The organism is Sphaerotilus sulfidivorans, assembly GCF_013426975.1.
Taxonomy (GTDB): Bacteria; Pseudomonadota; Gammaproteobacteria; order Burkholderiales; family Burkholderiaceae_C; genus Sphaerotilus; species Sphaerotilus sulfidivorans.
This window is the reverse complement of sequence record NZ_JACCPY010000004.1, coordinates 112,336-224,633: the sequence shown is the minus strand read 5'-3', so window position 1 is coordinate 224,633 and position 112,298 is coordinate 112,336. Positions and strand designations below refer to the sequence as shown.

Here is a 112,298-nt window from a genome sequence, read left to right as displayed (position 1 = left end):
CCCTGCCGCGTTCAAGCGCTTCCAGGATGCGCAGGGCGAACTCTCCGGCGCGCTGAGCCGCCTGCTGGTCGTCACCGAGAACTACCCGAACCTGAAGGCCAACCAGGGCTTCCAGGATCTGCGCGTGCAGCTCGAGGGCACCGAGAACCGCATCACCGTGGCGCGCAACCGCTACATCCAGGCAGTGCAGGACTACAACATCCTGGCGCGCAGCTTTCCCAGCAACCTGACCGCGATGGTCTTCAGCTACGAAGTGAAGCCGAGCTTCACGGTCGCCAACGAGGCGCAGATCAGTGCGCCGCCGACGGTGAGCTTCGACAAGCCGGCTGCGGCCGCGTCGCGCTGAGCCGGTCATGAGGCTCGCACGCGGCTTCCTGCGCTGGCTGGCCGGATGCCTGCTGCTGCTGGCCCTGGGCGCACCGGCCCAGGGGCTGCAGCCGGTGCCGGCACTGTCGGACCGGGTGATCGACCAGGCCGGCGTGCTCGGCAGCGGCCGCGCCGCGCTGGTCGAGCAGCTCGCGCGCATCGAGCGCGAGACCGGCGCGCAGCTGGTGGTGCTGACGGTGGCCACGACCCAGCCCGAGGACATCGCCGCCTATGCGCACCGGGTGGCCGACCAGTGGAAGATCGGCAGGCGCGAGATCGGCGACGGTCTGCTGATCGTCGTGGCGGTGCAGGACCGGCGCATGCGCATCGAGGTGGCCCGGACGCTGGAAGGCGCGGTACCCGACGTGGTGGCCGGGCGCATCATTCGCGAGCGCATGGCGCCGGCCTTCCGCCAGGGCGACTATGCCGGCGGCATCACGGCGGCGGTCAGCCAGATCGACGGCCTGATCCGCGGCGAGAAGCTGCCGCCGCCCGACACCCGGGGCGAGAGCGGCTCGCACGGCAGCGTGTCGGACGCAACCGAGGACGAGGGCATGATCTGGGTGCTCACCGGCGTCTTCGTGGTGCCGATCGTCGCCCGGGTGCTGGTCAGCCTGGCCGGCCGGCTGCTCGGGCCGCTGCTCAGCGGCGGGGCCTGCGCGCTGCTCGGCGCCTCGCTGGGCGGCGGCGCGATGATTCCGATCCTTGCGCTGGGCGTGCTGGGCTTCGGGGTGGCGGTGCTGATGGCGATCAGCTCGGCGATCATCCGGGTGACGGATGCCCGTGGCGGCGGCAGCTTCGGCGGCGGCTTCGGTGGGGGCAGCAGCGGCGGCGGGAGCTGGGGCGGCGGCGATTCGCCCTCGGGCGGCGGCTTCTCGTCGGGCGGCGGCGGCAGCTTCGGTGGGGGCGGCTCCTCGGGCGGCTGGTGAGCGCAGGCACAGGAACACCTCATGACCCACACTCTCCTGCGCACACTGCGCCATCTCGCCACCGGCCGGCGCGCGGTGAAACGCGCGCTCGATGCGACCGCGCTGCAGCGGCTGCAGCAGGCCATCACCGCCAGCGAACAGGGCCATGACGGCCAGATCCGCCTGTGCGTCGAGGCGGCGCTGCCCTGGCGCTATCTGCGCGGGCGGGCCAGCCCGCGCGACCGGGCGCTGACGATGTTCGCCAAGCTGCGCGTCTGGGACACCGAGCGCAACAACGGCGTGCTGGTCTATCTGCTGCTGGCCGACCGGGCGATCGAGGTGGTGGCCGACCGGGCGCTGCACCGCCGGATCGCACCGGCCGACTGGCAGACGCTGGTCGAGGCGATGCGCGGCCCGCTGCACGAGGGCCGTCACGAGCAGGCGCTGCAGACCGCGGTGGCCACGCTCGACGGCTGGCTGCGCCAGCATTTTCCCGCCGACCCCAGCCCGGCCCGCACGCGCGACAACGAGCTGCCGGACCAGGTCGAACTCGGCTGAACCGGCCCGGACCCGGGAGCGGACAACAGCCCCAATGACAACGCCCGCGAGGCCTGGGCCTTCGCGGGCGTTGGGGTGCGTCGTGGTCGGTGCGCGCCTGCGGCAGGCCGCAGGCAGTCACGCGGTCACACGGTCACGTCACTTGCGACGCAGCTTCTGGATCGCGGCGATCTGGGCGGCCATCATCGCGAACTCGCTCTGGGCGCGGGCCAGATCGATGTCGCTCTTGGCGTTCTTGATCGCTTCCTCGGCCACGCGCTTGGCTTCCAGGGCCTTGGCCTCGTCGAGGTCATGACCGCGGATCGCGGTGTCGGCCAGCACGGTCACGCGGTCGGGCTGCACCTCGAGAATGCCGCCGGCCACGAACACGAATTCTTCCTGGCCGTTGTCGGCGCGCTCGATGCGCACCGCGCCCGGCTTGATGCGGGTGATCAGCGGCGTGTGACGGGGCAGGATGCCCAGCTCGCCGTTCTCGCCCGGCAGCGCGACGAACTTCGCCTCGCCCGAGAAGATCGACTGTTCAGCCGAGACGACGTCCACGTGGATCGTTGCCATGGTGTTCCTTCGTTGGTTTGAAGAGAGTCAGGAGACGGAGGTGGCGGCGCCGCCCGCAGCCACCCGCACGGGGCGGGCACGGACACGGGCAGCGGCCGTCAGCCGGCTCACTGCATCTTCTTCGCCTTCTCGAAGGCCTCGTCGATCGTGCCGACCATGTAGAAGGCCTGCTCCGGCAGGTGATCGCACTCGCCGGCGACGATCATCTTGAAGCCACGGATGGTTTCCTTCAGCGGCACGTACTTGCCCGGCGAGCCGGTGAACACTTCCGCGACGTGGAAGGGCTGCGACAGGAAGCGCTGGATCTTCCGGGCGCGAGCCACGGCCAGCTTGTCTTCCGGCGCCAGTTCGTCCATGCCCAGGATCGCGATGATGTCGCGCAGTTCCTTGTAGCGCTGCAGGATGCCCTGCACCGAACGGGTCGTCGCGTAGTGGTCTTCGCCGATGACGTTCGGGTCGATCTGGCGCGAGGTCGAGTCGAGCGGGTCGACGGCCGGGTAGATGCCCAGCGCGGCGATGTCACGCGACAGCACGACGGTGGCGTCCAGGTGACCGAAGGTGGTCGCCGGCGACGGGTCGGTCAGGTCATCCGCGGGAACGTAGACGGCCTGGATCGAGGTGATCGAGCCGACCTTGGTCGACGTGATCCGCTCCTGCAGACGGCCCATTTCCTCGGCCAGCGTCGGCTGGTAGCCCACCGCGGACGGCATGCGGCCCAGCAGCGCGGACACTTCGGTGCCGGCCAGGGTGTAGCGGTAGATGTTGTCCACGAAGAACAGCACGTCACGGCCTTCGTCACGGAAGGATTCCGCGATCGTCAGACCGGTCAGCGCCACGCGCAGACGGTTGCCCGGGGGCTCGTTCATCTGGCCGTAGACCATGGCGACCTTGGACTCGCCCAGGTTCTCCAGATTCACGACGCCGGAATCGGCCATTTCATGATAGAAGTCGTTGCCCTCGCGGGTACGCTCGCCCACACCAGCGAACACCGACAGGCCGCTGTGGGCCTTGGCGATGTTGTTGATGAGTTCCATCATGTTCACGGTCTTGCCGACGCCGGCGCCACCGAACAGACCCACCTTGCCGCCCTTGGCGAACGGGCAGATCAGGTCGATCACCTTGATGCCGGTTTCCAGCAGCTCCTGCGACGGGCTCAGCTCGTCGTAGGCCGGGGCCTTGCGGTGGATGGAAGCGGAGTGCTCCATCGAGACCGGGCCGCGCTCGTCGATCGGGCTGCCCAGCACGTCCATGATGCGGCCCAGCGTGGCCGGGCCGACCGGCACGGTGATCGGAGCACCGGTGTTCTTCACCTCGATGCCGCGACGCAGACCGTCCGACGAGCCCAGCGCGATGGTGCGCACCACGCCGTCACCCAGCTGCTGCTGCACTTCCAGCGTCAGCGCGCTGCCTTCGAGTTTCAGCGCGTCGTAGATCTTCGGCATCTGGTTGCGCGGGAACTCCACGTCCACCACGGCGCCGATGCACTGAACGATCTTGCCCACTGCTTGAGTAGTCGCCATTTTTCGTTCCTTCAATCTTGATTCGTTGCGTCTGTCGCCCGGACCCGCGTCAGCCACCCAGGGCCGCGGCGCCGCCGACGATTTCGGACAGTTCCTTGGTGATGCCGGCCTGGCGGGTCTTGTTGTAGACCAGCTTGAGGTCGGCGATCAGCGTGCCCGCGTTGTCGGTGGCGGCCTTCATGGCCACCATGCGCGCCGACTGCTCGGACGCCATGTTCTCTGCGACGGCCTGGTAGACCAGGGCCTCGGCGTAGCGCACCATCAGGTCATCAATGACCAGCTTGGCGTCCGGCTCGTACAGGTAGTCCCAGCCGTGGGCCTGCTTTTCGGCCTCGGACTGCGACAGGCGATCGGACGACAACGGCAGGAGCTGCTCGACGCGAGGCTCCTGCTTCATCGTGTTGATGAAGTTGGTGTAGCAGAGATAGACCGCGTCGAGCTTGCCCTCGGCGTACTGGTCCAGCAGGATCTTGACCGGGCCGATCAGCTTCTCGAGGTGGGGCACGTCGCCGAGCTGAGTCGCCTGAGCGACCACCTTGGCACCGACCCGGTTCAGGAAGCTGAGACCCTTGTTGCCGATCGCGACAGCCTGGACCTTGGTACCGGCCGCCTCGAGCTCGCGCATCTTGTTGGTGACCACGCGCAGCACGTTGGTGTTCAGACCGCCGCACAGACCCTTGTCGGTCGCGACGACGATCAGGCCCACCTGACCCGTGCCACTGTTCTTCACCACGAACGGATGCTTGTACTCGGGCGTCGCCTGCGACAGGTTGGCCGTGATGATGCGGATCTTGTCCGCGTACGGACGAGCCGAACGCATGCGATCCTGCGCCTTGCGCATCTTGGACGCGGCGACCATCTCCATGGCCTTGGTGATCTTCTTCGTGTTTTCGAAGCTCTTGATCTTGCCGCGAATTTCCTTGCCTGCCGCCATGACGCTGCTCCCGGTTTAGGCGAAGGACTTCTTGAACGCGGCGATCGCAGCGCTCAGGGCCGCTTCCGCGTCCTTGTCCAGGGCCTTCTTCTCTTCGAGCGTCTTCAGCAGCGCGGCGTGGCTGGTCTTCAGGAACTGGTGCATGCCAGCTTCGAAGGCCAGGACCTTCTTGACATCCACGTCGTCCAGGAAGCCCTTGTTCACGGCGAACAGCGTCGCGGCCATCAGGCTGATGGACTGCGGCGAGTACTGAGCCTGCTTGAGCAGCTCGGTCACGCGCGCACCGCGGTCGAGCTGACGCTTGGTCGCGGCATCCAGATCCGAGGCGAACTGCGCGAACGCGGCCAGTTCACGGTACTGCGCCAGGTCGGTACGGATACCGCCGGACAGGCCCTTGATCAGCTTGGTCTGGGCGGCGCCACCGACGCGCGACACCGAGATACCGGCGTTGATCGCGGGGCGGATGCCGGCGTTGAACAGGCTGGTTTCCAGGAAGATCTGACCGTCGGTGATCGAGATCACGTTGGTCGGAACGAAGGCGGAGACGTCACCGGCCTGGGTCTCGATCACGGGCAGCGCGGTCAGCGAACCGGTCTTGCCCTTGACTTCGCCCTTGGTGAAGGCTTCCACGTAGTCGGCGTTGACGCGGGCTGCGCGTTCGAGCAGACGGCTGTGGAGATAGAACACGTCGCCGGGGAAGGCTTCGCGGCCCGGCGGGCGGCGCAGCAGCAGCGAGACCTGGCGGTAGGCCACGGCCTGCTTGGACAGATCGTCATAGACGATCAGCGCGTCCTGGCCGCGGTCGCGGAAGTACTCGCCCATCGTGCAGCCGGTGTAGGCCGACAGGTACTGCATGGCGGCCGACTCGGAGGCCGATGCAGCGACGACGATGGTGTAGTCCATCGCGCCGTTCTGTTCCAGAGCGCGCACCACGTTCTTGATCGACGAAGCCTTCTGGCCGATCGCGACGTAGACGCAGGTCATGTTCTGACCCTTCTGGTTGATGATCGCGTCGATCGCCACGGCGGTCTTGCCGGTCTGGCGGTCGCCGATGATCAGCTCGCGCTGGCCACGGCCGATCGGCACCATCGCGTCGATCGACTTCAGGCCGGTCTGGACCGGCTGGTCCACCGACTTCCGTGCGATCACGCCCGGGGCGACCTTCTCGACGACGTCGGTCAGCTTCGCGTTGATCGGACCCTTGCCGTCGATCGGCTGGCCCAGCGCGTTGACGACGCGGCCCATCAGCTCGGGGCCGACCGGCACTTCCAGAATGCGGCCGGTGCACTTGACCGTGTCGCCTTCGGAAATGGTCTCGTACTCGCCCAGGATCACGGCGCCGACGGAGTCACGCTCCAGGTTCAGCGCCAGACCCAGGACACCGCCCGGGAACTCGAGCATTTCGCCCTGCATCACGTCGCTCAGGCCGTGGACTCGGACGATACCGTCCGTCACCGAAACCACGGTGCCCTGATTGCGGATGTCGGCGGCGGCGCCAAGGCCGTCGATGCGGCTCTTGATCAGTTCAGAAATTTCTGCGGGATTCAATTGCATAGCTTGCTCCCAATCCAGCCGATCCGGCGCGCCGCCAGGGTATGCGCGGCACGCGGACCAGCCAGAGGATGGATTCGATTCAAGCGCTCAGCGCCACCTTCATGCGTTCGAGTCGGGCCTTGACGGAGGTGTCGAGCACCTCGTCGCCCACCACCACGCGGATGCCACCGATCAGCTCAGGCTCCAGCTCGACACGGGCCGACAGCTTGCGCGCGAAGCGCTTCTCCAGGCTTGCCACGACCTCGGCGAGCTGCTCGCCTTCGATCGGGTAGGGGCTGTAGATCACGGCATCGGACACGCCGGAGGCGGCGTTGACCAAGGCTTGGAACTGCTCGGCGATGGCGGGAAGCGCCACGAGGCGACCGTTCTCGATCACGGTGCGCAGGAAGTTCTGCACACCCGTCTCGAGCGGCATGCCGGCGACGCTGCTGATCAGGTCGAAGACCTGGTCGGCGGTCACCTTCGGGCTGTCGGCGAACTGGCGCAGCTGCTCGTCGGAAGCAACCGCGCTCAGCGCGGCGACCTGGCGGCTCCAGGCCGCCACGTCACCCTTCGAGGCGACCTGGAACAGGGCTTCGGCGTAGGGACGTGCGATGGTAGTGAGCTCGGCCATGTCACAGCTCCGTCTTCAGGCGGGTCAGCAGCTCGGCGTGGACGCCGGCGTTGACTTCGCGCTTGAGGATCTGCTCGGCGCCCTTGACGGCCAGTGCGGCGACCTGCGAGCGCAGGGCTTCGCGGGCTTGGATCGACTGCTGCTGGGCTTCGGCCTTGGCAGCGGCGACGATCTTGGCACCTTCGTCTTCGGCGCGGCGCTTGGCCTCGTCGACGATGGCCTGGGCGCGCTTCTCGGCGTCGGCCAGCAGCTTGGCGGTCTCGTTGCGCGATTGGACGAGCTGTTCCTCGACGCGCTTGTTGGCGCTCTGGAGTTCCAGCTTGGCCTTGTCGGCCGCAGCCAGACCGTCCGCGACCTTCTTGGCGCGGTCATCGAGCGCCTTCGTGATCGGCGGCCACACGAACTTCATCGTGAACCACCAGAGGATCGCGAAGACCACGATCTGCGCCAACAGTGTTGCGTTCAGATTCACGGCTTCGACCTTTCTCGTGTAAGTCGTTTAGGGGAACAGGGAACGACGAGAAAGACCGATTACTTCAGGACGAACGGGTTCGCGAAGGCGAACAGCATCGCGATACCGACGCCGATCAGGAAGGCCGCGTCGATCAGACCGGCCAGCAGGAACATCTTGGTCTGCAGCTCGTTCATCAGCTCCGGCTGGCGAGCCGAGGCTTCGAGGTACTTGCCACCCATCAGGGCGATACCGATACAAGCGCCGATCGCGCCCAGACCGATGATGATGCCGCAAGCCAGAGCGACGAGACCGAGGACGTTTTCCATGATTGCTCCTAAGAGAGGTTGTTGACGGACGGAAGGGAAAGGGAAACCGGGATGCGGGCGCGACTCCGGCCTCACCAGCCTTTTCAGGCCGGCGTGACTGTGACAGATTTCGCGCAGAAGATCGATGCCGATCGGCATCGATCCGGGTGCTTCAGGACCAGATCAGTGCTTGTCGTGCGCCTGGCCGACGTACACCAGGGTCAGCATCATGAAGATGAAGGCCTGCAGCGTGATGATCAGGATGTGGAAGATGGCCCAGGCCGCACCAGCGATGATCTGGCCGAACCACAGGGCGATGCCACCGAAGGAGCCGAAGCCCACCGCGCCCATCAGCGCGATCAGCATGAACACCAGCTCGCCGGCGAACATGTTGCCGAACAGTCGCATGCCGTGCGAGATGGTCTTGGCCAGGAACTCGATGATCTGCAGCGTGAAGTTGATCGGGGCCAGCAGGATCGCGGCCGGGCCGTGTGCATGGAACGGCGCCGAGAACAGCTCGCCGACCCAGCCGCCCAGGCCCTTGATCTTGATGCTGTAGTACAGACAGGCCAGCAGCACGGTGACCGACATGCCCAGCGTCACCGACAGGTCGGCGGTCGGCACGACGCGCAGGTAGGCGTGGTGCGGGTCATGGCCCATCGCACCGTAGATGCCGGCCCACAGGCGCGGCAGCAGATCCAGCGGCAGCAGATCCATCGCGTTCATCAGGAAGATCCAGACGAAGGCAGTCAGCGCCAGAGGAGCGACGACCTTGCGCGACTCCTCGTTGTGGATGATGCCCTTGGCCTGGGTGTCGACCATCTCGACCAGGAACTCGACTGCGGCCTGCAGACGACCCGGCACGCCGGAGGTCACGCTGCGCGCCACGCTCCACAGCAGGAAGCATCCAACGACGCCCAGCAGGATCGAGAAGAACAGCGAGTCCAGCTTCAGGACCGGATCGGTCAGCGAGAAGTCGGCAATGCCGGTCTGGGCACGGTTGGTCAGGTGGACCAGGTGGTGGGAGATGTACTCCCCCGCGGTCGGAGCGTGTTGATCGGCAGCCATCGTCTTCTCTCGAACGGTTGTCTTTTGTGTCTTAAGACCGATTGGTTGTCACCCGACCCTGCCACAGCAGAGCCAGCCAGTTCATCTTCATGCACACGATCATCGTGACCAGCAGGGCCGGCCAGCTCAGATCAGGCACGACCAGGACCGCTGCGGCCAGCATGGCCACCGAGACCCCGATCTTCAGGAACTCCCAGAACATGAAATTGAACGCAGCAACGTTCGCCTTCACCTCCGGCAGCCGGTTCATCCGGGTCATGCCGCGCGCAAGAAGCGCCGTCGGCACCACCACGGTGGCCGCGCCGTAAAGCGCGGACCAGACCGCTCCCCGCCCCGTGATGACCAGCCAGCACAGCACCGTCATCACCAGACCTGCCGCGGCTTGCGCCGCCACCACCCGCCACGGAGAGAGCTGCGGGAGACGGCTTCGAAGGGCTTGCGCCTCTTCCTTCGTCAGGCTCTTGAATTCTTCCTGCCCATCCTCAGCTGATGCTTCATCGAGGTCGACCTGCGCCGGGAACGTCCCGGATGTGCTTGTCTTCACGCTGTTCATCGGCTGGTTTGGCAAAACCACCGAATTATACGTGGAAACCCCGACAGCTTCGACGTTTCAACATCGTTTCAGCGCATCGTGCAGCGACCGCCCCTGAAGCGTGCACGCGATACAACACTGCGCCAGGCTCGTGCATTCATTCGCGGGTTGATCACACTTGACGGTCCAGGGTCGTGATGATGCGCAAGATCGATGACATTGCGCTTTCACCACGACGCACCATCACGGTGCTTCAGCGTCTTGAATCCGCCGAATCCGCTCAGTCCAGAGCGAACTGCGCCGGCAGGCCCGGCACCTCGACCCGGAGCGCCAGCACGCAGCCGGCCAGCGGCTGAGCAGCCAGCTCCTCGGCCGGGCGGTTCTCGCGCGCGGTGGTGATGTAGAGCGTCTTCAGATCAGCCCCGCCGAAGCAGGGCATGGTCGGGCAGCGCACCGGCAGGCGGATCTCGCGCAGCACCTCGCCGGCCGGCGACAGCCCCAGCACCCGCTGGCCCTCGAACATCGCCACCCAGTAGCAGCCCTCGGCATCGACCGCGGCGCCATCGGGGCGGCCGCCATAGCCGTCGAGCGGCTGGCCCGCCTGCTTGACGGGGAAGGACGCGAACACCCGCCGGCGCGACAGGCTGCCATCGTGGGCATCGACGTCGAAGGCGTGAACAGTGTGGGACTTGGTGTCCGACCAGTACATCGTGCGGCCGTCCGGACTCCAGCCCAGCCCGTTCGAGACGGTGATGCCGTCGGCCATGCGGCGGAGCTCGCCCTGCGACCAGCAGTAGAGCGCCGCCAGCGCCGGATCGCGCGGCTCGTAGATCGTGCCGACCCAGAAGCGGCCGAGCGCATCGCTCTTGCCATCGTTGAAGCGCTCCCGGGCGGGATCGTAGGGCGGCTCGGCCAGACGGGTGCGCTCGCCGCTGGCCGGATCGAAATGCCACAGGCCGTCGCGCATCGCCAGCATCAGGCCGCCGCCAAGCCGCGGCGCCAGGCTGGCCGGCTCGACGGGAAAGTCCCAGGCCGCGGTCGCGCCGCTGGCCGGATCGAGCCGGTGCACGCGCCGGCCGGGAATGTCGCACCAGTAGAGCACCTGCTCCTGCGGATGCCACATCGGCGATTCGCCGAGCAGGCAGGGGTCGCTGACGGCGCGGATCGGGGTGCGGGTGTCGTCCATCGGGCAGGTCTCCGGGGAAGCTCGAAAACCCGCGATCCTAGCGCCGTACCGCGATGTAACCCGACTGCGGCGCTGCAGGTCGGCAGATCGGCGGATCGGCAGACGGATCAGTAGCGGCTGCCGCCGCCGCTGCCGTCCAGCTCGGCGCGCAGATAGTGCGCGCCGGGAATCGGGTTGTAGTAGTAGGGCGGCACCTCGACGAAGCCCAGCGAGGCGTAGAGCTCGCGCGCGGCCTCCATGTCGTCCAGCGTGTCGAGCAGCACCGAGGAATAGCCTGCCAGGCGCGCCGCATCCAGCAGCGCCTCGGCCAGCTGACGGCCCAGCCCGAAGCGCCGGAACGCGCGGCGCACATACAGGCGCTTCATCTCGCAGGCGTTCGGGTAGTCGACATCGGTCAGCCGTCGCAAGGCGCCGCAGCCCGCCACCTCGCCGCCGACCAGCGCCAGCAGCAGCGTGCCGTCGGGCGCGGCATAGGGCGCCGGCAGTCCGGCCAGCTCCGCATCGAAATCCTGGAAGCACAGGTCGAACGACAGGCTGGCGGCGTAGTCACGGAAGATCTCGCGGGCGGCCTCGACCAGGGCCGGCGTGTCCGCGACGACAAGTCGTGTCTCGGGTTGGTCCATGGCGCCGCAGTCTAGCCGCCCTGCGCGCCCACCCAGACGGCCAGCGCCACCGCCGCCGCCACGATCGCCAGCGCCAGCGCGCGAGCGCGCAGATCGTCACGCGAGGCCGGCACCTCGGCGGGCAGCAGCTTGTCGCCACCGAGCATCGGGCGCACCAGGTCGGTGCCGCGCAGGCGGTAGAAGAGGATCGCCGCCAGGTGCAGGCCGATCATGCCCAGCAGCAGCCACTGACCCCAGCTGCGGTGCCAGGAGGTGGCCTTCAGGGCCAGCTCGGAGTCGACCCAGGCGTACAGCGGCCCGGTGAAGGCGATCTCGTCGTCGCTGATCAGGCCGGTGCCCAGCTGCAGCGCCACCAGCGCCAGCAGCGCGAACACCGACAGCGCACCGGTCGGGCTGTGGCCGGCGTCGAGATGTTCGCCCAGCCGCGGCTGGCCGCGCAGATGGCGCATCAGCGCGCCCGGCCCGTGCACGAAGCTGGCAAAGCGCGACCAGTACCCGCCCACCAGCCCCCAGACCAGCCGGAAGGCCAGCAGCGCCAGCACCGCCAGCCCCAGCCGGGAATGCCAGACCATCGCATTGCCGCCGATCTTGGCCGAGACCACCGCGCCGATCACCGCCAGCGCCAGCAGCCAGTGGAACAGCCGGGTCGGAAGATCCCAGATCCGCACCCGCACCAGCGCGGTCGACGGGGGGGAAGAAGTCGGATTCATCAAGTGTCCTGCATCATGAAGAGCCTCAAGGCGAAGGCTACACTGGCCCGGACCCCCGGGTCACGCCTGATTTCCATGTCCGACCGGAGAACCCTGCCGATGAAACGCCTCTGCCTCGCCCTGTGCACCGCCACCGGCCTGCTGGCCGCCCTGCCCGCCAGCGCCCAGTTCCAGAAGCCCGAGGACGCGATCAAGTACCGCAAGGCCAGCTTCACCGTGATGGCCGCCCACTTCGGCCGCATCGGCGCGATGGTCAACGGCAAGGCGCCGTTCGACGCCAAGGCCGCCGCCGAGAATGCCGCGCTGCTGGCTGCGCTGGCACCGCTGCCCGGCACCGCCTTCGGCCCCGGCACCGACAAGGGCGAGACCCGCGCCAAGCCCGAGATCTGGACCGAGTCGGACAAGTTCAAGGCCGGCATGACCAAGATGACCGAGGAGGTCAACAAGCTCAACGCCGCGGCCAAGACCGGTGACCTGGCCCAGATCAAGGCCGCCTTCGGTGGCGCCGCGCAGACCTGCAAGAGCTGCCACGACAACTATCGCAAGGACTGACCGCCGGCTCAGAGCCTCAGCGTCCCGCTGACGCAGCCGGCCACGTCGCCGGCGATCCACACGCCGGCGTTCTCGCCCGCCGCGATGCGCTCCACATGGACCCGCCCGTCGCGGCCGAGCGCGTGGCCCTGTCCGGCCACATAGCGCGCTGGCAGCAGGCCCGCGCCGGTCAGCCACTGCGCCAGCCCGGCGTTCAGACTGCCGGTGACCGGATCCTCCGGCACGCCCAGCTCCGGCACGAAGGCCCGCACCTCGACATCGACCTCGCCGCCGGCCGGCCAGGCGCCGACGACGCCGATCTTCAGCCCGGCCGCCGCCATCGTCGCGAAATCGGGCTGCAGCGCGCGCACCGCCGCCGCATCCGCCAGCCGCACGCCGAGCCAGCCGGGGCCGTTGTCGATCCATTCCACCTGCAGCACCTCAGGCGCAGCCAGCCGCAGCGCGGCCAGCACCTGCGCGACGGTCTCGGCATCGGCCGGGCCGCTGCGTCGCAGCGGTGGCGCCTGGAAGGCCAGTCGCGTCGCCGCTCCTGCCCCGTTCACGTCCACCCGGCGCACCCGCACCCGGCCCACGCCGCACTCCTGCACCACCTCGCCGGCGCGCTGCGGCACGCCGCCCGCGTCCAGCCAGGCCTGGGCGCTGCCCAGCGTCGGATGACCCGCGAAGGGCAGCTCGCCGCCGGGCGTGAAGATGCGCACCCGGTAGTCGGCTGACGGATCGGTCGGCGGCAGCAGGAAGGTGGTCTCGGAGAGATTCGTCCAGCGCGCGTAGGCGGCCATCTGCGCGTCGCTCAGGCCGTCGGCATCGATGACGACGGCCAGCGGATTGCCGAGCAGCGGCGTGGCGGTGAAGACATCGAGCACCGCATAGCGGCGCATCTGAGCGGCAGCGGTCATGGTCAGGGCGTCGGGGTCGGAGCGTCTTCGGTCAGGTGGCGGCGCAGCAGCACGCCCAGCGTGGCCACCGCGGTGCGGATCTCGTCGGGCGTCAGCGTCACGAAGGACAGGCGCACGGTGCGCGCGTCGGGCTGGCGGGCGTAGAAGGCGGCGCCGGGCACGAAGGCGATGCCCTGCTCCACCGCCTGCGGCAGCAGCGCGACCGCGTCGCAGCCTGCGGGCAGACGAATCCAGCAGAACATGCCGCCCGAGGGCGGCTGCCACTCGCTGCCGGCGGGCAGGTACTCGCGCAGCGCCTCGCACAGCGCGTCGCGCTGGCGGCGGTACATCGCGCGGATCTGGGGCACATGGGTGTCGAGGAATCCGTCGCGGATCACCTCGTGCACCACGCGCTGGTTGAAGCCCGGCGTGTGCAGATCGGCGGCCTGCTTGGCCTGCAGCAGCTTCGGGTAGAGCGCGCGCGGCGCCACCACGTAGCCCAGCCGCAGCCCCGGCGCCAGCACCTTCGAGAACGAGCCCAGATAGATCGTGCCCTCCGGCCAGCGCGCGGCCAGCGGGCGCGGCGGGGCCTCGTCGAACCACAGGTCGCCGTAGGGGTTGTCCTCGACCAGCGGCACGCCGGCCTGCTTGGCCGCGGCCACCAGCGCCTCGCGACGGGCTTCCGGCATCAGCCGGCCGCTCGGATTCTGGAAGTTCGGCAGCACGTACAGGAAGCGCGTGCCCGGCGCGTCATGCGTGAGCGCCGACACCGCCTCGGGCAGCGGCCCGTCGGCATCGCTGGCGACGCTGGCGAAGACCGGCTCCATCGGCGCGAAGGCCTGCAGCGCGCCCAGATAGGTCGGCGTCTCCACCGCCACCGGCGCGCCCGGATCGACCAGCACCTTGGCGACCAGGTCCAGGCCCTGCTGCGAGCCGGTGGTGATCAGCACCTGATCGGCGCCGACCGCCATGCCCTGCCCGGCCAGATGCGCCGCGACCCACTCGCGCAGGGGCGCGAAGCCCTCGCTGGCGGCGTACTGCAGCGCCTCGCGCGGGGTGTCGCGCAGCACGCGCTCGCAGGCAGCGCGCATCGCCTCGACCGGAAAGCTCTCCGGCGACGGCAGGCCGCCGGCCATCGACAGGATGCCCGGACGGTCGGTGACCTTGAGGATCTCGCGCAGGATCGACGGATTCATGCGCTCGGCGCGACGAGCCAGGGTCCAGGGAGAAGAGGAAGAAGCAAAGGATGGAAAAGATTCGGCAGCAGTCATGCACGGCCCTCCGGCTCGGATCGGTTCAGGGAAGACGGGACCGCCAGGACTCGGGGTGGCGTGCGCCCGACCGGCATTGTCCGTCCGATGCCCACGCAGGCCATCACCGCCAGCGCGAAGACCAGCGTGTCGGCCTGCAGCGGCTCGCCCAGCAGCGGCACGGCCGCCAGCAGCGCGAGAAAGGGTTGCAGCATCTGCACCTGGCTGACCCGCACCAGCCCGCCCAGCGCCAGGCCGCGGTACCAGGCAAAGAAGCCCAGCCACATCGAGAACACGGTGACATAGGCGAAGCCCGCCCAGGCCGCAGCCGACACCGCCCGCGGCTCGGGCGGCCATGACCACAGCGCCGCGGGCAGCGTCAGCGGCAGGCTGATCACCAGCACCCAGCAGATCACCTGCTCGGGCGGCCGCGAAGCCGACAGCCGCGCGCCGGCCACATAGCCCACCGCCCCGCACAGCATCGCCAGCAGCAGCCAGCCGTCGGCCGCGCTCACCCGGCCACCGCCCTTCAGGCCGGCAAAGCCCAGCACCAGCGCTGCCCCGGCCAGCGCGCAGATCCAGAAGCCGCGCGAGGGCCGCTGGCGCAGATGCCAGGCGCCGACCGCCGCGGTGCACAGCGGCAGCAGCCCGGTGATGACCGAGGCGTGCATCGACGGCACCTCGCGCAGTGCCATCGCCAGGCACAGCGGAAAGCCCAGCACCGTGCCGGCGGCCGACAGCAGCAGCGCGCCGCGCTCGGCGCGGGTCGGCCAGGCGGCGCGGGTCAGCTGCAGGAAGATCAGGCTGAGCAGCGCAGCACCGGCGGCGCGCCCGGCGGTGACGAACAGCGGCGGCAGCTGCGGCGCCTCCAGCGGCCCGACCGCCAGCCGGGTCATCGGCGTGGTCAGCGCGAACACCGCCACGCCCAGCAGGCCCAGCCAGAGGCCGCGGCGCTCGGCCGCCCGCTCGCGCTGCGGGGAAGAGATCGACGGGTTCGTGCTCATGATGCGCTGCAGTCTAGGCAACACAGCCAATACACTGACAGTACAGATCGCCCCACATCTCGACACACTGTATGGCCCGAACGACCGACACAGCGGCCCGCCTGCCGGCCGCGCTGCAGCTCAGCCGCGACGGCAGCCGCACGCTGTCCGAGCAGCTCGCCGCGCATTACGCCGCGCTGATCCGCCAGCGCCTGCTCGCACCGGGCAGCCGTCTGCCTTCGGTGCGCGAAGGCGCCCGCCGCCACGGCGTCAGCCCGCACACCCTGGTCGCCACCTACGACCAGCTGCTGGCGCAGGGCCTGGTCGAGGCGCAGCGCCAGCGCGGCTTCTTCGTGCGCGAGCGCGCGGCCCCTGCGCAGCGCGGCGAGGCCCCGGCCGCATCACCGCCCGACAGCCCGCGGGTGCCGGTCGACGCCAGCATGCTGATCCGCGGCATGCTCGGCAGCGGCGGCCGGCCCGGCCCTGGCCTGGGCACGCTGCCGCCCGCCTGGCTGGATGCGCCGATGCTGCAGGCCGCGCTGCGCCGGGTGCTGGCCAGCGGCCGCGAGGACGAGCTGGGCGCCGCCGCGCTGCACTACGGCGAGCCGGCGGGCGACCCGCGGCTGCGCGAGGCGCTGGCGCAGCGCCTGGCCGATGTCGGCGTGCGCGCCTCGCCGCGCCAGATCATGACCACGCTGGGCGCGACCCAGGCGCTCGATCTGGTCTCGCGCGCGCTGCTGGCGCCGGGCGACGCGGTGCTGGTCGACGAGCCCGGCTGGTCGGTCGAATACGCGCGGCTGACGCTGCTGGGCATGCGGCTGCTGCCGGTGCCGCGCGGCCCCGACGGGCCCGACCTGGCGGTGATGGAGGCGCTGGCGCGCGAGCACCGCCCCCGCCTGTACGTGACCGTCTCGGTGCTGCACAACCCGACCGGCGGCATGCTGTCGCTGGCCAGCGCGCACCAGCTGCTGCAGCTGGCGCAGGCGCACGACTTCCATGTCATCGAGGACGACACCTACGCGCACCTGGCGCCCGCGCACGCGCCACGGCTGGCCGCGCTCGACGGGCTCAAGCGCTGCTTCCACATCAGCGGCTTCTCGAAGATCCTGGCCCCCGGCTGGCGGGTCGGCTTCGTCGCGGCGCCGCCCGACTGGATCGAGCGGCTGATCGACGTGAAGATGCTCGCCAGCCTGACCACGCCGGCACTGCTGGAGCAGGCGGTGGCGGTCTGTCTGGAGCAGGGCCTGCTGCGCCGCCATGCCGAGCGGGTGGTGGCGCGGCTCGACGCCGCGCGCGGGCGCAGCGTGCGGCTGGCGCAGGGCGCGGGCTGCGAGTTCGTCTGCCCGCCGCAAGGACTGTTCGGCTGGATCGAGACCGGCATCGACACCGAGGCGCTGGCGCAGCGCCTGCTCGACCGCGGCTGGAGCACCGCGCCCGGCAGCCTGTTCCACGCCCGCCGTCAGCCGGGCACGAAGATGCGCATCAACTTCGCCACCGCGCAGGACGCGGCGTTCTGGCGTGAGTTCGAGAGCGAGCGCGAGGCGATGCGGCGCTGAAGCGCGCCGCCGCGCGCGGCGGCTGTCAGGCCGCCTCGACCAGCGCCTTCTTCATCTTCTTCATCGCCGCGACCTCGATCTGGCGGATGCGCTCGGCGCTGACGCCGTACTCGGCCGCCAGCTCGTGCAGCGTCATGCCGCCGGAGCCGTCGTCGTTGACCTTGAGCCAGCGCTCCTCGACGATGCGGCGGCTGCGGGCGTCGAGCGCGTCGAGCGCGCGCAGCAGGCCCGGGCCGGCCAGCTCGTCGCGGCGGCGGGCCTCGATCGCGCGGGTCGGCTCCTGGCGGTCGTCGGCCAGGTAGGCGATCGGCGCGAAGGACTCGTCATCGTCGTCGCCGCCCGGCTCGAGCGCGACGTCGCCACCGGCGAAGCGCGTTTCCATCTCGATCACGTCCTCGCGGCGCACGTTCAGCTCGGCGGCGACGCGGTCGATCTCGGCCTCGGTCAGGCCGGCGCGGTGGGTGGCGCCGTCGGCGGCCTCGCCCTTCATCTGGCGCTTCATCGAGCGCAGGTTGAAGAACAGCTTGCGCTGCGCCTTGGTCGTGGCGACCTTGACCACGCGCCAGTTCTTCAGGATGTATTCGTGGATCTCGGCCTTGATCCAGTGCAGCGCGTAGCTGACCAGACGCACGCCCTGGTCCGGGTCGAAGCGCTTGACCGCCTTCATCAGGCCGACGTTGCCTTCCTGGATCAGGTCGCCCTGCGGCAGGCCGTAGCCGAGATACTGCCGTGCCACCGAGACCACCAGGCGCAGGTGCGACAGCACCAGCCGGCCGGCGGCGTCCAGATCCTGCTGGTCGCGCAGGCGACGCGCCAGACGCGACTCGTCTTCGGCGCTGAGCATCGGCAGCCGGTTGACGGCGCTGATGTAGGCGTCGAGATTGCCCAGCGAAGGCACCAGGGCCCAGGGATCACGGACAGCAAGAGCGGTGGAAGAGGACAGTTGCATGTTGGCCATAGACTGTTTCAGCCTCCTGGAGTTCCTTTGATCTTAGCACTCGCTCTCAAGGAGTGCTAAGGCCGGAAACGGCAGAAAAGGGTCAGACTCGTGACAATCAGGGCACAGGAAAAAGGGAGCGAGAAGGCATGGAGCACGGTTCAGGGCAGCGATGGCGCGAGCTGGTGGCACTGGACACCGCGCTGCTGCGACGCCACCGGCGCTTCGCGCTGGCGGCGCTCGGCGCGCTGCTGGTGCCGGCGCTGTATGCGCTGATCTATCTGTCGAGCCTGTGGGATCCGAGCGCGCGCACCGGCGCGCTGCGTGCCGGGCTGGTCAACAGCGACCGGGGGGCCTACCACCGTGGCGTCGAGGTCAGCATGGGCGAGCAGGTGCAGCAGGCGCTGCTGCGCCAGCATCTGTTCGACTGGCAGGTCTTCGACGACCGGGAGGCGGCGCGGCAGGCGGTGCGGCGCGGCGAGCTGAGCTTCGCGGTGCTGATCCCGGGCGACTTCAGCGAACAGGCCCTGCCCGGCCGGGAGGCCGGCGCGGCGCGGCTGACGCTCTACACCTCCGAGGGCAACAGCTACAGCGCCGCCGGCTTTGCCAAGCGCTTCGCGCCGGAGCTGGCGCATCGGGTCAACGAGTCGCTCAACGAGCAGCGCTGGGCGCTGGTGCTGGAGACGGCCGCCGGCTCGCGGCTCGACCTGGCGACGCTGCGCGAGCGCGTCGAGCAGATCCGCGACGGCAGCGGCCGGCTGGCCGAGGGCCTGCACCAGGCCGACCTGGGCGTGCGCGAGCTCGGTCAGGGCCTGGCGAAGGCGCAGGACGCCGGCCAGCAGCTGCACCGCGGCGCCGGACAGCTCGCCGACGGCAGCAGCGCGCTGGCGACCGGCTGGCGGCCGCTGGCCGGCGCGCTGCGCACGCTCGACGCGCAGCGCCCGCCAGCCGCCGATCTGGAGGCGCTGCGCCAGGGCAGCCAGCGTCTGGTCCAGGGACAGGAAGAGCTCGGCCGCGGCCTGGAGGCGCTGCAGGGCGGCAGCCGCACGCTGCGCCAGGGCGCGCTGATGCTGCAGCAGGCCAGCGAGCCGATCCCGCTGGTCGGCGACGAACTGGCCGAGGCGGCCGCGCATCTGAGCGACGGTGCCGCTCAGCTCGGCACCGGCCTGGGCCAGGCCCGCGAGGCCAGCCGGCAGCTGCAGGCCGGCAGCCAGCAGCTCGCCGCCGGTGTGCAGACGCTGACCGGCGGCGTGGCGCAGGCAGGCGGCGCGCTGCACCAGATCGTCACGGCGCTGCCCGAGGACGGCCGCATCGATGCGCTGGCCCAGGGCGCGCAGCAGCTCGGCGCCGGCACCCAGGCGCTGGGCGACGGCCTGAAGCAGCTCCAGGCGGGCCAGGACCGCCTGCAGCACGGCCTGATCGAACTCGACGACGGCAGCCGGCGGCTGCATGAGGCGCTGACGCTGCTGGTGCGCTCGCTGCCCGCCGATCTGCCGCTGCCCGAGGGCAGCGCGCGCGGCCTGGCCGATTCGGTCGCGCCCCGGCTCGAGGTGGTCGCGCCGGTCGGCAGCGACGGCGCGGGCTTCGCGCCGAACTTCGTGCCGATGTCGCTGTGGATCGGCGCGGTGACCGCCGCGCTGATGTTCCATCTGCGCCGGCTGCCGCGCGAGGCGGCCGGTCTGGCCCGACCGCTGCAGGTGCTGGGCAAGCTGGCCTGGCCGGCAGCGATCGTGCTCGGCCAGGCGCTGGTGATGGTGGCGATGCTGACGCTGCTGCTCGACCTGAAGGTGCTGTACCTCGGCCCCTTCGTCGCGACGGTCATCACCGCCTCGCTGAGCTTCCTGGCGATCGTCTTCCTGCTGATCCGCTGGTTCGGCGACATCGGCAAGGCGCTCGGCCTGCTGCTGCTGGTGATCCAGATGGCCGCGGCCGGCGCGGCGATGCCGATCGAGCTGGCCTCGCCCTTCTTCCAGGCGATCCACCCCTGGCTGCCGCTGACCTGGGTGGTCAAGGCCCTGCGCGCCAGCCTGTTCGGCGCCTATGACGGCCAGTGGCTGATGCACTGGGCGGTGGTGGCCGGCTGCGGCGGCACGGCGCTGCTCGGCGCGATGCTGGCCGGGCGCTGGCGGCTGGTCGACCGGCAGGACTACCAGCCCGGCATCGAGTTCGACTGAACAACGAGACCACGACAGGGCAGAACGGTCCGGGCCGGTCAGCCGCTGCCCAGCGCCGCCAGACCGGCCAGCGCGCACAGCGCCGCGACCTCGGGCACCCGCACCTGATAGCCGCGCACCGACAGCACGCCACGCGACTGGAAGCTGCGGATCAGCCGCGACAGCGTCTCCGGCGACATCGCCAGCTGCTGCGCGATGTCGCGCTTGCGCTCCTGCAGCCGCAGCTCGGCCGGGCCGCTGCGCACCGGGCAGCGCTGCAGCAGCCACTGCGCCAGCCGGGCCGGCGCGTCGTTGTGCAGCAGATTGCGCGAGGCCAGCGTCATCTGGCGGATCTGCATCGCCAGCGCCTGGCAGAGCAGACCGGCCAGCGCCGGCTGGACCGCCATCTGGCGCATCACCTCGTCGATCGGCAGCTCGGCGATGACCGCGTCGGACAGCGCCTGCGCCTCCATCGTGCAGGGCTGGCAGAGCCAGGCGGCGCTGACATCGATCCAGGCCGGGCCGTTGACGCTGCGCTCGGTGCGCAGGCTGCCGTCCGGCGCACGCGAGCCCATCACCACATCGCCCGACAGCAGCAGCACCAGGGCGCGCGCCGGCAGGCGGGTCTCGAGAATCATGTCGCCCGCCGCCACCGTGCGACGGCGGGCCATCGCCATCAGCGCGTCGATCTCGGTCTGGGCCAGCGCCGAGGCGGCCAGCACCCGACGCCACGGCGACGGATCGGCCGGGGACGGCGGCGGCGCGGCCAGGCGGCGACGCGGACGGGGCAAGGGGGCGGCCGCAGGGGAAGTGGTCCCCTCGGCCCGGGCGGTGAACATCTCCATGGGCGGGCAGTCAGGCTGTGCGGACGCGGCAGGATCGCCGCTGCACTGTCACCCAAGTTCGCGCCGTCACTGTTGAGACAAGTCAAGCCGGACCGCGCAATACCCCCCGGCGGTTCAGGCCGCGGCAGCGATTCAGTCGAGCCCGAGCTCCTGGATCTTGCGGGTGATGGTGTTGCGGCCGATGCCGAGCTTGTGCGCGGCCTCGATGCGCCGCCCCTTGGTCAGCGACAGCGCGGCCAGGATCAGCCGGGCCTCGAACTGGCGGGTCAGCGTGTCCCAGACCTGCGGATGGCCCTGGTCGAGCAGCTCGCAGGCCTGCCGCTCCAGGCCGGCCAGCCAGGCATCCTGTCCGGGCAGCAGCACCGCCGCCGCCGGGCTGACCGCCTCGCGCGACAGCGCCGGCATCGCCAGGCCCGCCGGCAGCGCCGCCGCCGCCCCGCCCGGCGGGCTGCTGTCGGCCGCCGCCGGCAGACCCGCCGCGCCCGCGGCCACCGCGGCGGCGGCATGGGCCTGCACCTCGGGCGGCAGATCCTTCGGATCGACCACCTGCGCCGGCGCCATCACCGTCAGCCAGTGGCAGAGGTTCTCGAGCTGGCGCACATTGCCGGGAAAGTCGAACAGCACGATCTGCTGCAGCGCGGCCTCCGAAATCCGCTTGGGTTCGACGCCCAGCTCCTTGGCGCTGCGCTGCAGGAAATGGCGCGCCAGCCCGGCGATGTCCTCGCGGCGCTCGCGCAGCGGCGGCAGGCGCAGCCGGATGACGTTCAGGCGGTGGAACAGATCCTCGCGGAAGCCGCCCTCGCGCACCCGCTCCTCCAGATGCTGGTGGGTGGCGGCGATCACGCGCACATTGCTCTTGAGCGGCTGGTGGCCGCCGACGCGGTAGAACTGGCCGTCCGACAGCACCCGCAGCAGCCGCGTCTGCAGGTCGAAGGGCATGTCGCCGATCTCGTCGAGGAAGAGCGTGCCGCCCTCGGCCTGCTCGAAGCGGCCGCGCCGGGTCGCCTGCGCGCCGGTGAAGGCGCCGCGCTCATGGCCGAACAGCTCCGACTCGAGCAGATCCTTCGGGATCGCCGCGGTGTTGATCGCCACGAACGGGCCGCCCGCGCGCGGGCTGTGCTTGTGCAGCGCCCGCGCCACCAGCTCCTTGCCCGAACCGGACTCGCCGGTGATCAGCACGGTGACATTGCTCTGGCTCAGGCGGCCGATGGCGCGGAACACGTCCTGCATCGCCGGCGCCTGGCCGAGCATCTCGGGCACCTCGGGCGCACCGCGGTCCTCGACGCTCTCCTCGCGCAGGCTTTCCTCGACCGCGCGGCGGATCAGCTCGACCGCCTTGGGCAGGTCGAAGGGCTTGGGCAGGTACTCGAAGGCGCCACTCTGGAAGGCGGAGACCGCGCTGTCCAGGTCGGAGTAGGCGGTCATGATGATGACCGGCAGGCCGGGATGGCGGGCCTTGACGCTGGCGAGCAGGTCGATGCCGGTGCCGCCCGGCATGCGGATGTCGCTGACCAGCACCTGCGGCGCGTCGTCCTCGAGGGCAAGCAGCACGTCGCGCGGATTGGTGAAGCTGCGCACCGGCAGCTCCTCGCGCGCGAGCGCCTTCTCCAGCACGAAGCGGATGGATTGGTCGTCGTCAACGATCCAGATGGGTTTCATGCGCGTGGCCTGTCATGGCGTGAGATCCCGCCCTCCCCGACCACGTCGGGCTCAGGGCAGCGGGATCTGGATCTTGAACAGCGTGCAGCCCGGCTCGCTCTCGCATTCGATCAGGCCGTGATGCTGCTGGACGAAGTCCTGTGCCAGCGTCAGGCCGAGCCCCGAGCCGCCGTCGCGGCCGGAAACCAGCGGAAAGAAGATGCGATCGCGGATCTCGGGCGGCACGCCGGGTCCGTTGTCCTCGATATGCAAGTCCAGTGCCAGCCGATAGCGCTGCCGGCCGATCGTGACCTGGCGCGCCGCACGGGTGCGCAGCACGATGCGCGCCTCGCCGGCGGCGCGGCGCTCGGCCAGCGCCTGCGCGGCGTTGTGGGCGATGTTGAGCACCGCCTGGATCAGCTGCTCGCGGTCGCCGCGGAATTCGGGCAGCGAGGTGTCGTAGTCGCGCTGCACCACCAGCCCCTTCGGGAACTCGGCCAGGATCAGCGAGCGCACCCGCTCCAGCACCTCATGGATGTTGACGTCGGCCACCATGTGCGGGCGGCGATGCGGCGCCAGCAGCCGGTCGACCAGCGCCTGCAGCCGGTCGGCCTCGTGGATGATGACCTGGGTGTATTCATGCAGCGAGCGGTTGTCGAGCTCCATCTCCAGCAGCTGCGCCGAGCCGCGGATGCCGCCGAGCGGATTCTTGATCTCGTGGGCGAGATTGCGGATCAGCTCCTTGGTGATGCGGGCCTGGTCGAGCGCACGCGCCTCGCGGTCCTGCCGCGCCTGCTGCTCCAGCTCGACCAGCTCGAGCAGCACCTGCTCGCCATGGTCGATCTGGGTCACGATCGCATGGACCGGCAGCGGCTCGCTGGAGGCCGCGCCGGGCGGACGCCCCAGCAGGGCCTCCAGCCGGGCGGTGCTGTACTCGTTGGCCACCACCGCATCGAAGGTGACCTTCAGCATCGCCGGATCGACGAACCAGCCGAAGGCGCTGCTGCCCTGCAGCGCGCGGCGCGGCAGGCCCAGCGTGCTCTCGAAGGCGGCGTTGACATGCTGGCAGCGCCCCTCGCGGTCGAGCACCGCGACCATCGTCGCCAGATGGTCGAAGGCCTCGAAGGACGAGGAGGTGCGGTTTCGGTTCCTGAAGAAGCTCACGGGTTGGGCAGCTTGCTGAGTTCACGCCGGATCGCGGCGACGTCGGCTTCCTTGCGGGCGATGGCCGCCTTCATCTCGGCCACCCGCTCCTGGTAGCGGGCGAAGTTGCGCTCGTCGCCACGGCGCTCGGGTTCGCCGTTGTTGTAGTCCTTGCGCAGCACCGCCAGCGCGCTTTCCTCGCGCGCCAGCTCGGACTCGAGAATGCGCCGCGCATCGCTGTCGCGGGCGCGCTGCTGCGCGGGATCGACCCGCATTTCCGGCGCGCCGGCCGGCCGGGCCGAGCCCGAGGCGGTCGCGGCCGGCGCGCTCACCCGGCCGGCACCCTCGCCCGCTGCCGGCGCGGCACGGCGGGGCGCCGCGCCCTGCACCACGGTGACCGGCGCACCGTCGAGGGTGCGGCAGCCGCGCTCGGCCGCCTCCTTCGGAGTGATCTGGTCGGTGTAGAGGTTGCCGGGGCAGCGGTAGACCGGCCGCTCCTGGGCCGCCGCGTTCGGCAGGAAGGTCAGCGCCGTCAGACCGGCCCAGGTGAGCACGGCAAGCCGCGGGCGAAGGCAGGAAGCTCGGATCATGATCGGATCAGTATCGCGCAAAAGGAAAGGCGGCCCGGAGGCCGCCTTCGCGATGGGTGTCCGCCAGGACAGCGCTGCCGCCGGCTTGAGGCCGACGGCAGGCCCGCATCACAGCGCGTAGTACATGTCGAACTCGGCCGGATGGGTCGTCATGCGCATGCGCTGGACTTCCTGCATCTTCAGGTCGATGTACGCGTCGATGTAGCTGTCGGTGAACACGCCACCCTTGGTCAGGAACGCACGGTCCTTGTCCAGGGCTTCCAGAGCCTGCTCCAGCGACGAGCAGACGGTCGGGATCAGCGCGTCCTCTTCCGGCGGCAGGTGGTACAGATCCTTCGTGGCGGCTTCGCCCGGGTGGATCTTGTTCTCGACGCCGTCCAGGCCGGCCATCAGCAGCGCGGCGAAGCCCAGGTACGGGTTCATCAGGGGATCCGGGAAGCGGGCTTCCACGCGACGGCCCTTCGGGTTCGCGACGAACGGGATGCGGATCGAGGCCGAACGGTTCTTGGCCGAGTAGGCCAGCTTCACCGGGGCTTCGTAGCCCGGGACCAGACGCTTGTACGAGTTGGTGCCCGGGTTGGTGATGGCGTTCAGCGCGCGAGCGTGCTTGATGATGCCGCCGATGTAGTACAGCGCGAAGTCGCTCAGGCCGGCGTAGCCGTCACCAGCGAACAGGTTCTTGCCGTCCTTCCAGACCGACTGGTGCACGTGCATGCCCGAGCCGTTGTCGCCGACGATCGGCTTCGGCATGAAGGTCGCGGTCTTGCCGTAGGCGCCAGCCACGTTGTGGATGACGTACTTCTGCAGCTGGACCCAGTCGGCGCGCTCGATCAGCGTGCTGAACTTGGTGCCGATCTCCATCTGGCCGGCGTTGGCCACTTCGTGGTGGTGCACTTCGACCGGAATGCCCAGGCTTTCCAGGATCAGGCACATCTCCGAGCGCATGTCCTGGCCCGAATCCACCGGCGGCACCGGGAAGTAGCCACCCTTGACGGTCGGGCGGAAGCCCTTGTTGCCGTGCTCGTAGTCCTTGCCGGTGTTCCAGGCGGCTTCTTCCGACTCGATCGAGACGAAGCAACCCGACATGTCGACGTTCCAGCGGACGCTGTCGAACACGAAGAATTCCGGCTCCGGACCGAAGTAGGCGGTGTCGCCCAGGCCCGAGGCACGCATGTAGGCCTCGGCGCGCTTGGCCAGCGAGCGCGGATCGCGCTCGTAGGCCTTGCCGTCGGCCGGATCGATGACGTCGCAGGTCAGGATCAGGGTCGGCTCTTCGAAGAACGGATCGATGTTCGCGGTGTTCGGATCCGGCATCAGCAGCATGTCCGACGCCTCGATGCCCTTCCAGCCGGCGATCGAGGAGCCGTCGAACGCGTGACCCGACGTGAACTTGTCTTCATCGAAGTGCGAAACCGGCACGGACACGTGCTGTTCCTTGCCACGGGTGTCGGTGAAACGGAAGTCGACGAACTTGACTTCGTTTTCCTTCACCATCTTCATCACGTCGGCGACGGTCTTGGCCATCAGGGGCTCCTAGCGAGATGGGGATATCTGTGAATGGATCGGGGTGTTGCAAGGTTCACGACCGGGCCGCGAACCGCATGGCAATGTAGCAGAAAGCATGCCTGAATCCGTATCCACAGGAACGGTCTTCATGTCGCTTCATGCCGCCTCAGACCGCCGGAATCGGCCCCGGATCAGGCAGATTCCGTGCATGCACCATATCTGTGCGCAAACAGTTTCACGCCATGATTCATTCTGGTGCATTCGAGCGCACCATTTCGGGGCCCGTGCGGGCACCGAAGCGGGCGAGCCCGTCCAGCAGGGCGGCGTAGGCCGCATCGAGGCGCTCGCCCCGGCCCTTGACGCCCAGCTCGATGTGGCGGCCGTGCACCGGATGGTCGACGCTGGGCAGGCTGAAGACCTTGATGCCCTCGAAGCGGGCCTCGAGGTCGATCATCAGCGGCGTCAGGCTGGCCTCCATCGCGCCATAGACGATGAGCGAGCGCTCCTGCTGCACGCCCGCGCCATGCAGGTGCGCATAGCGGGTGTCGAGCAGCGCCTCGATCATCGGGTGCGCCATCACCGGAAAGCCCGGCACGAAATGCACATCGCCGACCGAGAAGCCCGGAATGCGGTTGTACGGGTTCGGGATGAGGGTGGCGCCCTCGGGAAAGACGCCCATGTTGAGCCGGTGCAGCGTGTCCGGATGGTCGGGATCGTCGGTCCAGCCCTTCTCGGCGGCGAGCTGGCGCACCCGCTCCATGATCAGCTCGCGCGCCTCGGGGTGCAGCGCCAGCGGCCGGTCCAGCGCAGCCGCGGCGCACTGGCGGGTGTGGTCGTCGGGCGTGGCGCCGATGCCGCCACACGAGAACACCACATCGCCGCTGGCGAAGGCGGTGCGCAGGATCTCGGTGATGCGGCGCGGGTCGTCGCCGACATAGTGGCTCCAGGCCAGCGCGAGGCCGCGCGCCGAGAGCAGCTCGATGACCTTCGAGAGGTGCTTGTCCTGGCGCTTGCCCGAGAGGATCTCGTCGCCGACGATGATGAGGCCGAAGTTCATGGCAGCAGAGGCGGGTTCGGGAGGGAGGAGGAGGAGGAAGAAGCAGAAGGGGACGCTGAAGACGGCAGCGCCGGTGCGCCCGGCATCGGCACGCCGTCGACCGGCTCGATCTCGACGCGCAGCGGCTGCAGCACCGGCGCGGCCTGGCGGCGGGCATCAAGCGCGGCCAGCATGTAGTGCGCGAACCAGAGCGCGGCGAAGACCTCGACCAGCGTGTAGAGCCAGACATAGACCGGCAGCAGCAGCGGCGCCATCGGCAGCGCCAGCACGCCGAAGGCCCAGATCAGCGACGGCGCCGCGCCCAGGTAGCCGCAGGTCACGCCGATGGCCAGCAGCGGCGCGCGGTGCTCGCGCAGCAGCGCGGCACGCTCGGCCGCGTCGGCATGCTCGGCCAGCACGTCGTGGGCCATGACGCGGTAGGTCAGCCAGCCCAGGATCAGCGGCGGCAGCAGCAGCGCCAGCGGCGGAATCAGCCACAGCGGCAGCGTCAGCACCAGCGCCGCCAGCGCCGCGCCGATCGAGCCCAGCGTCCAGCCCAGCGCGCGCCACCATGCCAGCGGGCCGCGCCGCTCGAGCGCCTCGAAGCGGCGCCGCCCCACCAGACCGATCAGGGTCGGCGCCATCAGCGCCGACACCAGCAGCAGCGCGGCGATGATCAGCACCGGCACCACCGCCACCAGCAGCAGCAGCGGCCCGATGACATGGCGCAGCACCCCGCCGGTCCAGGTATCCAGCCAGGCGATCGCGTCGCCCAGCAGCGGTGCGTCGACCACCAGCGCGGTCATCGCGGCGGCCGCAGGCTCCCAGAAGAACCAGGCCAGGGCCGTCGACACGGTGCCCAGCAGCAGCACCGGCAGCATCGACAGGAAGATCACGCGCGGCATGAAGCAGTAGCCGATCGCGCGCCAGAGGGCATCAAGGACTTTCGACATGCCCGCCAGCATAGCGAAGCGGCGATGCCGGTGCGTGAAGGATGCGCAGTGCGCCGGACGCGGCAGGCCCGGCCCCGATCGCGTCAGCCGCGCCCGATCAGCCGCAGCAGCCCCAGCCGCTGCTGCGCCCAGAAGCCGCGGCCGTAGTCGCGTCCGCCCTCCTCGGGCAGCTGGTCGCGGATGCCGGTCGGGCCGACCGGGCTGCGGAAGTCGGCGGTGCCGAACAGGATGTCCCAGACCGGGAACAGCACCGCGAAGTTGCAGCCGCCCAGCGTGCCCCTGCCGGCCGCGGACTCATGGCCCAGGCCGATGGCATGGTGCAGGCGGTGGAAGCGCGGGCTCACCAGCAGACGCTCGCCGATCAGGCCGAAGGACAGGCGCAGATTGGCATGCGACAGGCTCTCGACCAGCTGGCCGAAGGCGACGATGGCGACGAACTGCGCCGGCGCGACCCCGATCAGGTGGCCGATCTGCACCAGCAGCGCGTCGCGGATCAGGTCGTCGAGCAGGTGGTTGCGGTTGTCGCTCCACATCGTCATCTGGCGCTGGCTGTGGTGCAGCGCATGCAGCGCCCACCAGGCATCGAAGCGGTGCTGCGCGCGGTGCAGCAGATAGTCGACGAAGTCGAGCAACAGCAGATAGACCAGGAAGGCCGCCAGCGCGGTGTCGGTCACGCCCGGCCACCAGGGCGCGATCGCCTCGTCCAGATGCCAGCCGGAAAAGCCGTGCACCGCCAGCGCGCCCCACAGCGCCTGCCACAGCGGATCGACCAGGAAGAACAGCCCGACGCGAAAGAGCCCGAGCCGGTGCAGCAGCGTGTAGGCGATGTCCGGGCGGATGGCGGCGCGGTCGCGCACCGGCTCGGCCGGGCGCAGGCGCTGCAGCGGCCCGATCAGCGCCAGCATCACCGCCAGCTGCAGCAGGCCCACCAGCAGCCAGCCGGTGGCGTTGTAGGCATCCTCCAGCAGGGCGCCCTGCCCGAGCGCGAACAGCAGCGGCTGCACCACCGCCTCGAACAGCCACTGCTGGGCCTGGCCGAAGAGCTGGACAAGAGCGTCGATCATGGTCGTGACGGAGAGGACGTCGGGGCCGGACGGCGCGCCGCCTCGCCCAGCTCGGGATGTTCGGTCAGCGTGGCGAAGCAGTGGCCGCGCGCCTTCAGCCCGACGATCAGCGGCTCGAGCACCGCCGGCGCCCAGACCTCCTGGCGCGACCAGATGCCCAGGTGCGCCAGCAGGATGTCGCCCGGGCGGATGTCGCGCAGGGCCTGCTTCAGCAGCCGGTCGTTCGGATGGCGGTCGCTGGACAGCTCGTCGCCGAGAAAGCCTGCCGGGCTCCAGCCGACATGCGTCCAGCCGCAGCGCGAGGCCGCCGCCAGCAGCGCCGGCGAGGTCTTGCCGCCGGGCGCGCGGAACAGCGCGGCCATCGCCGGCCGGCCGGCGATCTCGGCCAGGCGTGCGGCCGGCCGGGCCAGCTCGGCGCAGTACTGGGCGGCGCTCATCGTCGAGCGCACGCCGGCCTGCGGGCCGGCGCTCGGGCGCACCTCGAAGCCGCCGTCGGCGCGGTCGGCGCGCCAGTAGACATGGTCAAAGGTGTGCGAGGCGAACAGATGGCCCTCGGCCACCCGCGCGCGCCACCACGGCGCCCACTGCGCGTCCAGGCTGCCGCCGTCGGTCTGCGTGCGCTCGTTGGCCAGGAAGAAGGTGACCTGGACCTGCTGGCGCCGCAGCACCTCGGCCACCAGCGGCGCCACGCCCATGTGCCCGGTGTCGAAGGTCAGGAACAGCGGACGGGCGCAGCCGGCCGCCGCCGCCGGGCCGGCGGCCAGCAGCCCGGCCACCAGCAGGCCGACCGGCAGCGCCGCACGCATCGTCACAGCCTCGGCGCGTGGTCGAGCGTCCAGACGCCGTGCGGCGACTTGCCCACGCTCACCTGGCGCACCACCTTCTTCTGCTCGGTGTCGATGACGCTGAGCTTGCCGGCCCAGCGCGAGGCCACGAAGATGAACCGGCGATCCGGCGACAGGTCCATGCAGTCCGGGCCGCTCGGCGCCGGATAGGTGTCGACCACCGCCAGCGTCTGCAGATCGATGCGGCTGATGGTGTTGGCCACCCGGTTGCTGACCAGCACATGGCGGCGGTCGCCCCAGGCGCGGAAGGCGTGCGCGCCGTCGCCGGTCGGAATGCGCCGGATCAGCTTCGGCGGACTGACGCTCACGTCATAGGCCTCGACCACCGAGTCGCCGGTCAGGCCGACCAGCAGCGTGCGGTCATCGGGCGTCAGGTAGACATCGGCGGGCATCTTGCCGCTGGGAACGGTCCAGCGCGGCGTCTGCGTGGCCAGGTCGACCGCGATGAGCTGGTCGCTGTCCTGCAGGCTGGCGTAGACCACCGTGCTGCGGGTGTCGATCGCCAGATGGCTGGGCGTCTTGCCGGCGGGCACGCGCTTGACCAGCGTGATGTCGAAGCCGCCACCGGCCGGCCGGCCGACCCGGTACAGGTCGATGTGGTCCAGGCGGTTGGCCGCGGTCACGAACCACTGCATGTCGGGCGAGAAGCGCAGATGGTAGGGATCGACGATGCCGGTGAGCGTGCGCTGGACCTCGCCGCTGCGCGGATCGACCAGCGTGATCGAGTCGCCGACCGCATTGGCCACCAGCAGCGACTTCTCGTCGGGCGACAGGTAGAGGTGGTGCGGCTCCTTGCCGGTGGGCACGCGGCGCAGCTCGGTCATCGTCAGCGGGTCGATGACGCTGAGGGTGGCGTCGAGCGAGTTCAGCACGAAGATCGGCGTGCGCACCGAGAACGGCGCCGCGGCGGCGGAGGCCGTCGAAGCGGCTGGCGTGGCAGGCGCGGCGGACGCTGTCGGCACGGCCGAGGCGGAAGGCGTCGACGGGCTGGCCGGCGACGGGCTGGCCGGCGACGCGGCGGTGGTCGGCCGGCAGGCCCCCAGCGACAGCGCCAGCAGGCTGGCCGAGGAGGAGCGAAGGCAGTCGCGGCGCGAGATCATGCGGCGGGGGGGTGGGGTGAGGCGTTGTCGTTCGGTTCGGGGAGCGCGGCAGTTTAGCCCGCCGCTCCGCCTCGCCCTCCCCCCTCGCCTGCCCAGCGTCGCACCCCCGCTTGAGCGGGATCAGCAGATCGCCAGATCGGCAGATCGGCCGAGACGCCTGTCGGTCCCGGCCACTCAGGCCACGCCCTGGGCCTTGAACCATGCCAGGCAGCGCGCCCAGCCGTCGGCCGCCGGCCCGGCACGGAAGCTGGGGCGATAGTCGGCATGAAAGGCATGCGGCGCCTCGGGATAGACGACGAACTCCGAGCGCTGCGCGGCCGGGCTGCCGGCCGCCAGCGCCGCCTTCATGCGCTCGACCGTGTCGAGCGCGATGCCGGTGTCGGCCGCGCCGTACAGGCCCAGCACCGGCGCCTTGAGTTCGCCCGCCAGATCGACCGGATGGCGCGGCTGCAGCGCACTGGCGTTGCCCACCAGCCGGCCGTACCAGGCCACGCCGGCCCGCACCTGCGGGCTGTGCGCGGCATACAGCCAGGTGATGCGGCCGCCCCAGCAGAAGCCGGTCAGGCCGAGCCGCGCCGTGTCGCCGCCGTTGCGGGCCGCCCAGGCCACCGTGGCATCAAGATCGCGCATCACCTGGGCGTCGGGCACCTTCGAGATCACCTCGGCCTGCAGCCGGGCGATCTCGCCGTAGCTGCCGGCGTCGCCCTGGCGCACGAACATCTCCGGCGCGATCGCCAGATAGCCCTGGCGGGCGAAGCGGCGCGCCACATCGGCGATGTGCTCGTGCACGCCGAAGATCTCGCTGATGACCAGCACGACCGGCAGCCGGGTTCCGCCCGCAGGCGCGGCGCGATAGGCCGGCATCGCGAAGCCGTCCACATCGATGCTGATCTCGCCGACCGTCAGGCCGTCGGCCGGGGTCTTCACCACCGTCTGCGCCATCACCGGCAGCACCGCCGCGGCAAAGCCGGTGCCCAGCGTGGTGCGCATGAAGCCGCGCCGGTCGGGCGCAGGCATCGGCCCGACCGTCACGAGGCTGTCGAAGTCCTGGCGCATATTGTCATCAAGGGGATTCACGGCCATGTCGGTCTCCTGGAGAGCGGGGTTGTCGGCAACCGCGCGAGCATCCGGGGACGCAAAAAAAACCGCAGTCACGGCCGGCTTGTCCCCGAGAAGACCATGGACAATTCACGCATGCCAGCCCAGTCAGCCTCTTCCTCCGTGCCGTCCTGGCGCGGCGTTCTCGCCTCGATCGACATCGGCTCGAACAGCTTCCGCCTCGAGATCGGCCAGACCACCCGCGGTCGCTACCGCCGCATCGACTATCTCAAGGAGACGGTGCGGCTCGGCGCCGGCCTGGATGCCGAGGGTCGCCTGAGCGAGGAGGCCGCGCAGCGCGGCCTGGTCTGCCTGCAGCGCTTCCGCGCCCGGCTGGCCGGCATTCCGGCGCGCCAGCTGCGCGCGGTGGCGACGCAGACGCTGCGCGAGGCCGCCAACCGCGACGCCTTCCTGGCCCGCGCGGCCGAGGCGCTCGGCCATCCGGTCGAGGTGATCTCCGGCCGCGAGGAAGCGCGGCTGATCTACAAGGGCGTGGCGCGGCTGCAGCCCTCATCGCACCCGCGGCTGGTGATCGACATCGGCGGACGCTCGACCGAGCTGATCATCGGCGCAGGCAGCGTGCCGATGCAGGCCGAGTCCTTCGGCATCGGCAGCGTCAGCCTGTCGATGCGCTACTTCGGCGACGGCCTGTTCACCGAGGAGCGCTTCCGCGCCGCGCAGATCGCCGCCGGCGCCGAGTTCGAGGAGGCGCTGGAGACCTTCTCGCGCCGCCACTGGAGCGAGGCGCTGGGCTCGTCGGGCACGGCCGGCGCGGTCTCGCAGATCCTGGCCGCCGCCGGCATCAGCGACGGCGCGATCACGCCCGAGGGCCTGGCCTGGTGCATTCGCGCCTGCGTGCAGGCCGGGCGCGTCGACGCGCTGGAGCTGCCCGGCCTGAAGCCGGAACGCCGCGCGGTGCTGGGCGGCGGCCTGGCCATCCTGTCGGCGCTGGCGGCGCAGTTCGGCATCGAGGCGCTGCAGCCCGCCCGCGGGGCGCTGCGCCAGGGCGTGATCTTCGATCTGGAGGAGCGCCTGGCCGCCGACCGAGATCCGGCCCACCATGATCTGCGCGACGACACGGTGGCCGAGCTGCAGCAGCGCTTTCGCGCCGACGCGATGCAGGCCCGCCGCGTGCAGGACACGGCCCAGCGCCTGCACCGCCAGGTCCAGCCGCGCGCCGAGCTGGACCTGCAGCGCGAGCTGGGCTGGGCGGCGGCGCTGCACGAGATCGGCATGATGGTCTCGCACCACGATCACCACCGCCACAGCGCCTACCTGATCGCGCATGTGGACGCGCCGGGCTTCTCGCAGACGCAGCAGCGCCGGCTGGCCGATCTGGTGCTGGGCCACCGCGGCGGGCTGCGCAAGATCGAGGCCGCGCTGGCCGAGCCCGACCTGGTCTGGCAGCTGCTCGCGCTGCGGCTGGCGGTGCTACTGTGCCATGCACGCTGCGCACCCGACGAGCCGCTGCCGACGCTGGCGGCCGGCGGCCGCGCGGTGCAGCTGCGCCTGCCCGCCGGCTGGGGCGAGCGCCACCCGCGCACGCAGCATCTGCTGGCGGCCGAGGCCGAGGCCTGGGCACGCGTAGGCGCGCTGCAGCTGCAGATGCCCCGAGCCTGAACGCGTCGATCTGGCTGGTCAGACAGGCGAAAATCCGTCACAGATCTGTCATGCCACCGGCCTAGCATCGCCGGATGCCCGACACGATGACCTCTTTTCGCGCTCCGGCGCTGATCAGCCGCGAGCGCTCGATCCTCGAATTCAACCGGCGCGTGCTGGCGCAGGCCCGGCGCAAGGATGTGCCGCTGCTCGAGCGGCTGCGCTACATCTGCATCGTCTCGTCGAACATGGACGAGTTCTTCGAGGTGCGCTTCGCCGACGCGCTGGAGGCGGCACGCCTGACCGACGAGCTCGACGACGACGAGGATCTGGCCCGGGCCGTCGTCGAGGCGCACGCGCTGATCGACGAGCAGTACCGCGTCTTCAACGAGGAAGTGATGCCGGCGCTGGCGGCCGAGCGCATCGTCATCGTCAACCACGCCGACCGCACCGAGGCGCAGCGCCAGTGGGTCTCGCAGTTCTTCCACCGCGAGGTGCAGCCGCTGCTGATGCCGCTCGGGCTGGACCCGGCGCATCCCTTCCCGCAGGTCGCCAACAAGTCGCTGAACTTCATCGCGCAGCTCGCCGGCGCCGACGCCTTCGGCCGCGAGAACTCGATCGCCATCATCAAGGTGCCGCGGGTGCTGCCGCGCATCATCCGGCTGCCCGACCGGCTCACCGACGGCCGCCAGGCCTTCGTGATGCTGACCAGCGTGATCCGCGCCCATCTGGCCGAACTCTTTCCCGGCCGCCAGGTGCTGGCCTTCTCGCAGTTCCGCGTGACCCGCGACTCCGACCTCGATGTCGACGAGGACGATGTCACCAACCTGCGCCAGGCGCTGCGCAGCGAGCTCACCACCCGCCACTATGGCCGCGAGATCCGTCTGGAGGTGGTCAACACCTGCCCGCCCGAGCTGGCGCAGTTCCTGCTGAACCAGTTCGACCTGCCGCCGGCCGCGCTCTACCGGGTCAACGGCCCGGTCAACCTGGTGCGCATGAACACGCTGATCGATCTGGCGGTCGCGCCGAAGCTGCGCTTCGCGCCGCACGAGCCGACCTGGCCGGCCGCGCAGCTGCCGCGCGGTCGGCGGGTCATGGACTGCATGGCCGAGCGCGACATCCTGCTGCACCAGCCCTTCGAGTCCTTCGACCCGGTGGTGCAGTTCCTGCGCGAGGCGGTCGAGGACCCGAAGGTGCTGGCGATCAAGCAGACGATCTACCGCACCGGCACCGAGTCGGTGCTGATGGAGCTGCTGATCGAGGCGGCGCGCCGCGGCAAGGAAGTGCTGGCGGTGGTCGAGCTGAAGGCGCGCTTCGACGAGGAGGCCAACATCAACTGGGCCGAGCGGCTCGAGCGCGTGGGCGTGCAGGTGGTCTACGGCATCGTCGGGCTGAAGACGCACGCCAAGCTGCTGCTGGCCACCCGCAAGGAGGGCCGCCACATGGTGCGCTACGCCCACCTGTCGACCGGCAACTACAACTCCAAGACCGCGCGGCTCTACACCGACCTGGGCTTCCTGACGACCGACCCGGAGATCACCGCCGACGCCGATGCGGTCTTCCGCCATCTCGCCAGCCTCAATCCGCTCGACCGCACCAAGCGGCTGCTGGTGGCGCCCTTCGATCTGCAGTCGACGCTGGTCGAGCTGATGCAGAAGGTGGCGGGCGCGGCGCGGGCCGGCCGGCCCGCGCGCATCGTCGCCAAGTTCAACGCGCTGACCGATCCGGTGCTGATCGGGGCGCTGCTCGAGGCCGGCCAGGCCGGCGCCGAGATCGACCTGATCGTGCGCGGTGCCTGCATGCTGCCGCCGGGCGTGCCGGGTCACAGCGAGAAGATCCGCGTGCGCTCGGTGGTCGGACGCTTTCTCGAGCACACCCGGGTGCTGTATTTCCGCTGGGGCGAGAGCGAGCGCGACGAGGCGCTCTACCTCAGCAGCGCCGACTGGATGACGCGCAACATGCTGCGCCGCATCGAGATCGCCTGGCCGGTGCGCGATCCGGCACTGCGCCAGCGGGTCATCGACGAATGCCTGGTGCCCTACCTGCACGACGGACGCGACGCCTGGGTGCTCGAGTCCGACGGGCGCTACCGCCGCGCCGGCGAGGACGGCCTCAGCGCGCAGCAGGCGCTGGTGGCGCGGCACGGCTGAGCCCGCGAACTAGAATCGGTGGCAGATCGAGACGAGAAGGCCACCGATGAACACCGATGACACCACCCTGCCCGCCGCCGACCGCGAGGTCGACGCGCGCGGCCTGAACTGCCCGCTGCCGATCCTGAAGGCCAAGAAGGCGCTGGCCGACATGGACAGCGGCCAGGTGCTGAAGGTGCGTGCCACCGACCCCGGCTCGCTGCGCGACTTCCAGGCCTTCAGCCGCCAGACCGGCAACGCCCTGCTGGCCCAGCAGACGCTGGACGACGGCGAGATGGTGCATCTGCTGCGGCGGCGCTGAGCGCGCACGGCCGCAGCCGCGACCGGTCCCGAGGGCCCGGCGATCCTCAGATCTCGAGATTGCGCAGATAGTCGCGGAAGCCCTTGCCCAGCTCGGGGTGGCGCAGCGCCAGCTCGACATTGGCCTCGAGGAAACCATCCTTGCTGCCGCAGTCGTAGCGGCGGCCTTCGTAGCGGTAGGCGAAGACCTTCTCGCGGCGCAGCAGCGCGGCGATGCCGTCGGTCAGCTGGATCTCGCCGCCGACGCCGCGCGGCTGGGTGGCGATCTCGTGGAACACGCCCGGCGTCAGGATGTAGCGGCCGGCCACGCCCCAGCGCGACGGCGCGACTTCAGGCGCCGGCTTCTCGACGATGTTGCTGACATCCATCAGGTGATCGTTGACCAGCGTGCCGGCGACGATGCCGTAGCGCTTGGTGTGCTCGGCCGGCACTTCCTGCACCGCCAGGATGGAGGCGCGCCAGTCGTTGAACTGGTCGACCATCTGCTTGAGCACCGGCGGCTCGCCGATCATCAGGTCATCGGCCAGCAGCACCGCGAAGGGCTCGTTGCCGACCAGCCGCTGGCCGCACAGCACCGCATGGCCCAGGCCCAGCGCCTGCGCCTGGCGCACGTAGATGCACTCCATGTCCTTCGGCTTGATGCTGCGCACCACCTTCAGCAGCTCGTGCTTCTGCGCGTTCTCGAGCGAGACCTCCAGTTCGTAGGTCATGTCGAAATGGTCCTCGATCGCACGCTTGTGGCGGCCGGTGACGAAGATCATCTCGCGCACGCCCGCAGCGTAGGCCTCTTCCACCGCGTACTGGATCAGCGGCTTGTCGACGACCGGCATCATTTCCTTGGGCTGGGCCTTGGTGGCCGGCAGGAAACGGGTGCCGAGACCGGCGACCGGAAAGATGGCTTTCTTGACGAGTTGCATGGACAGGTCCCCCTGGAGCGAAGAAAAGAGAACGGATTGCCAAAGTTGTTGAATTGACCGGCAAAAGCACGGCTTCTCGATCAATTCTGGCATGAGATGGTGTCATCTCCACGCTCGATCAGGGGACCGTAATACATCGCGCTACTGATTAACATCGAAGCTTACGGATCCTTCACGTTTTGCCGCTTTTCATGGACCTGCTTGTTGCTGAACCGCTTGAGCCCGAGGTGCTGCGCTGGCTGGAGCAGCGTCATGAGGTGTTCCACGCGCCCCGTCTGGCGCAGGACGCACGGGTGCTGGCAGACCTGCTGCCGCAGGCTCGCGCGGCGATGCTGCCCGCCTCGGTGGCGATCGACCGGCGGCTGCTGGGTCGACTGCCGCGACTGCTGGCCATCGGCCGGGTGGTGGGCGGGCCAGAGCGCATCGACTTCCATGCCTGCGAGCGCGCCCGTGTCGAGGTGGTGCGCTGCGCGGATGCCGCCGCGCCGGCCGAGGCCGAGTTCCTGCTCGGCGCGCTGATGTCGCTGCTGCGGCCCGATCCGCGCGAGCCGGCGCCGGCCGGCGGGCGCGAACTCGGCCACAGCACCGTCGGGCTGGTCGGCATGGGAGCCACCGCGCGCCGGCTGGCGCAGCTGCTGCAGGTGCTGGGCACCCGGGTGCTGGGCTACGACCCGGCCCTGCATGCCGGCAGCGCGCACTGGGCACGCTGGGGCGTGCAGCCGGTCGGGCTGCAGGAGCTGTTCGCGCGCAGCGATGCGGTCAGCGTGCAGCTCGACTTCTTCCCCCGCTACGCCGGCCTGCTGGGCGAGCGGGTGCTGGCCGGCTGCCGACCCGGTCTGGTGCTGGCCAGTGTCTCGCCGCTGGACCTGTTCGAGCCCCGGGCGCTGGCCACGGTGCTGCGCAGCGGCCGCCTGACGGCCGCCTGGATGGACCAGGCCGGACCGGAGACCCGCAGCGAGGGCCACCCGCTGCATGGGGTGCGCGGCCTGGTGCTGACCCCCCGGCTGGCCGCCTACACCCGCGAGGCACGGCTGCGCAGTGCCTGGGGCGTGGCCCGCCGGCTCGACGAGATCCTGCGGATGAAGCCGGCCGGCGACCGGGTGGTCACGATGCCGGCCGAGCTCGGCGAGCTGGTGCTGCCGCCGATGGGCGGTGCGCTCAGCCCAGGCGCTGCAGCTGCGACTGCAGCTTCGCCAGCGTCTCGCTGAACGCGGCGATCCGCGCGCGCTCCTGCTCGACGACGGCCGCCGGCGCACGCGCCACGAAGCTCTCGTTGGCCAGCTTGGCCTGGGCCTTGGCGATCTCGCCGCTCAGGCGGGCGACCTCCTTGCCCAGACGCACGCGCTCGGCCTCGACATCGATCTCCACCTTCAGCGCCAGGCGCGCCGCGCCCTGCACCGCCACGGGCGCGAGCGCGCTGGCCTCGGCGAAGGCGGCCTCGTCCTGGATGACCTGCACCTCGGCCAGCTTGGCCAGCGCACGGATCACCGGCGCGGCCGAAGCCACGAAATCGGCGTCGCCGCAGGTCAGCAGCGGCACGCGCTCGGCCGGCGACAGGTTCATCTCGCTGCGCAGCGCACGCACCACGCCGACGATCTCCTTCAGGCGCGCGACCCAGGCGTCGGCGGCCGGATCGATCTTCTCCAGCACCGCCACCGGGTAGGCCGCGGTCACGATCGAGTCGGCGGCATCCGCCGCCTTGCGGCCGGCCACCACCGCCACGCCGTTCCACAGCTCGGCGGTGATGAAGGGCGCCACCGGATGCAGCAGGCGCAGCGTCGTCTCCAGCACGCGGATCAGCGTGCGGCGGGTGGCGCGCGCCGAGGCCTCGTCGCCGGCATCCTTGGCCACCTGCAGCTGGACCTTGGCGATCTCCAGGTACCAGTCGCAGTACTCGTCCCAGACGAACTGGTAGATCGCGTTGGCGACGTTGTCGAGGCGGTAGTCCTTGAAGCCCTGCGCGACCGCATGCTCGACGCGCTGCAGCTCGCCGGTGATCCAGCGGTCGGCCGGGCTGAAGCGCAGGTAGGCGCCGGTGGCGCATTCCTCGGCGGTGTGGTCCTTCAGGCCGCAGTCCTGCCCCTCCGTGTTCATCAGCACGAAGCGGGTGGCATTCCAGAGCTTGTTGCAGAAGTTGCGGTAGCCCTCGCAGCGCTTGGAGTCGAAGTTGACCGAGCGGCCCAGCGTGGCCATCGCCGCGAAGGTGAAGCGCAGCGCGTCCGCGCCGTAGGCCGGAATGCCCTCGGGGAACTCCTTCTCGGTGGCCTTGCGCACCTTCGGCGCGGTCTCGGGCTTGCGCAGGCCGACGGTGCGCTTGTCCAGCAGCTCCGGCAGCGCGATGCCGTCGATCAGGTCGACCGGATCCAGCACATTGCCTTCCGACTTCGACATCTTCTTGCCCTGCGCGTCCAGCACCAGACCGTGGATGTAGACGTGCTTGAACGGCACCTTGCCGGTGAAGTGCTTGGTCATCATGATCATCCGGGCGACCCAGAAGAAGATGATGTCGTAGCCGGTCACCAGCACGCTGCTCGGCAGGAACAGGTCCTGCTCGATCGTCTGCTCGGGCCAGCCGAGCGTCGAGAACGGCACCAGCGCCGACGAGTACCAGGTGTCGAGCACGTCCTCGTCGCGCTTGAGCTCACCGGTGTAGCCGGCGGCCGCAGCCTTCTCGCGGGCTTCCTCCTCGCTGCGGGCGACGAAGAGCTGGCCCTCCGAGCCGTACCACGCCGGGATCTGGTGGCCCCACCAGAGCTGGCGCGAGATGCACCAGTCCTGGATGTTCTTCATCCACTGGTTGTAGGTGTTGACCCAGTTCTCCGGCACGAACTTCACGTCGCCCGAGTCCACCGCCTCGATCGCTTCCTCGGCAATCGACTTGCCGTTGGCGCCGGCCTTGGTCATCGCGACGAACCACTGGTCGGTCAGCATCGGCTCGATCACCTGACCGGTGCGGGCGCAGCGCGGCACCATCAGCTTGTGCGGCTTCACTTCCACCAGCAGGCCGTCGGCTTCCAGCGCAGCGACGATCTGCTTGCGCGCGACGAAGCGATCCACGCCGACGTATTCAGTCGGGATGTCAGCGGCCTCGTGCGCGCTGACCTTCGCCTCCAGATCGAAGATGGTCAGCATCGGCAGGCCGTGGCGCAGGCCGACCTGGTAGTCGTTGGTGTCGTGCGCGGGCGTGACCTTGACGACGCCGGTGCCGAATTCCTTGTCGACATAGGCGTCGGCGATCACCGGCACCAGGCGGCCGGTGATCGGCAGCTTCACCTGCTTGCCGATCAGGTGCGTGTAGCGCTCGTCCTCCGGGTGCACCATCACCGCGGTGTCGCCCAGCATCGTCTCGGGGCGGGTCGTCGCCACCACCAGCGACTCGTCCGAGCCGTCGACCGGGTAGCGGATGTGCCACAGCGAGCCGTTCTCCTCCTCGCTCTCGACTTCCAGGTCGGAGACGGCGGACTTCAGGATCGGGTCCCAGCTCACCAGGCGCTTGCCGCGGTAGATCAGGCCTTCCTCATGCAGGCGCACGAAGGTCTCGGTGACGACCTTCGAGAGCTTCTCGTCCATCGTGAAGTACTCGTGCGACCAGCTCACCGAGTCGCCCATGCGGCGCATCTGCTGGGTGATGGTGGCACCGGACTGTGCTTTCCACTCCCAGACCTTGGCGACGAAGTTCTTGCGGCCCAGGTCGTGGCGGCTGACGCCCTGGCCCTGCAGCTGGCGCTCGACGACGATCTGCGTGGCGATGCCGGCGTGGTCGGTGCCGGGCACCCACAGCGTGTTGTCGCCCGACATGCGGTGGTAGCGCGCCAGCGAGTCCATGATCGTCTGGTTGAACGCGTGGCCCATGTGCAGCGTGCCGGTGACATTGGGCGGCGGCAGCTGGATGCAGAACGACGGCTTGCTCGGATCGAGCGTCGGCGCGTAGACGCCGCTGGCCTCCCACTGCGGCGCCCAGCGGGCCTCGATGGGGGACGGTTCGAACGATTTGGACAGGGCGTTGAGGGCGTCGGTCATGGTGGGCACGGGTGATCGGGTCCGCTGGCCGCATGCGCACGGCGCTCGCGGTCAGGCGCGGACAAGGGCATGATTCTAAGAAGAGTGACTGGCGTCAGGCCGGCGTGAGCGGCCTCAGGCAGAATCGAACGACCGTTCTTTTTTCGGACCCCTCTGTCCGAGCCCCTTCATCCCCCTCACCTTTCCCGGAGCACCCACATGAGCATCCAGACCGTCGGCATCATCGGCGCCGGCACCATGGGCAACGGCATCGCGCAGGTCTGCGCGCAGGCCGGTCTCGACGTCGTCATGGTCGACATCAGCGAGGCGGCGGTCCAGAAGGGCCTGGCCACCGTCGCCGGCAGCTTCGACCGCCTGATCAAGAAGGAGAAGCTCACCGCCGAGCAGAAGGCCGCCGCGCTGGCCCGCATCAAGCCCTCGACCAGCTACGACGACCTGAAGGCCGCGCAGCTGGTCATCGAGGCCGCCACCGAGAACGAGGCGCTGAAGATCAAGATCCTCGGCCAGCTCGACGCGCTGCTGGCGCCGGAGGTGATCGTCGCCACCAACACCAGCTCGATCTCGATCACCCAGCTGGCCGCCAAGACCCAGCGCGCCGACCGCTTCATCGGCATGCACTTCTTCAACCCGGTGCCGATGATGGCGCTGGTCGAGATCATCCGCGGCCTGCAGACCTCGGACGCCACCCACGCCGCGGTGCACGAGCTGTCCACCCGCCTGGGCAAGACGCCGATCACGGTGAAGAACGCGCCGGGCTTCGTCGTCAACCGCATCCTGGTGCCGATGATCAACGAGGCCTTCTTCGTGCTGGCCGAAGGCCTGGCCTCGCCGGAGGACATCGACGCCGGCATGAAGCTGGGCTGCAACCAGCCGATCGGCCCGCTGGCGCTGGCCGACATGATCGGCCTGGATGTCTGCCTGGCGGTGATGAACGTCTACATGCAGGAGTTCAACGACTCCAAGTACCGTCCCTGCCCGCTGCTGAAGGAATATGTGGCCGCCGGCTGGCTGGGTCGCAAGACCGGCCGCGGCGTCTACAGCTACTGAAGACCGGGGCGGCCGCATCGTGGCGCCGCCGGCTGTCGTGCTGCTCAATGCGCTGGCCGCGCGGGGCCGGGCCGGCGAGCTGCGCCACCCGGTGGCCGACTGGCTGGCGCGCCATGCCCCCGGCGTGCCGCTGCTGAGCGCCGCCAGCGTGACCGAGGCCCGGGCGCGGCTGAGCATCCTGGCGCCGCGCACCCGCATCGCGCTGATCGGCGGCGACGGCACGCTGCACGCGATGCTGCCGGCGCTGCTCAAGGGCGGTCTGCGGGTCGGCCTGGTGCCGGCAGGTCAGCACAACGAGGTGGCCTGCAGCCTGCACCTCGACCAGCTCGACTGGCGCCAGGCCCTGCTGCATGCGCTGCATGCACCGACCGCCGCGGTCGACATCGGCCTGATCGAGACCGACGCGGCGGTGCTGCATTTCGCCGGACTGGTGCGGATCGAGGCCGGTCAGCCGCTGTCGCTGTGGATCGACCAGCACCGCGTCGCGCTGCCGCAGCCGGTGCGGCGCCTGCGCCTGTGCAACGCCACCCCGCCGCCGGCCGACCGCGATGCGCCTGATCGCATCGCCCCGGTGCTGATCGACGACGCGCTGCTGCATCTGCTCGACGAGCCGCAGCGCCCGCTCTGGCAGCGCCTGCTGCACCCCGCGGCGCGGCCGCCGGCCCGCCCCGCGCTGCGCCTGCGCATCGAGGCCGCACAGCCGATGCCCATCCTCATCGACGGCGAGCCGCAGCCCGCCACCCGCCAGATCCGCGCCGAGCTGCTGCCCGGCGCGCTGCAGATGACCGGCTCGCATGTGCCGACGCTCGACCCGCATCGCCTGTCCGACACCACCTGGTGAGCGCGGCCCAGCGCGTCGCCTCGCCGCCTCGCCACGTCACCCCTTCCTTGCCCCGTGCTGAGGCCCGCCCGCACCCGATGGCCCCAGGCCTTGCCGGAGTGTTGCCAAAAGTAACTTTTCGTTAAATACTGCACGCAGCGCAACACCCAGGACACCGCGCTCCGATCCGGCACCGGATGGCACCGGCTCGGCTCGTCCACACCATTCATCACCACCACACGGAAGGAACGATCATGCGTGAACTCAAGAAGGAAGAACTGAAGGCGGTCTCGGGCGGCTTTTTCCTGTTCGGCGGTCTGCTGCGTCACCTGTTCGCCGCCAAGAGCTACAGCTACTGCCCGCCGAGCCAGCCGGTCAAGCACCAGCCGCCGAAGTGCTGATGCAGCCGATGCGGTGCTGAACCGGCGCGACCGGCTCACACCCCTTGCAAGGGCCGCCTCGTGCGGCCCTTTGTGCTTTTCATCGACCGGCAGACAGGCCCGGGCCCGGTCTCAGCCCTGCCGGGCCACCCGCTGCAGCCACGCCGCCGGCGGTCCGTCGAAGACGATGCGCCCGCCCTCCAGCGCCACCACCCGCTCGGCCGCGGCCACCGTCTCGGGGCGGTGCGCGATGACGATGCGGGTGATGCCCATGCGCGCGACCGCCGCATTGACGCCGGCCTCGCGCTGCACGTCGAGGTGGCTGGTGGCCTCGTCGAGGATCAGCACCCGCGGGCCCTTGTAGAGCGCACGCGCCAGCAGGATGCGCTGCTTCTGCCCGCCCGACAGCGTCGTGCCCATGTCGCCGACGAGGGTGTGCAGGCCCATCGGCATCGCCTCGATGTCGTCGCGGATCGCCGCCAGCTCGGCGCACAGGCCGATGCGCGCCAGGTCGGGCTGCGGGTCGAAGAAGGCGATGTTCTCGGCCAGCGTGCCGGCGAAGAGCGCATCGTCCTGCATCACCGCGCCGACGCAGGCGCGCCAGGGCGTGCGGCCGATGCGCGCCAGCGGCACGCCGGCGACGCGGATCTCGCCCTCGACCGGCCTGAGATCGCCCAGCAGCAGGTTGACCAGCGTGCTCTTGCCGCCGCCCGAGGGCCCCACGACGGCCACGCACTGGCCCTCGGGAATCACCAGATCCAGGCCGTCGATGACAAAGGGCTCATGGTCGGAATAGCGAAAGCGCAGGCCCTGGCAGCGGATGTCGAGCGGCTGGCCTGCGCCCGGCGGCGGCAGGCCCTGCGGGGCGCGGCCGTCCTGCTCCTCGGTCTCGGTGGGCGTGAGCACGATGTCGGCCAGACGCTCGGCGTCCAGGCGCAGCAGGCGCAGCTCCAGCAGCTTCATCACCAGGTCGGTCATGCGGCCGTCGAACTGGGTGCGGTAGGCGATGAAGGCCAGCAGCATGCCCAGCGTCAGTTCGCCCGCGAGCACCGCCTGCGCGCCCATCCACAGGATGGCCACCGTCGACAGGCCGGAGAACAGGCTGCGGCCGATGCTGCGCACCAGCTGCAGCGCCTGCACCCGCAGGCCGGCATTGAGCTCGGCCGCCAGCAGCGACTGCCAGTGCGCACGCCGCTCGGCCTGACGGCCGAAGAGCTTGAGCGCCCGCACGCCGCGCACCGACTCCAGCACATGCGAGGACTGGGTGGCCTCGCGCACGATCTCCTCCTCGCGCGCGCGCAGCAGCGGCCGGAAGATCAGCACCAGCAGCAGCGTGTACAGCAGCACCGCCAGCACCGCCACGCCGGCCAGCTTGGGGCTGTACATCAGCATCAGCCCGAGCGCGAACAGCGCCATCACCCCGTCGAGCGTGGCCTCGACGAAGGTGGTGGTCAGCACCTGCTGGATGTGGTCGATCGACTGGAAGCGCGAGATCACGTCGCCCAGGTGGCGCTTCTGGAACCAGGCCACCGGCAGATCGAGCAGATGCTGCAGCACATTGCTGCGCCACTGCAGCTTCAGCGAGGCCGACACCGCCGCCAGCAGCCAGCCGCGCAGCAGCGCCAGGCCCTGCTCGGTCACGGTGATCAGCACGAAGCCCAGGCCGAGCAGCGTCAGCAGCTCATGGTCGCGCGACAGCAGCACCTGGTCGGTCACCCACTGGGTGAACTGCGGATGCGCCAGCGCGAACACCTCCAGCGCCAGCGACAGCGCCAGCAGCCGCGCCAGCATCGCGCCGCCGCCGCGCACCTGGCCGATCAGCCGTGGCAGCGTGACGCGGGTGCGCTCGGTCCGCGGCCGGAAGCCCTCGGCGGGCCACAGCTCCAGCGCCACGCCGGTGAAATGCTCCGACAGCTCGCGCCGGCTCACCCGGCGCTCGCCCCGCGCCGGGTCCAGGATGACCGCGCCGCGGGCGTCGGCCTCCTTCAGCACGACGAAGTGGCTCAGGTCCCAGTGCAGGATGCAGGGCCGGCGCAGCTGCACCAGCTCGTCGACCTCCAGCCGCAGCGCGCGCGAGGCCAGATGCTCTGCCGCGGCCACCGTCACCAGCCCACCCAGGCTCATGCCCGACAGCGACACCGCATGGCGGCGGCGCAGCGCCAGCAGGTCGGTGCGCACCCCGAAATGGCCCAGCACCATGGCCAGGCAGGCCAGGCCGCACTCGGCCGCCTCGGTCTGCAGCACCACCGGCACGCGCGAGCGCATCGCCAGCGCGATGCGCAGGCTGTCGATCAGCAGCTGCGCCTTGCCCGCTCCGGAGTTCTGGGTGTCCATGTTCTCTCTCACGCCTTCACCGCCTTGGCCGCGGTCAGCAGCGGCTCGAGCATCCATTCCCACAGCCGGCGCTGCTCCATCATCAGATCGGCCTGCACCCGCAGGCCCGGGCGCAGCGGCGCGCTCGCCTGCGCCGGGAAGACCTGACGCTCCAGCCGCACGGTGATCGCATAGAGCGGTTCCGCGCTGGCCCCGGCGCCCGCGGCATCCGGCGCGAAGCTGGCCAGGCCGAGCTGGTCGTCCAGACCCGCCGGATAGGTCGACACCGCCACCACCTCGCCGCGCTGGTGGCCGAACTTCTGGTACGGAAAGGCCTCATGGCGCAGCCAGACCGGCGTGCCGGGCCGCACGAAGCCGACGGTGCGGCTGGGCGCATACAGCACCGCCTGCAGCGTCGTGTCGTCGGGCACCAGCACCAGCAGCGGGCGCACCGCGTCGACCGTCGTGCCGGGCGCGCCCTGCAGCAGCGTCGCGCGCCCGTCCTGCGGCGCGGTGATGACGATGCGCCGGCGCGCCTCGGCGTCGGCCAGCTGCTCGCCCAGCAGCGCCAGCTCACGCTCGATCGACTGCTCGCGGGTCTGGCGCGCGGCGCGGGCCTGGTCGAGCTGCTGCTCGACCTGCGCCTGCTCGCGCGCCAGCGCCAGCGCATCGCGTCCGAGCGCCTGCAGGCGCTGGCGCTGGTCGGAGAGATCGCGCTCGCGCTCCTGCCAGGCCTCGCGGGTCACCAGGCCCTGCTCGAACAGCAGGCGCTGGCGCTGCGCGCTCTCCTCGGCCAGCGCGACGCGGCGACGCTGCTCGGTCTGCTGCTGGCTGATCTGGCCGCGCTCGGCGCCCATCGCGCTCACCCGGCGCTGCAGCGCGCCGATGTCGGCCTCCAGCGACTCGACGGTGCGGCGGCGCTCGGCCTCGAGCAGCTCGCGGCGCTGCGCGATGCTGCCGCTGATCTGCGCCTGGTAGCCGGCGACCGTCTCGGCGCCGGCCGGCCGGTCGGTGCCCAGCACATAGAGCACCTCGCCGCGGCGCACCGGCTGGCCCTCGCGCACCCGCTGCTCGATGACGGTGGCGCCCTGCGGCGCCACGATGCGCATCACGCCCTGCACCGGCACCAGCTGGCCACCGACGGTGGCACGCCGGGTGTAGCTGCCCTGCGCGACCAGCAGCACCAGCGCGCCGGCCAGCAGCAGCGCGATCAGCGTGACCGCATTCCACAGCGGCCGCGCGCCCAGCAGCACCTCGCCCGCCAGACGCGGACGCCGTCCGGCCATCACCTCGGGGCGGAACAGCGGGCTGTCGTCGTCCTCGTCGGAGGAAGACGCCGCGACGCCGGGCAGCGGCTCCTGGATCGTCGCGGGAAAGCCGGAATCGTCATCGTCGGCGGGCGGGGCGGCAGCGCGGGGCATCTTCGGATGGAAACAATGGGATACACATCGTAACCATCACGCGCCGCGCGACGCCATCGCCCCCCTGACCGCGGGCACCGGATCCGGCAGGAACGATGCGGTTTGTCGGGCCCCGAGCGACCGCCTTCCTTGCCTCGGCTGACGTTCCCGACGGACACAGCGAATGCACCAGGCAAGGTACGCTCCGCCCCGCGTTTTCAGCCAACCGGGACCAAGATGGCCGTCAAGAAATCAGAACTGTATGCATCGCTGTGGAAGAGCTGCGATGAGCTGCGCGGCGGCATGGACGCCAGCCAGTACAAGGACTATGTGCTGGTGCTGCTGTTCATGAAGTACGTCAGCGACCGGTATGCGGGTGATCCGGACGGACAGATCTTCGTGCCCGAGGGCAGCCGCTTCCATGACCTGGTGGCGCTCAAGGGCGACAAGGAAATCGGCGACAAGCTGAACAAGGCAATCGCCGCGCTGGCGGAGGAAAACGACCTGACCGGCGTGATCACGCTGGTGGACTTCAACGACCCGGACAAGCTCGGCAAGGGCCGGGAGATGGTCGATCGGCTCTCGAACCTGATCGGCATCTTCAACGCGCCGGGGCTGGACTTCAGCGGCAACCGGGCCGAGGGCGATGACCTGCTCGGCGACGCCTACGAGTTCCTGATGCGCCACTTCGCCACCGAGAGCGGCAAGAGCAAGGGCCAGTTCTACACGCCCGCCGAGGTGTCGACCGTGATGGCGCGGCTGCTGGGCATCGGGGCGGACACGCCGGCCTCCAAAAGCGCGCACGACCCGACCTGCGGCTCCGGCTCGCTGTTGCTGAAGGTGGCGGCCGAGGCGCCGCACGGGCTGACGCTCTACGGGCAGGAAATGGACAACGCCACCAGCGCGCTGGCCAAGATGAACATGATCCTGCACGACTGCACCACCGGCGCGATCGAGAAGGGCAACACGCTGTCGTCGCCGCAGTTCCGCGATGCGGCGGGGCAGTTGAAGACGTTTGACTATGTAGTGGCCAATCCGCCCTTCTCCAGCAAGGCGTGGAGCAACGGGCTGCAGCCGCAGGACGATGAGTTCGGCCGCTTCGTGTATGGCGTGCCGCCGGAGAAGAACGGCGATTACGCTTTCCTGCTGCACATCCTGAAGGTGTTGAAGAGCACCGGGCGGGCGGCGGTGATCCTGCCGCACGGGGTGCTGTTCCGGGGTGGCGCGGAGGGGCTGATCCGGCAGCGGCTGCTGAAACAGGGCTTCATCCAGACGCTGATCGGGCTGCCGGCGAACCTGTTCTACGGCACCGGTATCCCGGCCTGCATCCTGGTGCTGGACAAGTCACAGGCGGCGACGCGGGACAGCGTGTTCGTGGTCGATGCGAGCCGGGGCTTTCGCAAGGACGGCAACAAGAACCGGCTGCGGGCGCAGGACATCCACCGCATCGTGGACGTCGTGACGCGCCAAGTCGAGGCGCCGCGGTATGCGCGCCGGGTGCCGCTGGCGGAGATCGAGGCCAACGACTGGAACCTGAACATCCCGCGCTACATCGACGGCAGCGAGCCGGAGGACTTGCAGGACATCGAGGCGCACCTGCGCGGCGGCATTCCGCGGCGGGACATCGACGCGCTGCAGCCTTACTGGGCGGTGTTTCCGGGGGTGCGGGCGGCCTTGTTCGAGGATCTGGCGGGGCGGCCGGGGCATGTGCGGCTGAAGGTGCCGGCGGCGGAGATCCGGGCGGCGATCTTCGGCCATGCGGAGTTCGCGGCGTTCAATGCGACGGTGAGCGGGCGGTTTGCGGCGTGGCGTGCGGAGAGCACGGCGGGGCTGCGGGCGCTGGCGGTGGGCGACTCGGCGCGGGCGCTGGTGCGCGAACTGGGGGAGTCGATCCTGGCGCGGTTCGAGGGGGCGCCGCTGATCGACGCCTATGACGTGTACCAGCACCTGATGGACTACTGGGACGAGGTGATGCAGGACGACGTGGCGCAGATCGTCCAGGACGGCTGGCGGGCGCAGCCGAACGCGGGCCTGATTCCGATGGCGCTGGTGGTGGCGCGGTATTTCGCGGCGGACGCGGCGCGGGTGGCGGCGCTGGAGACGGTGCGCGACGGGTTCACGCGGCGGCTGGAGGAACTGGAAGAGGAACACGGCGGCGAGGACGGGCTGCTGAACGAGGCACGCACGGACAAGGGCAAGCTGACGGCGGCGAGCGTCAAGGCGCGGCTGAAGGCGGTCAAGGGCGATCCGGGGGCGGCGGACGAGCGGGTGCAGTTGGAGGCGTGGCTGGCACTGAACGACCAGGAAGCCGACGCGGGGCGGCGCATCAAGGACGCCCGCAAGGCGCTGGAGACGAAGGCCGCGCGGCAATACGCGACGCTGACTGACGACGAGATCCGGGCGCTGGTGATCGACGACAAGTGGATGACGCGGCTGGCGGCGGATGTGCAGTCGGAGCTGGATCGGGTGTCGCAGGGGTTGACGGGGCGGGTGCGGGAATTGGGGGAGCGGTATGCGGTGCCGTTGCCAACGCTGATCGAGGAACTTTCTAAAGTGTCGTGTCAAGTTGATCGGCACCTCAAAGCGATGCACTCTAATTTGGTGCAAAAAACAACCCACAAGACAGATTTAGGTCAAATACCTGGGGAATGGTCCATCCATACATTGGGAGATAAAGCAAAGTTCCGAACAGGACCATTTGGTAGTGCTCTACACAAATCCGACTACGTTTCAAGCGGCATACCAATAATAAATCCTATGCATATTTTTGATGGGAAATTATTACCAAGTGAGGATATGACAATCACTGAAAATGCGGCTCACCGGCTAAGTGATTTTCGTCTCAAACAAGGGGAAATAATTATCGGCCGAAGAGGCGACATGGGACGATGTGCAGTCATTCGTGCAGAGCACAGCGGATGGTTATGCGGTACTGGTTCCATGATAATTCGATGCAGTAGCGAAATAAGTCCAGAGTTCCTTCAGCGATTATTGACAACACCAAGGATCATTTCAGCAATAGAAGAAACATCAGTCGGTTCAACGATGGTGAACCTGAATCAAAAAACTCTTGCCGGATTAAAAGTCCAAGTTCCCCCGACGAATGAGCAAAAAAATATCACCTCCGCGCTTGCAGACATTGACGCCGAGATCATTGCCCTCGAAGCCCGCCGAGAAAAAACCCGCCTCATCAAGCAAGGGATGATGCAAGAGCTGTTGAGCGGCCGGGTTCGATTGATCTGACCAAACTACCCGCCAGGCCGGAATGCACCGGCTTGGCGCACCACGCGGCGTCACTCGCTCGCCGCGAGATTCCACCATGTGAATGCATGGATCTGGATCAAAAAATCCCCTCAATGAACTGAACACCGCCCGCGTTGGCGGTGTTGGGCTTTCGCTTGCATTAGCACTTTTGCGTGAAATTTTCCACATTCGCAATGTGACAAATTTCACGTTTTTTGCATTTGTCCGCGAAAACGAAAGGGCTTTTGATCTGAGAACAAAAGGTACCGGGTTGGGCTTTGGGTATGCGTAAAGGTACTTATATTGGAGGCAAGGGCTCAAGTGCGCATCGCTTCTCGAACAGCCAGAAATATCTCCAGGAGCAGTCCCTGAGCGGTGATCGCAATCCATCCTACAAGTTGAGGATGACTGATCTTCCCACTTGATAAAAAATCAAGCGGCATGTTTTCTGCAACGCCATAGCGAGAGAAAAATGGCTGAACACCTGAGCAAAAGTGCAGTTGCTGGACTGCCAGTCACCGAATACAGCGTCCTCCGCGCCGGCCTGCGGACTGGTGATCTTCTGTTTGCTTCCGGAGACTACCTTGTCTCCCAAGCAATCCAGAAGGTAACCAAAAGCCCATGGAGCCACATTGGCATCATCTTCAAAATAGAAGAGATTGACCGAGTTCTGCTGCTGGAAAGCGTTGAAGACATGGGGGTTCGCTTTGTCCCGCTGTCCAAATACACCGATGACTATGATAATGGAGCACCTTACAAGGGCAGACTCGTGGTGGCCAGGATCAATGATTTCGCTCCATCCGAAATCGCGCCTATCGCAAAATTCGGCATCGACGAACTTACCCGACCATATGACAAGGACGAAGTTTCAAAAATCATCGCCCGGATTGCGTTGAAAATCGGGAAGCTGGAAAGGGACCGAGAATACATCTGCTCCGAGTTAGTGTACGAGTGTTTTTTCAAGGCCGGACGATCGTTCGCTTATAACGAAAACAAGTTCATCAGTCCGGAAGAGATATGGCGAGATTCGAAGGTAGCGTTCCTCGGAAGATTCAGATAACAATCGATCATCAAACTGGAAATGCACCACTTCGCACACTATGTCAAGCGCAGAGTCATGCACCTTCATGATACTGAGCCTACTTCACCTGAATACGCTGCACACCAATCCCCCGAAGAAGGCTTCATCAACCCTGTCTATCACTCAATAGCCATCAATTCCGGAGTAGCTGCAAAAATAGAGCAGGGAGACACTATTTGGTTATTTTCCCAACTCTCAAGCCCGTGGGGAAATTTTCCACCGTCTCTCGACGGAAAAATAGAAGTCGCCAAGATCGACAAGAACAACAACATGCCAGGAAGATACCGATTTGATGCCGGCATCGAATCAAGGTGGTATCCGCTCTATGACGCAAGTACCTTGGTCAGCAAGATAAGCACCACGAACGCGGCTCGAAAAATACAACCATTGCTCAGTGCAAATCAACAGACCGTAGGGCAAGCCCTGCGATTCCCTCGGGAAATTTTCAATCCACGCTGCCTGATTGATCACGCCACAGCCATAGAGCAGATGGCCCCAGATTTCATCAGTTACAGAATTCAGGATGGTACAGAACAAGCTTTCGGCTTGGCAAGGCGACTGATTCAGAACGGCCGCTCCGTTTTCTGGGATCGGTGGTCACTGCCTCGCCGATTGTCAGAGCGCCACCAGGAGGTCGACGCTGCTGCGCTAGATGAGCACATCATGGAAATCATCAGAGGGTCTCGCGTGGTATGGGGGGTCTCATCCGAGCTGTACGGCTTGACCGGATCGTATTCCCAGCTTGAAAAGCAATTTTCTGAGCAACTAGGGAAGTTCAGGGAATTTCCTCCGTGGCGAGCTGATTGACAGTTGGCAAAGCCACATCAAACCAACATTCCAAAATTCCCGTTCCAAAGTAAAAATCATGCTGCCGACGATACTGAAATATCTGTGCCTTGCGATCACCTTGTCCCATGCAACCACAAGTGCTGGACAAAGCTCATCGGACTTCTCGTTGCCACCACCTTCGGCAGAGGCAGGCAAACAACTGCAACTCTGGGCAACCCACTACTTTGTGCATGCGGCCCCCAGCACACCAACCGGTATTCCATTCCAGGACAAGACCGGAACAGCACTTTCTGACAAGGTCTCACCCAGGGACTGGTGCCTTGCTGCAATAGAAGGAACTGTACAAGTCGACTTCAACGGCGAACCTCGGACGCTAAATTATGGCGGCGTCGGCAGCAAAAATAATGTGGATTGCGCCGCCGTCTTGAGGATCAACCCGCTGAAAAAACCATGGATAACTGGAGTGGGTAAATCATTTTTCACGAAGGCAAACGGCACTTTCGGTGATGGCGTCAAAGGTTATCGACTGGTTCCTTTTCGGACAATCGCTGTCGATAGAAAGACACTGCCCTACGGCAGCGTCATATATATCCCCGCGGCACGCGGAATCGAGATTCAACTACCAACAGGCATGACCGCAAAGCATGATGGATATTTCTTTGCTGGAGACACAGGCGGCGCGATCAAAGGTCAGCACGTTGATGTATTTTGCGGGATATCAAGCAAGAATTGTTTTCCTGGTTTTGTGCGGAGCGATGAAAGTTTAAAGTTCAGCGCCATAACGATCTCAGACAAGGAGATAGTTAAGCAACTTACTGATCAGCATAAGAAATGACACATTGATTCTTTTACCCGCACTCAACCAATCGCCTAAGATAATTCCATGCCTTACAAATTAAGTGAGCGTTCGTTAAAAGAGCTGACTGGCGTGCATGATGACCTTGTGTCTGTGATTCGACGTGCGGCTGAACTGTCAGCACAAGAATTTGCTGTTCATGACGGAATTCGAACGCTGGCGGAACAAAAGGAGTTGGTCAGATTTGGCGCCAGTCAAACTTTGGACTCAAGGCATCTGACTGGCCATGCTGTCGACTTGGTGCCCATTATCAACGGCAAACTTCGTTGGGAATGGGATCCAATTTACCGCATTGCCGATGCGGTCAGAACAGCAGCGAAGGAATTGGAAATCCCTTTACGCTGGGGTGGAGCATGGGACATCGACTTCACCAAGTCTAATGACCATACCGAGGATCTTGTGGCGGACTACTCGGCCCGACGCAAACGAGCCGGGAAAAAAATATTTCTCGATGGACCGCATTACGAGTTACCCAGGACCAACTATCCATGAACATAGTTCAAAAATGGGGACTAAGCAGGCTCATCATAATCTACGGCAGACCGTAACACCGCAATCTCCCTAGCACTTGGAAGTCTCGCAGGCCCAAAAAGGTACACCATGAAATATCGCATGATCTCAGCAGGTATCGCGTTGACGATTGCATTGCCTGCATGGGCGCAAGGAACTTCTCTGCCGTTCGACCTCAAGGAGGTTGAACCCAACTATCTGATATATCAGCGCAACCCCAAGGACGACAACGCCTTCCGCGCCCATATCTCCCTAGGGTACCAGTTCAACGAGTCAAAAAATGACCCCTACGAATTCTATTTCAGCTACACCGGCGAATTTGATTTCTACGCAGGTACAAGGCCATCAAGCCCAGTCATCAATCGACTGAACAATCCAGCGCTTCATTACAAATGGAAAATCGCCCAGGGCGAGCAGTTCGGGAACTGGCTGGAATGGGTAGATGGCGGCCTAGAGCACCGATCGAACGGACAGGCTGGCGAGGTCATCACGCCGGAACAACAAGCCACGGCTCAAACGGCCTATCTCAATAATGACCATGTCTACTTCGACAGCATCAGCCACAGCACCCACTATCTGTCTTTTCAAGTCAGAAGCAGGCCGATCGCGTCAATTGGAGACATCATCATTGACGTCAAAGCAAAGGCCTATTTGGCGAAAGACTCCGATGTGAACTGGGGGCCGCTGAAAGGCACTGGGACCAGTATTTCCGATTACGATCGCCTGACCCTCACGCTAATCAAGAAAAACCTGATTCCCTCCAGCGAAATCACGCTCCAATGGGTGATGGGTGACAAACTATTCAAGACAGATTCATTCAATCTAGATTTTCACAAGGAATTTGAAATCGCAGGCGGGAAGATACCATTTTATGTCAGGTATCACCAGGGACCAATGCATACGCTCGCCGACTACACCAAAAGCAACAAATCGCTTGGATTTGGTCTGAAGTTTTCAGACTTCGCAGCAAGGAAGTAATTCCATGACAAAACCATGGAAAAAACTACCATGGCTAATGGGCCTCATTGCAATATCGGGATGCACGTCGGTGCATGTTCATTCTCAGGACGGAACAGAAATATCCGTCATCCGGAATATTGGCATTACTCATATCAGTTCAGGCCTGGCAGACACCGAAAAAGGATCGTTGATCTACAGCACTAGAGGACTTGGATTGACCATTTCGCCTCGCGGCGGAACCCTCGGTTGGATTGATGAGACAACGGCCATTATTGGAGATACTTCGCGCTGCTCCTTGATTCTTTGGATAGAAAATGATCGCCACTTACACGAATTGCAGAGCTTACTGAAGTTCCAAAAAATTTCGCCTGAAAATCTTTGCGCCCTTTCACCCGGAGGAAGAAAATGACTCACACCATTCGTTTGTCGATCTTGGCTGCAAGCATGGTACTGCTGTCGGCATGTGCCCCGCTGCAACAAGCCCCACTGCTGTACTCGTCAAAAATGAGTGTCGGCCTCGATTTATCGATGGCTACGTCTGAGACTCCTGGAGGCTCGATCGCAATTGGCTACAAAAATGTAGATGCAGCTTATGTTCCTGTTGCCGTATCAAAAGATGCCATCAACAAAAAAGGTGACATTCAGCAGTCATATGAAATAATGCGCATCGAGGCAATATACGGAGAAGGAAGCACCTCCGCAAAAATAAACCAACAAACCGCAGAACGAAAAGAAGACATTAAAAAATATCTTATTGCAAAAGAAAGTGAACTCGGACAAGCTGCGGTAGTTGCAAAAATAAACGCTGAAATCAGCGAACTCAACACAAAAATCAGCACAATCCGTGCAGCGCAAAGAGCATCCCGTGATGCGGTCGTTGCAGCGGCGGAAGCCGCCTTGGCTGCCCCAGGTGCCGCACAGCCCCCAAATATTGTCGACACCTATGATAACGATATCAGCAAAATAAATGCCGACATTAAAAAGGCTGAAGGGGATTTGAAAGTCCAACAGGATAAGCTTGCAACAATGCAAACCGAATCAGAAACTTTATTCCAAAAAGCCGCTGAAGCAGCCAATCTTTTACGCACAGACAAACGAGATGCCATGTCGGTATACGGCAGGTTCAACTCAAGGGGCGGAGGAGAAATCAATGGATCAAACGCGAAAGCCAACCTTACCGCAGGGAAAATATTTTCTACTGGCGTTGCCTCACAAAACCTAACTGAAGCAGCAAAACTGGAGGCAGCACAGTCTGGCGTGACCGAATGCATAAACAAAGTTTCCGAGCTATTAGGCCCTGCTCCAGCAAAGCCCGACGATGCAAAAATAGAAGCTTGGCGCACAAGTACGACTACGTTACTGAACAACTTATGCAAGCAGCCAGAAAATAAGCAGTCTGGCAAAAATTGACCCCATCACATCATTGACAACGAGTGCCCGGCAAGAAACGTAGCCAGTGGCCGTAGACTGCACGGATGAATGCCATCGGCCAAACAGAATCCGCCACCCAAGCCCGCGTCGTCCGCCTCTTCACCGACTCCCTCGCCTACACCTACCTCGGCCGCTGGTCCGACCGCCCCGACAACCGCAACATCGAGCCCGCCCTGCTGCGGGCTTTTCTCTTGGCGCAAGGCGTGGACGCCGCACTCGCTGGCCGCGCGATATTCCACCTGGAACAAACCGCCAACGACCGCGTCCAGCGCCTGCACGACCGCAACCGCGCCGTGTACGAGCTGCTGCGCTACGGCGTCAAGGTGCGCCCCGACGCCGGCGAGCAGACCCGCGATGTCTGGCTGATCGACTGGAAGCACCCCGAGCGCAACCACTTCGGCATCGCCGAGGAAGTCACCGTCAAGCCGCACGACCCGCGCGCCCACACCAAGCGCCCCGACCTCGTGCTGTACGTCAATGGCATCGCCCTCGCCGTGATCGAGCTGAAACGCTCCACCGTCTCGGTGTCCGAAGGCATCCGCCAGAACCTCGACAACCAGAAACCCGAATTCATCGAAGGCTTCTTCTCGACGCTGCAGTTCGTCATGGCCGGCAGCGACACCGAGGGCCTGCGCTACGGCACCATCGGCACGCCCGAACGCCATTACCTGACCTGGCGCGAAGACGGCGCCGACCTCGCCGACGACCCGCGCAGCCCGCTCGACCAGCACCTCGGCTGGCTCTGCAGCAAGGCGCGGCTGCTGGAGCTGATCCACGACTTCGTGGTGTTCGACAGCGGGCGCAAGAAACTCTGTCGCCACAACCAGTATTTCGGCGTGCGCGCCGCCCAGACCCGCCTGCAGCGCCGCGAGGGCGGCATCCTCTGGCACACCCAAGGCTCGGGAAAAAGCCTGACGATGGTCTGGCTGGCCAAATGGATCCGCGAACACATCCATGACGCCCGCGTCCTCATCATCACCGACCGCACCGAACTCGACGCCCAGATCGAAAAGGTCTTCCACGGCGTGCAGGAACAGCTCCACCGCACCCGCGACGGCGCCGACCTCGTGCGCGTGCTGGGCGACGACCGGCCGTGGCTGATCGGCTCGCTGGTCCACAAGTTCGGCGGCGTCGGCCGCAAGACCGCACGCGACGGCAACGACGGTGATGCGGGTGACGTGGCCAGTTACGTCGAGACGCTCCGCAAGGCACTGCCGCCGGGCTTCCAGGCGCGTGGCCGCCTCCACGTCTTCGTGGACGAATGCCACCGCACCCAGTCCGGCCTGCTGCACGAGGCGATGAAGGCCATCCTGCCCGACGCGGTCTTCATCGGCTTCACCGGCACGCCGCTGCTCAAGAGCGACAAGCAGCGCAGCATCGAGGTCTTCGGCGGCTACATCCACACCTACAAGTTCAACGAGGCGGTGCGCGACCGCGTGGTGCTCGACCTGCGCTACGAGGCGCGCGACATCGACCAGCGCATCACCTCGCAGCGCAAGATCGACGACTGGTTCGAGGCCCACACCGCCGCGCTGACCGACCTCGCCAAGGCGCAGCTCAAGGCCCGCTGGGGCACGATGCAGACGCTGCTGTCGAGCCGCAGCCGGCTGGAGCAGATCGTGGCCGACATCCTGCTCGACATGGCCACCCGCGACCGCCTGAAGAGCGGGCGCGGCAACGCGATGCTGGTGGCGGGCAGCGTGTACGAGGCGTGCCGCTACCACGACCTGTTTGCGCGCACGCCGCTGGCCGGGCGCTGCGCGGTGGTCAGCTCCTACGTGCCGAAGGTGGCGGACGTGAAAGGCGAGGCAACCGGCGAAGGCGTGACGGACGCGCTGCAGAAAGTCGAGACCTACCGCCGGATGCTGGCCGACTGGTTCAAGCTGCCGCCGGACGAAGCGGTGCTGCGCATCGACGACTTCGAGACCCAGGTGAAACAGCGCTTCATCGACGAGCCGGCGCAGATGCAACTGCTGATCGTCGTGGACAAGCTGCTGACCGGCTTCGACGCGCCGGCCGCGACCGTGCTCTACATCGACAAGCCGATGCGCGACCACGGCCTGTTCCAGGCGATCTGCCGCGTCAACCGGCTGGACGGCGACGACAAGGAAGTGGGCTGCATCGTCGACTACAAGCACCTGTTCGAGCGCGTCGAGGGCGCGATCCAGGACTACACCCACGGCGCGCTCGACGGCTACGACGCTGCCGACATCGCCGGCCTCATCACCAGCCGCATCGACAAGGCCCGCGAGCGGCTGGACGAGGTGCTCGAATCGGTGCGGGCGCTGTGCGAGCCGGTCGAGACGCCGCGCACGATGGAAACCTACCTGCGCTTCTTCTGCGGCACGGCGGCGGGGGACGCGGCGGAACTCAAGGCACGGGAAGGCCAGCGGCTGGCGCTCTACAAGCTCGTCGCGGCGCTGGTGCGCGCCTACGCCAACCTCGCGGGCGATTTCGCGGAAGCCGGCGTCACGCCCGACGAGGCCAAGGCGCTGAAAGCCGAGGTGACGCAGTTCGAGGCGGTGCGCAGCGCGGTGAAGATCCGCAGCGGCGACTACATCGACCTGAAAGCCTACGAGCCGGCGATGCGCCACCTGATCGACACCTACGTGCAGGCGGGCGACAGCGAGAAGCTCTCGGCCTTCGACGACCTGACGCTGGTGCAGATGCTCGCCCAGCGTGGCCCCGAAGCGGTCGAGGCGCTGCCGGACGGGCTGCGCACCAGCACCGAGTCGGTGGCCGAGACGATCGAGAACAACGTGCGCCGGGTCATCATCGACGAGTCGCCGGTCAACCCGAAGTACTACGAGCGCATGTCGGCGCTGCTGGACGCGCTGATCGCGCAGCGGCGGGAACAGGCGATCGACTACGCCGAATTCCTGCAACAGGCCAGCGCGCTGGCGCGGCAGGTGCAGTCGCCCTCCTCCAGCACCGCCTACCCGCGCGCCATCGACACACCCGGCAAGCAGGCGCTGTTCGACAACCTCGGCCAGGACCAGCCGCTCGCGCTCAGCGTCCACCACGCGGTGATCACGCACCGCGAGGACGACTGGCGCACGGTCAACAGCAAGATGAAGACGCGCAAGCTGCGCACGGCGATCAAGCAGGCCTTGGGTGCGCCAGGCGTGCTGATCGCGGCGGAAGGCAGCGGCGTGCAGGAAGACCTGGATGCGCGGGTGGACCGACTCCTTGAGCTGGTCCGGAACCAGCCCGAATACTGACGCCCCCAGCACCGTCCCAACACCGTCATGCCCGCGCAAGCGGGTACCCACGATTCAAGCGGTCGGTGGACGGCGTGGGTGCCCGCCTGCGCGGGCATGACGGCGGGTGAGGACACGCCGAGACCATCCAACATTCGTTCATGCCATCGACACCGCCCCACCACCTCGACATCAGCGGCCTGCGCGTCGAGATCGCCCGCCAGCGCATCAAGCACCTGCACCTCGGCGTCTACCCGCCGGACGGGCGCGTGCGTGTGGCGGCACCGCTGGCCGTGGACGACGAGGCGGTGCGGCTCGCGGTCGTGCAGCGGCTGGGCTGGATCCGCCGGCAACAGGCGCGGTTTGCGGCGCAACCGCGCGAATCACGGCGCGAGATGGTCAGCGGCGAGAGCCACCAGGTCTTCGGCCAGCGGCGCCGGCTGCGGGTGGTCGAGGTGGACGCGCCGCCCCAGGTCGAGCGCGTCGGGCTGACGACGCTGCGGCTGCAGGTGCGCCCCGGCGCAGACCGGGACCAGCGTGAGCGGGTGCTGCAGAACTGGTATCGAGTCGAGCTGAAAGCGCTGATCCCGGCGCTGCTGGCCCGCTGGCAGCCGGTGCTGGGCGTGGAGGCAAGCGCCTGGGGCGTCAAGCGCATGAAGACGAAATGGGGCAGTTGCACGCCGGCCAGCGGACGGATCTGGCTCAACCTGGATCTGGCACGACAGCGACCGGCCTGCATCGAGTACGTCCTGGTGCATGAGCTGGCCCATCTGCGGGTGCGCCGGCATGACGAGCAGTTCACCGCACTGCTCGACCACGCACTGCCGTCCTGGCCGTCGTTGCGATCTGAACTGAACCAGACCCTGCTGCCCACCAGCAGCGTCAGCCGACCGCCACCGTCCCGGCTTTGACCCGCAGAGTCTTCTGCGACAGCAAGGGGCTGGCCGGCGCCGTGCCATCCGCATTCAGCGGAAGCACCTTTTGACATCCTCCCCGCCCTAAAGGACGGGGATTCCGGCGGGCACGACCGCTTGCGCGGCCGAGCCTTCGGCGGGTTCCTGCTTCCTCGCGGCTGCGTGTCGTCCCCTCACGGGTCTGGCACGTCTGACCTCCGCTCCACAGGCTTCGGGTCTTGCGACCCAGACCGCGTGTCCCGCGGCCAGTACGTTCTTCGCGGCGTTCAGGTCCGCGTTTTCTTCATGTCCGCACGCTTCGCACTCGAAGCGGGCTTGCGTCGGCCGGTTCTCCCTGGCGGTGTGCCCGCAGGCGCTGCACCGCTGGCTCGTGTACGCCGGGTCCACGGGCACCACTGCACCACCTCGGGCCGCTGTCTTGTAGTCCAGTTGTCGCCGAGCTTCGCCCCACGCCTGATCGAGGATCGATCGGTTCAGTCCCGCTTTCTGCCGCACTCGTTGCCCTGGCTCGGTGGCTGTGCCCTTGGCGCTGGCGCTCATCGCCGCCACCTTCAGATCCTCGATGGCGATCACCGGATGCGCATCGGCCCACTTCGTCGTCAGCTTGTGCAGCCAGTCCTTGCGCTGTGCCGCGATCCGGGCATGCACCTTGCCCAATCGATCGATCGCCTTGCGCCGGTTCTTCGATCCCTTCACCTTGCGCGACACCGACCGCTGAACTCGCTTCAGGTACTTCTGCTGCCGCTTCAGCGCATTCAGCGGCGCCACGCACTCACCGTCCGTCGTCGCCGCGAACAGCGCCACGCCGAAGTCGATCCCCAGCGTCGGCACCAGTCCCGCCGCCGGGATCACGTCCGCTTGCTCCACCTGGATCGACACGAACCAGCGGCCCCGCGCCTGCGTCAGCGTGTAGTTCCGAACCGATCCCTCGACCGCCTGCGACTGACGCATCCGCATCCAGCCCAGCTTCGGTGGCTTGATGCGCTGGTTCTCAGCGTCGAGCTTGCAGTCCGACGCCTTCGGAAACCGCAGCCCCGCATCCTGGCCCCGACCCCGGAACCTCGGATAGCCGCCACTCCCCTCGAAGAAGCGCCGGTAGCTCGCCTCCAGTCGCTTGAGCGTCTGCTGCTGTGCCTGCACGGGGGTTTCGGCCAGCCACGCCGTGTCCGGGTCGTTGCGCCACACGGTCAGCCAGCGGCACATCGCAGCAAAGCCCGCGAACTTCTCGCCAGCGGCCCGCAGTCGCTGCTGCTCGCCGATGGCCCGGTTCCACACCCAGCGGCACGCGCCGGCGAACCGGCGCAGGGTGTGGGCGGTGCCGGGCGTGGGGCGCAACTGGAAGCGGAAGGCTCGAATGGGCTCGACCACCAAGCCAATGGCTCGCTGCGCGAGCCTGCGCTCTGCATCCCCGCCCTGAAGGACGGGGCTTCTCGCGCTTTCTGGTGACGCGAAGCGACGACCTCGGCGTGACAGGTTGCCGATCCCGGAGCGGCACACGAGAATCGCGGCCATGTCTGCTTCTGCCCTGGACGAGCGCCGTCCCCTGCCCTCCCCCGAGCGCCTGCGCGCGCTGATCGACACGCTCGGCGACGGCCTGCTCGAGCGCGACACCGAGACCCGTCTGGCGCTGCTGGCCGCGCTGGCCGGCGAGCATGTGCTGCTGCTCGGCCCGCCCGGCACCGCCAAGAGCGAGCTGGCGCGCCGCCTGCACCGTGCCTTCGACGGTGCGCCCTACTTCGAGCGGCTGCTGACGCGCTTCTCCACCCCGGAGGAGCTGTTCGGGCCGCTGTCGCTGAAGGCGCTCGAGGAGGACCGCCACGAGCGGCTGACCGCGGGCTTCCTGCCCGAGGCCGGCATCGCCTTTCTCGACGAGGTGTTCAAGGCCAACTCGGCGATCCTGAACGCGCTGCTGACGCTGCTCAACGAGCGCGAGTTTGACAACGGCAGCGGCCGGGTGCGCGTGCCGCTGCTGAGCGTCGTCGGCGCGAGCAATGAGGTGCCGGCCGACGAGGCGCTGCGGGCCTTCTTCGATCGTTTCCTGGTGCGCCTGCCGGTGGCCCCGGTCAGCGAGGAGCGCTTCGAGGCGCTGCTGCGGCTCGACGAGCGCGACAGCCAGGCCCGGTCGCTGCTGCGGCCCGCGCCCGAGCCCGGCCTGGAGGCGGCCGAGCGCGAGGCGGTGCGCCAGGCGGCGACCCGCGTCGAGCTGGGCGAGGAAGCGGTCGAGGCGCTGCACCGGCTGCGCCGCTGGCTGGCCGCGCAGCAGCCGGCGCAGGCGCTGTCGGACCGGCGCTGGCGCCAGCTTGTCGGCCTGATGAAGGTGGCCGCCGCCACCGAAGGCCGCACGCAGGTCGACGCGCTCGACCTGTGGCTGGCGCCGCAGACCGCCGCGCCGCTGCCCGAGCTGGCGCCGGCGCTGCAGGACTGGTTCGCGCAGGAGATCGCCGGCGCGGTGCCGCAGGACGCGCCGTGGCTGACGCGCGCGGTCGAGGCGCTAGAGCGCCAGCTCCAGCTCGAGCAGCGCGCCGAGGCCGAAGCCTCCGGCAGCGGCGAGGGCGATCTGGCCGGCAAGATGGCGCTGGCCCGCGCGATCGGCGGCGGACGCGATGCGGACGGCAGCGCCGGCACGATGCGCATGATGTCGCCGGCGCTCGACGCCGCCTCGCGCCGGCGCTGGAGCCCGGTGCATGTCGCGGCCCGGGTCGCGCAGGTCGACGAGACGATCGCCGCGGCCCGCCCGCACCACGAGGCCGCGCTGGCCGCGGCCGAAGCCCTGTCGGCCCGGCTCGAGGGCCGGCTGTGGATGCCGCCGGCCTGCGTGGCCGCGCTGCTGGGCGCGCATCTGCACACCGCGCTGGTGCTGCGGGCGCTGCTGGACCGGCTCGAGGCGGTGCGCGCAGGCTTCGCCGGCCTGCCGGTGCAGGCCCCGGCCGAAGGCGCCGAGGCGCCGCCGCCCGCACCGGTGCTGCTGGAAGACTGAGGCCACGCCCGGAACCACGCCCAGGACCGCGCCGATGTGCCGCTCGCCCGACCTGCCGTGGAACCGCCTGGCCGAGCTGCCGCGCGAGCTGTGGCTGCCGGCCCTGGTGACCAGCATCGGCGACGCCGAGGCGCGGCTGCGTGACACGCGGCGCTGGCAGCAGGCGCTGGAGGCCGGCACGCTGCCACCGCCCGAGGCCGATCTGGGCGACGCCGCCGCGCTGACCCCGATGCGCGAGGCCGTCTCCCAGCTCGGCCTGCCCGGTCTGAGCCGGGGCCGCCCGGCGATGGCGCAGCAGGTGCTGCGCACGCTGCTGTGGCATCTGGACCGCATCGTCGATCACCAGCCCCGGCTGACGCGGGCCGAGGCCATCCAGGGCGCCGCGGCCGGCTTCCGGGCCGAGTGGCAGCTGGAAGGCAGCGGCTGGGACGAGCGGCTGGTGCTGCTCGACAGCCTGGGCGACCCTTCGCGGCTGAGCTGGGACGCGCTGCGCGGCCATCTGCGCTCGCGCGCCTGGCGCGAGGCCCAGCAGGCCGCGGCCTGGCTGGAACGCCTGCCGCAGCTCGCCGCGCTGATCAGCCGCCTGGGCCGTGCCGAGCGCCAGGGCGGCGCGCCGCCGCAGGAGGCCCTCGAGCCGCTGGCCGATGCGCGCGCGGCCCACGGCCTGCGGGCGGTCGAGACCCGCCTGCCCGACGCGCCCGGCGAACTCACCGGCCTGCAGCTCACCGGCCGGATCGACCGGATGCTGGCCTCCGAGGCGGTGATGCTGCGCCACCCGCTGCTGCGCCGTCTCTGGCGCGCCCGTCAGGCCGAATGCCGGCTGCTGGGCTGGCAGTCCGAGGCGGTGCTGACCGACTGGCGCCCGGACCCGGCCGCACCGCCGCGCGCCGCCCTCTCGCCGCCGGACCCGGAGCCGCTCGGCCGCGGCCCCTTCATTCTCTGCCTGGACACCTCCGGCTCGATGCGCGGCGCGCCCGAGAACATCGCCCGCGCGATCGTCATCGCCGCGATGCGCGCGGCCCATGCGGAGCGGCGCGGCTGCGTGCTGATCGCCTTCGGCGGCCCCGGCGAGGTGATCGAGCGCGAACTCGACCTGAGCCCGGGCGGCCTGCAGGCGCTGATGGACCTGATGGGCCAGGCCTTCGACGGCGGCACCGATGTGCAGACGCCGATCGAGCGTGCGGTCGAGCGGGTGCACCAGGCGCGCTGGCGCCAGGCCGATCTGCTGATCGTCACCGACGGCGAATTCGGCTGCATGCCCGCCACGCTGGCACGGCTCGACCAGGCGCGCGAGCAATTCGGCCTGCGGGTGCAGGGCGTGCTGACCGGCGACCGCGAGACCCTGGGCCTGCTCGATGTCTGCGACGACATCCACTGGGTGCGCGACTGGCGCCGCTACACCGACAACCCCGCCGCGGTCACCGAGGCCTCGCCGGTGCACAGCCGCAGCCTGACCGCGCTGTATTTCCCCAATGCGCTGTCGGGTCGGGCCGCACGACATCGCAAAGTACCCTGACGGGTATATAGAATCGCGGCCATGAACACCGCCGCCCCCTTCGCCAGCCAGACCACCGGCCGGCTGCGCATCGACACCTTCTTCGACGAGGCCACCTCGACCTTCTCGCATCTGGTGATCGACCTGGACAGCCGCCAGGCCGCGATCATCGACAGCGTGCTCGACTACGACCCGAAGTCCGGCCGCACCGGCACGCAGGGCGCCGAGCGCCTGGCCGCGCAGGTCGAGGCGCTCGGGCTGACGGTGCAGTGGCTGCTCGAGACCCATGTGCATGCCGACCACCTGTCGGCGGCGCCGTGGCTGCAGGCGCGACTGGGCGGCACGATCGCCATCGGCGCACAGATCACCACGGTGCAGAAGACCTTCGGCACGCTGTTCAATGCCGAGCCGGAGTTCGCCCGCGACGGGCGCCAGTTCGGACGGCTCTTCGCCGACGGCGACACCTTCGCGATCGGCGGCCTGCGTGCGACGGCGCTGCACACGCCCGGCCACACGCCGGCCTGCCTGACCTATGTGGTCGAGACGCCTGACGACCCGCAGGCCGCGCCGGCCGCCTTCGTCGGCGACACGCTGTTCATGCCCGACTACGGCACCGCGCGCTGCGACTTTCCCGGCGGCGACGCCGCGACGCTGTACCGCTCGATCCGGCGGGTGCTCGACCTGCCCGGCGACACCCGGCTGTTCATGTGCCACGACTACCGCCCCGGAGGGCGCGCGCTGGCGCATGTCACGACGGTGGCCGAGCAGCGCGCCGCCAATGTGCATGTGCACGAGGGCATCGCCGAGGACACCTTCGTGGCGATGCGCCGCGCACGCGACGCGACGCTGGACATGCCGGTGCTGATGCTGCCCTCGGTGCAGGTCAACATGCGCGCCGGCCACCTGCCGCCGCCGGAATCCAACGGCGTGCGCTATCTGAAAATCCCGCTCGACCGGCTCTGACATGCCGCGGTGCGGAGGTGTCTGCTAGGCTGGCCGGCAGCACTCCCGAGGAAACCCCATGCCCCAGCTCTCCGACACCGGCCTTCAGGCCGTCGCCTCGATCGCCGCGCGCCACGGCTTCAGCACGGAGGCGGTGACCGTGATGCTGCAGGCGGTGCAGGCCGGCGGCGGCACGATGGCGCAGTTCAGCCATCCCGAGTTCGGCGGCTCCGGCCAGTGGATGAGCGGCGGCATGCTGATGCTCGGCGACATGTTCAACCACGGCCTGAAGGCGCGGGTCGACGGCCTGTGTCACGAGCTGGCCACGCTGGCGGCCACCCGCGGCGACCTGTGGCAAAGCGCGCCGGCCTTCGGCGGCGGCAGCGCCTGGTGGCCGGCCGAGCTCGGCCAGCCAGCCGCCAGCGGCGCGCAGAACCAGATGCGCTACGCCTGGTTCCCGCAGGCGCGCCGCCTGGCGCTCGACAGCGGCGGCGAGGTGTGGATCTACGACACGCTCGACCACCAGATCGGCGGCTTCTCGCAGCAGCAGGGCGGCAGCGGCGGCATCGCGATGAGCAGCCAGTTCGGCCCGGTCGACCTGGCGCGGCTGCCGGTGGTGATGCGCGGCGGCCTGCCGGTCGCCCCCGCCCCGGCGCCCGCGCCCGCCCCGGCCTTCGCCCCGATGACCCAGATGGCGCCGATGTCGCCGCCCGCGGTGATGCCGACCGCCTCCGCTGGCGGCGAGGACATCCTGGCGACGATCGAGAAGCTCGGCGCGCTGCTGCAGCGCGGCCTGCTGACCGAGCAGGAATTCGCCGCGAAGAAGGCCGAACTGCTGGCGCGGCTCTGAAACCGCAATGATCCGGCGGGCAGCGGTCGCATCGCGGACGGATCTACAAGAATCGGTGCGCTGCGGGCAGAATGGGCCATGTCGCGCACCGTCATCACCACCCAAAGCTTTACCGACGCCGAGGCCGCGTTTGCGCATGCCAAGGCGATCTACGACTCCGGCATCGCGCACCTGCGCCAGTCGCTGAAGGAATTCGTCGGCGGCCGCGACGACTTCGGCGGCCGGGTGCGGGCCTGCTACCCGTTCGTGCGGGTGCGGGTCGACACCGTCGAGCGCGCCGACTCGCGGCTGGCCTACGGCTTCGTCGCCGGCCCCGGCGTGCACGAGACCACGCTGACCCGGCCGGACCTGTTCCGCTACTACTACCGCGAGCAGTTCAAGCTGCTGCTGCGCAACCACGGCGTGGCGCTGGAGGTGGGCCTGTCCAGCAAGCCGATCCCGGTGCATTTCAGCTTCGCCGAGAACGACCACATCGAAGGCACGATGACCGCGGAGCGGCGCTCGCGCCTGCGCGATCTCTTCGACCTGCCCGACCTGGCGGCGATGGATGACGGCATCGCCAACGGCACGCACGAGCCGCGCACCGGCCACGACGGCCAGATCCGCCATCCGCTGGCGCTGTTCACCGCGCCGCGGGTCGACTACTCGCTGCACCGGCTGCGCCACTACACCGGCACGCTGCCGGAGCACTTCCAGAACTATGTGCTGTTCACGAACTACCAGTTCTACATCGACGAGTTCGTGCGCCTGGGCCATGAGCTGATGGCCGACGACGCGGGCGAGTACACCGCCTTCGTCGAGCCCGGCAATGTGCTGACCCGCCGCGCCGGCCTGCCCGCCGAACCCGGCGACGAGCTGGGCGCGCCGCCGCCGCGCCTGCCGCAGATGCCGGCCTATCACCTGAAGCGCCACGGCCACAGCGGCATCACGATGGTCAACATCGGCGTCGGCCCCAGCAACGCCAAGACCATCACCGACCACATCGCCGTGCTGCGCCCGCACGCCTGGCTGATGCTTGGCCACTGCGCCGGCCTGCGCAACACCCAGCAGCTCGGCGACTATGTGCTGGCCCACGGCTATGTGCGCGAGGACCATGTGCTCGACGAGGAGCTGCCGCTGTGGGTGCCGATCCCGCCGCTGGCGGAAATCCAGGTCGCGCTGGAGAAGGCGGTGGCCGAGGTGACGCAGCTCTCCGGCTACGAGCTGAAGAAGATCATGCGCACGGGCACCGTGGCCTCGACCGACAACCGCAACTGGGAGCTGCTGCCGCATCCGGGTCCGGAGCGCCGCTTCAGCCAGAGCCGCGCGGTGGCACTGGACATGGAAAGCGCGACGATCGCCGCCAACGGGTTCCGTTTCCGGGTTCCATACGGTACCCTGCTCTGTGTTTCCGACAAGCCGCTCCACGGCGAAATCAAGCTGCCCGGCATGGCCAACCATTTCTACCGCGAGCGGGTCGACCAGCACCTGCGCATCGGCATCCGCGCGATCGAGATCCTGCGCCATCAGGGGCTCGATCATCTCCACAGCCGCAAGCTGCGCAGCTTCGACGAGGTGGCCTTCCAGTGAGGAACGGTGGAGAGGAGCGGTGACCTGAGGTGACGGGCCGGGCGCCAGGCGCCCGCCTGCGGCCACGGCAGCAGATCCATGGAACTCGATGTCCGAACGCTGATGGTCGCGTTCTCGGTGAACCTGTTCGCCGGCGCGATCGCCCTGCCGACCATCATGGGCTGGCGCCGCATCGGCGTCGCGGCCCGCCATGCGGTGCTGGCCTCCGGGCTGCAGGCCCTGGGCTGGTTCTGCCTGGTCATGTCGACGCTGGCGCGCAACGAATGGCCCGACCGGCTGCTGTCGACGCTGGCGATGGGTGCGATGTCGGCCAGCCTGGTCATGCTGTGGCGGGCGATCCGGCTGTGGACCGGCCATGACCAGCCCGGCGGGCGCAGCCTGGGCCTGATCGTGCTGTGGATGCTGACCGGCCTGATGACGCTGGGCTATGGCCTGGGTTTCAGCGACTATGCCTGGTGGGTCGGACTGGCCAACGGCGTGCTCGGACTGCAGATGCTGATGGTGGTTGGGGCGGCACTGAGCCCCTCGCCCGGCACACACCGCGGCTGGCGCGCGGTGATCGCCGCCAGCATGCTGCTGATGGCCACGCTCACCTTCTGGCGCGGCCTGCTGGGCGCCTTCTTCACCGAAAGCTATCCCTTCCTGACCGCGCCGCATCCGATCAACCAGCTCTCGGCGCTGGCCAGCAGCGTGGTGCTGCTGCTGAACTCGATGGCGCTGCTGATGGCCTACCGCGAGGAGGCCGAGCGCCAGCTGCGCGAGCAGGCGATCACCGACGGCCTGACCGGCCTGCTCAACCGCCGCGCCTGGACCGAACGCGCCGAGGCCCTGCTGGCCGATGCACGCCGCTATCAGCAGCCGCTCGGGCTGATGATGATCGACATCGACCACTTCAAGCGGGTCAACGACGACCACGGCCATGCCCGGGGCGACCAGGCGCTTCAGCTGGTGGCGCGCATGCTGCGCGAGCAGCTGCGCTCGGGCGATCTGGCCGGACGCTACGGCGGCGAGGAGTTCTGCGTGCTGCTGACCCACACCCGCGAGGGCCCGGCGCTGTCGCTCGACCAGCGCCTGCGCCAATGCCTCAGGCTGGAGTCGGAGCAGGCGCTGGGCTTCGTGCTGGAGTACAGCGCCGGCCTGGCCGCGCTCGGCGAGAACGACCGCACGCTCGACGACCTGCTGCGCCGCGCCGACGATGCGCTCTACGAAGCCAAGCGCGCAGGCCGCGCCCAGGTGGTGCTGGCCGCGCGCTGAGCCGATCCTCGGCGCCCCGGCCGGGCGACAAGCTTCTTTACCTCGGCTGCATCGGCAAGCCGTCGCCAGCTTGATAGAAATCAGGGTCCACCCTTGGCCGCGCTGCGAGCATGAATCGACATGCCGCTGCAGCCCCAGTGATGATCCTGACCGAAGAACCCTTTTCCTCGCCTCGGGCGTTCAGCCAGCCGCGCCTGCACCCTCAGACCGTGGCGCTGGCCGTGGCGCTGCTGCTGAGCGGCTGCAGCAGCCTGCCGCACCGCACGCCTGCCCCCGAGACCGCCGCCAGCGCCGCAGCCCGCACCGCAACCGATGTCGGCACGCCCGCCGCCGCGACGCTGCCCGTGCTGTCGCGCTGGTGGCAGCAGTTCGATGATCCGCAGCTCGGCGCGCTGGTCGAGGAGGCCTTGTCCGGCAATCTGGAGCTCGCCTCGGCACGGGCCCGGGTGATGCAGGCCCGCGCGCTGCGCGAGCAGGCCGCCGCCGCGCTGGCACCGCAGCTCGGCCTGGGCGCCAGCCTGACCCGCCAGCGCAGCAGCGGCAGCACGACCACCGTGCTGGCGCCGCTGCTGTCGGCCAGCTGGGAGCTCGATGCCAGCGGCCGGCTGGCCGCCACCGAGCGTGGCGCCGCCGCCGATCTGGCCGCGACCGAGGCCACGCTGCTGGCCAGCGCGCACAGCCTGGCCGGCGAGGTCGCGCTGGCGCAGGTGGCGCTGCGCGGCAACCAGGCCCGTCGGGCGCTGGTGCAGGCCAGCCTCGAGGCGCAGCAGCAGACGCTGCAGCTCACGCAGTGGCGGGCGCAGGCCGGCCTGGCCTCGACGCTGGATGTCGAGCAGGCCCGCGCCAGCCTCGAGCAGACCCGCGCGCAGCGGCCGGCCTGGGACACCGCGATCGCCCAGGGAGAACATGCGCTGGCGGTGCTGCTCGGCCTGGAGCCGAAGGCGCTGCAGGCCCGGCTCGGCCGCGACGGCCGCCTGCCCGCGCCGGGCGAGGCCCTGGCCACGCTCGACCGCCAGCTCGAGGCCGGGGTGCCGGCCGAACTGCTGCGCCGCCGCCCCGATCTGGTCGCCGCCGAGGCCACGATCAGCGCCGAGCTGGCCCGGCTCGATGCCCGCCAGGCGGCGCGCCAGCCGGACTTCGCGCTGTCGGGCACGCTGGGCTGGAGGGCGCTGACGCTGGCCGCGCTGGGCGGCAGCGGCGCGCTGGTGGCCACGCTGGCCGCCTCGGTCGACTGGCCGGTGCATGACGGCGGCCTGCTGGCCGCACAGGTCGAGGCGCAGCAGGCGGTGCTGGAACAGGCGCGGCTGAGCTGGCGCGCTGCCACGCTGACCGCCGCCCAGGATGCCGAGGACAGCCTGGCCGCGGCCGCCGGCAGCCGCGCGCAGGCCCGCGCGCTCGGGGAGGCGGTCACCGCCGCCACCCAGGCGCTGGCGCTGGCCCGCCAGCGCTACCAGGCCGGCCTGATCGACTTCACCACGCTGCTCGACGCACAGCGCACGCTGCTGGCGCTGCAGACCAGCCAGGTCGGCGCCGAGGTCGACCTGCGCCAGAACCTGATCCGCCTGTTCAAGGCCCTCGGCGGCGGGCTGTCCGCCGCCGATCTGGCGGCGCTGCCCGTGCGCGCCGCCGCCACCCGATGACCTTCCCGCCTGCTGCCATGGCCTCCGCTGAACCGAACCGCCCCCGCGCCGATGATCCGGCCGCCGTCGCCGACCTGCTGGGCAGCGCGGCGCTGCCACGTCCGTGGTGGCGCCGCCGCAGCGTCTGGATCGGCGCGGCGCTGCTGCTGGCCGCCGGCGCCGGCCTGCTCGCCTGGCAGGGCAGCCAACAGGCCCAGGCCGCGCCGCGCTTTCTCACCGAGCCGCTCGCCCGCGGCGACCTGTCGATCACCGTGACCGCCAATGGCACGCTGCAGCCGACCCGCCAGGTCACCCTCGGCTCGGAACTCTCCGGCACGATCCGCAAGGTCCATGTCGATGTCAACGACGAGGTGCGCGCCGGCCAGGTGCTGATCGAGCTCGACACCACCAAGCTCGACGACCAGATCACCCGCTCGCGTGCGACGCTGGCCTCGGCCCAGGCCGCAGTGCGCCAGGCCGAGGCGACGCTGGCCGAGCAGCGCGCCGGCCTGACGCGGCTGCAGGAGGTGTCGCGGCTGTCGGGCGGCCAGGTGCCCTCGGGCACCGAGCTGGATGCCGCCCGCGCCGCGCTGGCCCGCGCCGAGGCCGCGCTGGGCAGCGCACGCGCCAGCGTCGCCGACGCCACCGCCGCGCTGCGCATGGACGAGACCAGCCGCGCCAAGGCCGAGATCCGCTCGCCGATCGACGGCGTGGTGCTCGCCCGCTCGGCCGAGCCGGGCAATGCGGTGGCCGCCTCGCTGCAGGCGGTCACGCTGCTGACGCTGGCGCAGGACCTGCGGCAGATGAAGCTGCAGGTCAAGGTCGACGAGGCCGATGTCGGTCTGGTGCAGGCCGGCCAGCGCGCCAGCTTCAGCGTCAGCACCTGGCCGGCGCGGCGCTTTCCGGCCGAGATCGCCCGGGTGGCCTATGGCTCGACCACCACCGACAATGTCGTGACCTACACCACCGACCTGAAGGTCGACAACGCCGACCTGAGCCTGCGCCCGGGCATGACCGCCACCGCCACCATTGCCGCCACCGAGCGGCGCGGCGTGCTGACGGTGCCCAACGCCGCGCTGCGCTTCACGCCGACGACCGGCACGGCCGCCCCGGCGGCGACCGAGAGCGCCGGCCTGCTGTCGAAGCTGATGCCTCGTCCGCCCGGCGGCAACACCCCGAAGCGCAGCGGCGGCACGAAGACGGCCGAGGGCGGCCAGCGCCAGATCTGGATCCTGAAGGACGGCCGCCCGCAGCCGCTCACCGTCACCACCGGCCTGAGCGACGGCCGCCGCACCGAGGTCAGCGGCGAAGGCCTGACCGAGGGCGCGCCGGTGATCACCGGCCAGGCCAGCGCCGCCGCCGGCAGCGCACCGGGCGGTGCCCGATGAGCGCCATGAGCGCCAGCCCCTCGCCGCTGATCCGGCTGTGCGGCATCGAGAAGATCTACGGCCAGGGCCAGGCCGCCTTTCATGCGCTGCGCGGCATCGACCTCGATGTCGACGAGGGCGACTTCATCGCGGTCATGGGCCCGAGCGGCTCGGGCAAGTCGACGGTGATGAACATCCTGGGCTGCCTGGACGTGCCCAGCGCCGGCCAGTATCTGTTCCGCGGCGTGCATGTCGAGCGCTTCGACCGCGACCAGCGCGCGCGGCTGCGCCGGCAGTATCTCGGCTTCGTCTTCCAGGGCTTCAACCTGCTGGCGCGCACCTCGGCACAGGAGAATGTCGAGCTGCCGCTGCTCTACCGCGGCGAGCCGGCCGCCGCGCGCCAGAAGGCCGCACGCGAGGCGCTGGCCGCGGTCGGCCTGACCGGCTGGGAGCACCACACGCCGGCCGAGCTCTCGGGCGGCCAGCAGCAGCGGGTGGCCATCGCGCGCGCCATCGTCAGCCAGCCCACCGTGCTGCTGGCCGACGAGCCCACCGGCAACCTCGACACCGCACGCAGCCGCGAGATCATGGAACTGCTCACCGGCCTGAACCGCGAGCGCGGCATCACCGTGCTGATGGTCACCCACGAGCCGGACATGGCCGAATACGCGCGGCGCATCATCCGCTTCGTCGATGGCCGCATGGACAGCGATGTCCGCCAGACCGCGCACGCCGAGGTGCCGCGATGATCGGCAACACCCTGCTGCTGGCGATCCGCGAGATCCGCCGCAACCTGCTGCGCTCCTTCCTGACCATCCTGGGCATCGTCATCGGCGTCAGCGCCGTCATCACCATGGTCACGCTGGGCCGCGGCGCCACGCAGGCGGTGCAGGCGCAGATCGCCAGCCTGGGCACCAACCTGCTGCAGATCCGCCCGGGCCAGCGCATGGGACCGGGCGGCGGCGGCTCGGGCGCGCCCGCCTTCCGCGAGGCCGATCTGGACGCGATCGCCACCCAGATCGCCGGCGTGGCCGCAGTGGCGCCGGAGGCCCGCAGCAGCGTGACGGTGGTGGCCGGCGCGCGCAACTGGTCCACCAGCGTGACCGGCACCACCAACGCCTGGCTGCACACCGGCAACTGGACGCTCTCGGCGGGCCGCGCCTTCGAGGACACCGAGCTGCGCGCCGGCAGCGCGGTCTGCCTGATCGGCGCGACACTGCAGCGCGAGCTGTTCGCCGGCACCGATCCGCTGGGCCAGACCCTGCGCATCAAGCAGTTCTCCTGCTCGGTCGTCGGCGTGCTGGCCGCCAAGGGCCAGGCGGCGATGGGCATGGACCAGGACGACACGGTGGTGGTGCCGCTGCGCACGCTGCAGCGCCGCGTCACCGGCAGCCTGAACATCGGCACGCTGCTGGTCTCGCTCGAGGACGGCGCCGACAGCCGCGCGGTGCAGGCCAGCCTGCGCCAGCTGCTGCGCGAACGGCGCAAGCTGGGCGCGAGCGACGACGACAACTTCAACATTCTCGACACGCAGCAGCTCGCCCAGACGATGTCCGGCACCACGCAGCTGATGACCTCGCTGCTCGGCGCGGTCGCGGCGGTGAGCCTGCTGGTGGGCGGCATCGGCATCATGAACATCATGCTGGTCAGCGTGACCGAGCGCACCCGCGAGATCGGCGTGCGCCTGGCCATCGGCGCGCTGGAGCACGAGGTGCTGCTGCAGTTCCTGATCGAGGCGGTGGTGCTCTCCAGCTTCGGCGGCCTGGTGGGCATCGCGCTGGCGACCGCCGCCTCGATCGGGCTGTCCTCGCTCCTGGCCATGCCCTATGCCTTCCAGCCCGGCATCAACGGCCTGGCCTTCGTGTTCTCGGCCGCGATCGGCGTGGTGTTCGGCTATGTGCCGGCACGGCGCGCGGCACGGCTCGATCCGATCGAGGCGCTGCGACACGAATGATCCAGCCGATCCATCCGCACCGATCTTGTTCGTGAGTATTCGCCGCAGGCCGGCGCCGTGCACCGGGAAACCCGCTTCCCGGTGCATGACGCCTGATGGCAGCGCAGTTTCCGATTTTCCATCGCACCACAAGATGACATGCCGATGAAAATCGAATCAATACTGCACCGAAGCAGGGATATTCATCGTTCCCGATGCACCAGATAATCCACCACAAATAAGGGTTGACCCGAGGCGCCCGGCCCGAATAGATTGTCGACACCTGATGCATCCGGTTTTCCGGAATCCGGTTTATTCGACGGCCAATTCGACTTTTCTGGTTCCTGCGTCTCTTCTGGCGACCTCTTTCCTGCTGTCCTTGCGGCCTTCTTTCCGCTCGCTCCCATGTCCGCCGCGATCGTGGTCGCCATCGCAGCGGACCCCTCGATGTCCGGAGACGATCATGCGCAAGACCGCACCATCGGCCGACATGCCGTCGGTCCCCGTGCCGCCGGCGCCGGCCCCGATGCCGGGCAGCGGCGTGCCGCGCGAGCTGCTGATGCGCCACCCGCGCACCGGCGAGGAGCGCATCGCGCCGGTGGGCTATGCCTGGTCGGTGCTGCTGGCCGGTCCGTTCGTGCTGGCCCGGCGCGGTGACTGGTCGATGGCGCTGGCCTGCCTGCTGCTGCCGCTGCTGGGCCAGGCGCTGCTGGCACCGCAGGCCAATCGCCGCCATCTGCGCCGGCTGGTGGCACGCGGCTACCGGGCGGTGAGCACGGTCCCGGGCCGCGTCAGTCATGTGGAATGGGCGCTGGGCATGCAGATCCCGCGCTACAGCGGTCGTCGAGAGGACATCTCGCGCTTCGAGTAGGACGCCGGCCTGGCCCGATCCCGCAGCCGGCGTGAGCGGGTGCGGGTCGTTCAGGGCCGCCGTCTTCACGCGCTCGGGTCCATGGTCCTGCCGCCCGCTCCGCGCATCCTGCAGAGAAGCGCCACTGCCATGCCGCTCATCGGCACGGGGCCGGGCTCAAGTCGGCGCCCGTGACGCCGACGCGGTTCAGCGCGCCCGTCGTCCCCCGCCCGGCTCCGAGCGCAGCCCCAGCTTCTGCCCGACCGTCAGCCGCTCGTCCGACAGCACGTCGAGAAAGTCCGACAGGCTCTTGGAGCGCACGATCATGTAGCCGGTCAGCAGCAGCGAGGCCAGCAGCGTGAGCCCGAGAATCAGCAGGCGCTCGGACCAGGGGCGGTCGGCCTCGTCGAGCAGGTTCATGCCGAGAAAGCCGGTCGACAGCGTGCCGATCAGGCCGGCGATCGTCACCACCGTCAGCCGCACCACGGTGTTGGCCTGGCGGCGCAGGCTGTCGGTGTCGAGGTAGGTGTTCATCTCGCTGACGCGCTCGCGCACTTCCGGGTGCAGCGTGTCGAGCCCGAGGTGATCGGCGCACAGCCGGTGCAGCGCGCGGGTCTGGGCCTGCTCGGACAGGTCGTGAAACCAGTAGCGATGGGTGAAGCGCAGGAAGGTCTCGAAATTGCCGCGCACCGCCCGCTTGAAGCGCTTGACCGAGCTGGCGTCATGGATCTGCAGCGCATCGAGCGCCACCACCAGCCGGTCGGAGAACATCAGCAGCGCCGCCTTCTGGAAGTGCACGATCAGGAACATCAGGAAATGCTGATGGCGGAACTGCGCCAGCACGCCGCGCTCGCGGTCGACGAAGAAGCGCGAGTCCGCGCGCCCGACCACCACCAGCGCATGACCGCAGCACAGGTAGCGGGTGAAGGGCGCCGCGCCGCCGGGCCGCCAGAAGCGGTCGTAGCAGTGGCGGGCCTCGAAGTCGGCGACATGGCGCTCGGCGAAGGGCAGCTCGGCCTCGCCGTCGCTGCCCTGCCCGGCCACCAGCCCGAGGCGGATGAAGTCGGCGCGGCCGAGCGCGGCCGGATCGTCCAGCGCCAGCCAGGCCATCACCGGCATGCGGTGGTACTCGATCTGGCGCACCCGCAGCAGCGGGCCTGCGCCGTCGTCGGGCTCCTCGTCCTGCTCCGGGCGCAGCGGCTGCAGCAGCCAGCGCCAGTGCGCCGCCAGCCGCGGCGCGCGGTGCAGGCCGACGAAGTCCAGGAAGGCCTGGCGGTCGGTCGCGTCCGACGCGCACAGCGTCTGGTCTCCGGCGCCGAGCCACTCGACCTCGCTGGCGCAGTGCAGCGGCTGACCCTCGCCGTCCCAGCCCGGCGGGTAGGCGCGGCCGAAGCGGTAGAGCAGCTCCTGCACCACCGGCAGCGGCAGTTCATCGGCATGGACCTCGACATGCAGCACCACCACGTCGACATCGTGGAAGAAATAGAGATCGACATGCTCGACCGCCAGCCGCAGGGCCGGCTGGTCCGGCGCCAGGCGCAGGCGCACCGCCTGCACATCGTCGCGGCGCAGCACCCGCATCGACGAGCCGCCGCCGGTGCGCGCGCTGCCGGCGCGCGGCCCGTCGCCGTAGAGAAAGCGCTGCACATGCGGCAGGAAGGTCACGAACTCCTGGTAGTGGCGCTCGCTCGACGGGCCGTGGCGCATCTCGGCGGCCTCGCGCCACGGGCTGCCCGGGCGCTCGAGCACCGCGGCCCAGGGCTGCAGGCGCAGCCGCTCGTCCTGGCGCGGCAGCAGCTGCAGCGGCCACAGCAGGCGCTGTCGGAAGTGTCGGATCATCACGCTCATGGCCGGCATTGGACCCGGACACGCCGCCCGAGCCCATGCGGGTTGTCCACATCGCCCGGCCGGCACCGCGACGAGGGCTTCTTGCAGTTCCGGAACATCGCGATACTGGCCGGCATCATGCGCATCCTCTTCGTCCACCAGAACTTTCCCGGCCAGTACGTCCACCTCGCCCCGGCGCTCGCCCAGGCCGGCCACGAGGTGCGCGCGCTGATGCTCGAGCCCACCGCACGGCCGCTGCCCGGCGTGACCTGCACCCGCTACAGGGTGACGCGCAGCAGCACGCCGCAGATCCATCCGTGGGTGGCGGAATACGAGACCAAGGTGCTGCGCGGCGAAGGCTGCGCGCGCGCCGCGCTGGCGCTGCGCGAGCAGCACGGCTTCATGCCCGACCTGATCTGCGTGCATCCCGGCTGGGGCGAGGCGCTGTTCCTGCGCGACATCTGGCCCGAGGCGCGCCAGCTGCACTTCGTCGAATGGTTCTACGGCTGGGAGGGCCACGACGTGACCTTCGACCCGGAGTTCCCGCCGCGCGGCATCGAGGCGCGGCTGCGGCTGCGCGCGAAGAACACCCACCTGCTGCAGGGCCTGGTCGAGATGGACGCCGGCGTGTCGCCGACCGCCTGGCAGCGCTCGACGGTGCCGCCGGCCTTCCAGCACAAGATCCGCACGCTGCACGACGGCGTCGACACCGACCTGATCCGCCCCGATCCCGAGGCGGTCTTCGAGCACGGCCCGCTGCGGCTGCGCCACGGCGACGAGGTGCTGAGCTTCATCAACCGCAACTTCGAGCCCAACCGCGGCTATCACGTCTTCATGCGCGCGCTGCCGGCGCTGCTGCGCGAGCGCCCGCAGGCTCAGGTGGTGATGGTCGGCGGCAACGGCGTGTCCTACGGCGCCAGGCCGCAGGACGGCCGCAGCTGGCAGGACACGCTGCGCGAGGAGATCGCGCCGCAGCTCGACGAGGCGATGCGCGCACGCGTCCACTTCGTCGGCCGGCTGCCGCATCCGCAGCTGATGAAGCTCTACCAGGTGACCCGCGCCCATGTCTACCTGACCTACCCCTTCGTGCTGTCGTGGTCGATGCTGGAGGCGATGTCGGCCGGCGCGCTGGTGATCGGCTCGCGCACCGCGCCGGTCGAGGAGGTGATCGAGCACGGCCGCAACGGCCTGCTGGTCGACTTCTTCGACCGCGAGGGCCTGGTGCGCACGATGGCCGACGCGCTGGCCGCGCCGCCCGGCACGCATGACGCGATCCGCAGCACCGCGCGCGAGACGGTCGTGCGCCGCTACGACCTGCGCCGGGTCTGCCTGCCGGGCCAGGTGGCGCTGGTCGAGGAGATCGGGCGCGGCCCGCGGATCGCCTGATCGGTCAGCAGGACCGGCAGGATCAGCCGGCCTCGCGCATCACCTCGGCCAGGAAGTCGACCACCGCCCGGATGCGCGGCAGCCGGTCGCGCTCGGGCAGCATCACCGCCCAGACCGGCGCCCAGGTCGGATCGCGGAACGGCGCCAGCACCTCGACCAGTTCGCCGCGCGCCAGCAGCGGCGCCACCAGCAGCGTGCTGTGCCAGCCCAGGCCGAGGCCGGCGCGCACCATCTCCAGCCCGAGCCAGGTGGTGTTGGCGCTGAAGCGGCCGCTCACCGGCCAGGGCCGGCGCTCGCCCTCGATCAGGAAGGTCCAGCGGTTCAGATGTCCGGCGTTCAGGTGCGTGACGAGCGGAAAGCGCGCCAGATCGACCGGCATCTGCGGCGTGCCCAGCCGCGCCAGCAGCGCCGGCGCCGCGCAGACGATGCGCCGGAAGCGCCCGACCCGGCGCGCCACCAGCCCCTCATGGCGCAGATGGTTGGTGCGCAGCGCGACATCGAAGCCTTCGGCCGCCAGATCGACGATGCGGTCGTCGGCATGCAGCTCGATGCGCAGGTCGGGATGGCGCGCCGCCAGCGCCGGCAGGGCCGGCACGACGAAGCACTGCGCCAGCGCCGGGCTGACCGCCAGCCGCACGACGCCGCTGGCACGCTCGCGCCGCGCCGACAGCTCGTCGGCCAGATCGCCCAGCGCGGCCAGCACCTGGCGGGCGTGCTGCAGCAGCGTGCCGCCCTCCGGCGTCAGGCTCAGGCCATGGGTCGAGCGGCGCAGCAGCCGCACCCGGTAGATCGCCTCCAGCCGGTCGACCGCACGCGACACCTGCGAGGCCACGCCGTCGCGCTCGCGCGCCACCGCCGAGAACGAGCCCAGCTCGGCCACGCGCACGAACAGCGCCAGATCGGCCGGCGCGGCATGGCCGGGCGCCTCGGGCGCCAGGGCATCAGGACGGGTTTTGCTCGGCATGCAAAGGCGCTGGGCACGGATGAGGCTGTCCCCGGACAGGCATGGAACCTAGTCTAGCGCCATGTTCAACGGGAGAATTTCATGCCTCTGCTGACCCTGAGCACCTGGCCGGCGCTGACGCAGCCCGAGCAGCGCCACGCCATCGCCAGCGAGCTGACCGGCCACACCGAGCGACTGCTCGGCAAGAAGCGCGCACTGACCGCGGTCGCGGTGCTGGCCGAGCCGATCGGCTGGACGATCGGCGGCGAGCCGGTCGAGCCGCCCGGCTCCGCAGCCGAGGCCGGCCCGGCGCGCGCCACCTTCGCGCTGGAGATCCGCATCACCGCGGGCACCAGCACCGCACAGCAGAAGGCCGACTGGATCGCCGCAGCCTGGGACACATTGCGCCGCGCGCTGCCGGATGCGCTGGTCGAGGCCAGCTATGTCAGCGTGCTCGAGCTGCCGGCCGACGACTGGGGCTGGGGCGGCCGCACGCAGGCGGCACGGCTGCCCCGCTGAGGGCCTCAGCCCGCCGCGAACACCGCGTCGAGGCGGTGCTGCCACGCGCGCTTCTGGTCGGCGTCGACGAAGCTGGCCTCGAAGCTGTTGAGCGCGAGCTGGTAGGCGTGGCGGGCGGTGAGCTGCGGCTGCGCATTGAAGAGCTCGACGAAGTTCTGGTTCATGTAGCCGCCGAAGTAGGCCGGGTCGTCCGAGTTGACCATCGCGCACAGGCCGGCGTCGAGCAGCGCGCCGATGTTGTGCTGCGTCAGGTCGTCGAAGACGCACAGCTTGACGTTCGAGAGCGGGCACACCGTCAGCGGGATGCGCGCGGCCGCCAGCCGCGCCACCAGCGCCGGATCCTCCAGGCTGCGCACGCCGTGGTCGATGCGCTCGCTCTGCAGCAGGTCCAGCGCCTCGACGATGTAGGCCGGCGGGCCCTCCTCGCCGGCATGCGCCACCACATGCAGGCCCAGCTCGCGGCAGCGCGCGAAGACGCGCTCGAACTTGCTCGGCGGATGGCCCACCTCGCTGCTGTCCAGGCCGACGCCGATGAAGTGGTGCCGCCACGGCAGCGCCTCCTCCAGCGTCGCGAAGGCCTCCTCCTCGCTCAGGTGGCGCAGGAAGCACAGGATCAGCTTCGCGCTCACGCCCAGCTCGGCATGGGCGCGGTGCACCGCGTGGTTCAGGCCCTTGATGACCGTCTCGAAGGGCACGCCGCGCGCGGTGTGGGTCTGCGGGTCGAAGAAGATCTCGGCGTGCACGACATTGTCGGCGGCGGCCTTCTCGAGGTAGGCCCAGGCCATGTCGAAGAAGTCCTCCTCCTTCAGCAGCACGCTGGCGCCGGCGTAGTAGATGTCGAGAAAGCTCTGCAGGTCGGTGAAGGCGTAGGCGGCGCGCAGCGCCTCGACATCCGCATAGGGCAGCGTCACGCCGTTGCGCTGCGCGAGCCGGAAGATCAGCTCGGGCTCGAGCGAGCCCTCGATGTGGATGTGCAGCTCCGCCTTGGGCATCAGGCGCAGCAGCGCGGGCAGCCGCTCCGGCGCGATCGCGTCGAGGCGGGCGGGCGTCATTCCGGCAAGCAGGGCGGCGGTCATGATGAATGGAACTCCAGGGGTCTGAGGGAAGACCCCATTATCCGCAGCCGCGATGCGGATGGCTGCTCAGCGTGCGCCGCCGGGCAGCAGCCGATCCGCCGGCTCGATGCGGGCGCCGGGCTCGAGCTCCTGCGCGATCTGGGTGCACACCGCGCGGCACAGCGTCGCCACCCGCTCGCTCTGGAGCCGGTAGTAGATCTGGGTGCTGTCTCGCCGCCGCGCCAGGATGCCGGCGCGGTAGAGCGTCGACAGGTGCTGGGACATGTTCGGCTGCGTCGTCTCGATCTCGGCCAGCAGCTGGGAGACGTTCTTCTCGTTGTGGCAAAGCGCCCGGATGATCTTCAGCCGGATCGGGGTGGACAGCAGCGAGAACAGCTCGGCAGCCGACTCGTAGATGTTGTCGGTGTCCGCTTCACGGTCCATGTCGAAAGCTCTGGGTCAGGTTCGGATGCTTTCGATTCTATTCGTACATACGGATAAATGCACGTATTCCCGAACCGATGCCGCATCAGCGCGATGCCGGTCGCGCCGCCTGCCGCCACCCGGCCCGGTAGTGGTCACGATGCAGCACCGCCGCGATCGCCGACACCTCCTCGGGAAACAGGCCGAGATTGAGCTCGGTATTGCATTGCTCGACCATGCCGCGCAGCGTGCCGGGCGTCGTGATCCGGCCCTGAGGCCGGTAGATCGCACTGCCGTCGCCGCCCACCCGCCGGACATGGCACTCGGCGCAGCGGTGCTCCCGGATCAGCCGCTCGCCCAGCGCCAGATCGGCGCCGACGAAGATCTCGGGCAGCGCCTCGGAGGCCTGCGCGGGCAGCGGCAGGCTCAGACCGAGGCCCAGCCACAGCGCCGCGCCGGACCGGCGCACGAAGGCCGTCATCATGTGCGCCCCCCCCGCCTAGCGGGCGCCGGCGAGAATCCATTCGGCCAGCGTGCGGGCATCGGCCTCGCTCAGCGCGGCCTGGGCAGGCATCGGCACCGGACCCCACTTGCCCGAGCCCCCCTTGCGGATGCTGGCCGCCAGCGTCGCGGCAGCCTCCTTCTGGTCGGCGTACTTCTTGGCGACCTCCTGGTAGGCGGGACCGACCAGCTTCTTGTCGACGGCATGGCAGGCCATGCAGGCATTCTTCTTCGCCATGTCGAGACTGGCCTGGGCCGCGGTCGGTGCGGCCAGAATCATCAGGGCGGGCATCAGGACGGACAGGATTCGCGACATCGGATCGACCCTCTGGCCAGCGCAGCTGGCAATGGAAGCAGGAAGAAAGAGAACGAGAAAGAAACAGGCAGGCAGGCAGGCAGGCAGGCAGGCAAGTGCGTCAGCGCGGGAAATACATGCGACTGCGCTCGAGCCGGTAGGTCCAGGGCAGGCCGGCGTTCTTCCAGCCGTTGACGCTGCGGCGCCCTTGCGGCGACATGTCGCCCTCGAAGCCGTCGACCACCGAATGGACCCGGGTGAAGCCGGCCTCGGCCAGCCGGTTGGCGGCACGGCTGGAGCGATCGCCGGAGCGGCAGATCAGCACGACCGCATCGGTGCGCACCAGGCCACGCTCGGCCAGCCGGCGCTCCACCTCCGGCACGAAATCCTGCAACGGCTCGAGCCGGTAGATGCGGCGCTGCTCGTCCCAGTCGGTCATCAGCTCCTGATGCTCGACATAGGGCACCAGCGCATCGACGGATTCGGCCATGCCGACATACATCGCCTCGGCACGGGTGCGCACATCCAGGAACAGCACCCGTCCGCCCTGGGCGGCCAGAAAGGCAGGCACGTCGGCGGCCATCATGTAGAGACCGGCGCGGGTGCGCTTGACCTCGGGCAGCGTGGCCGCATCGATGGCCGGCTGGGCCTGCACCGCGCCGGCCAGCAGCATCAGCCCGAGCATCGCCGTCGCCAGCCAGCGCCCTGGCCGCTGCCGGGCGGCTGCGCGCGGGATCAGGCCGTCACAGCGGACCGCATCATCAGGACGGAAACAGGCGTGCATCTGAACTGGACCTCAAACCATCTAAATATCATTATTCACTGATGCAATGAGGTCTGGCATCCGGGTTCACCCGCGGGCCCAGCGCAGCAGCCCCTGCACATCGGCGTCGGCCATCTCGCCCGGGATCAGCTCGCGCAGCACGCTCTCGCGGTCGATCACGCAGGTCATCGGCATCACCCGGCGGGCGTTCAGCCACTGGCGCAGCGCCTGGGCCTCGAGCGTGACCGGCAGCGCCAGCTCCTCGCGAGCGACATGCGCAGCAACGGCGGTGGCATCGCGGTCGTAGGCGGCCGCGAGCACCGTCAGCGGCAGCGAGCGCGCCCGCACCTCGCGCGCGAGCCGATCGATGCGGCGGTTGTGGCGATGGCAGTAGGGGCAGTCGATCGAGAACAGCACCAGCACCACCGCACGGTCTCGCAGATCGGCCGCGACCAGCCGACGGCCGTCCAGCAGCGTCACCCCGGGCCAGTCCACCCGCTGCCCGATCGCGACCGGCCCGGGAGGTGATGCCGCCGCCCGGGCCGCCGCCGGCTGCAGCCCGGCCAGCACGGGCACCACGGGCACCAGCAGAGGGGCAGGCAGGCAGGCCAGCAACGCTCGGCGCGGGCGAAGGGGCTCGTCGCGGACTGCGTCACTCGGTGAAAACACTATATTCTTATTTGCTGATATAAAGGGCACCATACATTTCCTTCCTGCCATTGAACAGGGCCCCTTCGCGTCGATCGCCCAGGAGAACCCGATGAACACCGACCTCTGCGTCCGCAGCCGACCCGCCGGGCTGCTGCTGTGCGCCATCCTGCTGTCCAGCGCCGCCACCGTCCAGGCCCGCGATGCCAAGGCCTTGCACATGCGCTCGCTGGCGGCCACCTGCGCCCAGTGCCATGGCACCGACGGCCATGCCGTCGAGGGCCAGCCGCTGATCCGTCTGGCCGGCCTGCCCGAAGAACACCTGCTGAGCCAGCTGATGGCCTTCCGGTCCGGCCAGCGTCCGGCCACCATCATGCATCAGATCACCCGGGGCTACTCGCAGGAGCAGCTCGAGTCGCTGGCGAAGTATTTCGCCGCACAGAAGCCCTGAAGCCGGCAGGAGAGACACATCCATGCAACGCAGACATCTCCTGCAAGGCCTGCTGGCCAGCGGCGCCGGCGCCCTCGGACTGAGCGGCTGCGCCTCGGTTGCGGGCAGCGCGGGCGCCGGCAAGGCGCGCGTGCTCGTCGTGGGCGGCGGCTACGGCGGCGCGACCGTCTCGAAGTACATCCGGCTGCTGTCGGACCAGTCGATCGACGTGATGATGGTCGAGCCGAACCGCCAGTTCGTGTCCTGCCCGGTCTCCAACCTGGTGATCGGCGGCCAGCGCACGATGGACGACATCACCCGCTCCTACGCGCAGCTGTCGGCGCGCCACGGCGTGCGGGTGGTGCATGACATGGTGACCGGGGTCGACCCGGTGCGAAAGACGGCCACGCTGGCCGGCGGCCAGGTCGTCGGCTACGACAAGCTGGTGATGTCGCCCGGCATCGACTTCATGTGGGACCAGACCGAGGGCCTGAAGAGCGCGCATGAGGCCGGTCGCATCCTGCACGCCTGGAAGGCCGGCCCCGAGACGATGGCGCTGCGCCGCCAGCTCGAGGCCATGCCCGACGGCGGCACCTATGCGATCACGATTCCCGAGGCGCCCTACCGCTGCCCGCCCGGCCCGTACGAGCGGGCCAGCGTGATCGCGGCCTATTTCAAGAAGGCCAAGCCCCGTTCCAAGATCCTGATCATCGACGGCAACCCGGATGTCACCTCCAAGGGTCCGCTGTTCAAGAAGGCCTGGAAGGAGCTCTACGGCGACATGGTCGAATACCGGCCCGAGCACAAGGTCGCCGGCGTCGACGCACGCACGAACACCGTGCGCTTCGATGTCCAGGACGATGTGAAGGCCGACGTGCTCAATGTGCTGCCGGTCATGCGGGCCGGCGCCCTGGCGGTGCAGACCGGTCTGGCCAATGCCAACGGCCGCTGGTGCCATGTGAACTTCCTGAACTTCGAGTCGACCGCCGCCAAGGACATCCATGTCATCGGCGACGCGATCCAGATCGCCCAGGGCATGCCCAAGTCCGGCCACATGGCCAACTCGCATGCCAAGGTCTGCGCCGCGGCCATCGTCGCCGAGCTGCAGGGCATGGAGATCAATCCGCACCCGATGCTGACGAATGTCTGCATGAGCTATGTCGACGACACCCATGTGATCCACGTCGCCAGCGTGCACGAGTACCAGGCGCCGAAGAAGAGCTTCTTCACCATCGGCGGCTCGGGCGGCGTGTCCGATGTGCGCTCCGATCTGGAGGGGCACTACGCGGAAGGCTGGGCGCAGAACATCTGGTCCGACATTCTCGGCTGACCCAGATCAAGTTCGGCCGAGCGGCCGAACTGCATCATCGCCGTCTTATATCAGTCAGATCCGATATTGGCATGACGGAGGCGGCGGTGATCGAAGCGCTGATGGCCCGGCTGGGCGAGATGTGGACCGTGACGCTGGCCGGCACGGTCGTCGGGCTGCTGTTCGGCTTCTTCGCGCACCGCTCGCGCTTCTGCATGCGCTCGGCGGTGATCGAGTTCGGCCGCGGCACCCGGGAGGGCAAGCTCACCGTCTGGCTGTTCACCTTCTCGACCGCGGTGCTGCTGACGCAGGGCTTCATCCAGCTCGGCTGGCTGGATGTCAGCACCTCGCGCCAGCTCAGCCAGCGCGGCAGCCTGTCGGGCGCGCTGATCGGCGGCGCGATGTTCGGTGTCGGCATGGTGCTGGCGCGCGGCTGCTCGAGCCGGCTGCTGGTGCTGGCGGCACAGGGCAATCTGCGCGCGCTGCTGTCCGGCCTGGTGTTCGCGGTGACGGCGCAGTCGGCGCTGTCGGGGCTGCTGTCGCCGCTGCGCACGACGATCGCCGGCTGGTGGACGGTCGAGGGCGGCGCAGCGCGCGACCTGCTCGCGCTGACCGGCGTCAGTCACGGCGGTGCGCTGCTGTTCGGCGCGGTGTGGCTGGTCGCGGCGCTGGTCTGGGCGCGGCGCCAGCAGGTGCGCTTCTGGGGCGGGTTCGGTGCCGTCGGCGTCGGCGTGATGGTGGCGTCGGCGTGGCTGCTGACCTGGAAGATCTCCAGCCAGGCCTTCGACCTGGTCGTGCCGGTGCAGAGCCTGTCGTTCACCGGCCCGGCCGCCGACATGCTGATGCTGGTGCTGTCGCCGCCAGGACAGCCGCTCAAGTTCGACCTCGGCCTGGTGCCCGGCGTGGCCGCCGGCGCCTTCCTGTCGGCGCTGCTGTGGCGCGAGCTGAAGCTGGAGGGCTTCCAGGGCGGCCAGGCGATGCGGCGCTACATCGTCGGCGCGATCCTGATGGGCTTCGGCGGCATGCTGGCCGGCGGCTGCGCGGTCGGCGCGGGCGTGTCGGGCGCGGCGGTGTTCACGCTGACCTCGTGGGTGACGCTGTCGGCGATCTGGGGCGCGGCAATGCTGACCGACCGCCTGATCGACCAGCCCAAGGAAGCGGTGCAGCAAGCCGCCGCCGAACCGACGAGCCCGCACGCGGATCCGGAACTGAGCGCCAGCTACGCACGCCCCTGAGCGCACGCCCCGGAAGCCGAGGCGCCGGGCGCATGAATTCAGGGCTTGATGTAGGCGTGGCCCTGCAGCTGCAGCCTGGTCAGCCGCACGACGCCCGAGGGCGTGAAGTCCGCCTCCGGGATGAACTGCTCGCGCTTGAGGTTGCGGTTCTTCAGCGTGATCTCGCAGACCTCGAACTTCACGCCGCGGTTCTTCAGGGCCGCCACGGTCGCCTCGAACGGCGACTCGTTGCGGTCCTTCATCCCCTCCAGCAGGAAATCGACACCGAAGGCATGCGTCACCACGGTGATCTGCGCCGTCGGGTCGGTGTCGAGGTGGTTGCGGATGTTGCGCAGCGTCGCCAGCGCCTGGCTCTGCGTGTCGTTGACGTGGTAGACCACCTTGTCCTGCGCCGCGGCGGCCAGACTGGCCAGCGACAGCACGACGGCGGCAACGGCGAAGCGGAACGTCGACATCGGCAACTCCTCGGTATCAGCGGTACAGGCAGCGGTACGGGCAGCAGCAGGGGCTGGAATCGGTTCTAGCCGGCCATGCCCGGATTGCCGGCCACGCCGACCAGCTTCGGGGCATTGACGCTGCGCGCCTTCACCCGCCCGCCCTGCCCCTTCAGCCAGGTCTCGACGACATCCCACACCGGCTTGTTGCCGGCCTTGGCGGCATCCTCGGCCACCGGCGCCCAGCCGGCGACGTTGTAGCTCTTGCCGGCCTCGACCGGCTTGCCCTTCAGGCGCATGTCGCTGATGCGGCTGCCGGCCTTCTCGCCCGGCGTGATGGTGTACTGCAGCCCGCCGACACGCACCATGTCGCCGCCCTGCTGGTAATACGGGTCGGGATTGAAGAGGTTGTCGGCCACATCCTCGAGCACGGTCTTGAGCGTCTCGCCGCTCATCTGCGTGACCGTCGCGTAGGGATAGGTGATGGCGAGCTGGTCCATCATCAGCTCGCGCGTGATCGTGTCGCCCGGCAGCAGGCTGGTGCCCCAGCGGAAGCCCGGCGAGAAGGCGATCTCGGCGCCCTGCACCTCCATCAGCGCGTCGCAGATCAGCTGGTCCCACGAACCGTTGAAGTTGCCGCGGCGGTACAGCAGGCCGTCGGTGACGCCGAGCTTTTCCGACAGCTTGGCCTCGTAGGGCGCGCGGATCTTGGCGATCAGCGCGTCCATCGCCGGATCCGCCTGGATCTGGTTGGCGAAGACCGGCAGCAGGCGGTAGCGGAAGTCGACCACCTTGCCGCCCTTGACGTCGAAGTCCATGACGCCGAGGAACTTGGTGTTCGAGCCGGCATTGGTCACCAGCGTCTTGCCGCCCGCATTGCTCACCGGCACCGCCACCGGCACGCCGTCATGGGTGTGGCCGCCGAAGATGGCGTCGATGCCGCGCACGCGGCTGGCCATCTTCAGGTCGACGTCCATGCCGTTGTGGCTGATGACGACGACGACCTGCGCGCCCTTGCCGCGGGCCTCGTCGACCATCGCCTGCATGTTCTCGTCCTGGATGCCGAAGGCCCAGTCGGCGACCATGTAGCGCGGGTTGGCGATCGGCGTGTAGGGAAACGCCTGGCCGATGATGGCGCAGGGCACGCCGTTGATCTCGCGGATCACGTAGGGCTTGAAGACCGGGTCGCCGAAGTCGTTGGTCTTGACGTTCTGCGCGACGAAGTCGAGCTTGCCGGCGAAGTCGCCCTCGACGATCTGCTTCACCCGCTCCATGCCGTAGGTGAACTCCCAGTGGCCGGTCATCACGTCGACGCCGAGCAGCTTGCAGGCGTCGACCATGTCCTGCGCGTTCGTCCACAGCGAGGTGGCCGAGCCCTGCCAGGTGTCACCGCCGTCCAGCAGCAGCGCGCCCGGGCGGCTGGCCTTGAGCTGCTTGACCAGCGTGGCCAGATGCGCAAAGCCGCCGACCTTGCCGTAGCGGCGCGCCGCCTTCTCGAAGTCGAGAAAGGTGTAGCCGTGCGCCAGCGCGGTGCCGGGGCGCACGCCGATGTGTTTCAGCAGGTGCTCGCCGACGAGGTGCGGCAGCTGGCCCTGCATCGAACCGATGCCGAGATTGACGCTGGGCTCGCGGAAGTGGATCGGCTTCAACTGCGCATGGCAGTCGGTCATGTGCAGGAAGCTGACGTTGCCGAAGCGCGGCAGCTCGTACAGGCCGGCCTGGGCGATGGCGGCATCCGCCTCGGCCCAGCGGCCCAGGCCCATGCCGGCCACCGATGCGGCGCCGAGCACCTGCATGAAATCGCGTTTGGAGAGGCTCATGAATCCGTGGTCATCCGTGGTCAGTGAAGGTCGATGGGGTTTACTGGTTGACCGGCGACTTCGGGTCGAGCAGCAGGGCCATGACATGGCGGATCTGCGCCTCGCTCAGGATGCCCAGGTGACCGGCACGGGGCATGTGCGAGCAGGCGTTGTAGGCGCGGGCGTTCCAGAGCTTGCCCCAGGTGTACTCGATGATCGGACGCGCCGCCGGGCTGTCCGGGTCGGTGACGCCACGCAGCCGGCCGTACTGGTACAGGCTCGGCCCGATGGTGCCGAAGGAGATTTCCTGCCTGCTGATCTGGTGGCAGTTGTAGCAGTTGCCGCCATTGACGACCCTGGCATCGTCGGTGAAGGTCAGACCGCGCCCGCTCTGGGCGATCTTCTCGCCTTCACGCCAGTCGCCCAGGTACTTGCCGTCGCCGGGAGGACGGATCGTCTTGAGGTTCTCCGCCTCGATGGCCTTGACCACCTCGGGCGCGGGCTCCTTGCCCAGGGCCCGCGAGCAGGCCTCGTTGGCCGCATCCTGGTCCAGCCGGTCGACCTTGGCGATGCCCTCGTCGCGGAAGGCGCTGCGGATGATGCGCACCGCCTCCTGGTCCAGTTCCTCCGGGGCCGGTCCGCTGGCGCAGCCGGCGAGTCCGGCCGTCAGCGCCAGCGCGGCAGCGGCACCCGCCAGCATCCTGAAGCTCTTCATGGCGTGTTCTCCGTTCAGCGCTTGATGGCGGGAGCCACCGACTCCGCACCCTTGGCATTGACGCCCATGTAGGTGGACAGCGCGATCGTCAGGTCCGAGCCGAAGCCGGGATAGGGAAAGCGCTGCTGGCGAAAGCAGTCGTTCAGGCGCAGCTGCATGCTCCACATCTGGCCGTTGCTGACCCGGTAGGCCGGCCAGGCCGCGAACCCGACCCCGTCGCCCGGATTGCGGGTGAGCTGGGGCAGATCCTGCAGGCGAATGCGCTTGCCCTCCTCGCCGTGACAGCTCGCGCAGGAGAAGTCATGCGGGCCGCCGCGATAGAAGAAGGCCCGCTCCCCGATGGCGTACATGCGCCGCTCCTGGGGATGCTCCTGCGGCAGGGCAAAGCGCATGCCGCGGGACTCGGCGGCGATCCAGGTGGCCAGCGCGGTCAGGTTGGCCTGCTCGCCCTTGCCGAACGGCGTCCTGGCGATCTCGGCCGCGCTGAAGCCCTGCAGCGTCTCCATGCAGGTCAGCAGCCGGGACTCCAGATCCTGGACCCGCCCGGTGTCGCGGAAATGGCGCGGCAGCGTGACGAACACGCCCTTGACGACGCCCGGCCCCTGCCCCAGATCGCAGGCTTCCAGGCTCGCGTTGCGCGGGCCGCGCTTCTGCTTCCAGAGCGCCTCCCCCTTGGCCTCGAACAGCTCGGCAGGATTGCCGTCGGCCAGCATCGCCCGGTACTCGGCGATGCCGTCGGAGGCGGACTTCTCCTGCGCCAGCAGCGGTGCGGCGCAGACCAGCGCGAGGCTGGCGGTGGCGAGTCTCTTCATGGTCTCCTCGGTCGTGTTGCGGTGGACAAGGAACCGTCCCGGCACGAGCGCGCCGCCGGACTGCGGACGCCTGGGCCCTGCTCAGCTGACGGTGGCCTCGTCGCTGCGCTTGCCACCCTTGTTGTCGGTCCAGGTCACGCCGACCTTGTCGCCGGCCTTGGCGCCCTTGATGCTGAACTGCAGGAAGGGGTTCTTCGACACCGAAGGTCCCCACTGCGCGGTCATGACGGTCTTGCCGTTGAGGGTGGCGGCGACCTCCTGGATGAACCACGCCGGAATCAGGTTGCCGGACGCGTCCTTGCGCTGACCGGTCTCCATCTCGTGGCTCATCAGCACGCGGACGGTGGCCTTGTCGCCGGAAGCCTGGGCGCGAATGCGCATCGGATCTGCCATGTTCTGCTCCTGGTTGTGGGTGATGAATCAGCCGCCGCAGCCACCGAGGGTGACCTTGACTTCCTTCTGCGCGAACAGGACCCGCCCGTCGCCCATGACCGCCACGGCCATCACGTTCGACGACTGGCCCATCTTGACGCGCACATTGAAGCTCGGCTCGACCGCATCGGTCACATCGAACAGCGCGCACAGCATCGCCGGGTTCTTCTCGACGAGGATCATCATCCGGGCCACGCCGGCCAGGGCGGTGGCGCAGCCCAGCGGCACGACCGCGCCGTTCTCGGCGATGTCCGGCCCCTGGATGGTGATGTCCTTGCTCTCGGTCGGAGTGGCCACGCCGAGCGCGCGGGTCAGATCGGCCAGGGTCTTGGCATCGAAGGCGGCACCGGACCAGGCGGCCTGGGCCGCAGCGGGCAGCAGCCCCAGGCCAGCCAGCAGGCCGGCGACGGCGGCACTGCGGCCGAGCATTTCGCGGCGGGTTTGCATCATGGAACTCCTTGGGTAGAGATTCGGGATCATTTCTTCGCTCCGTCCTTCAGCCACTGGGCCAGGGTGCGGGCATCGGCTTCCGGAAGGGTCTGAGCTGGCATCGGCACCGGACCCCAGACCCCGCTGCCACCGGAGCGGATCTTGCCGGCGAGGTAGTCGACCGCGTCGGCACGGCTGCCATGCTTCTGGGCGATCTCGCGGAAGGACGGCCCGACCAGCTTCTGGTCGACGCCATGGCAGGCGGAGCAGCTGTGCTTCGACAGCAGCGCGTTGATCGAGGCAAAGCCGCCCGCCTTGTCCGGGGCAGCAGCGGTGGCGGTGGCCGCGGCCACGGCGGCAGTGGCCACGACCGCACCCGGCGGCCGGGTGGTGTCCGCCCCGCGCTGCGCGCCGACCAGGCGGTTCTGCTCGGCCAGGTTGCCATGGGCATTGCGGGCGAAGTCGGGCAGGAAGGAGGCGACCTTCGGCTCGGCCTCGCAGTTCGTCATGCAGGCCACCGCCTTCACGTCGGGCTTGCCCGCGGTCTTCAGCGACTTGCCCGGCCACATGCCGTGGTCCAGCGTCATGCCGTTGCGGTTGGGCATGCGGGCCTGGACCTCGGCGATGTTCTTGTCCGACATCACGAAGTTGTCCGGCAGCACCCCGCCCATGTTGAGCAGGTAGGCGGTGACCGCGTAGACCTCGTCGGTCTTCAGGGACTTCGGTGCGTTCCACGGCATCGCACGATTGATGTAGTCCCACAGCGTCGAGACGGTGGCCACCTTCATCAGCGTCGTGCGGCCGGGATAGGACGTGTCGGTCAGCCGGGCGACACGGCCGGTCTTCACATCCTCGGCGGTGGTGCCGCCCACCAGCGGGCTGAACACCTCGTTCGACTCGCCGAACACGCCGTGGCAGTGGGCGCACTTGCCTTCCCAGACGTCCTGGCCCATCGCGACCGAGCCGGAGCCCTTGGGCAGGCCCTTGAAGTCGGGGCGCACGTCGATGTCCCAGGCGGCGATTTCCTTCGGCGTGGCCGGGCGGCCGATGCCGGGCAGGCTGGTCGACTGCGCCAGCGCGGCACCGGACAGCGCCACCAGTGCGGCAGCGATCAGACCCGATCGGATCACGGACTCACGATCACGAGAGCTGGACATTCTTCACCTCCCCGCTTTCCTGCACCAGCCAGGTCTGGACGGCGTTGTTGTGGTAGATCGAGCGCGTGCCGCGGACGGCGCGCAACTGCCTGTAGGTCGGCTGCACATAGCCGGTGTCGTCGGTGGCCCGGCTCTGGATCAGCGCCGGCTTGCCGTCCCAGACCCAGTCGATGTTGAAGCGGGTCAGCGACTTGTTCTGCACCGGTCCCTCGATGCGCGCCGGCCGCCAGTTGCGGCCGCCGTCCACCGAGACGTCGACCTTCTTGATGCGGCCCTTGCCCGACCACGCCAGCCCGGTGATGTTGTAGAAGCCCTTGTCGAGCAGCACCTGGCCACCCGAGGGCGTCGTCACCACGCTCTTGCATTCCTGGATGTTGGTGTACTGGCGGTGCAGGCCGTTCGGCATCAGGTCCATGTAGTGGACCGCCTCGTCCTTGGCGCCATAGGGCATGTCGCCCACCTCGATGCGGCGCAGGTACTTGACCCAGCTCACGCCCTGGATGCCCGGCACGACCAGCCGCAGCGGGTAGCCGTTCTCGGGTCGCAGCATCTCACCGTTCTGCCCGTAGGCGACGAAGACTTCGCCCGACTCGACCAGCTCCATCGGGATGGTCCGCGTCATCGACGAGCCGTCGGCGCCCTCGCCCAGCACGTAGCGCGCTCGTCGGTAGTCCACGCCGCACAGGTCGAACAGGATCTTCAGCGGCACGCCGGTGAACTCGCTGCACGACACCATGCCGTGCGTGTACTGCACCGTCGGCACCGCGACATTGCCCCACTCGACCGCCGTGTTCGCGCCGCACTCGATGAAGTGGATGCGCGACACCGAGGGCAGCCGCATGATCTCGTCCATCGTGAAGACCTTGGGCGTCTTCATCAGCGACGGGTCGGAGCCGTTGAGCATCAGGCGGTGCTTGCTCGGGTCGATGTCCCACCAGCCCTGGTGGTGGCGCTCGAAATGCAGGCCGCTGGGCGTGATGATGCCGAACAGCGACTGCAGCGGCGCGAACGACACCGAGGCCTGCGTGGTCTGCGTCAGACCCGGGCTCTGGCGGCGCTGGACATTGGTCTCGTACTTCGATGGCTTGCCGTAGCCGTCGGTGACCACAGGCTGGCCCAGTCCGGTGGTGTGCTCGGGCAGGTTCAGGATGTTCGGATCCCCGCCGTCGGCCGGCACCGGATTGGCCTGTGCCAGCGCCAGCGGCGCCGCACCGGCCGCGGCCGCACCGGCGAAGGCACGGCGGATGAAGTCGCGCCGGCCCGACCTGGCCTCGCGGAACACGGTGCGCACGCCCTCGGGATCGAGAAAGTGCTCGGGCGCCTTGATCAGGCGGCCGGAGCGCTGACCCGTCGTCGGGTCCTGTTGATCGTCGGATGACACTGGATTCACTCCTTATCGGGATTCTTCTCTCACGCCCCTGCAGCGACCGGGCGCGCGTCCGATGCGCCGCCGTGCATCGCCAGGCACAGCACCGCGGCGCGTCGGCTGGCCAGCCGGTACCAGACCTGCGACCCCACGCGGCGCCGCGCCAGGATCCCGCCGCGGTACAGCGTCGCGAGGTGCTGCGACAGGTTCGGCGCCGAAGCCCCGACCCGCTCGGCCAGACCACCGGCGCTCTGCTCGCCCTCGAGCAGTTCGCAGACGATGTGCAGTCGCACCGGCGCGGACAGCAGTCCGAACAGCTCGGCCGCCAGTTCGAAGACGCGATCGCCGTCACATTCGCTCATCGCTGCGTTGGCCATGCTGCTCACCACTCCATCTAGATATAAGCAAAAACAGATGTTATGGACGGAGGTCGACTTGGGTCTTGGTGTAAATACCGACCCGGGCATGTTTCGTGGCCCGGGCAACGCTGTCGCACGTGATCTGGATCAATGCGTCAGAGCCACTCCTCTGCTTCGTGCAAGACGCCGCTCAGAACGCTTCCTTTTCCGCTTCCAGATAGGCCAGGCTGACGTACTTGCCGATGTTGGCGGCGAAGCCGGCCATCGTCGCGGCACGCTCGGCCACACGCGGATCACGCAGCACGCGCGCGCGCGCTTCGGCCTCGTCGGCACCGTCCTTCACCGCCTGCAGGCAGGGCTCCCAGATGCCGCGCAGGAAAAGCTCATAGCGGTCGAGCAGGTCATGAGAAGGCAGGCCATGCCCCGGCAGCCAGAGCTGGCGCCCGGCGTCGCGACGCAGCGCGGCATAGCAGCGGAAGGTGCCGGGATAGGAGCCGTCGTCGATGTTGGCGATGCGATCGCCCATGGCGATGTCGCCGACATGGGTCACCCGGTCCTCGACGACCTCGACATTCAGGTCGGAGGGCGTGTGCGCGGTGCCGTGATGATGCAGCGCCAGCGTCACATCGCCGAAGCGCAGCCGCTGACCATGCACCACCGTCCGGTTCGGCGCCACCACCTCGGTGCCCGCGGTCGCCTGGTTTGTCCAGCGCTCCATCATCGTGCGCCACATGCTGCCCTCGACCCCGCGGATCTGCGCGATGGTGTGCTCCAGCGCATGGATCGGCAGGTCGGCGCCGAAAGCCTCGACGAAGGCGTGGTTGGCCAGCCAGTGGTCGCCGTGATAGTGGCTGTTGAAGACGGCGACGACCGGCCGCTCGGTGACACGCCGGATCATGCGGATGGCCATGCGCCCGATCTGCAGCGAGCAGCCCGGATCGAGCACCACCACGCCGGCCGAAGTGACGACGAAGGTGATGCTGGCCATCAGGCCGCGGTTCTCGGGCGTCGGGAAGCCGTCCTCGGCATGGATCAGCCAGACATGCTCGGAGAGCTGGCGCGGCGCCACGTCGGGCACCGGCGGGCCGATGATGAAATCGCCGGCCTGCGCCGCCAGCAGCCGGGTGCCGGGCGCCAGGGACAGCCCGGCCCCCAGTGCGCTCAGCCCCAGTCCGGCCGACAGGCCGCGCAACAGCCGACGGCGCGAGGGATCAGGCATGACCAGGGGCTCCGCACTCAAATTCAAATATCAGCATTCATTGATGTTAATGCGGATCAGCCTGCCGGAGCAAGCGGGCTCACCCGAGGTCCTGCCAGATGACTTTGTCCTCACATACCCCATTGGGTATTTGTGTATCATTCGCCTGTCCAGGAGCCCTTCATCATGCGATCTCCCGTTTTCACCCGCCTGCGCCCCGCTCGCATCCGGATGCCTGCTGCCGGCCTGATCAGCCTGATCGGTGCGCTGCTGGCCGCCGCACCCGCACACGCCACCGAACCTGCCGCGATCCAGGTGCCAACGCTGACGGTGCAGGCCAGCCGCGATGCCGCCAGCCTCTCGCTCGACGGCACGCTCGAGCCGCAGCGCCAGGCGGTGCTCGCCGCGCAGGCCGCCGGCAGCGTGCGGGAGCTGACGGTGCGCGCCGGCGACCGGGTGCGCGCCGGACAGGTGATCGCGCGCATCGACGCACGCAGCGCCGAGGCCGGCGTCGCGCAGAGCGAGGCCGGCGTGGTGCAGGCCGACGCGAACCTGCGCAACGCCCGCACCCAGCTCGAGCGCACCCGCGAGCTGCGCGCGCAGGGCTACATCAGCCAGGCCGCGCTCGATGCGGCCGAGAACCAGTTCCGTGCCGCCGAGGCCGGGCTGGCGCAGGCACGCGCCGGACGCCGCCAGGCCACGCTCGGCCAGGACTTCACCAGCATCGCCGCGCCCTTCGACGGCGTGGTGCTGGCCACCCACATCGACGCCGGCGACCTGGCCGCACCGGGCCGGCCTGTGCTTACCCTCTACGCGCCGGGCGCGCTGCGCGCCACCGTGCAGGTGCCGGCCTCGCAGGCGGCCCCGGCGCGCGCGGCACGCCAGGTCGAGATCGAGCTGCCCGACGGCCGGCGCATCGCGCCGGTGCGTCGCACCGAGCTGCCTGGCGCCGATCCGGTCGCGCAGACCGTCGAGTGGCGGCTGGACCTGGCGCCCGGCGACGCCGCCGACCTGCGCCCCGGCCGCACGGTGCGGGTGCACTTCACCGGCGCCGCGCTCGCGCCGACGGGCGCGCGCAGCGTGCCGACGGTGCCGGCGGCGGCGCTGCTGCGCCGCGGCGAGCTGACCGCCGTCTATGTCGTGCGCGAGAACGGCTTCGTGCTGCGCCAGGTGCGCGCCGGCGCCAGCCACGGCGGCAGCACCGAGGTGCTCGCCGGACTGAAGACCGGCGAGCGCATTGCCGCCGATGCGGTGCGCGCCGGCCTGGCGGGAGCCCGTCCGTGAGCGGCCCGGGCGAGCGCGGCATCGCCGGCCGCATGGCGGCCCTCTTCCAGGCCAACGCGATCACGCCGCTGCTGGCGATCGTCGCGCTGCTGCTCGGCCTGTTCGCGGTGCTGGTGACGCCGCGCGAGGAAGAGCCTCAGATCAACGTCACGATGGCCAATGTGCTGATCCCCTTCCCCGGGGCCAGCAGCGCCGACGTGCAGAACATGGTCGCGCGGCCGGCCGAGCAGGTGCTCTCGCAGATCGCCGGCATCGAGCACACCTACTCGGTCAGCCGTCCCGGCGTGGCGGTGCTGACGGTGCAGTTCCAGGTCGGCGTGCCGCGCACCGAGGCGCTGGTGCGCCTGTACGACGTGCTCAACGCCAACCAGGACTGGCTGCCGTCCGGTCTCGGCACGCTGGCGCCGATCGTGCGTCCCAAGGGCATCGACGACGTGCCGGTGCTCGGCGTGACGCTGTGGAGCCGCGACGAGGCCTCGGCGCTGGAGGTCGAGCGCGTCGCGCGCTCGATCGAGGTCGAGCTCAAGCGCGTGCCCGGCAGCCGCGAGGTGAAGACGATCGGCGGCCCAGGCCGTGTCGTGCAGGTCGGCCTCGATCCGAGCCGGCTGCGCGAGCGCGGCGTCGACCTGCTGCGGCTGCAGCAGACCCTGAAGGCCGCCAGCCTGGCGATGCCGGCCGGCACGGTGGTCGACCGCGAGGCGAACCGCACCCCGGACGGCGGCGCGCAGATGCTGTCGGTCGAGACCGGCGAATTCCTGCGCTCGGCCGACGAGGTCGGCGACCTGGTCGTCGGCGTGCATGCCGGCCGACCGGTCTACCTGCGCGAGGTCGCGACGATCGAGGACGGCGCCGCGCAGCCGCAGCGCCATGTCTGGTTCACGCCGGCCGGCGCCGCCTCGGACGCCGGCAGCGTGCATCCGGCCGTGACGATCACCGTGACGAAGAAGCCCGGCCAGAACGCGGTCGACGTCGCGCAGGCCGCGCGCGCCCGCCTCGACGAGCTGCGCGGCACCGTGGTTCCGGCCGGCATCGAGATGACGGTCACCCGCGACTACGGCCAGACCGCCGCCGAGAAGGCCGACAAGCTGATCCAGAAGCTCGCGTTCGCGACCGGCTCGGTGATCCTGCTGGTCGGCTTCGCGCTCGGACAGCGCGAAGCGGTGATCGTCGGCGCCGCGGTGATCCTGACGCTGACGGCGACGCTGTTCGCCTCGTGGGCCTGGGGCTTCACGCTCAACCGCGTCTCGCTGTTCGCGCTGATCTTCTCGATCGGCATCCTGGTCGACGACGCGATCGTGGTGGTCGAGAACATCCACCGCCACCAGCAGCTCGAGCCGCACAGGCCGCTGCTGGAGATCATTCCGGCCGCGGTCGACGAGGTCGGCGGCCCGACCATCCTGGCGACCTTCACGGTGATCGCGGCGCTGCTGCCGATGGCCTTCGTCTCCGGGCTGATGGGGCCGTACATGGGCCCGATCCCGATCAACTCGAGCCTCGGCATGGCGATCTCGCTGGCGATCGCGTTCTCGGTGACGCCGTGGCTGGCCGCCCGGCTGATGAAGTCGCACGCCCAGGGCCACGGCGACGGCCACGCCGCGCCGAGCGGGATGGCAGCGAAGCTGCCGGCGCTCTTCACGCGCCTGCTGTCGCCCTTCCTGGAGAGCGCCGCGAAGCGCTGGCTGCTGCTGGCGGGCATTCTCGGCGCGCTGTTCCTGAGCGTCGGGCTGGCGGTGGTGCAGCTGGTCGTGCTGAAGATGCTGCCCTTCGACAACAAGTCGGAATACCAGGTCATCGTCGAGATGCCGGCCGGCAGCGCGCTGGAGGACACCGCGGCGACGCTGCACGACCTCGGCGCCTGGCTGGCGAAGCAGCCCGAGGTGCAGAACCTGCAGGGCTACGCCGGCACCGCCAGCCCGATCACCTTCAACGGCCTGGTGCGGCAGTACGACCTGCGCGCCGACGCCGAGCAGGGCGACCTGCAGGTCAACCTGGTCGACAAGCAGCACCGCAGCGACAAGAGCCACGCCATCGCGCAGCGCCACCGACCGGCCCTGGAGCGCATCGCCGCCGCGCACGGCGCGCGCATCCAGGTGGTCGAGGTGCCGCCGGGCCCGCCGGTGATGAGCCCGCTGGTCGCCGAGGTCTACGGCCCCGACGAGGCCGGCCGCCAGCAGCTCGCCGCGCGCATCGCCGCGGCCTTCCGTGCCACGCCCGACATCGTCGGCATCGAGACCTCGCTGAAGGAGGACGCGCCGCGCGCCTTCCTTCGCGTGCAGCGCCAGCGGGCCGAGTCGCTCGGCATCCCGGTGGCCGCGGTGGCGCAGACGGTGTACGGCGCGCTCTCGGGCCTGGACGCCGCCTGGCTGCACGACGGCCAGAGCAAGTACCCGGTGCCGGTGCGGCTGCAGCTGCCGCGCGAGGCGCAGGTCGGGCTCGACGCGCTGCTGGCCCTGCCGCTGCGCGCCGCCAACGGCCAGCTCGTGCCGCTGTCGGAGCTGGTGCGCGTGGAAAAGGGCGTGATCGACAAGCCGCTGTTCACCAAGGATCTGCACGGCGTGAGCTACGTCTTCGGCGACATGGCCGGCCGGCTCGACTCGCCGCTGTACGGCCTGTTCGCGATCCGCCCGAAGCTGGGGGACGCCGCGCTGCCCGGCACCGGCGAGATCGCCGAGTTCTGGATCCGCCAGCCAAGCGACCCCTACCGCCAGTACGCGATCAAGTGGGACGGCGAGTGGCAGATCACCTTCGAGACCTTCCGCGACATGGGCGCGGCCTATGGCGTCGGCCTGATCCTGATCTACCTGCTGGTAGTCGCCCAGTTCCGCAACTACCTGACGCCGCTGATCATCATGGCGCCGATCCCGCTGACGATGATCGGCGTGATGCCGGGCCACGCGCTGCTGGGTGCGCAGTTCACCGCCACCTCGATGATCGGGATGATCGCGCTGGCCGGCATCATCGTGCGCAACTCCATCCTGCTGGTGGACTTCATCGAGCTGCAGGTCGCGCAGGGCATGGCGTTCAAGGAAGCGGTGATGCAGTCCGCCGCCGTGCGCGCGCAGCCCATCGTGCTGACGGGGCTGGCGGCCACGATCGGCGCCTTCTTCATCCTCGACGACCCGATCTTCAACGGTCTGGCCATCGCGCTGATCTTCGGCATCCTGGTCTCGACGCTGCTGACGCTGGTCGTGATCCCGGTGCTGTACTACGCCGTCTACCGGCGGCACCACCCCGACTTCCCTGCACCTCCTGCACCCACTGCATCCACCCTTCCCCAAGGAGCCTGACATGACCGTCGACCGCCTGATCCGCATCTTCGCGGGCAGCTTCATCCTGATCTCGCTGGCGCTCGGCGTCGAGGGCAGCCCGCTGTTCGTCAGCAAATGGGCGCTGGCCTTCACCGCCTTCGTCGGCGCCAACCTGCTGCAGTTCGGCTTCACGAACTTCTGCCCGCTCGGGCTGATCCTGCGCAAGCTCGGCGTGCGCGATGACACGGGCAGCGGCGGCAGCTGCTGCCGCTGAGCGGTGGAACCGTTTCACGGGCAGCGAAGGAATCCACCACGATCTGTCACGGAGCAGGGACAATGCGCATCCCGAAACCCCCGGTCAATCCCTTCCAGGCTTGCAACATGGCCCAGCTCCAGGACGAATCCAGTCGCACCGACATCCTCAACCGGCTCAAGCGCGCAGAGGGCCAGCTGCGCGGCATCCAGCGCATGCTCGAGGCCGGCGAGCCCTGCCTCGACATCGCCAGCCAGATGGCCGCGGTGCGCAAGGCCCTCGACAGCGCCTATGTGCGCATGACGGTGTGCTTCATGCAGCAGGAAATGCGCGCCCAGCTCCACCTCAGCGAGGAGGACGCGCCGAAGCTCGAGGCGATGCTCGGCGACGTGCAGACCCTGCTCGGCAAGGTGCGCTGAGCACCGGCCCGGCCTCGACCGGCTGCTCGACCACCTTCAGGCGATCCCGCCAACAGCCCCGAGGCCGCCGCACGCATCGTCGCGCTGGCCCTGGTCGCCGACGGTCATGTGTCAGCCTGATCGAGATCGACACGCTGCAGCGCCAGGACATCGCCTGCCGTCTGGGCCTGAGCGCCGAAGCCTGCCGCGAGGTACTGCACGGACTGTGCGAAGACCTGCTGGTGCAATGCCCGATGGTCTGGAACGACACCGCCCGCATCGATCCGCGCCTGATCGGCGACCTGCTCGACGAGGTCGACGATCCCGGGCTGTGCACCGAGCTGATCCATCTGTGCCGCACGGTGGCCGAGGCCGACGCCCATGTCGCCGACGGCGAGGCGCTGATGCTGTCGACCGCCTTCGTGCACTGGCACCGCCGGCTGTCGTCGCCGACCGGTGCCAGCCGCCCGAGCACGCGGGCGGCCTGAGCGAGCGGATCGCTCAGCGGCTGCCGAGATCTTCCCAGCGCTCGAGCAGCGCCAGCAGCGCCTCGTCGATCGCGGCGAAGCGGGCGTGCGTCTCGGCGATCTTCTCGGGCGAGCGGGTGTAGAGCTCGGTGCCGTTGAGCAGTTCGCCCAGCGCCTTCTGCTCGTCCTCGAGCGCGGCGATGCGCGCGGGCAGCTCGTCGAGCTCGCGCTGCTCCTTGTAGCTGAGCTTGCGCTTCGGGGCGACGGCCGGAGCCGGCGCGGCGGCTGCGCTCACCGGCGCGGCCGCGGGGGCCGGCGCCTCGGCCTTCGGCGCCGCCTTGGCGGCCTTGGCCGCCAGCGCGGCGGCGCGCTGCGACTGCGCCAGCCAGTCCTCGACGCTGCCCTCGTACTCGCGCCAGCGGCCGTCGCCCTCGCTGACGATGGTGCTGGTCACCACCGCGTCGAGGAAGCGCCGGTCGTGGCTGACCACGAAGACGGTGCCGGCATAGTCCTGCAGCAGCTCTTCGAGCAGCTCCAGCGTCTCGATGTCGAGGTCGTTGGTCGGCTCGTCGAGCACCAGCACATTGGCCGGCTTGGCGAACAGACGCGCCAGCAGCAGGCGGTTGCGCTCGCCCCCCGACAGCGTGCGCACCGGCGAGTTGGCCCGCGCCGGCGAGAACAGGAAGTCGCCCAGATAGCCCATGACATGCTTGCGCGTGCTGCCGATCTCGACCCACTCGCTGCCCGGGCTGATGGTGTCGGCCAGCGTGGCGTCGAGGTCGAGCGCGTCGCGCATCTGGTCGAAGTAGGCCACCTGCAGCTGCGTGCCCTGGCGCACCGTGCCGGCGTCCGGCGCGATCTCGCCCAGGATGAGCTTGAGCAGCGTGGTCTTGCCGGCGCCGTTCGGGCCGATCAGGCCGACCTTGTCGCCGCGCAGGATGGTGGCGGTGAAGTCGCGCACGATGGCGCGGGTGCCGTAGGACTTGGCCACGCCCTCGAGTTCGGCCACGATCTTGCCGCTGCGGCTGCCGGTGTCGAGCTCCAGGCGCACCTTGCCGACGACGTCGCGGCGCGCGGCGCGCTGCTCGCGCAGCGCCACCAGGCGGTTGATGCGGCTGACGCTGCGGGTGCGGCGCGCCTCCACGCCCTTGCGGATCCAGACCTCCTCCTGCGCCAGCAGCTTGTCGAAGCGCGCATTGGCCAGCGCCTCGTCCTCGAGCTCGCGCGCCTTGGTCGCCTCGTAGGCGCTGAAGCTGCCGGGGTAGCTGCGCAGCTGGCCACGGTCCAGTTCGAGGATGCGGGTCGAGACCGCGTCGAGGAAGGCGCGGTCGTGCGTGATCAGGATGACCGCGCCGGCGAAGCCCGCCAGCAGGTCCTGCAGCCAGACGATCGCCTCCAGGTCGAGGTGGTTGGTCGGCTCGTCGAGCAGCAGCACATCGGGCGCGGCCGCCAGCGCCTGCGCCAGCGCCACGCGCTTCTTCAGCCCGCCGGAAAGCTCGTCGACCACCCGGTCGGCCGGCAGCTGCAGGCGCTCGAGCGTCTCGGTGACACGCTGCTCCCAGGTCCAGCCGCCCAGCGCCTCGATGCGGCTCTGCAGCGCATCCAGATCCTCGCCGGGCGCATGCGCCTCGTAGCGCTCGCGCAGCGCCTTGGCCTCGGCCACGCCGACACTGACCGCCTCGAACACCGTCGCGCCCGGCGCGAACTGCGGCTCCTGCGCGACATAATGGCGCCGCAGGCCCTGCTGGAGCTGCAGCAGCCCGTCGTCCGGGCGCTCCAGCCCGGCGAGGATCTTCAGCAGCGAGGACTTGCCGGTGCCGTTGCGGCCGATCAGGCCGAGGCGCTCGCCCGGCTCGAGCGACATCGCCGCGTGGTCGAGCAGCGCGACATGCCCGTAGGCGAGACAGGCATCCTGGAGGGTGAGAAGGGCCATGGCAGGGTTCGGGAGGGTAATCGGACATTATCCCCGGCCGCGCCGGATCCGCCGATCCCGGCCCCTGCCAGGCGCCGGTTGTTACCGCACTGTCGCAGTGCATCGGTACACTGATCCACCCTCCGCCAGAAATCGTGACGCCATTCACGATTCATCCACCATCGGGGCCGAACCTTCTCTCTGCAGCCTCGGCCCATACACCCGGAGACCTGATTTGAGCCGCATCGCCCTGTCCGACACCATGGCCCGGCTGCTGCCGGCCAGCGAGGATCTGAACGCGCTCGAGCCGACCGGCGCCGGCGCGGCGGCCGACTGGGGCCGCGAGATCGCGCTGTGGCCGATCGAGGCGCTGCGTGGCGCCGATCCGGTGCTGGGCCTGGCGGTGCTGATGATCATCGCGCTGCTGGCCGGCGAGGCGGTGCGCCGTGCCACCGGCCTGCCGCGTGCGCTGGGCGCGATGCTGGTGGGCGCGCTGGCCAGCCCGCTGGCGCTGAGTCTGGTGGCCCGGGCCGAGCTGGATGCCTGGAAGCCGCTGATCGATCTGGCCGTCGGCCTGCTGGTGTTCGAGCTGGGCGCGCGCATCCGGCCGCGCTGGCTGCGCGACAACCCCTGGCTGACCCTCAAGAGCCTGGCCGAGGCGCTGCTGTCGGGTCTCGCGGTGGCCGGCGCGCTGATGCTGCTGGGCATCGACCACCAGAGCGCGACGCTGGCCGGCGCGGTGGCGATGGCCGGCTCGCCGGTCATCACGATGGCGGTGCTGGGCGAGCTGCGCCCGCGCGGTCAGGTCACCGAGCGGCTGCTGGTGATGACCGCGGTCAACACCGTCTGCGCGGTGCTGGCGCTGAGCATCTGGCAGGTTGCGGTCACGCTGGATGCCGACGGCTTCGAATGGCAGCCGGCGCTGGCCGGCGTGCTGTACGCGCTGTGCGGCTCCTACCTGCTGGGCGCCTTCGCCGGGCTGCTGCTCGAACGGCTGAGCCGGCAGATCCGCGGCACCGGGCTGGCGACGCTGCAGCTCGCGCTGGTGGTGATCGCGGCGATGCTGGCGGCGCAGTTCACCGTCTCGCCGCTGCTGTCGCTGCTGGTGGCCGGCATGGTGGCGCGCGCGCGCATGGGCCACCGGCTGCAGGTCGAGCCGCAGCTCGGCAGCGGCGGGGCGGCGCTGACGCTGCTGCTGCTGCTCACGCTGGGCCTGCTGTCGACGCTCGACGGGCTGCTCGGGCTGTGGCCGCTGGTGGCGGCGATCATCGGGGCGCGGCTGCTGGCCAAGGTCGGCACGGTGCTGCTGCTGGCGCGGCCGAGCGGCCTGGGCTGGCGCCAGTCGCTCGGGCTGGGGCTGGCGCTGCAGCCGGCCTCGAGCCTGCCGCTGCTGCTGACCAGCGCGACGCTGGGCTGGCCGGCACACCTGCCCGCCCCGCCGGCCGAGCCGATGCAGGCGCTGCTGATCGCGCTGACGCTGCTGCAGCTCAGCGGCCCGGTGTGGCTACAGCTCGGCCTGCGGGGGGTCGCACGCGAGAGCGACGCCCGCCCCGACTGAATCCGCCCCCGCCCCGCCCTCCCCCGACAGGAAACCGTCCGCCATGCCGCTGCAGGACTTCGCCACCTCCGAGCCGCTGACGCTGGGCGTCGAGCTCGAGCTCCAGCTGATCTCCACCCACGACCAGAACCTGGTGCCGCAGGCCGAGGATCTGCTGCGCGAGACCGCACGCCACACCGGCGCCTGGGACATCAAGCCCGAGATCGCGCGCTCGATGATCGAGATCGGCAGCTCGATCCAGCGCGAGCACGGCCCGCTGCTGGCCGAGCTGCGCGACATGCGCGACCAGCTGGTGCGCGCCTCGCGCCGGCTCAACATCGGCATTGCCGGCGGCGGCACGCACGCCTACCAGCACTGGAGCGAGCAGCAGATCTATCCCGGCGAGCGCTTCAACTACCTCAGCGACCTCTACGGCTACCTGGCCAAGCAGTTCATCGTCTTCGGCCAGCATGTGCATGTCGGCTGCCCGAACGGCGACGATGCGCTGTGGCTGCTGCATGCGCTGTCGCGCTATGTGCCGCATTTCATCGCGCTGGCGGGCTCCTCGCCGTTCGTGCAGGGGCAGGACACCGGCTTCGACTCGGCGCGGCTGAATGCGGTCTTCGCCTTCCCGCTGTCGGGGCGCGCGCCCTTCGTGCGCAGCTGGTCCGAGTTCGGCACCTACTTCGACAAGATGACCGACACCGGCGTGGTCAAGTCGATGAAGGACTTCTACTGGGACATCCGCCCCAAGCCCGAGTACGGCACGATCGAGCTGCGGGTCTGCGACACGCCGCTGACGGTGGAGAAGGCCGCCGCGCTGGCCTGCTACCTGCAGGCGATCTGCCGCTACCTGATCCAGGAGCGACCCTTCGAGCCGGCCGAGGACGACTATCTGGTCTACACCTACAACCGCTTCCAGGCCTGCCGCTTCGGGCTGGACGGCGAGGTGGTCAATCCGCAGACCAAGCAGCGCTCGCGCCTGCGCGACGACATCGTGCGCACGCTGGCCAAGGTCGATGCGCATGCGGTCGACCTGAAGTCCTGGGACGCCTGCCAGCAGATCCGCGACTCGCTCGGCGAGGGCAACGACGCCACCTGGCTGCGCCGGCTGCACCGCACCGGCATGCCGCTGTCGGAGGTGGTGGAAACGGCGGCGCGGCGCTGGAGCGGCGCCGTCTGAGCCGCAGCCTCAGGCGGTGGCCGTTCAGCCGGTGCGGCGCTGCCGTGCCCAGGCGACCGCCACCAGCCCGAGCCCCCACAGCGGCAGCAGACCCAGCCGCCCGGCCCACCAGGCAAACGGCGTCGTGCCCTCGCGGCCCTGGACCTGCGCCTCCAGCACGCCGCGCACATGCGGGGCCAGCCGGTGGGTGACATGGCCGCGGTGGTCGATCGCCACCGTCGCACCGGTGTTGGTGGCGCGCACCATCGGCCGCTGCAGCTCCAGCGTGCGCAGGCGCGAGATCTGCAGGTGCTGGTCGACCGCCACCGTCTCGCCGAACCAGCCGATGTTGCTGACATTGGCCAGCACCGTCGGCGCCTGCGCCGCGTCGACGAAGCGGGTGGCCAGCTCCTCGCCGAACAGATCCTCGTAGCAGATGTTCGGCCCGACCCGCTCGGTGCCGACCGCGAAGGACGGCGCGGCCAGCGGCCCGCGCGAGAAGTCGCCCAGCGGCATGCGCATCATGTCGACGAACCAGCGGAAGCCCCAGGGAATGAACTCGCCGAAGGGCACCAGATGGTGCTTGTCGTAGCGGTAGAGCTCGGCGCCGGCCCGGCCGGGCCCGAAGCCGACGACCGAGTTGCTGTAGCCGCTGTCGGCATCGCCCAGCGGCACGCCGACCAGCGCCGAGGTGGTGCGACGCGAGAAATGGGCCTCCAGGCCCGGCCACAGCCCCTGCGGCAGCTGCGCCGGCAGCAGCGGAATGGCTGTCTCGGGCGCCACCACCAGATCGGCGGTCGAGGCGAAGAGCGCCCGCACATGCCAGTCCAGCGTCTGCGGCAGCCGGCTGAAGTCGAACTTCTCGTCCTGCGGCACATTGCCCTGCAGCAGCGTCACCGACAGGCCGCCGGTGGCGCGGGTGAAGTCCGGCCCGCGCAGCGCCGGAGCGAGCGCCAGCGCCGCGGTCAGCCCCAGCGCCGCAGCACGCGCCGGCTGGCGCGGCTGCAGCGCCAGCCGTGCCAGCACGAAGCCCAGCGCCGCGCCGGCCGCGCCCATGCCGTGCACGCCCAGCCACGGCGCCAGCAGCGCCAGCGGCCCGTCGACATGCGCGTAGCCCGCGGCGCCCCAGGGGAATCCGGTCAGCAGCTGCGCACGCGCCAGCTCGGCCAGCAGCCACAGCGCGCTCCACAGCAGCAGCTCGCGCCCGAAGCCGCCGCGCCCGCGCCAGCGCGCGAACAGCGCCATCGCACCGGCCAGATAGAGCGACAGCGCCGCTGCCAGCGCCAGCACCGCGCCCGCCGCCAGCCAGGCCGGCAGGTGGCCGTAGCGATGCATGCTGATGAACAGCCACCAGAAGGTGCCGGCCAGCCAGGCCACGCCGGCCAGCGCGCCCAGCACGAAGGCGCGCCGTGGCGCGGCCTGCATCACCAGCGCCGCCAGCAGCGCCGTGCCCAGCACCTGCAAGACACCGCGCGGCTCAGGCGCCAGCGACAGCGCCTGCAGGCCGCCGGCGCCGAGCGCCAGCAGGCTGCCGACCGGCGCCGGCACACGGGACAGACCGCGCTCAGCCACCGCTGGCGTCGTCGCCCGCAGGCACGCGCGACACCCGGAACCAGCGCACCGCGCCGCCCCGGGTCAGCATCACCGCAAAGCGCAGCGGGCCGACATCGACGCTCTCGCCGCGGCGCGGCACGCGGCCATTGCTGTGCGCCACCAGCCCGCCGATGGTCTCGAACTCGTCGGCCGGCAGGTCGGTGGCGAAATGGGCGTTGACCGCCACCACCGCCGCATCGCCAGCCACCCGCGAGCTGCCGTCGGTCAGGGTGTAGATGCCGGACTCGCCCTCGCGCTTCTCGTCGTGCTCGTCCTCGATCTCGCCGACGATCTGCTCGAGCACATCCTCGATGGTGATCATGCCGGCCAGGCCGCCGAACTCGTCGATGACGATGGCCAGGTGGTTGCGGTTGGAGCGGAAGTCGCGCAGCAGCTCGTTGAGGCCCTTGGATTCGGGCACGAACAGCGCCGGGCGCAGCAGCATGCGCAGGTCGGGCGCATCGAGGCCGCGCGTGCGCAGCAGATCCTTGGCCAGCAGCACGCCGATGATGTTGTCGCGCGAGTCCTCGAAGACCGGAAAGCGCGAATGACCGGTGCCGGCCACCGCATCGAGCACCTCGTCGAACGGGGTGGCGATGTCGATCATGTCGATGCGGGGTGCGGCCACCATCGCGTCGCCGGCCGTCAGGTCGGCCATGCGGATCACGCCCTCGAGCATCGCGCGTGATTCGGGATCGATCAGCTCGCGCCGCTCCGCGTCGGCCAGCGTCTCCATCAGCTCGTCGCGCGAGTCGGGGCCGGGAGAAATGAACTCGATCACCCGCGCGAACAGGCTGCGGTGGTCCGCGGTGCTGCGGGAACTCGGCTGGGGTTCGGACACGGTGTGTGCCGGAAGTGAAGATGGGCGAAGAATACCGCAAGGATCCGCCAGGAACCGCGCGCCTGCGGGGCGATCCGGACGGAACGGGGGCGCAGCGGAGCCCGAGCGGGGCCGGAACTTGACAGCACAGGGGGCTTGACAGACAGTCGTCCATCCATTTTTCCCCTGACCTGCTGCCCGCCATGTCCAACGGCCTCATTCCCGCGACCATCCTGACCGGCTTTCTCGGCTCGGGCAAGACGACGCTGCTCAAGCGCGTGCTCTCCGAATCGCACGGCCAGCGCATCGCCGTCATCGAGAACGAGTTCGGCGAGGAGAACATCGACAACGACATCCTCGTGGCCGACACCGAGGAGCAGATCATCCAGATGAGCAACGGCTGCGTCTGCTGCACGATCCGCGAGGACCTGCGCGCGACGCTGGCCACGCTGGCCGAGAAGCGCCGCAAGGGCGAGCTGCACTTCGACCGCGTCGTCATCGAGACCACCGGCCTGGCCGATCCGGGCCCGGTCGCGCAGACCTTCTTCATGGACGACGAGGTCGCCGAGAGCTTCCTGCTCGACTCGATCCTGACGCTGGTCGATGCCAAGCATGGCGACGGCCAGCTCGACACCCGCCAGGAGGCGCGCCGCCAGGTGGGCTTCGCCGACCAGATCTTCCTGAGCAAGGCCGACCTGGTGGACGCCGCCACGCTGGATGCGCTGTCGCACCGCATCAAGCACATGAACCCGCGCGCACCGCAGCACCGCGTCGACTTCGGCGTCGTGCCGATCAAGGACGTGTTCGACCTGCGCGGCTTCAACCTCAACGCCAAGCTCGAGATCGATCCGGCCTTCCTGGACGCCGACGACCACGGCCACCACCATCATGGCCATGACCACGGTCATGAGCATGGCCCCGACTGCGGCCATGAGCACGCGCCCGGCGAGAGCTGCGACCATCCGCACCACCATCGCCACGACGACGACGTCAAGTCCTTCGTGTTCCGTTCGGACAAGCCCTTCAATCCGGCCCGGCTCGAGGACTTCCTCGGCTCGATCGTGCAGATCTACGGCCCGAAGATGCTGCGCTACAAGGGCGTGCTGAACATGAAGGGCACCGAGCGCAAGGTGATCTTCCAGGGCGTGCACCAGCTGATGGGCAGCGACCTGGGCCCGAAGTGGGCGCCGGGCGAGAAGCGCGAGAGCCGCATGGTCTTCATCGGCATCGACCTGCCGCGCGATGTCTTCCAGGCCGGCCTGAGCCAGTGCCTGGCCTGATCGGGCGCCGCCAGCACAGCGGAGACCGGCCATGTCCCCCGTCCGGATGAAGCGGATGCGGCAGATGCGCCACGGGATGCGCCGCGCCCTGATGCCGATCAGCGTGGCGCAGGCCGAGATCGCTACAATCCGCGCGCCCGGAATCGGCACGATCGACCCGGTGGCCATCACGGCCTTCTCCACTGCCAGCCACCCGAGGCTCCCATGCCCCAGAACGACCTGAAGACCGACCCGAACCTCGCCAACGCCTGGAAGACCAAGGCCGGATGCGACCTGACGGATGCCGAGCTGCTGGCCATGCCCGACAGCGAGTACATGAGCGACCAGCAGCTCGAGTTCTTCCGCGCGCGCCTGCAGCGGCAGAAGGAGGACCTGCTGGCCAACGCCGGCGAGACCACCGAGCACCTGCGCGAGGACACCTCGATCGTGCCCGATCCGGCGGATCGCGCCACCATCGAGGAAGAGCACGCACTGGAGCTGCGCACCCGCGACCGCGAGCGCAAGCTGCTGAAGAAGATCTCCCAGTCGATCAGCCGCATCGATGCCGGTGACTACGGTTACTGTGACGAAACCGGCGAACCGATCGGCCTGGGCCGCCTGCTGGCGCGCCCGACCGCTACACTGTCGCTGGAAGCGCAGCAGCGCAGGGAACTGAAACAAAAGCTCTTCGGCGACTGACCGCAGACGATGTTCCGGGGAGACGGCCGGAGTCCGCGCGAAGCGCCGTCAGCAGCGCCATCAGGCAACACACATGGCTGACTCCAAGGACTCCCCGAAAAGCGGGTTCTTCCGCAAGGTGGTGCGCTTCGCGCTCAACCCGACCACCGACTGGGCAGATCTGAACGGCAGCGAATCCGACTCCCGTCAGGACGACTACGCCCGCTCGGAGCTCAAGGCGATGATCGAGCGCAAGCGCCGCAACGACTTCGTGCGCAAGCGCGAGTTCGATGCGCTGCGCCGCATCCGCCGCGAAGGCCTGACCGGCGACCGGCTGGCCGGCCTCGAGGGCCTCGAGGGCCTGTCCCACCTCGACGACTCCGAGGTGCGCAGCCACGACAGCTACGGCACCCGCCCCGACGGCGACGACGTCAAGGACAAGATCGACGCGATCGAGCGCCAGATGGTCGGCGAGAGCCTGACGCAGCGCCGCGGCGCCGCAGTCATGGGCCGGCCGGCGCCGCCGCGTGTGGAATCGCGCTTCGACGCCACCACCGCGCCGCAGGTCATGGCCACCAGCCCGCATCTGTCGGACGCCTTCAAGCCGACCGCGCCGATGCAGATGGAAGCGGTGCTGATGCGCACCGACAGCGGCCCGAGCACCGCCAACCCGGGCCGCATCAGCGTGCATGGTCCGGGCGTGGAGGGTGGCGACCAGGTGCAGGTTTCCGAGCTGGCCCACGACCCCGACCTGGACGAGGCGGTCATCGCCTTCGCCAATGCCGACTTCGAGCTGTGCGAACGCTCGCTGCTGGCGCTGATCAGCCTGAGCGGGCCGCGGGCCCGGCATGCCGAGACCTGGCATGTGCTGTTCGACCACTACCGGGCCACCGGCAACCAGACCCGCTTCGATGCGGCTGCGCTCGACTACCAGGAGCGCTTCGGCATGTCGCCGCCGCAGTGGTTCTCGATCCCGCAGCTCGCCTCCGACGCGAAGCGCCAGGACACGCAGCATGCGCCCGGCAGCCCGGGCACGCCGGCCCAGATCGACGGCCATCTCGGCTGGGTCAGCCCGGAGCGGCTCGAGGTCGATGCCGTCGGCCATCTGCGTGCGCAGCTGCTGCAGATGCCGCTGCCCTGGGTGCTGGACTGGCGGCCGCTGCGGCGCGTCGAGCCGCAGGCGGCCGGCATGCTGCACCGGCTGCTGCATGAATGGTCGGACGAGCCGATCGAGATGCGCTGGATCGGCGCCGACCGCATGCTGGCGGTGCTGGCCGAGATGGCACCCAACGGCATGCGCGATGCCGACCCGGCCTTCTGGCTGCTGCGCATGGAGGCGCTGCGTCTGGCGCACCGCACCAACGACTTCGACCAGGCCGCGATCGACTACTGCATGACCTACGAGGTCTCGCCGCCCTCCTGGATGCCGGCACGCTGCAGCGTGCGGCTGTCGGATGCCTCCGGGCAGGTGGTGGTCGAGACGCCGACCACCGGCATCGCCGATGTCGCCACCAGCTTCATGGAGTCGCAGTCGCCTGACGAGGGCATGCTGGAGGTGGCGCAGGTCGAGCTCAACGGCCAGCTGCTCGGCGACATCAGCCGGCTGCTGCTGTCGATGGACGAGCAGATCGGCAAGTCGAGCATCATCCACATCTCCTGCGCGCGGCTGATGCGCATCGACTTCATCGCCGCCGGCGACCTGCTGAACTGGGTCATCGGCCGGCGTGGCGAGGGTCGCCATGTGACCTTCGTCGATGCACACCGGCTGGTGGCGCTGTTCTGCGGCGCCATGGGCATCACCGAGCAGGCGCGCGTGGCCATCCGCCGCGACTGAAGTCCCACCTCGCCCCGCCTGCCGCCGCAGCCCTTGCAAGCGCTGCGGCGCGCCCCATCTGCCCTCTGCCTTGTCCACGCTCCCAGCGAGCCCACGCCCCATCATGTCCACCGAATCCTTTCACGGCACGACCATCGTCAGCGTGCGTCGCGGCAACACCGTGGCCATTGGCGGCGACGGCCAGGTCACGCTCGGCCACATCGTCGTCAAGTCCAGCGCGCGCAAGGTGCGCAAGCTCTACCGCGAACAGGTGCTGGCCGGATTTGCCGGCGCGACCGCCGACGCCTTCACGCTGTTCGAGCGCTTCGAGTCCAAGCTGGAAAAGCACCAGGGCCACCTGGTGCGCGCTGCCGTCGAGCTGACCCGCGACTGGCGCACCGACCGGGTGCTGCGCCGCCTCGAGGCCATGCTGGCGGTGGCCGACCGCAGCGCCTCGCTGATCATCACCGGCAACGGCGACGTGCTCGAGCCCGAGCACGGCATCGTGGCGATCGGCTCGGGCGGCGCCTACGCGCAGGCCGCCGCCCGCGCACTGCTGCAGCACACCGAGATGGCCCCGGCCGAGGTGGTCAAGCGCTCGCTGGAGATCGCCGGCGACCTGTGCATCTACACCAACCAGTCCCATACCATCGAGACCCTGGAGTGAGCCCGAGCATGAGCAGCGCCATGACCCCGCAGGAAATCGTCTCCGAACTCGACCGCCACATCGTCGGCCAGCAGGGCGCCAAGCGCGCCGTGGCCATCGCGCTGCGCAACCGCTGGCGCCGCCAGCAGGTCGACGAGAAGCTGCGCCCCGAGATCACGCCGAAGAACATCCTGATGATCGGCCCGACCGGCGTCGGCAAGACCGAGATCGCCCGGCGCCTGGCGAAGCTGGCCGACGCGCCCTTCATCAAGGTCGAGGCGACCAAGTTCACCGAGGTCGGCTATGTCGGCAAGGATGTCGACACCATCATCCGCGACCTGGTCGAAAGTGCGGTCAAGCAGGAGCGCGAGCGCCAGGTGAAGCTGATGCGCCACCG

The 112,298-nt window shown here is 69.1% G+C and carries 106 protein-coding genes (2 of these 106 only partly in view); 52 read left to right on the top strand and 54 right to left on the bottom strand.

Annotated elements, in window-relative coordinates:
• The 3 genes in view from HZU84_RS04330 to HZU84_RS04320 are tightly spaced (at most 21 nt apart) and all read left to right on the top strand, a layout consistent with a single transcriptional unit that may run on beyond the window.
• Positions 1-346 carry the 3' portion of a LemA family protein gene (locus HZU84_RS04330; protein WP_149502469.1) on the top strand. 287 nt of this gene lie to the left of the window's left edge, so the window shows 346 of its 633 coding nt (coding positions 288-633); the start codon falls outside the window, past its left edge; the stop codon is at positions 344-346.
• Positions 347-353: 7 nt separating this feature from the next.
• Positions 354-1,295 (top strand): TPM domain-containing protein, encoded by a 942-nt coding sequence (locus HZU84_RS04325; RefSeq protein ID WP_149502468.1) that lies wholly within the window; start codon positions 354-356, stop codon positions 1,293-1,295.
• A gap of 21 nt (positions 1,296-1,316) precedes the next feature.
• Entirely contained in the window at positions 1,317-1,832 is a 516-nt protein-coding gene (locus HZU84_RS04320) for a TPM domain-containing protein (RefSeq protein WP_149502467.1), read from the top strand.
• A 138-nt stretch (positions 1,833-1,970) separates the two neighbouring features.
• Here HZU84_RS04320 and HZU84_RS04315 read toward each other — a convergent pair whose 3' ends face one another.
• From HZU84_RS04315 to HZU84_RS04260, 12 genes are all read right to left on the bottom strand, one after another.
• Complete coding sequence (locus HZU84_RS04315; RefSeq protein WP_149502466.1) at positions 1,971-2,387, bottom strand: F0F1 ATP synthase subunit epsilon; 417 nt, start codon at positions 2,385-2,387, stop codon at positions 1,971-1,973.
• Between the two features lie 107 nt (positions 2,388-2,494).
• Positions 2,495-3,907, bottom strand: a complete 1,413-nt coding sequence (atpD, locus tag HZU84_RS04310; RefSeq protein ID WP_149502465.1) for a F0F1 ATP synthase subunit beta — start codon at positions 3,905-3,907, stop codon at positions 2,495-2,497.
• Positions 3,908-3,956: 49 nt separating this feature from the next.
• Complete coding sequence (gene atpG, locus HZU84_RS04305) at positions 3,957-4,841, bottom strand: F0F1 ATP synthase subunit gamma (protein WP_149502464.1); 885 nt, start codon at positions 4,839-4,841, stop codon at positions 3,957-3,959.
• Between the two features lie 15 nt (positions 4,842-4,856).
• The gene (atpA, locus tag HZU84_RS04300) at positions 4,857-6,395 is read right to left on the bottom strand and encodes a F0F1 ATP synthase subunit alpha (RefSeq protein WP_149502463.1); all 1,539 of its coding nucleotides are present in this window, start codon (positions 6,393-6,395) and stop codon (positions 4,857-4,859) included.
• Positions 6,396-6,474: 79 nt separating this feature from the next.
• On the bottom strand, positions 6,475-7,008 hold the full coding sequence (locus HZU84_RS04295; protein WP_037483080.1) for a F0F1 ATP synthase subunit delta: 534 nt from the start codon (positions 7,006-7,008) through the stop codon (positions 6,475-6,477).
• A gap of 1 nt (position 7,009) precedes the next feature.
• Positions 7,010-7,480, bottom strand: coding sequence for a F0F1 ATP synthase subunit B (locus tag HZU84_RS04290; RefSeq protein WP_037483075.1), 471 nt, complete (start codon positions 7,478-7,480; stop codon positions 7,010-7,012).
• A gap of 59 nt (positions 7,481-7,539) precedes the next feature.
• Entirely contained in the window at positions 7,540-7,788 is a 249-nt protein-coding gene (gene atpE, locus HZU84_RS04285; RefSeq protein WP_012348532.1) for a F0F1 ATP synthase subunit C, read from the bottom strand.
• A 162-nt stretch (positions 7,789-7,950) separates the two neighbouring features.
• A complete protein-coding gene (gene atpB / locus HZU84_RS04280) occupies positions 7,951-8,835 on the bottom strand; it encodes a F0F1 ATP synthase subunit A (protein ID WP_037483068.1) in 885 nt (294 codons plus the stop codon).
• Between the two features lie 31 nt (positions 8,836-8,866).
• Positions 8,867-9,388 carry an ATP synthase subunit I gene (locus HZU84_RS04275; RefSeq protein ID WP_149502462.1) on the bottom strand — a complete coding sequence of 174 codons (522 nt, stop codon included), beginning with the start codon at positions 9,386-9,388 and terminating at the stop codon, positions 8,867-8,869.
• A gap of 259 nt (positions 9,389-9,647) precedes the next feature.
• Positions 9,648-10,553 (bottom strand): SMP-30/gluconolactonase/LRE family protein, encoded by a 906-nt coding sequence (locus HZU84_RS04270; RefSeq protein ID WP_149502461.1) that lies wholly within the window; start codon positions 10,551-10,553, stop codon positions 9,648-9,650.
• Between the two features lie 107 nt (positions 10,554-10,660).
• Positions 10,661-11,176, bottom strand: coding sequence for a GNAT family N-acetyltransferase (locus HZU84_RS04265; RefSeq protein ID WP_149502460.1), 516 nt, complete (start codon positions 11,174-11,176; stop codon positions 10,661-10,663).
• 11 nt (positions 11,177-11,187) lie between these two features.
• Positions 11,188-11,886, bottom strand: coding sequence for a cytochrome b/b6 domain-containing protein (locus HZU84_RS04260; protein ID WP_149502459.1), 699 nt, complete (start codon positions 11,884-11,886; stop codon positions 11,188-11,190).
• 99 nt (positions 11,887-11,985) lie between these two features.
• On the opposite strand from HZU84_RS04260, the gene HZU84_RS04255 reads away from it, so the two are divergent.
• Entirely contained in the window at positions 11,986-12,438 is a 453-nt protein-coding gene (locus HZU84_RS04255; protein ID WP_180692787.1) for a c-type cytochrome, read from the top strand.
• Between the two features lie 8 nt (positions 12,439-12,446).
• Here HZU84_RS04255 and HZU84_RS04250 read toward each other — a convergent pair whose 3' ends face one another.
• The 3 genes from HZU84_RS04250 to HZU84_RS04240 form a co-directional block, all read right to left on the bottom strand.
• Positions 12,447-13,334: a PhzF family phenazine biosynthesis protein gene (locus tag HZU84_RS04250; protein ID WP_149502458.1), complete on the bottom strand. Its 888-nt coding sequence runs from the start codon at positions 13,332-13,334 to the stop codon at positions 12,447-12,449.
• 2 nt (positions 13,335-13,336) lie between these two features.
• Entirely contained in the window at positions 13,337-14,509 is a 1,173-nt protein-coding gene (locus HZU84_RS04245; protein WP_244954403.1) for an aminotransferase-like domain-containing protein, read from the bottom strand.
• 71 nt (positions 14,510-14,580) lie between these two features.
• Positions 14,581-15,567: a DMT family transporter gene (locus HZU84_RS04240; RefSeq protein ID WP_149502456.1), complete on the bottom strand. Its 987-nt coding sequence runs from the start codon at positions 15,565-15,567 to the stop codon at positions 14,581-14,583.
• A gap of 71 nt (positions 15,568-15,638) precedes the next feature.
• Between HZU84_RS04240 and HZU84_RS04235 the strand changes: the two genes are divergently transcribed.
• The gene (locus HZU84_RS04235) at positions 15,639-17,102 is read left to right on the top strand and encodes an aminotransferase-like domain-containing protein (RefSeq protein WP_149502455.1); all 1,464 of its coding nucleotides are present in this window, start codon (positions 15,639-15,641) and stop codon (positions 17,100-17,102) included.
• A 25-nt stretch (positions 17,103-17,127) separates the two neighbouring features.
• Here the strand turns inward: HZU84_RS04235 and rpoH are convergent, their stop codons facing one another.
• Complete coding sequence (gene rpoH / locus HZU84_RS04230; RefSeq protein ID WP_149502454.1) at positions 17,128-18,060, bottom strand: RNA polymerase sigma factor RpoH; 933 nt, start codon at positions 18,058-18,060, stop codon at positions 17,128-17,130.
• 128 nt (positions 18,061-18,188) lie between these two features.
• On the opposite strand from rpoH, the gene HZU84_RS04225 reads away from it, so the two are divergent.
• Entirely contained in the window at positions 18,189-20,213 is a 2,025-nt protein-coding gene (locus HZU84_RS04225) for a YhgE/Pip domain-containing protein (protein ID WP_149502453.1), read from the top strand.
• A gap of 38 nt (positions 20,214-20,251) precedes the next feature.
• On the opposite strand, the gene HZU84_RS04220 is transcribed toward HZU84_RS04225, so the two are convergent.
• The 11 genes from HZU84_RS04220 to HZU84_RS04170 all read right to left on the bottom strand — a co-directional run bounded on the left by HZU84_RS04220 (position 20,252) and on the right by HZU84_RS04170 (position 31,995).
• Entirely contained in the window at positions 20,252-20,983 is a 732-nt protein-coding gene (locus HZU84_RS04220) for a Crp/Fnr family transcriptional regulator (protein ID WP_244954402.1), read from the bottom strand.
• 186 nt (positions 20,984-21,169) lie between these two features.
• Positions 21,170-22,696: a nitrogen regulation protein NR(I) gene (gene ntrC / locus HZU84_RS04215; protein ID WP_149502452.1), complete on the bottom strand. Its 1,527-nt coding sequence runs from the start codon at positions 22,694-22,696 to the stop codon at positions 21,170-21,172.
• A 51-nt stretch (positions 22,697-22,747) separates the two neighbouring features.
• On the bottom strand, positions 22,748-23,839 hold the full coding sequence (gene glnL, locus HZU84_RS04210) for a nitrogen regulation protein NR(II) (protein ID WP_256365866.1): 1,092 nt from the start codon (positions 23,837-23,839) through the stop codon (positions 22,748-22,750).
• Positions 23,836-24,408 (bottom strand): hypothetical protein, encoded by a 573-nt coding sequence (locus HZU84_RS04205; RefSeq protein WP_257644510.1) that lies wholly within the window; start codon positions 24,406-24,408, stop codon positions 23,836-23,838. The genes glnL and HZU84_RS04205 overlap by 4 nt, the downstream gene beginning before the upstream one ends.
• A 108-nt stretch (positions 24,409-24,516) precedes the next feature.
• The gene (glnA, locus tag HZU84_RS04200) at positions 24,517-25,932 is read right to left on the bottom strand and encodes a type I glutamate--ammonia ligase (protein ID WP_037477526.1); all 1,416 of its coding nucleotides are present in this window, start codon (positions 25,930-25,932) and stop codon (positions 24,517-24,519) included.
• A gap of 229 nt (positions 25,933-26,161) precedes the next feature.
• On the bottom strand, positions 26,162-26,971 hold the full coding sequence (locus tag HZU84_RS04195) for a competence/damage-inducible protein A (RefSeq protein WP_149502451.1): 810 nt from the start codon (positions 26,969-26,971) through the stop codon (positions 26,162-26,164).
• The gene (locus HZU84_RS04190; protein WP_149502450.1) at positions 26,968-27,903 is read right to left on the bottom strand and encodes an EI24 domain-containing protein; all 936 of its coding nucleotides are present in this window, start codon (positions 27,901-27,903) and stop codon (positions 26,968-26,970) included. Before HZU84_RS04190 ends, HZU84_RS04195 begins: the two co-directional genes overlap by 4 nt.
• An 83-nt stretch (positions 27,904-27,986) precedes the next feature.
• Entirely contained in the window at positions 27,987-28,964 is a 978-nt protein-coding gene (locus tag HZU84_RS04185; RefSeq protein WP_180692790.1) for a sterol desaturase family protein, read from the bottom strand.
• Entirely contained in the window at positions 28,964-29,773 is an 810-nt protein-coding gene (locus HZU84_RS04180; protein WP_149502448.1) for a polysaccharide deacetylase family protein, read from the bottom strand. Before HZU84_RS04180 ends, HZU84_RS04185 begins: the two co-directional genes overlap by 1 nt.
• Positions 29,774-29,775: 2 nt before the next feature.
• Entirely contained in the window at positions 29,776-30,912 is a 1,137-nt protein-coding gene (locus HZU84_RS04175; RefSeq protein WP_244954400.1) for a YncE family protein, read from the bottom strand.
• 174 nt (positions 30,913-31,086) lie between these two features.
• Positions 31,087-31,995, bottom strand: coding sequence for a dienelactone hydrolase family protein (locus tag HZU84_RS04170; protein ID WP_149502447.1), 909 nt, complete (start codon positions 31,993-31,995; stop codon positions 31,087-31,089).
• Positions 31,996-32,106: 111 nt separating this feature from the next.
• Here HZU84_RS04170 and HZU84_RS04165 point away from each other — a divergent pair, with 111 nt between their 5' ends.
• From HZU84_RS04165 to HZU84_RS04155, 3 genes are all read left to right on the top strand, one after another.
• Complete coding sequence (locus tag HZU84_RS04165; RefSeq protein WP_149502446.1) at positions 32,107-33,630, top strand: Ppx/GppA phosphatase family protein; 1,524 nt, start codon at positions 32,107-32,109, stop codon at positions 33,628-33,630.
• Between the two features lie 86 nt (positions 33,631-33,716).
• Entirely contained in the window at positions 33,717-35,759 is a 2,043-nt protein-coding gene (gene ppk1 / locus HZU84_RS04160) for a polyphosphate kinase 1 (RefSeq protein WP_244954399.1), read from the top strand.
• A 46-nt stretch (positions 35,760-35,805) separates the two neighbouring features.
• Positions 35,806-36,060 (top strand): sulfurtransferase TusA family protein, encoded by a 255-nt coding sequence (locus HZU84_RS04155; RefSeq protein WP_149502444.1) that lies wholly within the window; start codon positions 35,806-35,808, stop codon positions 36,058-36,060.
• Positions 36,061-36,106: 46 nt separating this feature from the next.
• On the opposite strand, the gene galU is transcribed toward HZU84_RS04155, so the two are convergent.
• On the bottom strand, positions 36,107-36,976 hold the full coding sequence (gene galU, locus HZU84_RS04150) for a UTP--glucose-1-phosphate uridylyltransferase GalU (RefSeq protein ID WP_180692786.1): 870 nt from the start codon (positions 36,974-36,976) through the stop codon (positions 36,107-36,109).
• 191 nt (positions 36,977-37,167) lie between these two features.
• Here galU and HZU84_RS04145 point away from each other — a divergent pair, with 191 nt between their 5' ends.
• Entirely contained in the window at positions 37,168-38,184 is a 1,017-nt protein-coding gene (locus HZU84_RS04145) for an NAD(P)-dependent oxidoreductase (protein WP_149502443.1), read from the top strand.
• Here HZU84_RS04145 and HZU84_RS04140 read toward each other — a convergent pair.
• The gene (locus HZU84_RS04140) at positions 38,135-40,996 is read right to left on the bottom strand and encodes a valine--tRNA ligase (RefSeq protein WP_149502442.1); all 2,862 of its coding nucleotides are present in this window, start codon (positions 40,994-40,996) and stop codon (positions 38,135-38,137) included. The genes HZU84_RS04145 and HZU84_RS04140 overlap by 50 nt on opposite strands.
• Positions 40,997-41,194: 198 nt before the next feature.
• Between HZU84_RS04140 and HZU84_RS04135 the strand changes: the two genes are divergently transcribed.
• The 3 genes from HZU84_RS04135 (at position 41,195) to HZU84_RS04125 (ending at position 43,264) form a co-directional block, all read left to right on the top strand.
• Positions 41,195-42,043, top strand: coding sequence for a 3-hydroxybutyryl-CoA dehydrogenase (locus HZU84_RS04135; protein ID WP_149502441.1), 849 nt, complete (start codon positions 41,195-41,197; stop codon positions 42,041-42,043).
• 19 nt (positions 42,044-42,062) lie between these two features.
• Positions 42,063-42,884, top strand: coding sequence for a diacylglycerol/lipid kinase family protein (locus HZU84_RS04130; RefSeq protein WP_180692785.1), 822 nt, complete (start codon positions 42,063-42,065; stop codon positions 42,882-42,884).
• Positions 42,885-43,117: 233 nt separating this feature from the next.
• Positions 43,118-43,264 carry a hypothetical protein gene (locus HZU84_RS04125; RefSeq protein ID WP_180692784.1) on the top strand — a complete coding sequence of 49 codons (147 nt, stop codon included), beginning with the start codon at positions 43,118-43,120 and terminating at the stop codon, positions 43,262-43,264.
• Between the two features lie 111 nt (positions 43,265-43,375).
• Here HZU84_RS04125 and HZU84_RS04120 read toward each other — a convergent pair whose 3' ends face one another.
• Positions 43,376-45,577, bottom strand: a complete 2,202-nt coding sequence (locus tag HZU84_RS04120; RefSeq protein ID WP_149502439.1) for a peptidase domain-containing ABC transporter — start codon at positions 45,575-45,577, stop codon at positions 43,376-43,378.
• Positions 45,578-45,585: 8 nt separating this feature from the next.
• Entirely contained in the window at positions 45,586-46,977 is a 1,392-nt protein-coding gene (locus HZU84_RS04115) for an HlyD family secretion protein (protein WP_149502438.1), read from the bottom strand.
• 216 nt (positions 46,978-47,193) lie between these two features.
• On the opposite strand from HZU84_RS04115, the gene HZU84_RS04110 reads away from it, so the two are divergent.
• The 10 genes from HZU84_RS04110 to HZU84_RS04065 all read left to right on the top strand — a co-directional run bounded on the left by HZU84_RS04110 (position 47,194) and on the right by HZU84_RS04065 (position 59,937).
• Complete coding sequence (locus HZU84_RS04110) at positions 47,194-50,199, top strand: N-6 DNA methylase (protein ID WP_149502437.1); 3,006 nt, start codon at positions 47,194-47,196, stop codon at positions 50,197-50,199.
• A 472-nt stretch (positions 50,200-50,671) separates the two neighbouring features.
• Positions 50,672-51,259: a YiiX/YebB-like N1pC/P60 family cysteine hydrolase gene (locus HZU84_RS04105; protein WP_149502436.1), complete on the top strand. Its 588-nt coding sequence runs from the start codon at positions 50,672-50,674 to the stop codon at positions 51,257-51,259.
• 57 nt (positions 51,260-51,316) lie between these two features.
• The gene (locus HZU84_RS04100; protein WP_149502435.1) at positions 51,317-52,087 is read left to right on the top strand and encodes a hypothetical protein; all 771 of its coding nucleotides are present in this window, start codon (positions 51,317-51,319) and stop codon (positions 52,085-52,087) included.
• 58 nt (positions 52,088-52,145) lie between these two features.
• A complete protein-coding gene (locus tag HZU84_RS04095; protein ID WP_149502434.1) occupies positions 52,146-52,904 on the top strand; it encodes a 3D domain-containing protein in 759 nt (252 codons plus the stop codon).
• Positions 52,905-52,952: 48 nt separating this feature from the next.
• Positions 52,953-53,417, top strand: coding sequence for a M15 family metallopeptidase (locus HZU84_RS04090; protein ID WP_149502433.1), 465 nt, complete (start codon positions 52,953-52,955; stop codon positions 53,415-53,417).
• Positions 53,418-53,525: 108 nt separating this feature from the next.
• Positions 53,526-54,413 (top strand): hypothetical protein, encoded by an 888-nt coding sequence (locus HZU84_RS04085; protein WP_149502432.1) that lies wholly within the window; start codon positions 53,526-53,528, stop codon positions 54,411-54,413.
• Positions 54,414-54,417: 4 nt separating this feature from the next.
• Positions 54,418-54,804: a hypothetical protein gene (locus HZU84_RS04080; RefSeq protein WP_149502431.1), complete on the top strand. Its 387-nt coding sequence runs from the start codon at positions 54,418-54,420 to the stop codon at positions 54,802-54,804.
• A complete protein-coding gene (locus tag HZU84_RS04075) occupies positions 54,801-55,805 on the top strand; it encodes a hypothetical protein (protein ID WP_149502430.1) in 1,005 nt (334 codons plus the stop codon). The genes HZU84_RS04080 and HZU84_RS04075 overlap by 4 nt, the downstream gene beginning before the upstream one ends.
• 65 nt (positions 55,806-55,870) lie before the next feature.
• Positions 55,871-59,047 (top strand): type I restriction endonuclease subunit R, encoded by a 3,177-nt coding sequence (locus HZU84_RS04070; protein ID WP_149502429.1) that lies wholly within the window; start codon positions 55,871-55,873, stop codon positions 59,045-59,047.
• Positions 59,048-59,187: 140 nt separating this feature from the next.
• Complete coding sequence (locus HZU84_RS04065) at positions 59,188-59,937, top strand: M48 family metallopeptidase (RefSeq protein WP_149502428.1); 750 nt, start codon at positions 59,188-59,190, stop codon at positions 59,935-59,937.
• 87 nt (positions 59,938-60,024) lie between these two features.
• Here the strand turns inward: HZU84_RS04065 and HZU84_RS04060 are convergent, their stop codons facing one another.
• Positions 60,025-61,452, bottom strand: a complete 1,428-nt coding sequence (locus tag HZU84_RS04060) for an RNA-guided endonuclease InsQ/TnpB family protein (RefSeq protein ID WP_257644509.1) — start codon at positions 61,450-61,452, stop codon at positions 60,025-60,027.
• Between HZU84_RS04060 and HZU84_RS04055 the strand changes: the two genes are divergently transcribed.
• The 10 genes from HZU84_RS04055 (at position 61,451) to HZU84_RS04010 (ending at position 73,967) form a co-directional block, all read left to right on the top strand.
• A complete protein-coding gene (locus HZU84_RS04055; RefSeq protein WP_180692783.1) occupies positions 61,451-62,917 on the top strand; it encodes an AAA family ATPase in 1,467 nt (488 codons plus the stop codon). The genes HZU84_RS04060 and HZU84_RS04055 overlap by 2 nt on opposite strands.
• A 34-nt stretch (positions 62,918-62,951) precedes the next feature.
• Complete coding sequence (locus HZU84_RS04050) at positions 62,952-64,433, top strand: VWA domain-containing protein (RefSeq protein ID WP_149502426.1); 1,482 nt, start codon at positions 62,952-62,954, stop codon at positions 64,431-64,433.
• 21 nt (positions 64,434-64,454) lie between these two features.
• On the top strand, positions 64,455-65,375 hold the full coding sequence (locus HZU84_RS04045; RefSeq protein ID WP_149502425.1) for an MBL fold metallo-hydrolase: 921 nt from the start codon (positions 64,455-64,457) through the stop codon (positions 65,373-65,375).
• 58 nt (positions 65,376-65,433) lie between these two features.
• Positions 65,434-66,204, top strand: coding sequence for an SHOCT domain-containing protein (locus tag HZU84_RS04040; RefSeq protein WP_149502424.1), 771 nt, complete (start codon positions 65,434-65,436; stop codon positions 66,202-66,204).
• Between the two features lie 78 nt (positions 66,205-66,282).
• Positions 66,283-67,773: an AMP nucleosidase gene (locus HZU84_RS04035; RefSeq protein ID WP_149502423.1), complete on the top strand. Its 1,491-nt coding sequence runs from the start codon at positions 66,283-66,285 to the stop codon at positions 67,771-67,773.
• Positions 67,774-67,851: 78 nt separating this feature from the next.
• Positions 67,852-69,027, top strand: a complete 1,176-nt coding sequence (locus HZU84_RS04030; RefSeq protein ID WP_149502422.1) for a GGDEF domain-containing protein — start codon at positions 67,852-67,854, stop codon at positions 69,025-69,027.
• Positions 69,028-69,167: 140 nt separating this feature from the next.
• The gene (locus HZU84_RS04025) at positions 69,168-70,667 is read left to right on the top strand and encodes an efflux transporter outer membrane subunit (RefSeq protein WP_180692782.1); all 1,500 of its coding nucleotides are present in this window, start codon (positions 69,168-69,170) and stop codon (positions 70,665-70,667) included.
• A gap of 17 nt (positions 70,668-70,684) precedes the next feature.
• Positions 70,685-72,034: an efflux RND transporter periplasmic adaptor subunit gene (locus HZU84_RS04020; protein ID WP_149502420.1), complete on the top strand. Its 1,350-nt coding sequence runs from the start codon at positions 70,685-70,687 to the stop codon at positions 72,032-72,034.
• A gap of 5 nt (positions 72,035-72,039) precedes the next feature.
• Positions 72,040-72,762 carry an ABC transporter ATP-binding protein gene (locus HZU84_RS04015; RefSeq protein ID WP_149505119.1) on the top strand — a complete coding sequence of 241 codons (723 nt, stop codon included), beginning with the start codon at positions 72,040-72,042 and terminating at the stop codon, positions 72,760-72,762.
• Complete coding sequence (locus tag HZU84_RS04010) at positions 72,759-73,967, top strand: ABC transporter permease (protein ID WP_149502419.1); 1,209 nt, start codon at positions 72,759-72,761, stop codon at positions 73,965-73,967. Before HZU84_RS04015 ends, HZU84_RS04010 begins: the two co-directional genes overlap by 4 nt.
• Before the next feature lie 182 nt (positions 73,968-74,149).
• Here HZU84_RS04010 and HZU84_RS04005 read toward each other — a convergent pair whose 3' ends face one another.
• Positions 74,150-74,377 (bottom strand): hypothetical protein, encoded by a 228-nt coding sequence (locus HZU84_RS04005; RefSeq protein WP_149502418.1) that lies wholly within the window; start codon positions 74,375-74,377, stop codon positions 74,150-74,152.
• Between the two features lie 32 nt (positions 74,378-74,409).
• Here HZU84_RS04005 and HZU84_RS04000 point away from each other — a divergent pair, with 32 nt between their 5' ends.
• Complete coding sequence (locus tag HZU84_RS04000; RefSeq protein ID WP_149502417.1) at positions 74,410-74,817, top strand: hypothetical protein; 408 nt, start codon at positions 74,410-74,412, stop codon at positions 74,815-74,817.
• Positions 74,818-75,003: 186 nt separating this feature from the next.
• Here HZU84_RS04000 and HZU84_RS03995 read toward each other — a convergent pair whose 3' ends face one another.
• Entirely contained in the window at positions 75,004-76,644 is a 1,641-nt protein-coding gene (locus HZU84_RS03995; protein ID WP_310734033.1) for a hypothetical protein, read from the bottom strand.
• 42 nt (positions 76,645-76,686) lie between these two features.
• Between HZU84_RS03995 and HZU84_RS03990 the strand changes: the two genes are divergently transcribed.
• Positions 76,687-78,009, top strand: coding sequence for a glycosyltransferase (locus tag HZU84_RS03990; protein ID WP_257644508.1), 1,323 nt, complete (start codon positions 76,687-76,689; stop codon positions 78,007-78,009).
• A 22-nt stretch (positions 78,010-78,031) separates the two neighbouring features.
• Here HZU84_RS03990 and HZU84_RS03985 read toward each other — a convergent pair whose 3' ends face one another.
• Complete coding sequence (locus HZU84_RS03985; RefSeq protein WP_149502415.1) at positions 78,032-78,973, bottom strand: LysR family transcriptional regulator; 942 nt, start codon at positions 78,971-78,973, stop codon at positions 78,032-78,034.
• 81 nt (positions 78,974-79,054) lie between these two features.
• On the opposite strand from HZU84_RS03985, the gene HZU84_RS03980 reads away from it, so the two are divergent.
• Positions 79,055-79,471, top strand: coding sequence for a tautomerase family protein (locus HZU84_RS03980; protein ID WP_149502414.1), 417 nt, complete (start codon positions 79,055-79,057; stop codon positions 79,469-79,471).
• Between the two features lie 5 nt (positions 79,472-79,476).
• Here the strand turns inward: HZU84_RS03980 and HZU84_RS03975 are convergent, their stop codons facing one another.
• From HZU84_RS03975 to HZU84_RS03950, 6 genes are all read right to left on the bottom strand, one after another.
• Positions 79,477-80,547: an adenosine deaminase gene (locus HZU84_RS03975; protein ID WP_149502413.1), complete on the bottom strand. Its 1,071-nt coding sequence runs from the start codon at positions 80,545-80,547 to the stop codon at positions 79,477-79,479.
• Positions 80,548-80,613: 66 nt separating this feature from the next.
• Complete coding sequence (locus HZU84_RS03970; RefSeq protein ID WP_149502412.1) at positions 80,614-80,970, bottom strand: ArsR/SmtB family transcription factor; 357 nt, start codon at positions 80,968-80,970, stop codon at positions 80,614-80,616.
• A gap of 85 nt (positions 80,971-81,055) precedes the next feature.
• Positions 81,056-81,430: a hypothetical protein gene (locus HZU84_RS03965; RefSeq protein WP_257644507.1), complete on the bottom strand. Its 375-nt coding sequence runs from the start codon at positions 81,428-81,430 to the stop codon at positions 81,056-81,058.
• An 18-nt stretch (positions 81,431-81,448) separates the two neighbouring features.
• Positions 81,449-81,742: a c-type cytochrome gene (locus HZU84_RS03960; RefSeq protein ID WP_244954396.1), complete on the bottom strand. Its 294-nt coding sequence runs from the start codon at positions 81,740-81,742 to the stop codon at positions 81,449-81,451.
• A 124-nt stretch (positions 81,743-81,866) separates the two neighbouring features.
• Positions 81,867-82,430, bottom strand: a complete 564-nt coding sequence (locus tag HZU84_RS03955) for a rhodanese-like domain-containing protein (protein WP_149505116.1) — start codon at positions 82,428-82,430, stop codon at positions 81,867-81,869.
• A 165-nt stretch (positions 82,431-82,595) separates the two neighbouring features.
• Positions 82,596-83,093, bottom strand: a complete 498-nt coding sequence (locus HZU84_RS03950; RefSeq protein ID WP_180692781.1) for a TlpA disulfide reductase family protein — start codon at positions 83,091-83,093, stop codon at positions 82,596-82,598.
• 175 nt (positions 83,094-83,268) lie between these two features.
• On the opposite strand from HZU84_RS03950, the gene HZU84_RS03945 reads away from it, so the two are divergent.
• From HZU84_RS03945 to HZU84_RS03935, 3 genes are all read left to right on the top strand, one after another.
• Entirely contained in the window at positions 83,269-83,607 is a 339-nt protein-coding gene (locus HZU84_RS03945) for a c-type cytochrome (RefSeq protein ID WP_149502409.1), read from the top strand.
• Positions 83,608-83,629: 22 nt separating this feature from the next.
• Complete coding sequence (locus HZU84_RS03940) at positions 83,630-84,916, top strand: NAD(P)/FAD-dependent oxidoreductase (protein ID WP_149502408.1); 1,287 nt, start codon at positions 83,630-83,632, stop codon at positions 84,914-84,916.
• Between the two features lie 71 nt (positions 84,917-84,987).
• The gene (locus tag HZU84_RS03935; RefSeq protein WP_149502407.1) at positions 84,988-86,130 is read left to right on the top strand and encodes a YeeE/YedE family protein; all 1,143 of its coding nucleotides are present in this window, start codon (positions 84,988-84,990) and stop codon (positions 86,128-86,130) included.
• A 38-nt stretch (positions 86,131-86,168) separates the two neighbouring features.
• Here HZU84_RS03935 and HZU84_RS03930 read toward each other — a convergent pair whose 3' ends face one another.
• The 10 genes from HZU84_RS03930 to HZU84_RS03885 form a co-directional block, all read right to left on the bottom strand.
• Positions 86,169-86,585: a DsrE family protein gene (locus HZU84_RS03930; protein WP_149502406.1), complete on the bottom strand. Its 417-nt coding sequence runs from the start codon at positions 86,583-86,585 to the stop codon at positions 86,169-86,171.
• A 65-nt stretch (positions 86,586-86,650) separates the two neighbouring features.
• Positions 86,651-88,384: a thiosulfohydrolase SoxB gene (soxB, locus tag HZU84_RS03925; protein ID WP_149502405.1), complete on the bottom strand. Its 1,734-nt coding sequence runs from the start codon at positions 88,382-88,384 to the stop codon at positions 86,651-86,653.
• A gap of 40 nt (positions 88,385-88,424) precedes the next feature.
• Entirely contained in the window at positions 88,425-89,078 is a 654-nt protein-coding gene (gene soxX, locus HZU84_RS03920; RefSeq protein ID WP_149502404.1) for a sulfur oxidation c-type cytochrome SoxX, read from the bottom strand.
• Positions 89,079-89,092: 14 nt separating this feature from the next.
• Complete coding sequence (soxA, locus tag HZU84_RS03915; protein ID WP_149502403.1) at positions 89,093-89,890, bottom strand: sulfur oxidation c-type cytochrome SoxA; 798 nt, start codon at positions 89,888-89,890, stop codon at positions 89,093-89,095.
• A gap of 81 nt (positions 89,891-89,971) precedes the next feature.
• Positions 89,972-90,283 (bottom strand): thiosulfate oxidation carrier complex protein SoxZ, encoded by a 312-nt coding sequence (soxZ, locus tag HZU84_RS03910; protein WP_180692780.1) that lies wholly within the window; start codon positions 90,281-90,283, stop codon positions 89,972-89,974.
• 27 nt (positions 90,284-90,310) lie between these two features.
• Positions 90,311-90,769 carry a thiosulfate oxidation carrier protein SoxY gene (gene soxY / locus HZU84_RS03905; RefSeq protein ID WP_149502402.1) on the bottom strand — a complete coding sequence of 153 codons (459 nt, stop codon included), beginning with the start codon at positions 90,767-90,769 and terminating at the stop codon, positions 90,311-90,313.
• Positions 90,770-90,798: 29 nt separating this feature from the next.
• Positions 90,799-91,908 (bottom strand): c-type cytochrome, encoded by a 1,110-nt coding sequence (locus tag HZU84_RS03900; RefSeq protein ID WP_149502401.1) that lies wholly within the window; start codon positions 91,906-91,908, stop codon positions 90,799-90,801.
• Positions 91,892-93,289, bottom strand: coding sequence for a sulfite dehydrogenase (soxC, locus tag HZU84_RS03895; RefSeq protein ID WP_244954394.1), 1,398 nt, complete (start codon positions 93,287-93,289; stop codon positions 91,892-91,894). Before soxC ends, HZU84_RS03900 begins: the two co-directional genes overlap by 17 nt.
• A 29-nt stretch (positions 93,290-93,318) precedes the next feature.
• Complete coding sequence (locus tag HZU84_RS03890; RefSeq protein ID WP_149502400.1) at positions 93,319-93,651, bottom strand: ArsR/SmtB family transcription factor; 333 nt, start codon at positions 93,649-93,651, stop codon at positions 93,319-93,321.
• Positions 93,652-93,823: 172 nt separating this feature from the next.
• On the bottom strand, positions 93,824-94,852 hold the full coding sequence (locus tag HZU84_RS03885) for an MBL fold metallo-hydrolase (protein WP_149502399.1): 1,029 nt from the start codon (positions 94,850-94,852) through the stop codon (positions 93,824-93,826).
• Between the two features lie 165 nt (positions 94,853-95,017).
• On the opposite strand from HZU84_RS03885, the gene HZU84_RS03880 reads away from it, so the two are divergent.
• The 5 genes from HZU84_RS03880 (at position 95,018) to HZU84_RS03860 (ending at position 100,502) form a co-directional block, all read left to right on the top strand.
• A complete protein-coding gene (locus HZU84_RS03880; RefSeq protein WP_244954392.1) occupies positions 95,018-96,115 on the top strand; it encodes an efflux RND transporter periplasmic adaptor subunit in 1,098 nt (365 codons plus the stop codon).
• Between the two features lie 32 nt (positions 96,116-96,147).
• A complete protein-coding gene (locus HZU84_RS03875; protein ID WP_149505113.1) occupies positions 96,148-99,402 on the top strand; it encodes an efflux RND transporter permease subunit in 3,255 nt (1,084 codons plus the stop codon).
• Position 99,403: 1 nt separating this feature from the next.
• A complete protein-coding gene (locus HZU84_RS03870; protein ID WP_149502398.1) occupies positions 99,404-99,637 on the top strand; it encodes a YgaP family membrane protein in 234 nt (77 codons plus the stop codon).
• Positions 99,638-99,744: 107 nt separating this feature from the next.
• Positions 99,745-100,035, top strand: a complete 291-nt coding sequence (locus tag HZU84_RS03865) for a metal-sensing transcriptional repressor (protein WP_149502397.1) — start codon at positions 99,745-99,747, stop codon at positions 100,033-100,035.
• Positions 100,036-100,256: 221 nt separating this feature from the next.
• Positions 100,257-100,502 (top strand): hypothetical protein, encoded by a 246-nt coding sequence (locus tag HZU84_RS03860; protein ID WP_149502396.1) that lies wholly within the window; start codon positions 100,257-100,259, stop codon positions 100,500-100,502.
• 13 nt (positions 100,503-100,515) lie between these two features.
• Here the strand turns inward: HZU84_RS03860 and HZU84_RS03855 are convergent, their stop codons facing one another.
• The gene (locus HZU84_RS03855) at positions 100,516-102,414 is read right to left on the bottom strand and encodes an ATP-binding cassette domain-containing protein (RefSeq protein WP_149502395.1); all 1,899 of its coding nucleotides are present in this window, start codon (positions 102,412-102,414) and stop codon (positions 100,516-100,518) included.
• 214 nt (positions 102,415-102,628) lie between these two features.
• Here HZU84_RS03855 and HZU84_RS03850 point away from each other — a divergent pair, with 214 nt between their 5' ends.
• Entirely contained in the window at positions 102,629-103,951 is a 1,323-nt protein-coding gene (locus HZU84_RS03850; protein ID WP_244954391.1) for a cation:proton antiporter, read from the top strand.
• Positions 103,952-103,994: 43 nt separating this feature from the next.
• The gene (locus tag HZU84_RS03845; protein ID WP_149502394.1) at positions 103,995-105,113 is read left to right on the top strand and encodes a YbdK family carboxylate-amine ligase; all 1,119 of its coding nucleotides are present in this window, start codon (positions 103,995-103,997) and stop codon (positions 105,111-105,113) included.
• 24 nt (positions 105,114-105,137) lie between these two features.
• Here HZU84_RS03845 and lnt read toward each other — a convergent pair whose 3' ends face one another.
• Positions 105,138-106,664: an apolipoprotein N-acyltransferase gene (gene lnt / locus HZU84_RS03840; protein WP_244954390.1), complete on the bottom strand. Its 1,527-nt coding sequence runs from the start codon at positions 106,662-106,664 to the stop codon at positions 105,138-105,140.
• Positions 106,657-107,526: an HlyC/CorC family transporter gene (locus HZU84_RS03835; protein ID WP_149502393.1), complete on the bottom strand. Its 870-nt coding sequence runs from the start codon at positions 107,524-107,526 to the stop codon at positions 106,657-106,659. Before HZU84_RS03835 ends, lnt begins: the two co-directional genes overlap by 8 nt.
• A 182-nt stretch (positions 107,527-107,708) precedes the next feature.
• Here HZU84_RS03835 and HZU84_RS03830 point away from each other — a divergent pair, with 182 nt between their 5' ends.
• The 6 genes from HZU84_RS03830 to hslU all read left to right on the top strand — a co-directional run.
• Positions 107,709-108,785 carry a CobW family GTP-binding protein gene (locus HZU84_RS03830; RefSeq protein ID WP_149502392.1) on the top strand — a complete coding sequence of 359 codons (1,077 nt, stop codon included), beginning with the start codon at positions 107,709-107,711 and terminating at the stop codon, positions 108,783-108,785.
• Positions 108,786-108,816: 31 nt separating this feature from the next.
• Positions 108,817-109,008: a hypothetical protein gene (locus tag HZU84_RS03825; protein ID WP_149502391.1), complete on the top strand. Its 192-nt coding sequence runs from the start codon at positions 108,817-108,819 to the stop codon at positions 109,006-109,008.
• Complete coding sequence (gene dksA, locus HZU84_RS03820) at positions 108,990-109,463, top strand: RNA polymerase-binding protein DksA (protein WP_149502390.1); 474 nt, start codon at positions 108,990-108,992, stop codon at positions 109,461-109,463. Before HZU84_RS03825 ends, dksA begins: the two co-directional genes overlap by 19 nt.
• Positions 109,464-109,536: 73 nt before the next feature.
• Positions 109,537-111,276 (top strand): hypothetical protein, encoded by a 1,740-nt coding sequence (locus HZU84_RS03815; protein ID WP_149502389.1) that lies wholly within the window; start codon positions 109,537-109,539, stop codon positions 111,274-111,276.
• A 103-nt stretch (positions 111,277-111,379) separates the two neighbouring features.
• Entirely contained in the window at positions 111,380-111,922 is a 543-nt protein-coding gene (gene hslV / locus HZU84_RS03810; protein ID WP_149502388.1) for an ATP-dependent protease subunit HslV, read from the top strand.
• Positions 111,923-111,930: 8 nt separating this feature from the next.
• Positions 111,931-112,298 carry the beginning of an ATP-dependent protease ATPase subunit HslU gene (gene hslU / locus HZU84_RS03805; protein ID WP_149502387.1) on the top strand. 1,012 nt of this gene lie beyond the right edge of the window, so only the first 368 of its 1,380 coding nucleotides appear in the window; it begins with the start codon at positions 111,931-111,933; the stop codon falls past the right edge of the window.

Bases quoted from the DNA above. Each gene is read 5' to 3' on its own strand.
- HZU84_RS03890 (WP_149502400.1), bottom strand. From the start codon at position 93,651: ATGGCCAACGCAGCGATGAGCGAATGTGACGGCGATCGCGTCTTCGAA.
- HZU84_RS03965 (WP_257644507.1), bottom strand. From the start codon at position 81,430: ATGACGGCCTTCGTGCGCCGGTCCGGCGCGGCGCTGTGGCTGGGCCTC.
- HZU84_RS04015 (WP_149505119.1), top strand. From the start codon at position 72,040: ATGAGCGCCAGCCCCTCGCCGCTGATCCGGCTGTGCGGCATCGAGAAG.
- HZU84_RS04165 (WP_149502446.1), top strand. From the start codon at position 32,107: ATGCCAGCCCAGTCAGCCTCTTCCTCCGTGCCGTCCTGGCGCGGCGTT.
- HZU84_RS04250 (WP_149502458.1), bottom strand. From the start codon at position 13,334: ATGACCGCTGCCGCTCAGATGCGCCGCTATGCGGTGCTCGATGTCTTC.
- HZU84_RS04175 (WP_244954400.1), bottom strand. From the start codon at position 30,912: ATGATCTCGCGCCGCGACTGCCTTCGCTCCTCCTCGGCCAGCCTGCTG.
- HZU84_RS03815 (WP_149502389.1), top strand. From the start codon at position 109,537: ATGGCTGACTCCAAGGACTCCCCGAAAAGCGGGTTCTTCCGCAAGGTG.
- HZU84_RS04060 (WP_257644509.1), bottom strand. From the start codon at position 61,452: ATGGCCGCGATTCTCGTGTGCCGCTCCGGGATCGGCAACCTGTCACGC.
- HZU84_RS03885 (WP_149502399.1), bottom strand. From the start codon at position 94,852: ATGCCTGATCCCTCGCGCCGTCGGCTGTTGCGCGGCCTGTCGGCCGGA.
- HZU84_RS03940 (WP_149502408.1), top strand. From the start codon at position 83,630: ATGCAACGCAGACATCTCCTGCAAGGCCTGCTGGCCAGCGGCGCCGGC.
- HZU84_RS03955 (WP_149505116.1), bottom strand. From the start codon at position 82,430: ATGCTCGGGCTGATGCTGCTGGCCGGCGCGGTGCAGGCCCAGCCGGCC.
- HZU84_RS04190 (WP_149502450.1), bottom strand. From the start codon at position 27,903: ATGTCGAAAGTCCTTGATGCCCTCTGGCGCGCGATCGGCTACTGCTTC.
- galU (WP_180692786.1), bottom strand. From the start codon at position 36,976: ATGCAACTCGTCAAGAAAGCCATCTTTCCGGTCGCCGGTCTCGGCACC.
- HZU84_RS04040 (WP_149502424.1), top strand. From the start codon at position 65,434: ATGCCCCAGCTCTCCGACACCGGCCTTCAGGCCGTCGCCTCGATCGCC.
- HZU84_RS04025 (WP_180692782.1), top strand. From the start codon at position 69,168: ATGATCCTGACCGAAGAACCCTTTTCCTCGCCTCGGGCGTTCAGCCAG.
- HZU84_RS04095 (WP_149502434.1), top strand. From the start codon at position 52,146: ATGCTGCCGACGATACTGAAATATCTGTGCCTTGCGATCACCTTGTCC.
- soxX (WP_149502404.1), bottom strand. From the start codon at position 89,078: ATGAAGAGCTTCAGGATGCTGGCGGGTGCCGCTGCCGCGCTGGCGCTG.
- HZU84_RS04145 (WP_149502443.1), top strand. From the start codon at position 37,168: ATGGACCTGCTTGTTGCTGAACCGCTTGAGCCCGAGGTGCTGCGCTGG.
- HZU84_RS04270 (WP_149502461.1), bottom strand. From the start codon at position 10,553: ATGGACGACACCCGCACCCCGATCCGCGCCGTCAGCGACCCCTGCCTG.
- HZU84_RS04205 (WP_257644510.1), bottom strand. From the start codon at position 24,408: ATGATCCGAGCTTCCTGCCTTCGCCCGCGGCTTGCCGTGCTCACCTGG.
- HZU84_RS04085 (WP_149502432.1), top strand. From the start codon at position 53,526: ATGAAATATCGCATGATCTCAGCAGGTATCGCGTTGACGATTGCATTG.
- HZU84_RS04075 (WP_149502430.1), top strand. From the start codon at position 54,801: ATGACTCACACCATTCGTTTGTCGATCTTGGCTGCAAGCATGGTACTG.
- HZU84_RS03900 (WP_149502401.1), bottom strand. From the start codon at position 91,908: ATGTCCAGCTCTCGTGATCGTGAGTCCGTGATCCGATCGGGTCTGATC.
- soxY (WP_149502402.1), bottom strand. From the start codon at position 90,769: ATGCAAACCCGCCGCGAAATGCTCGGCCGCAGTGCCGCCGTCGCCGGC.
- HZU84_RS03930 (WP_149502406.1), bottom strand. From the start codon at position 86,585: ATGTCGACGTTCCGCTTCGCCGTTGCCGCCGTCGTGCTGTCGCTGGCC.
- HZU84_RS04265 (WP_149502460.1), bottom strand. From the start codon at position 11,176: ATGGACCAACCCGAGACACGACTTGTCGTCGCGGACACGCCGGCCCTG.
- rpoH (WP_149502454.1), bottom strand. From the start codon at position 18,060: ATGGCCAACATGCAACTGTCCTCTTCCACCGCTCTTGCTGTCCGTGAT.
- atpG (WP_149502464.1), bottom strand. From the start codon at position 4,841: ATGGCGGCAGGCAAGGAAATTCGCGGCAAGATCAAGAGCTTCGAAAAC.
- soxZ (WP_180692780.1), bottom strand. From the start codon at position 90,283: ATGGCAGATCCGATGCGCATTCGCGCCCAGGCTTCCGGCGACAAGGCC.
- HZU84_RS04180 (WP_149502448.1), bottom strand. From the start codon at position 29,773: ATGCGTGCGGCGCTGCCGGTCGGCCTGCTGGTGGCCGGGCTGCTGGCC.
- HZU84_RS03975 (WP_149502413.1), bottom strand. From the start codon at position 80,547: ATGACCGCCGCCCTGCTTGCCGGAATGACGCCCGCCCGCCTCGACGCG.
- HZU84_RS04065 (WP_149502428.1), top strand. From the start codon at position 59,188: ATGCCATCGACACCGCCCCACCACCTCGACATCAGCGGCCTGCGCGTC.
- soxB (WP_149502405.1), bottom strand. From the start codon at position 88,384: ATGAGCCTCTCCAAACGCGATTTCATGCAGGTGCTCGGCGCCGCATCG.
- soxA (WP_149502403.1), bottom strand. From the start codon at position 89,890: ATGAAGAGACTCGCCACCGCCAGCCTCGCGCTGGTCTGCGCCGCACCG.
- HZU84_RS04140 (WP_149502442.1), bottom strand. From the start codon at position 40,996: ATGACCGACGCCCTCAACGCCCTGTCCAAATCGTTCGAACCGTCCCCC.
- HZU84_RS04090 (WP_149502433.1), top strand. From the start codon at position 52,953: ATGCCTTACAAATTAAGTGAGCGTTCGTTAAAAGAGCTGACTGGCGTG.
- HZU84_RS04245 (WP_244954403.1), bottom strand. From the start codon at position 14,509: ATGAATCCGTCGATCCTGCGCGAGATCCTCAAGGTCACCGACCGTCCG.
- HZU84_RS04225 (WP_149502453.1), top strand. From the start codon at position 18,189: ATGGAGCACGGTTCAGGGCAGCGATGGCGCGAGCTGGTGGCACTGGAC.
- HZU84_RS03945 (WP_149502409.1), top strand. From the start codon at position 83,269: ATGAACACCGACCTCTGCGTCCGCAGCCGACCCGCCGGGCTGCTGCTG.
- ppk1 (WP_244954399.1), top strand. From the start codon at position 33,717: ATGACCTCTTTTCGCGCTCCGGCGCTGATCAGCCGCGAGCGCTCGATC.
- HZU84_RS04170 (WP_149502447.1), bottom strand. From the start codon at position 31,995: ATGGCCGTGAATCCCCTTGATGACAATATGCGCCAGGACTTCGACAGC.
- HZU84_RS04295 (WP_037483080.1), bottom strand. From the start codon at position 7,008: ATGGCCGAGCTCACTACCATCGCACGTCCCTACGCCGAAGCCCTGTTC.
- HZU84_RS03980 (WP_149502414.1), top strand. From the start codon at position 79,055: ATGCCTCTGCTGACCCTGAGCACCTGGCCGGCGCTGACGCAGCCCGAG.
- HZU84_RS04135 (WP_149502441.1), top strand. From the start codon at position 41,195: ATGAGCATCCAGACCGTCGGCATCATCGGCGCCGGCACCATGGGCAAC.
- HZU84_RS04035 (WP_149502423.1), top strand. From the start codon at position 66,283: ATGTCGCGCACCGTCATCACCACCCAAAGCTTTACCGACGCCGAGGCC.
- HZU84_RS04240 (WP_149502456.1), bottom strand. From the start codon at position 15,567: ATGAGCACGAACCCGTCGATCTCTTCCCCGCAGCGCGAGCGGGCGGCC.
- HZU84_RS04055 (WP_180692783.1), top strand. From the start codon at position 61,451: ATGTCTGCTTCTGCCCTGGACGAGCGCCGTCCCCTGCCCTCCCCCGAG.
- HZU84_RS04010 (WP_149502419.1), top strand. From the start codon at position 72,759: ATGATCGGCAACACCCTGCTGCTGGCGATCCGCGAGATCCGCCGCAAC.
- HZU84_RS04045 (WP_149502425.1), top strand. From the start codon at position 64,455: ATGAACACCGCCGCCCCCTTCGCCAGCCAGACCACCGGCCGGCTGCGC.
- hslV (WP_149502388.1), top strand. From the start codon at position 111,380: ATGTCCACCGAATCCTTTCACGGCACGACCATCGTCAGCGTGCGTCGC.
- HZU84_RS04110 (WP_149502437.1), top strand. From the start codon at position 47,194: ATGGCCGTCAAGAAATCAGAACTGTATGCATCGCTGTGGAAGAGCTGC.
- HZU84_RS03870 (WP_149502398.1), top strand. From the start codon at position 99,404: ATGACCGTCGACCGCCTGATCCGCATCTTCGCGGGCAGCTTCATCCTG.
- atpB (WP_037483068.1), bottom strand. From the start codon at position 8,835: ATGGCTGCCGATCAACACGCTCCGACCGCGGGGGAGTACATCTCCCAC.
- HZU84_RS04235 (WP_149502455.1), top strand. From the start codon at position 15,639: ATGGCCCGAACGACCGACACAGCGGCCCGCCTGCCGGCCGCGCTGCAG.
- HZU84_RS04260 (WP_149502459.1), bottom strand. From the start codon at position 11,886: ATGAATCCGACTTCTTCCCCCCCGTCGACCGCGCTGGTGCGGGTGCGG.
- HZU84_RS04105 (WP_149502436.1), top strand. From the start codon at position 50,672: ATGGCTGAACACCTGAGCAAAAGTGCAGTTGCTGGACTGCCAGTCACC.
- HZU84_RS04115 (WP_149502438.1), bottom strand. From the start codon at position 46,977: ATGCCCCGCGCTGCCGCCCCGCCCGCCGACGATGACGATTCCGGCTTT.
- HZU84_RS04315 (WP_149502466.1), bottom strand. From the start codon at position 2,387: ATGGCAACGATCCACGTGGACGTCGTCTCGGCTGAACAGTCGATCTTC.
- HZU84_RS04030 (WP_149502422.1), top strand. From the start codon at position 67,852: ATGGAACTCGATGTCCGAACGCTGATGGTCGCGTTCTCGGTGAACCTG.
- HZU84_RS04070 (WP_149502429.1), top strand. From the start codon at position 55,871: ATGAATGCCATCGGCCAAACAGAATCCGCCACCCAAGCCCGCGTCGTC.
- HZU84_RS04020 (WP_149502420.1), top strand. From the start codon at position 70,685: ATGGCCTCCGCTGAACCGAACCGCCCCCGCGCCGATGATCCGGCCGCC.
- HZU84_RS03830 (WP_149502392.1), top strand. From the start codon at position 107,709: ATGTCCAACGGCCTCATTCCCGCGACCATCCTGACCGGCTTTCTCGGC.
- atpE (WP_012348532.1), bottom strand. From the start codon at position 7,788: ATGGAAAACGTCCTCGGTCTCGTCGCTCTGGCTTGCGGCATCATCATC.
- HZU84_RS03935 (WP_149502407.1), top strand. From the start codon at position 84,988: ATGACGGAGGCGGCGGTGATCGAAGCGCTGATGGCCCGGCTGGGCGAG.
- HZU84_RS04155 (WP_149502444.1), top strand. From the start codon at position 35,806: ATGAACACCGATGACACCACCCTGCCCGCCGCCGACCGCGAGGTCGAC.
- HZU84_RS03960 (WP_244954396.1), bottom strand. From the start codon at position 81,742: ATGCCCGCCCTGATGATTCTGGCCGCACCGACCGCGGCCCAGGCCAGT.
- HZU84_RS04000 (WP_149502417.1), top strand. From the start codon at position 74,410: ATGCGCAAGACCGCACCATCGGCCGACATGCCGTCGGTCCCCGTGCCG.
- HZU84_RS04120 (WP_149502439.1), bottom strand. From the start codon at position 45,577: ATGGACACCCAGAACTCCGGAGCGGGCAAGGCGCAGCTGCTGATCGAC.
- HZU84_RS03995 (WP_310734033.1), bottom strand. From the start codon at position 76,644: ATGAGCGTGATGATCCGACACTTCCGACAGCGCCTGCTGTGGCCGCTG.
- HZU84_RS04080 (WP_149502431.1), top strand. From the start codon at position 54,418: ATGACAAAACCATGGAAAAAACTACCATGGCTAATGGGCCTCATTGCA.
- dksA (WP_149502390.1), top strand. From the start codon at position 108,990: ATGCCCCAGAACGACCTGAAGACCGACCCGAACCTCGCCAACGCCTGG.
- HZU84_RS04005 (WP_149502418.1), bottom strand. From the start codon at position 74,377: ATGGCGACCACGATCGCGGCGGACATGGGAGCGAGCGGAAAGAAGGCC.
- HZU84_RS04100 (WP_149502435.1), top strand. From the start codon at position 51,317: ATGCACCTTCATGATACTGAGCCTACTTCACCTGAATACGCTGCACAC.
- HZU84_RS03865 (WP_149502397.1), top strand. From the start codon at position 99,745: ATGGCCCAGCTCCAGGACGAATCCAGTCGCACCGACATCCTCAACCGG.
- glnA (WP_037477526.1), bottom strand. From the start codon at position 25,932: ATGGCCAAGACCGTCGCCGACGTGATGAAGATGGTGAAGGAAAACGAA.
- HZU84_RS03985 (WP_149502415.1), bottom strand. From the start codon at position 78,973: ATGCCGAGCAAAACCCGTCCTGATGCCCTGGCGCCCGAGGCGCCCGGC.
- ntrC (WP_149502452.1), bottom strand. From the start codon at position 22,696: ATGAAACCCATCTGGATCGTTGACGACGACCAATCCATCCGCTTCGTG.
- HZU84_RS04325 (WP_149502468.1), top strand. From the start codon at position 354: ATGAGGCTCGCACGCGGCTTCCTGCGCTGGCTGGCCGGATGCCTGCTG.
- HZU84_RS03855 (WP_149502395.1), bottom strand. From the start codon at position 102,414: ATGGCCCTTCTCACCCTCCAGGATGCCTGTCTCGCCTACGGGCATGTC.
- HZU84_RS04255 (WP_180692787.1), top strand. From the start codon at position 11,986: ATGAAACGCCTCTGCCTCGCCCTGTGCACCGCCACCGGCCTGCTGGCC.
- HZU84_RS03825 (WP_149502391.1), top strand. From the start codon at position 108,817: ATGTCCCCCGTCCGGATGAAGCGGATGCGGCAGATGCGCCACGGGATG.
- HZU84_RS03875 (WP_149505113.1), top strand. From the start codon at position 96,148: ATGGCGGCCCTCTTCCAGGCCAACGCGATCACGCCGCTGCTGGCGATC.
- HZU84_RS03970 (WP_149502412.1), bottom strand. From the start codon at position 80,970: ATGGACCGTGAAGCGGACACCGACAACATCTACGAGTCGGCTGCCGAG.
- HZU84_RS04195 (WP_149502451.1), bottom strand. From the start codon at position 26,971: ATGAACTTCGGCCTCATCATCGTCGGCGACGAGATCCTCTCGGGCAAG.
- HZU84_RS04125 (WP_180692784.1), top strand. From the start codon at position 43,118: ATGCGTGAACTCAAGAAGGAAGAACTGAAGGCGGTCTCGGGCGGCTTT.
- HZU84_RS04275 (WP_149502462.1), bottom strand. From the start codon at position 9,388: ATGAACAGCGTGAAGACAAGCACATCCGGGACGTTCCCGGCGCAGGTC.
- HZU84_RS03880 (WP_244954392.1), top strand. From the start codon at position 95,018: ATGCGATCTCCCGTTTTCACCCGCCTGCGCCCCGCTCGCATCCGGATG.
- atpA (WP_149502463.1), bottom strand. From the start codon at position 6,395: ATGCAATTGAATCCCGCAGAAATTTCTGAACTGATCAAGAGCCGCATC.
- HZU84_RS04050 (WP_149502426.1), top strand. From the start codon at position 62,952: ATGTGCCGCTCGCCCGACCTGCCGTGGAACCGCCTGGCCGAGCTGCCG.
- HZU84_RS04320 (WP_149502467.1), top strand. From the start codon at position 1,317: ATGACCCACACTCTCCTGCGCACACTGCGCCATCTCGCCACCGGCCGG.
- atpD (WP_149502465.1), bottom strand. From the start codon at position 3,907: ATGGCGACTACTCAAGCAGTGGGCAAGATCGTTCAGTGCATCGGCGCC.
- HZU84_RS03845 (WP_149502394.1), top strand. From the start codon at position 103,995: ATGCCGCTGCAGGACTTCGCCACCTCCGAGCCGCTGACGCTGGGCGTC.